General features: G+C 63.5%; 85 protein-coding genes (2 of these 85 cut by a window edge). 38 read left to right on the top strand and 47 right to left on the bottom strand.

Going from position 1 to position 115,343, the window contains the following annotated elements; genetic code table 11:
* Positions 1–804: the 3' portion of a hypothetical protein gene (locus ISS99_RS10620; protein WP_204631573.1), read on the top strand. Its footprint begins 336 nt before the window's first position; only the last 804 of its 1,140 coding nucleotides appear in the window; the start codon falls outside the window, past its left edge; its stop codon occupies positions 802–804.
* A gap of 84 nt (positions 805–888) precedes the next feature.
* Complete coding sequence (locus tag ISS99_RS10615) at positions 889–3,384, top strand: sensor domain-containing protein (RefSeq protein WP_204631572.1); 2,496 nt, start codon at positions 889–891, stop codon at positions 3,382–3,384.
* Positions 3,385–3,438: 54 nt separating this feature from the next.
* Here the strand turns inward: ISS99_RS10615 and ISS99_RS10610 are convergent, their stop codons facing one another.
* From ISS99_RS10610 to ISS99_RS10580, 7 genes are all read right to left on the bottom strand, one after another.
* Positions 3,439–3,708, bottom strand: a complete 270-nt coding sequence (locus ISS99_RS10610; protein WP_204629745.1) for an XAC0095 family protein — start codon at positions 3,706–3,708, stop codon at positions 3,439–3,441.
* 530 nt (positions 3,709–4,238) lie between these two features.
* Positions 4,239–4,691, bottom strand: coding sequence for a GNAT family N-acetyltransferase (locus ISS99_RS10605; protein ID WP_284343748.1), 453 nt, complete (start codon positions 4,689–4,691; stop codon positions 4,239–4,241).
* Between the two features lie 17 nt (positions 4,692–4,708).
* Positions 4,709–6,097, bottom strand: coding sequence for a nitrogen regulation protein NR(I) (gene ntrC, locus ISS99_RS10600; protein WP_204631571.1), 1,389 nt, complete (start codon positions 6,095–6,097; stop codon positions 4,709–4,711).
* Positions 6,090–7,127, bottom strand: a complete 1,038-nt coding sequence (locus ISS99_RS10595) for a two-component system sensor histidine kinase NtrB (RefSeq protein ID WP_204631570.1) — start codon at positions 7,125–7,127, stop codon at positions 6,090–6,092. Before ISS99_RS10595 ends, ntrC begins: the two co-directional genes overlap by 8 nt.
* 442 nt (positions 7,128–7,569) lie before the next feature.
* Entirely contained in the window at positions 7,570–9,030 is a 1,461-nt protein-coding gene (locus ISS99_RS10590) for a ShlB/FhaC/HecB family hemolysin secretion/activation protein (protein WP_204631640.1), read from the bottom strand.
* Between the two features lie 273 nt (positions 9,031–9,303).
* Complete coding sequence (locus tag ISS99_RS10585) at positions 9,304–18,273, bottom strand: GLUG motif-containing protein (RefSeq protein ID WP_204631569.1); 8,970 nt, start codon at positions 18,271–18,273, stop codon at positions 9,304–9,306.
* Positions 18,274–18,559: 286 nt separating this feature from the next.
* Positions 18,560–19,411 (bottom strand): helix-turn-helix transcriptional regulator, encoded by an 852-nt coding sequence (locus ISS99_RS10580; protein WP_204631568.1) that lies wholly within the window; start codon positions 19,409–19,411, stop codon positions 18,560–18,562.
* A gap of 683 nt (positions 19,412–20,094) precedes the next feature.
* Between ISS99_RS10580 and ISS99_RS10575 the strand changes: the two genes are divergently transcribed.
* A complete protein-coding gene (locus ISS99_RS10575; RefSeq protein WP_284343750.1) occupies positions 20,095–20,514 on the top strand; it encodes a YciI family protein in 420 nt (139 codons plus the stop codon).
* Between the two features lie 157 nt (positions 20,515–20,671).
* Here ISS99_RS10575 and ISS99_RS10570 read toward each other — a convergent pair whose 3' ends face one another.
* The gene (locus ISS99_RS10570; RefSeq protein ID WP_204631566.1) at positions 20,672–20,905 is read right to left on the bottom strand and encodes a DUF7336 domain-containing protein; all 234 of its coding nucleotides are present in this window, start codon (positions 20,903–20,905) and stop codon (positions 20,672–20,674) included.
* A gap of 772 nt (positions 20,906–21,677) precedes the next feature.
* Between ISS99_RS10570 and ISS99_RS10565 the strand changes: the two genes are divergently transcribed.
* The 4 genes from ISS99_RS10565 to ISS99_RS10550 all read left to right on the top strand — a co-directional run bounded on the left by ISS99_RS10565 (position 21,678) and on the right by ISS99_RS10550 (position 24,567).
* Positions 21,678–22,085, top strand: coding sequence for a hypothetical protein (locus tag ISS99_RS10565; RefSeq protein WP_204631565.1), 408 nt, complete (start codon positions 21,678–21,680; stop codon positions 22,083–22,085).
* A gap of 156 nt (positions 22,086–22,241) precedes the next feature.
* The gene (locus ISS99_RS10560; protein ID WP_204631564.1) at positions 22,242–23,480 is read left to right on the top strand and encodes a DUF2235 domain-containing protein; all 1,239 of its coding nucleotides are present in this window, start codon (positions 22,242–22,244) and stop codon (positions 23,478–23,480) included.
* Positions 23,449–23,610, top strand: coding sequence for a hypothetical protein (locus ISS99_RS10555; RefSeq protein WP_204631563.1), 162 nt, complete (start codon positions 23,449–23,451; stop codon positions 23,608–23,610). The genes ISS99_RS10560 and ISS99_RS10555 overlap by 32 nt, the downstream gene beginning before the upstream one ends.
* A 300-nt stretch (positions 23,611–23,910) precedes the next feature.
* On the top strand, positions 23,911–24,567 hold the full coding sequence (locus ISS99_RS10550) for a hypothetical protein (protein WP_204631562.1): 657 nt from the start codon (positions 23,911–23,913) through the stop codon (positions 24,565–24,567).
* A gap of 151 nt (positions 24,568–24,718) precedes the next feature.
* Here ISS99_RS10550 and ISS99_RS10545 read toward each other — a convergent pair whose 3' ends face one another.
* From ISS99_RS10545 to ISS99_RS10535, 3 genes are all read right to left on the bottom strand, one after another.
* Positions 24,719–26,398: an ABC-F family ATP-binding cassette domain-containing protein gene (locus tag ISS99_RS10545; protein ID WP_204631561.1), complete on the bottom strand. Its 1,680-nt coding sequence runs from the start codon at positions 26,396–26,398 to the stop codon at positions 24,719–24,721.
* Between the two features lie 354 nt (positions 26,399–26,752).
* A complete protein-coding gene (locus tag ISS99_RS10540; RefSeq protein ID WP_204631560.1) occupies positions 26,753–27,139 on the bottom strand; it encodes a DoxX family protein in 387 nt (128 codons plus the stop codon).
* Positions 27,140–27,181: 42 nt separating this feature from the next.
* Complete coding sequence (locus ISS99_RS10535; protein ID WP_204631559.1) at positions 27,182–28,054, bottom strand: NmrA family NAD(P)-binding protein; 873 nt, start codon at positions 28,052–28,054, stop codon at positions 27,182–27,184.
* 129 nt (positions 28,055–28,183) lie between these two features.
* Between ISS99_RS10535 and ISS99_RS10530 the strand changes: the two genes are divergently transcribed.
* The gene (locus tag ISS99_RS10530; protein WP_204631558.1) at positions 28,184–29,095 is read left to right on the top strand and encodes a LysR substrate-binding domain-containing protein; all 912 of its coding nucleotides are present in this window, start codon (positions 28,184–28,186) and stop codon (positions 29,093–29,095) included.
* A gap of 270 nt (positions 29,096–29,365) precedes the next feature.
* Here the strand turns inward: ISS99_RS10530 and ISS99_RS10525 are convergent, their stop codons facing one another.
* The 3 genes from ISS99_RS10525 to ISS99_RS10515 form a co-directional block, all read right to left on the bottom strand.
* A complete protein-coding gene (locus ISS99_RS10525) occupies positions 29,366–30,031 on the bottom strand; it encodes a DUF3313 domain-containing protein (RefSeq protein ID WP_204631557.1) in 666 nt (221 codons plus the stop codon).
* 51 nt (positions 30,032–30,082) lie between these two features.
* Positions 30,083–30,427, bottom strand: a complete 345-nt coding sequence (locus ISS99_RS10520) for a hypothetical protein (RefSeq protein WP_204631556.1) — start codon at positions 30,425–30,427, stop codon at positions 30,083–30,085.
* Between the two features lie 65 nt (positions 30,428–30,492).
* Positions 30,493–31,326, bottom strand: coding sequence for a sterol desaturase family protein (locus ISS99_RS10515; protein ID WP_239537828.1), 834 nt, complete (start codon positions 31,324–31,326; stop codon positions 30,493–30,495).
* Positions 31,327–31,629: 303 nt separating this feature from the next.
* On the opposite strand from ISS99_RS10515, the gene ISS99_RS10510 reads away from it, so the two are divergent.
* The 6 genes from ISS99_RS10510 to ISS99_RS10485 all read left to right on the top strand — a co-directional run bounded on the left by ISS99_RS10510 (position 31,630) and on the right by ISS99_RS10485 (position 36,508).
* Positions 31,630–32,352: a response regulator gene (locus ISS99_RS10510; protein WP_484489050.1), complete on the top strand. Its 723-nt coding sequence runs from the start codon at positions 31,630–31,632 to the stop codon at positions 32,350–32,352.
* A complete protein-coding gene (locus ISS99_RS10505; RefSeq protein ID WP_204631554.1) occupies positions 32,345–33,679 on the top strand; it encodes an ATP-binding protein in 1,335 nt (444 codons plus the stop codon). Before ISS99_RS10510 ends, ISS99_RS10505 begins: the two co-directional genes overlap by 8 nt.
* A 127-nt stretch (positions 33,680–33,806) precedes the next feature.
* On the top strand, positions 33,807–34,094 hold the full coding sequence (locus ISS99_RS10500) for an EF-hand domain-containing protein (protein WP_204631553.1): 288 nt from the start codon (positions 33,807–33,809) through the stop codon (positions 34,092–34,094).
* Positions 34,095–34,465: 371 nt separating this feature from the next.
* Positions 34,466–35,170, top strand: coding sequence for a hypothetical protein (locus ISS99_RS10495; RefSeq protein WP_204631552.1), 705 nt, complete (start codon positions 34,466–34,468; stop codon positions 35,168–35,170).
* A gap of 151 nt (positions 35,171–35,321) precedes the next feature.
* On the top strand, positions 35,322–35,870 hold the full coding sequence (locus ISS99_RS10490; protein ID WP_204631551.1) for a DUF805 domain-containing protein: 549 nt from the start codon (positions 35,322–35,324) through the stop codon (positions 35,868–35,870).
* Between the two features lie 104 nt (positions 35,871–35,974).
* On the top strand, positions 35,975–36,508 hold the full coding sequence (locus ISS99_RS10485) for a dihydrofolate reductase family protein (RefSeq protein WP_204631550.1): 534 nt from the start codon (positions 35,975–35,977) through the stop codon (positions 36,506–36,508).
* Positions 36,509–36,580: 72 nt separating this feature from the next.
* Here ISS99_RS10485 and ISS99_RS10480 read toward each other — a convergent pair whose 3' ends face one another.
* On the bottom strand, positions 36,581–37,936 hold the full coding sequence (locus ISS99_RS10480) for an alpha/beta hydrolase family protein (protein ID WP_204631549.1): 1,356 nt from the start codon (positions 37,934–37,936) through the stop codon (positions 36,581–36,583).
* 367 nt (positions 37,937–38,303) lie between these two features.
* Between ISS99_RS10480 and ISS99_RS10475 the strand changes: the two genes are divergently transcribed.
* The gene (locus ISS99_RS10475; protein ID WP_204631548.1) at positions 38,304–38,855 is read left to right on the top strand and encodes a dihydrofolate reductase family protein; all 552 of its coding nucleotides are present in this window, start codon (positions 38,304–38,306) and stop codon (positions 38,853–38,855) included.
* 55 nt (positions 38,856–38,910) lie between these two features.
* On the opposite strand, the gene ISS99_RS10470 is transcribed toward ISS99_RS10475, so the two are convergent.
* Genes ISS99_RS10470 through ISS99_RS10455 form a run of 4 tightly spaced genes read right to left on the bottom strand, consistent with a single transcriptional unit; the run spans position 38,911 to position 41,634 of the window.
* Positions 38,911–39,693 (bottom strand): alpha/beta fold hydrolase, encoded by a 783-nt coding sequence (locus ISS99_RS10470; protein ID WP_239537826.1) that lies wholly within the window; start codon positions 39,691–39,693, stop codon positions 38,911–38,913.
* 53 nt (positions 39,694–39,746) lie between these two features.
* Positions 39,747–40,151, bottom strand: a complete 405-nt coding sequence (locus ISS99_RS10465) for a cupin domain-containing protein (RefSeq protein ID WP_204631547.1) — start codon at positions 40,149–40,151, stop codon at positions 39,747–39,749.
* 14 nt (positions 40,152–40,165) lie between these two features.
* Positions 40,166–41,185, bottom strand: coding sequence for an alpha/beta fold hydrolase (locus tag ISS99_RS10460; protein WP_204631546.1), 1,020 nt, complete (start codon positions 41,183–41,185; stop codon positions 40,166–40,168).
* A 41-nt stretch (positions 41,186–41,226) separates the two neighbouring features.
* On the bottom strand, positions 41,227–41,634 hold the full coding sequence (locus ISS99_RS10455) for an organic hydroperoxide resistance protein (RefSeq protein WP_204631545.1): 408 nt from the start codon (positions 41,632–41,634) through the stop codon (positions 41,227–41,229).
* Between the two features lie 295 nt (positions 41,635–41,929).
* Between ISS99_RS10455 and ISS99_RS10450 the strand changes: the two genes are divergently transcribed.
* From ISS99_RS10450 to ISS99_RS10440, 3 genes are read left to right on the top strand one after another with little or no spacing between them, the layout of a single operon-like run.
* Positions 41,930–42,481: a redoxin domain-containing protein gene (locus ISS99_RS10450; protein ID WP_204631544.1), complete on the top strand. Its 552-nt coding sequence runs from the start codon at positions 41,930–41,932 to the stop codon at positions 42,479–42,481.
* Positions 42,482–42,510: 29 nt separating this feature from the next.
* The gene (locus ISS99_RS10445; RefSeq protein WP_204631543.1) at positions 42,511–43,251 is read left to right on the top strand and encodes a response regulator; all 741 of its coding nucleotides are present in this window, start codon (positions 42,511–42,513) and stop codon (positions 43,249–43,251) included.
* A 14-nt stretch (positions 43,252–43,265) separates the two neighbouring features.
* The gene (locus ISS99_RS10440) at positions 43,266–44,570 is read left to right on the top strand and encodes a sensor histidine kinase (RefSeq protein WP_204631542.1); all 1,305 of its coding nucleotides are present in this window, start codon (positions 43,266–43,268) and stop codon (positions 44,568–44,570) included.
* Positions 44,571–44,640: 70 nt separating this feature from the next.
* On the opposite strand, the gene ISS99_RS10435 is transcribed toward ISS99_RS10440, so the two are convergent.
* The 5 genes from ISS99_RS10435 to ISS99_RS23680 are packed head-to-tail and all read right to left on the bottom strand — an operon-like array spanning position 44,641 to position 54,985.
* Entirely contained in the window at positions 44,641–46,749 is a 2,109-nt protein-coding gene (locus ISS99_RS10435) for a hypothetical protein (protein WP_204631541.1), read from the bottom strand.
* Positions 46,746–47,861, bottom strand: coding sequence for a VWA domain-containing protein (locus ISS99_RS10430; protein WP_204631540.1), 1,116 nt, complete (start codon positions 47,859–47,861; stop codon positions 46,746–46,748). The genes ISS99_RS10435 and ISS99_RS10430 overlap by 4 nt, the downstream gene beginning before the upstream one ends.
* Positions 47,858–50,287 carry a DUF5682 family protein gene (locus tag ISS99_RS10425; protein WP_204631539.1) on the bottom strand — a complete coding sequence of 810 codons (2,430 nt, stop codon included), beginning with the start codon at positions 50,285–50,287 and terminating at the stop codon, positions 47,858–47,860. The genes ISS99_RS10430 and ISS99_RS10425 overlap by 4 nt, the downstream gene beginning before the upstream one ends.
* 16 nt (positions 50,288–50,303) lie before the next feature.
* Positions 50,304–51,407 (bottom strand): ATP-binding protein, encoded by a 1,104-nt coding sequence (locus ISS99_RS10420; RefSeq protein ID WP_204631538.1) that lies wholly within the window; start codon positions 51,405–51,407, stop codon positions 50,304–50,306.
* Entirely contained in the window at positions 51,407–54,985 is a 3,579-nt protein-coding gene (locus ISS99_RS23680; protein ID WP_204631537.1) for a DUF4132 domain-containing protein, read from the bottom strand. Before ISS99_RS23680 ends, ISS99_RS10420 begins: the two co-directional genes overlap by 1 nt.
* A gap of 455 nt (positions 54,986–55,440) precedes the next feature.
* On the opposite strand from ISS99_RS23680, the gene ISS99_RS10410 reads away from it, so the two are divergent.
* The 4 genes from ISS99_RS10410 to ISS99_RS10395 all read left to right on the top strand — a co-directional run bounded on the left by ISS99_RS10410 (position 55,441) and on the right by ISS99_RS10395 (position 59,192).
* On the top strand, positions 55,441–56,052 hold the full coding sequence (locus ISS99_RS10410) for a response regulator transcription factor (RefSeq protein ID WP_204631536.1): 612 nt from the start codon (positions 55,441–55,443) through the stop codon (positions 56,050–56,052).
* Between the two features lie 56 nt (positions 56,053–56,108).
* Positions 56,109–57,887 carry an ATP-binding response regulator gene (locus ISS99_RS10405; RefSeq protein ID WP_204631535.1) on the top strand — a complete coding sequence of 593 codons (1,779 nt, stop codon included), beginning with the start codon at positions 56,109–56,111 and terminating at the stop codon, positions 57,885–57,887.
* Positions 57,888–58,183: 296 nt separating this feature from the next.
* Positions 58,184–58,546: an autotransporter domain-containing protein gene (locus ISS99_RS10400; protein ID WP_204631534.1), complete on the top strand. Its 363-nt coding sequence runs from the start codon at positions 58,184–58,186 to the stop codon at positions 58,544–58,546.
* Positions 58,547–58,649: 103 nt separating this feature from the next.
* On the top strand, positions 58,650–59,192 hold the full coding sequence (locus tag ISS99_RS10395) for a porin family protein (protein ID WP_204631533.1): 543 nt from the start codon (positions 58,650–58,652) through the stop codon (positions 59,190–59,192).
* Positions 59,193–59,207: 15 nt separating this feature from the next.
* Here the strand turns inward: ISS99_RS10395 and ISS99_RS10390 are convergent, their stop codons facing one another.
* Together ISS99_RS10390 and ISS99_RS10385 are read right to left on the bottom strand one after the other, a co-directional pair.
* Entirely contained in the window at positions 59,208–61,061 is a 1,854-nt protein-coding gene (locus ISS99_RS10390; protein ID WP_204631532.1) for a sensor histidine kinase, read from the bottom strand.
* Positions 61,058–61,753, bottom strand: coding sequence for a response regulator transcription factor (locus tag ISS99_RS10385; protein ID WP_204631531.1), 696 nt, complete (start codon positions 61,751–61,753; stop codon positions 61,058–61,060). The genes ISS99_RS10390 and ISS99_RS10385 overlap by 4 nt, the downstream gene beginning before the upstream one ends.
* A 246-nt stretch (positions 61,754–61,999) precedes the next feature.
* Between ISS99_RS10385 and ISS99_RS10380 the strand changes: the two genes are divergently transcribed.
* Entirely contained in the window at positions 62,000–62,887 is an 888-nt protein-coding gene (locus ISS99_RS10380) for an SMP-30/gluconolactonase/LRE family protein (protein WP_204631530.1), read from the top strand.
* A 27-nt stretch (positions 62,888–62,914) separates the two neighbouring features.
* Here the strand turns inward: ISS99_RS10380 and ISS99_RS10375 are convergent, their stop codons facing one another.
* From ISS99_RS10375 to ISS99_RS10360, 4 genes are all read right to left on the bottom strand, one after another.
* Complete coding sequence (locus ISS99_RS10375; RefSeq protein WP_204631529.1) at positions 62,915–63,688, bottom strand: LytR/AlgR family response regulator transcription factor; 774 nt, start codon at positions 63,686–63,688, stop codon at positions 62,915–62,917.
* Positions 63,685–64,770, bottom strand: coding sequence for a sensor histidine kinase (locus tag ISS99_RS10370; protein ID WP_284343752.1), 1,086 nt, complete (start codon positions 64,768–64,770; stop codon positions 63,685–63,687). The genes ISS99_RS10375 and ISS99_RS10370 overlap by 4 nt, the downstream gene beginning before the upstream one ends.
* A gap of 46 nt (positions 64,771–64,816) precedes the next feature.
* Complete coding sequence (locus tag ISS99_RS10365; RefSeq protein ID WP_204631528.1) at positions 64,817–65,671, bottom strand: DUF2306 domain-containing protein; 855 nt, start codon at positions 65,669–65,671, stop codon at positions 64,817–64,819.
* A gap of 120 nt (positions 65,672–65,791) precedes the next feature.
* Positions 65,792–66,370 carry a TetR/AcrR family transcriptional regulator gene (locus tag ISS99_RS10360; protein WP_204631527.1) on the bottom strand — a complete coding sequence of 193 codons (579 nt, stop codon included), beginning with the start codon at positions 66,368–66,370 and terminating at the stop codon, positions 65,792–65,794.
* Between the two features lie 202 nt (positions 66,371–66,572).
* Here ISS99_RS10360 and ISS99_RS10355 point away from each other — a divergent pair, with 202 nt between their 5' ends.
* The gene (locus tag ISS99_RS10355) at positions 66,573–67,325 is read left to right on the top strand and encodes an isocitrate lyase/PEP mutase family protein (protein ID WP_204631526.1); all 753 of its coding nucleotides are present in this window, start codon (positions 66,573–66,575) and stop codon (positions 67,323–67,325) included.
* Here ISS99_RS10355 and ISS99_RS10350 read toward each other — a convergent pair.
* Positions 67,322–68,107 carry an AraC family transcriptional regulator gene (locus tag ISS99_RS10350; protein WP_204631525.1) on the bottom strand — a complete coding sequence of 262 codons (786 nt, stop codon included), beginning with the start codon at positions 68,105–68,107 and terminating at the stop codon, positions 67,322–67,324. The genes ISS99_RS10355 and ISS99_RS10350 overlap by 4 nt on opposite strands.
* 79 nt (positions 68,108–68,186) lie before the next feature.
* Here ISS99_RS10350 and ISS99_RS10345 point away from each other — a divergent pair, with 79 nt between their 5' ends.
* Positions 68,187–68,720 carry a hypothetical protein gene (locus ISS99_RS10345; protein WP_204631524.1) on the top strand — a complete coding sequence of 178 codons (534 nt, stop codon included), beginning with the start codon at positions 68,187–68,189 and terminating at the stop codon, positions 68,718–68,720.
* A gap of 108 nt (positions 68,721–68,828) precedes the next feature.
* Positions 68,829–69,332, top strand: coding sequence for a hypothetical protein (locus ISS99_RS10340; RefSeq protein ID WP_204631523.1), 504 nt, complete (start codon positions 68,829–68,831; stop codon positions 69,330–69,332).
* Between the two features lie 81 nt (positions 69,333–69,413).
* Here the strand turns inward: ISS99_RS10340 and ISS99_RS23525 are convergent, their stop codons facing one another.
* From ISS99_RS23525 to ISS99_RS10320, 4 genes are all read right to left on the bottom strand, one after another.
* The gene (locus tag ISS99_RS23525) at positions 69,414–80,177 is read right to left on the bottom strand and encodes an ESPR-type extended signal peptide-containing protein (protein WP_204631522.1); all 10,764 of its coding nucleotides are present in this window, start codon (positions 80,175–80,177) and stop codon (positions 69,414–69,416) included.
* A 131-nt stretch (positions 80,178–80,308) separates the two neighbouring features.
* Positions 80,309–81,124 carry a sulfotransferase family protein gene (locus tag ISS99_RS10330; RefSeq protein ID WP_204631521.1) on the bottom strand — a complete coding sequence of 272 codons (816 nt, stop codon included), beginning with the start codon at positions 81,122–81,124 and terminating at the stop codon, positions 80,309–80,311.
* A gap of 179 nt (positions 81,125–81,303) precedes the next feature.
* Positions 81,304–82,302: a helix-turn-helix domain-containing protein gene (locus tag ISS99_RS10325; RefSeq protein ID WP_204631520.1), complete on the bottom strand. Its 999-nt coding sequence runs from the start codon at positions 82,300–82,302 to the stop codon at positions 81,304–81,306.
* The gene (locus ISS99_RS10320; RefSeq protein WP_204631519.1) at positions 82,299–83,585 is read right to left on the bottom strand and encodes an MFS transporter; all 1,287 of its coding nucleotides are present in this window, start codon (positions 83,583–83,585) and stop codon (positions 82,299–82,301) included. Before ISS99_RS10320 ends, ISS99_RS10325 begins: the two co-directional genes overlap by 4 nt.
* A 439-nt stretch (positions 83,586–84,024) precedes the next feature.
* Between ISS99_RS10320 and ISS99_RS10315 the strand changes: the two genes are divergently transcribed.
* From ISS99_RS10315 to ISS99_RS10305, 3 genes are read left to right on the top strand one after another with little or no spacing between them, the layout of a single operon-like run.
* Positions 84,025–84,402, top strand: coding sequence for a DUF6249 domain-containing protein (locus tag ISS99_RS10315; RefSeq protein WP_204631518.1), 378 nt, complete (start codon positions 84,025–84,027; stop codon positions 84,400–84,402).
* Positions 84,395–84,970 carry an RNA polymerase sigma factor gene (locus ISS99_RS10310; RefSeq protein WP_204631517.1) on the top strand — a complete coding sequence of 192 codons (576 nt, stop codon included), beginning with the start codon at positions 84,395–84,397 and terminating at the stop codon, positions 84,968–84,970. Before ISS99_RS10315 ends, ISS99_RS10310 begins: the two co-directional genes overlap by 8 nt.
* On the top strand, positions 84,967–85,290 hold the full coding sequence (locus ISS99_RS10305; protein ID WP_204631516.1) for a hypothetical protein: 324 nt from the start codon (positions 84,967–84,969) through the stop codon (positions 85,288–85,290). Before ISS99_RS10310 ends, ISS99_RS10305 begins: the two co-directional genes overlap by 4 nt.
* 20 nt (positions 85,291–85,310) lie before the next feature.
* Here ISS99_RS10305 and ISS99_RS10300 read toward each other — a convergent pair whose 3' ends face one another.
* The 5 genes from ISS99_RS10300 to ISS99_RS10280 all read right to left on the bottom strand — a co-directional run bounded on the left by ISS99_RS10300 (position 85,311) and on the right by ISS99_RS10280 (position 91,155).
* Positions 85,311–86,177: a CPBP family intramembrane glutamic endopeptidase gene (locus tag ISS99_RS10300; protein ID WP_204631515.1), complete on the bottom strand. Its 867-nt coding sequence runs from the start codon at positions 86,175–86,177 to the stop codon at positions 85,311–85,313.
* 390 nt (positions 86,178–86,567) lie between these two features.
* Positions 86,568–87,980, bottom strand: coding sequence for an efflux transporter outer membrane subunit (locus tag ISS99_RS10295; RefSeq protein WP_204631514.1), 1,413 nt, complete (start codon positions 87,978–87,980; stop codon positions 86,568–86,570).
* The gene (locus ISS99_RS10290; RefSeq protein ID WP_239537824.1) at positions 87,974–88,852 is read right to left on the bottom strand and encodes an efflux RND transporter periplasmic adaptor subunit; all 879 of its coding nucleotides are present in this window, start codon (positions 88,850–88,852) and stop codon (positions 87,974–87,976) included. The genes ISS99_RS10295 and ISS99_RS10290 overlap by 7 nt, the downstream gene beginning before the upstream one ends.
* A gap of 22 nt (positions 88,853–88,874) precedes the next feature.
* Positions 88,875–89,090, bottom strand: coding sequence for a DUF1656 domain-containing protein (locus ISS99_RS10285; RefSeq protein WP_204631512.1), 216 nt, complete (start codon positions 89,088–89,090; stop codon positions 88,875–88,877).
* Positions 89,083–91,155 (bottom strand): FUSC family protein, encoded by a 2,073-nt coding sequence (locus tag ISS99_RS10280; RefSeq protein ID WP_204631511.1) that lies wholly within the window; start codon positions 91,153–91,155, stop codon positions 89,083–89,085. The genes ISS99_RS10285 and ISS99_RS10280 overlap by 8 nt, the downstream gene beginning before the upstream one ends.
* A gap of 274 nt (positions 91,156–91,429) precedes the next feature.
* Here ISS99_RS10280 and ISS99_RS10275 point away from each other — a divergent pair, with 274 nt between their 5' ends.
* Positions 91,430–92,308 (top strand): LysR family transcriptional regulator, encoded by an 879-nt coding sequence (locus ISS99_RS10275; protein WP_204631510.1) that lies wholly within the window; start codon positions 91,430–91,432, stop codon positions 92,306–92,308.
* A 6-nt stretch (positions 92,309–92,314) separates the two neighbouring features.
* Here the strand turns inward: ISS99_RS10275 and rtcA are convergent, their stop codons facing one another.
* The 3 genes from rtcA to ISS99_RS10260 all read right to left on the bottom strand — a co-directional run bounded on the left by rtcA (position 92,315) and on the right by ISS99_RS10260 (position 96,646).
* Entirely contained in the window at positions 92,315–93,328 is a 1,014-nt protein-coding gene (rtcA, locus tag ISS99_RS10270; RefSeq protein WP_284343754.1) for an RNA 3'-terminal phosphate cyclase, read from the bottom strand.
* 53 nt (positions 93,329–93,381) lie between these two features.
* Positions 93,382–94,599, bottom strand: a complete 1,218-nt coding sequence (locus ISS99_RS10265; RefSeq protein ID WP_204631508.1) for an RtcB family protein — start codon at positions 94,597–94,599, stop codon at positions 93,382–93,384.
* A 493-nt stretch (positions 94,600–95,092) separates the two neighbouring features.
* Positions 95,093–96,646 (bottom strand): vWA domain-containing protein, encoded by a 1,554-nt coding sequence (locus tag ISS99_RS10260; protein WP_204631507.1) that lies wholly within the window; start codon positions 96,644–96,646, stop codon positions 95,093–95,095.
* A 171-nt stretch (positions 96,647–96,817) separates the two neighbouring features.
* Here ISS99_RS10260 and rtcR point away from each other — a divergent pair, with 171 nt between their 5' ends.
* Positions 96,818–98,413 (top strand): RNA repair transcriptional activator RtcR, encoded by a 1,596-nt coding sequence (gene rtcR / locus ISS99_RS10255; protein ID WP_204631506.1) that lies wholly within the window; start codon positions 96,818–96,820, stop codon positions 98,411–98,413.
* Between the two features lie 27 nt (positions 98,414–98,440).
* Here rtcR and ISS99_RS10250 read toward each other — a convergent pair whose 3' ends face one another.
* Positions 98,441–99,610 carry a hypothetical protein gene (locus ISS99_RS10250; protein ID WP_204631505.1) on the bottom strand — a complete coding sequence of 390 codons (1,170 nt, stop codon included), beginning with the start codon at positions 99,608–99,610 and terminating at the stop codon, positions 98,441–98,443.
* Between the two features lie 373 nt (positions 99,611–99,983).
* Between ISS99_RS10250 and ISS99_RS10245 the strand changes: the two genes are divergently transcribed.
* On the top strand, positions 99,984–101,714 hold the full coding sequence (locus tag ISS99_RS10245) for a S53 family peptidase (protein WP_204631504.1): 1,731 nt from the start codon (positions 99,984–99,986) through the stop codon (positions 101,712–101,714).
* A 220-nt stretch (positions 101,715–101,934) separates the two neighbouring features.
* Positions 101,935–104,070: a penicillin acylase family protein gene (locus ISS99_RS10240; RefSeq protein WP_204631632.1), complete on the top strand. Its 2,136-nt coding sequence runs from the start codon at positions 101,935–101,937 to the stop codon at positions 104,068–104,070.
* A 10-nt stretch (positions 104,071–104,080) separates the two neighbouring features.
* On the opposite strand, the gene ISS99_RS10235 is transcribed toward ISS99_RS10240, so the two are convergent.
* The 3 genes from ISS99_RS10235 to ISS99_RS10225 all read right to left on the bottom strand — a co-directional run bounded on the left by ISS99_RS10235 (position 104,081) and on the right by ISS99_RS10225 (position 106,927).
* Positions 104,081–104,362: a hypothetical protein gene (locus ISS99_RS10235; protein WP_204631503.1), complete on the bottom strand. Its 282-nt coding sequence runs from the start codon at positions 104,360–104,362 to the stop codon at positions 104,081–104,083.
* Between the two features lie 42 nt (positions 104,363–104,404).
* Positions 104,405–105,724, bottom strand: a complete 1,320-nt coding sequence (locus tag ISS99_RS10230) for a sensor domain-containing diguanylate cyclase (protein ID WP_204631502.1) — start codon at positions 105,722–105,724, stop codon at positions 104,405–104,407.
* A 540-nt stretch (positions 105,725–106,264) separates the two neighbouring features.
* Positions 106,265–106,927 (bottom strand): response regulator, encoded by a 663-nt coding sequence (locus ISS99_RS10225; RefSeq protein ID WP_204631501.1) that lies wholly within the window; start codon positions 106,925–106,927, stop codon positions 106,265–106,267.
* 209 nt (positions 106,928–107,136) lie between these two features.
* On the opposite strand from ISS99_RS10225, the gene ISS99_RS10220 reads away from it, so the two are divergent.
* The 5 genes from ISS99_RS10220 to ISS99_RS10200 all read left to right on the top strand — a co-directional run.
* Positions 107,137–109,956: an ATP-binding protein gene (locus ISS99_RS10220; RefSeq protein WP_204631500.1), complete on the top strand. Its 2,820-nt coding sequence runs from the start codon at positions 107,137–107,139 to the stop codon at positions 109,954–109,956.
* A 178-nt stretch (positions 109,957–110,134) separates the two neighbouring features.
* Positions 110,135–111,784: a FecR domain-containing protein gene (locus ISS99_RS10215; RefSeq protein ID WP_204631499.1), complete on the top strand. Its 1,650-nt coding sequence runs from the start codon at positions 110,135–110,137 to the stop codon at positions 111,782–111,784.
* A 191-nt stretch (positions 111,785–111,975) separates the two neighbouring features.
* Positions 111,976–113,100: a CHASE2 domain-containing protein gene (locus ISS99_RS10210; protein WP_204631498.1), complete on the top strand. Its 1,125-nt coding sequence runs from the start codon at positions 111,976–111,978 to the stop codon at positions 113,098–113,100.
* 162 nt (positions 113,101–113,262) lie between these two features.
* Complete coding sequence (locus ISS99_RS10205; protein ID WP_204631497.1) at positions 113,263–113,892, top strand: DUF4142 domain-containing protein; 630 nt, start codon at positions 113,263–113,265, stop codon at positions 113,890–113,892.
* Positions 113,893–114,252: 360 nt separating this feature from the next.
* Positions 114,253–115,343 carry the start of an alpha-amylase family glycosyl hydrolase gene (locus ISS99_RS10200; protein ID WP_204631496.1) on the top strand. 1,246 nt of this gene lie beyond the right edge of the window, so 1,091 of the gene's 2,337 nt are visible here — the first part of the coding sequence; the start codon lies at positions 114,253–114,255; its stop codon lies beyond the right edge, outside the window.

Below are 115,343 nucleotides of genomic sequence, written 5' to 3'. Positions count from 1 at the left end.
CCGGCCTACGCCGACGGCCCGATGCGCCTGCTGCCGCTGACCCTGCTCGTCCCCGAGGCGCTGGCCGAGGATCTGGCCGAACGCCTGGAAGTGGAACTGGTCGGCCGGGGCGAAGCCGGCGCGCAGACCGCCGACTGGCTGATGCGCCACTTCGGCGTGCGGCTGGAACATGCGCGGTATCTGAGCCGCAACGATCTGCTCGCCCTCACCTGCGTGCAATACGAACACGTCAATCTCGCTCCGCTGTGGCAGTTGCTCGAAGCGGCCATGCTCACGCCCTATCGCAGCGAAACCACTCTGAGTGCGCGCGGCCTGGGCCTGCGCTACGCCGACGGCAAGGTCTGGCTGCAATCGCCGACGCAGTGGCTGGCCACGCAGGCGGGCGACGGCGCCGAGCGCAGCCACGCATTCGCCGGCGCGATCTTCGAGTTGCGCCAGTACGCGGCGCTGCTGCATGCCCACGCTCTTTCACTTCACCTTGACGTTTCGGGCAGCGACGACGCATCCGCGCAAGGCTGGCTGAGCGAAACGCTGGGTAACGCGGATAACGCCTACGACGCCCCCGCCCTGTTTGCCCACGAAGCCGCCGGCCTGGGCATCGTGGCCGTCACCGTGGCGCAGCAAGGTGCGGGAGGCCGCGCACGCGCGCTTGCGCATGCTTATCCGCTTCGACCGGATGCCCTCGGCCCGCTGATCGCCACCCTGGCCGATCGCTTCGGCACCACCAACGAGCTGCACGCCCTGGGCCGTATTCAGCTTGACGAAAGCGGCCGGCTCGGTGCGCCGAACGCGTCGTTGCATTAAACGCCCCCTGCCGGCGCCGGACATGATGCAAACCGGCCCCGGTCCGGCGCATGATGTGCGCTGTTAGACCGGTCAACTCTGCGCATGCCGAAGGCGAACCAACCCACCGAAGGCCGTTCCTTCACTCCGCAGACCGAAGCGGAGCTGCTCGCGCACGTCGTGCAGAACGTGCCCGCGCTGATCTCCTACATCGATCGCGACGAACGCTTCGTGTTCGCCAACGATGCGCATCGCCAGTGGTTCGGCGTTGACGCACATCAGGTGATAGGCCGGCTGGTCAGCGAAGTGCTGGACCCGGAAAGCTACCTGCGCGCACGCACCGCCCTGCTGCAGGCGCTGAGCGGCCGCCATTCCAGTTACGAGGGCGAATTGTTCAGCGCGCCGCGGCGCCGCTACGTGCACGGCAGCTTCACCCCCGACACGGACGAACACGGCCACCTGCGCGGCGTGCTCACCGTGTTTACCGACATCAGCGAGCGACACGCCCTGGAAGAACAGCTGCGCGAAAGCGAGCAGCGTTTCTCGCAGGCGTTCCAGCACGCTGCCGTCGGCATGGCGCTGATCCTGCCCGCCGGACGCTATCAACAGGTCAATGCGGCGTTGTGCGAGATGCTCGGCTACACCGAGGCGGAATTGCGCGCGATGAACTGGCGCGACATCACCCACCCGGACGACCTGCCCCTGAGCGAGGCGCTGGCCGGGCAACTCATCCAGGGCAAGCGCGAAGCCTTCCAGACCGAGAAGCGCTACATCCATCGCGACGGACACATCGTGCACGTGCTGCTGAGCGTGGCGCAGATCCGCAACGAAGCGGGCCAATTCAACTACGCCGTGATCCAGGTGCAGGACATCACCAAGCGCAAGCAATTCGAGGAAGCACTGTTCCGCGAACGCCAGCTGGCCGAAGTCACGCTCAATTCGATCGGCGACGCGGTCATCACCACCGACATCGCGCTCAACGTCACCTCGCTCAACCCGATTGCCGAGGCGATGACCGGCTGGTCCAGCGCCGATGCCAAGGGCAGCCCGCTCGACGACGTGTTCCGCCTGCGCGACATCAACAATCGCCAGCCGCTGGACAACCCGCTGCGTCAGGCCATGCGACGCAACGCCATCGTCGATTTCAGCGGGCGCGCCATCCTGCTCCATCGCAACGGCTTCGAAACGCCGATCGAAAATTCCGCCGCGCTGATTCACGATCACGCCGGCAACGTCACCGGCGGCGTGCTGGTCTGCCACGACATCAGCGAAAACCGCACGCTTGCGCTGAAGATGATCCAGCTGGCGCAGCACGACACGCTCACCGGCCTACCCAATCGCAGCCTGCTGTACGCGCGCATCGAACAGGCCACCGCCATGGCCACCCAGCGCCATCGCCAGTGCGCCCTGCTCTACCTGGATCTGGATCACTTCCGTCGCATCAACGACACGCTCGGCCACGGCGTCGGCGACCAGGTGCTGCAAGCCGTCGCGCAGCAGATCCGCAGCACCCTGCGCGACAGCGAAGACCTGGCCTTCCGCTACACAGGCGACGAATTCGTGGTGCTGCTGCCCAGAGTGGACGACGCCGACGAAGCCGCCGGCTTCGCGCAGCGCCTGCTCGATGCCTGCTCGCAGACCCGCGTGCCGCACCTGCCGCCGCTCGACATCCGTGCCAGCATCGGCATCAGCCTGTTCCCGCGCGACGCCACCGAACCCGATGCACTGGTGCGCACCGCCGACGCCGCGATGTACGAAGTAAAAACCCAGGGGCGTCATGGCTACTGTTTCTACGCACCGGAAATGAGCCAGCGCTCCGCCGCCAGCCAGCGCATCGAGAATGTGCTGCGCCACGCGTTGGCGCATGGCGAACTGTCGCTGCAATATCAGCCCAAGGTCGACGCCGTGCTCGGCCACATCGTGGGCGCGGAAGCCTTGTTGCGTTTGCAGGTCGAGGGCAAGGATCTGTTTGTCCCCGACCAGTTCATTCCGGTGGCCGAAGATACCGGCCTGATCGTTTCGATCGGCACCTGGGCCCTGCGCGAAGCCTGCCTGCAGGCGCGCCGCTGGCAACGCGAAGGCCGCGCGATTCCGGTATCCGTGAACGTGTCGCCGTTGCAATTTCAGTACGCCGGTTTCTACGAACGCCTCGACAGCATTCTCAACGAGACGGGACTGGATCCCAACCTGCTCGAACTGGAATTGACCGAACGCACCATGATGAGCGGCGGCGACGGCACCATTCGCCTGCTGCGCCGCATTCGCCAACGCGGCGTGCGCCTGTCGCTGGACGATTTCGGCACCGGCTACAGCAGCCTTTCCTACCTGAAACACTTCCCGGTCGACGCCTTGAAGATCGATCGCGCCTTCGTGCGCGACATCACCCAGGACGCCGAAACCGCCGCGATCACCAGCGCCATCATCGCCATGGCGCGCAGCCTCAACAAAGACGTAATCGCCGAAGGCGTGGAAACCGAAGTGCAAAGCACCTTCCTGCGCGAAGCCGGCTGCTCGCAGATGCAAGGTTTCCTGTTCGGACCGCCGATGCCGGCCGAGGCGCTGGAACTGCGGTTGGTCGAGCAGGCTGCTGTCAGCTTGTAACGAACCCTCCCCCGTTAGCAGGGGAGGGACAGCCCCGCGCTCGCACCATCGCCATCAATGCCACTGCGACGGCGTCTGCAATCGATGCCCGTCGCAGTTCAACGCCGTCACCACTTCATCCACGCGCAGGCCGAAATCTTCCAGCAGTTGCCCGAGATTGGAGCGTCGCACCTCCAACAACACGTCTTCCTCTTCCTCGGTCGAGGCATAAATCACTTTCGCCATCAGAAACAACTGATCGCGCAATTGCTCCAACTTGCGATATTGCTCTTCGTGCAAGACATATCCGCGCAGCGTCATGGCCGCAGGCTTGAACGCTTTCATACCGTCACTCCACACCGTTAGACACGCCGCGCATTGCGCGCGGCGTGAGGGATAACAGAGAAAAATCTGCAAGCCGTGTAAGCGTATGCCTACGCTTAGTCGGCCGATATCCGCTAAGACCCGGCTTCGTGCGTGAGGCACGAACGTGAAGTGAGCGAAAGCTGGCACAGCGGGGGCACGCATGCGTGCGGGTGCCGTATGATCCGGGGACCCATGATCAACTCCTTGCTTAAGTTGGTTGTGGTAGCGAGCCGTGTGGGGTGATGACCCATGCGGCTCGCGCTCTTTCACTTCATACGCCGGGCGTGGGCTGATCGAACCGACGAAAGCGCGCCCGGCATGCGCAATATCTCGCACCAGCCCGTTCCCTGTATGTCGGCGTGTGCGGATGATCGCGGAGAGAAAAGCCCTTCAACGCGCTTTGCTCCTCCCCCTGTCCCGTGGGACAGGGGGAGGCTGGGAGGGGGGTGCTCTTTGCGCACATCAAACGCCGCGAATATTCGAAGCAACCTCAACCCACGGCGTAGCACCTAAAGCATCTGCTCATACATGAAGTAATGGCACTGCTCCATGCCCAACTCCTGGTAGGTGTTCTGCGCACGGTGATTTTCCGTTTCCACATAAAGGCGCAAACCCACCGCGCCCGCTTCCTTGGCACGCTTCGCAACCTCGGCATACAAGCTGCGGAACACACCGCCGCGGCGCGCTTGCGGCGCCACATACACGCTCTGGATCCACCAGAAATCGCCGTTGCGCCAATCGCTCCATTCGTAGGTCACCAGCAGGCAGCCGGCTGCGGCACCATCCCGTTCGGCGACCAGGTAAAAGCCGCGACGCGGCTCGTCCAGCACGGCTTGCACGCCGCGCAGCAATACTTGCGGATCGAGTTGCTTGCGCTCGGTTTCCCACGCCATGGCGCGGTTCCACTCGGCCACGTTGGCGATGTCGTCGCGCCCGGCGAGGCGAATGGTTGTCGTTGACACTGTCTCTGCTCCGTCGTTCACGAGTGCCGCTTGCGCGACGCACCCAGTTTGCGCGTCAAGGTATTGCGCCCCACACCCAGCGCCGCCGCCGCATGCTGGCGATGGCCTTCGTTGGCGGCCAATGCCGCTTCCATCAGCACGCGATCCAGCGCTTCGCGCGCCCGTGCATGAATGTCCTGTTCGTCGTGTTCCAGTGCGCGTTCGGCCCAATCGCGCAAGGCGTCGGTCCAATCGCCGCGTGTGGTGTCGACGGACTTTCCAAGATCGGCCGGCAGGATTTCCGCACCCGACGCAATCACCGCCAGACGCCGGCACAGATTTTCCAGCTCGCGTACGTTGCCGGGAAAATCGCGCTGCGCGATGGTTTTCAGCGCCGCCTTCGAAAAGCGCTTGGGCGCCAGCTTCAGCTCCTGCACCGCCGTGGCCAGAAAGTGCTGCGCCAACACCGGAATATCGCTGCGACGCTGCCGCAGCGGCGGCAGCTCGATGCGCACTACGTCCAGGCGGTGCTTGAGGTCGGCACGGAACTGCCCGGCTTCCACCCGCGCATCCAGATCCTGGTGCGTCGCCGCGATGATGCGCACGTGGCAGCGAATCAATTCGCGCCCGCCCACACGATAAAACTCGCCACCAGCCAACACGCGCAATAAACGCGTCTGCAAGATCAACGGCATGTCGCCGATCTCATCCAGAAACAGCGTGCCGCCTTCGGCCTGCTCGAAACGCCCCGCCACACGGCGCGTAGCGCCGGTAAACGCGCCGGCCTCGTGGCCGAACAACTCGCTTTCCAGCAATTCGCTGGGGATGGCCGCGGTGTTCAGCGCCACAAAGGGCTTGTCGCGCCGCGCGCTTTCATCGTGCAGCGCGCGCGCCACCAGCTCCTTGCCGGTGCCGGTTTCGCCCGTGACCAGCACATTGAGATCGCTGGCCGCCACGCGCCCGATCAGTCGAAACACTTCGCGCATCGGCGCGCTTTCGCCGAGCAGCGCGTGCGGCGATACGGTCGGCATGTCCGCCGTCGGCACGTGCGGCGCATCGGCCAGCGCACGCTGCACGGAAGCCAGCGCCTGGTCCAGGTCGAACGGCTTGGCGAGATAGTCCACCGCACCGGCGCGGTACGCAGCCGCCGTCGTGGCGACATCGGTATAGGCACTCATCACGATCACCGGACCGATGTGTTGCGCGCGCAGTTCATCCAGCAATACCAAGCCACCTTCGCCCGGCATGCGCACATCGGTAACCACCAGCGCCGGCGTTGTTTCGCGCAGGGCGGTGCGCACGCTCGCCGTATCGCTGAATTCGCGTACCGACAAACCGGCGTCGCGCAACGCTTCGGCCAGCACGAAGCGCACGCCGCGATCGTCGTCGACGATCCAGATGCCGGAGGTTTCGGTCTGTTTAGCCATCGGCACGCCCCGAGGAAGCCGCGCCGCCGCGCGGCGGCAAAGGAAGATAAAGCGAGAACACGGTTTCGCCCGGACGACTGACATAGCGCAGTTCGCCGCCATGTTCGTGCACGATCTCGCGCGACAACGCCAGGCCCAGGCCCGTACCGTCGGCACGGCCCGATACCAGCGGTTCGAACAAGGTGTCGCTCAAGGCCGCCGGCACGCCGGGGCCGTCGTCGATCACATCCAGGCGCAACGCACTGCGCAACATGCGCTCACCCAGGCGCACGCCGTGCTCGACGCGGCTGCGCAGCGTGAGTGTCTTCGCACCCGCTTCGATCGCGTTGCGCGCAAGATTCAACATCACCTGCTGCAAACGATCTGCATCGCCTTGCACGTCGGGCAGGCTCGGATCGTAATCGTGGCGCAAGCGCGGCGGCGACGGCTCGGCCTGAATCAGATCGCACAGATGCTCCAGCAGGCGATGCAGATTCACCGCACCCCACTGCGGCACGCCGTCGTGACGCAACAACCGATTGGCCAGCGCCGCAAGCCGATCCGCTTCGGTGATCACCATGCCGGCCAGCGCCTGCATGTCCGCATCGTCCAGACGACGTTGCAGCAACTGCGCCGCACCGCGCAGTCCGGCCAGGGGATTCTTCACCTCATGCGCAAACCCGCGCAGCGTCGCCGACAGCGGCGACACGCCCGTCACCGATTCCGCCAGCACGTGCACTTCCACCAGCAGATGACCGTCTTCCAACGGCTGCAACGCCACATCCATCCGCGGCCCACCGCCTTGCGCACCCAACAAAGGCACGCCACGACACTGCACCGAACGCTGCTCCGCCAGACTGCGCGCCGCCTGCTCCGCCAACGCCGAATCCTGCAACACACTCCCCAACGGCTGCCCCTGCACGTGCCGCAACCCCAACCCCAGCCATTCCGCCAACGCCGGGTTGATCCACTGCACACGCAGCTGCCCATCGACCACCGCCAACCCGGTCGACATCTGCTCCGCCCAGCCTCGGGAGTGCCATTCGCTCATTGCACCATCATGGACAATGCGCCCGCCTGGTGCAATCATAAATGTAAGATATTGTATTTGATATATTTTTACCGTGTTCAGAACCACATAGTTTGTGCAGTCCAAACAAACTACGGGGTAGATGATTCCCTCCGGATGCGACAACGTTTGCGCATTGAAAGACAAACGAATGTTGTGGCTTAGTGCCGGGAGTCGCGGCTCGCTTGAGGTATCTATAAGCTTTGCCGTTTGCGCCGATCAGCCCAATTTTTACTGGGGGTACCGGCCCTCTAGAAATCAAGTTTGCTGGATCAACCCAAAGCACGCCGCTACTTGTGGAAAACCACAAGCGCCCGTCCGTCCCCACTGTTCCAGACGGAAGTGGTATTTCTTGTCCAGCGAGTCCATCGACGCCGTCTGATGAGTCGAATAACCCCGTGCTCTCCACATTTATCGAAGCGTTTCAGAACCCTTTGCTCAACTGCAGCCAGGCCTGCGCATCAGGCCGCCGGCCGGCCAGCACGGGTGTGCGTCCCACCGGTTGACCGACTTGTACCTGCGCAACCCAGCGATCCGGACCGTTCCAGTTCAACCCCACGCCGGCGCTGGTCAGCGTTGCATGGTTGCTGCCCGTCTCGCCCGCCCACGGTTGCGCATCCAGCCAGATGCCGCCGTGGTCGACGAACACGGTGCCCTGCCATGCGCCGGCCGGCAACGGCAGGTCGCGCCGCAGTTCCACGGTCGCCAGATAACCGGAAGCTCCCGCCAGGGCGCTGACGTCATAGCCGCGCACGCTCTGCATGCCACCCAACAGGAACTGTTCGGACGAATCGAGGTTGCGCGTGCTGTATTGCCCGCTCAAGGACGCGTACACGCGCCAATGCTCGGTGAGCATTTGCAGGCGGCTGGCGCTGCCGTCCCAGTGCAGGTAACGACCCTGCGTATCCGCCGTCACCGCGTCGCTGGCCTGGGCCGCCGCGTTGTCGAAACCCAGTTGGCCCCGGGTCACCGCACCCTGGAGTGTAGTGATGCCGCCGCCGCCCCAGCTGTCGCGATGGTCGAAGATCAGCGTACCCGTCCAGTCCCAGGTATGGCGATCGTTGTCGGTGGCCGTGCTACCGACCGCATCGCGCAGGCGGTGCTCGTCCACTTCCAGTCGCCCGCTGAAGTTGGTGTCCGGGCTGCGCAGAAACGCCTGGGACACCCACACGCTCGCCTCGGCCGCTGTCCCGTGCGCGTCCAGGTCGGTCAGCCCATCGCCGAGGCGATAGCTCAAGGCCGAATACGCCACGCCCACGCGGGTGCCTGCGCCGTTGATAGCAAAGTCGTAGCCCAGGTGGCCATAGCGCATGTGCGCGTCGGAGCTGAGCACACTCAGGCTCAATTGATCACCTAGGCCGGCCAGATTGTTCACCGCCAGGTTGCCGCCCAGCCGGACGCGGCCGGTGTAGCGATCGCCGGCATCGTCCAGGCTCAGGTTGCCCGTGACCATCGGCAGCGCCTGAGCGTCCACCAGCACATCCGACGTGCCCGGCTGGCTGCCGGGCCGCAGCAGGCTATGGCCTTGCACGCCCGGCACATCGTTCAACAGCAGCAACTGGCGATCCAGGCCGGCCTGATCCACGGCGTCGCCCGGCTGCAGCGGCGCGAGCGTGGCGCGCAGCAGGCTGTCGTCCACGCGGCTGTGATTGACCAGCCGCACCCGGTCATAGCGGGCCTCCACTACGCGCATGCGGACCACGCCATCCTTCAAGGCCTGCGCAGGGATCGTCGCCCGATCCAAGGGATAACCGTGGCGACGGTAATACGCCGTGATGCGCTCAGCCAGCGCCTGCAGCGAGGTCAGCGTCAGCGTGTGACCCTCGCCGTCGGCGACCAGCGCGTGCAGCGTATCGGTGGCGAACAGCGTGTTGCCCTCGATCACGATGCGGGTGACTGCAAAGGGCGTGGTGTCTTGCGAAAGCTTCGATGCAGGGGGCCTGGATGGTCAGCCCCGGCTGGCGGTTGGGTGCCACCGGAGCGGCCGGCTGTGCCTGTTGCAGCAACTGGCCGCTGGTAGGCGGCGCCTGCTGCGCGAACACGGGCGTGGCCAGCACGGCCAGGACGAGTGGCGACAGGCGCAGGAGAGGCGATCGGATCACGAAGGGACGTCCAAGGCAGGATGACAGGAAGGAGAGAAGAAACCGACGCCGCGGGGTCAGGGCATGCGCACGCCGCCCCCGACCACCCGCACATCCGGGGTATACAGATCGTTCGAGGCCGCCCCGCCCTGACCCGTTTCCTGTGATGTGGAAGGCAGAGTCAGGGTGGTTGTTCCGGTGGCGTCCGCCGTGGCCGTTGCCACAGACGCCCATGGCAGCGCCGCCGCCACGAAGGGCCCATCGGGCAGTGCCGTGGGGAACGGTGCCGGTTGGCCCAGCATCTGCTGCGCGTAGCTCACGCCGGGCAGCGACGGCAGCGCATCGTTGACCACCGTGAGGCCCGATGCGTTGCCGGGTGATTGCACGAACACGTAGTCGCCATCGTTCGCACTCAGTCCGCTGCCGGTGATGGCATAGCTGCCCGCGGGTGTGGTCGGCACGACCGTGCTGCTGAACTGCAGGTTGCCCGTGGTGGCGCTGGCCAGCGTGTCGCTCCCCTGGAAGCCGGTGACGGTACCGCCCAAGGGCGGCAACGGCTGGCCGCGCCCGACCTGGACCGGCGTGGCGACGTAGGTCAGCGTGGCGGGCGTGATGATGCCGATCGGGGCACTGGCGGTGGTGTCGAGCAGCACGTAGTTGCCGGCCGCGGCACCGCCAAGCGTCAGGCCGCCGACCGACACGCCCAGGCCCGTGCCCACGTTGACGCTGGCATACGTGCCGACACCCGGATCGTTGAGGCTGACCGCGTCGCTGCCGAGCACGCCGTCGAGTTGGTAGTTGGCGGCGGAAAGCATTGCCTGCGCGGTGCTGTCGTAGGTCTTGCTGACCGTACCGATCAGGCTGACGGTGAGAGTCGCCGGATCGATCGTCAACGTACCGGGGGCGAAGGTGATCGCGTAGTTGCTGCTGGTCAAACCCGTCGGCGTGATCGCGTAACTGCCTGCATTCACCGCGCCCTGCGCGCCGCCGCCGTAGCCCAGCGTGCCACCAAGGACGCTGGCCGTCTGGCCGTCGACGAAGCCTTTGTACGTCACGCCATTGCCGCCGCTGTACGCCAGGCCGTCGTAGGTCTGGCTGGCCGCGTTCGCCGTCACCGTCAGCGCCGCCGGGTTCACCGTCAGCGTGCCGGGGGCGAAGGTGATCGCGTAGTTGCTGCTGGTCAGGCCATTCGGCGTGATCGTGTAGCTGCCTGCATTCACCGCGCCCTGCGCGCTGCCGCCGTAGCCCAGCGTGCCGCCAAGGACACTGGCCGCCTGGCCGTCGACGAAGCCTTTGTACGTCACGCCATTGCCGCCGCTGTACGCCAGGCCGTCGTAGGTCTGGTTGGCTGCATCCGCCGTCACCGTCAGCGTCGCCGGCGTAATGCTCACCGTACTGCCGGTCACGCTCAGTATGTTGTAGTTGCTCGCCAGGCCACCATTGCTGCTGGTGCCAAGGATCAGGCCCGCGACGCTGGCCAATGTGCTGTTGCTCTGTACGTTGGCGCTGGCTAGGTTGCTGCTGTCGCCTGCTCCACTGACGCTGAAGGTCTGGCCGTTCACACCGGTCGCCGTCAGCATGCTGCCGTCCACCACCGTGGTGCCGTCGTAGGTGCGCGTGCCGCTCAGGACCAGGTTGGCCGGGCTCACCGTGAGCCCGTTGGTGCCGATGTAGGTCAGCTGGTAACCCGCACTCACCGTGCCACCTTCGCCGCCCAGTACGACGGCGGTGCCGGCGTTGTCGGTCGCGCTGGCGGAGCTGAACCAGGTAAGGCCGCTGGTGTTGAGCAGCGCGCTCGCGTCGTTCCCATTCTGGTCGACACTGCGGATGCCGGTGATGGTGGGCGTGGATGAACCATAGGTCTGGCTGCAGGAGGTGCAAGTCACCAGCACATACGGCAGTGCACTCAGCACCGGATAGGGATAACCCGCGACCCAGCCATTGGCCGAGGTGAAAACACTGGTTGCTACTGGGCCGCTGACGAGCCATGCCGATGTCGCCAAACCAGTTGTACCGGTCGTGCTACCCGAGCCAACGCCAATCGCCGTACCGCTGGTCACGGTGTCCCAGTAGGCACTCGTGATCGTGCCGTTGGATATCCGTCCGACCAGGCCGCCGACATCGGTGGAACCGGGCGCTGCTCCGGCGGCTACCGACACTGCGCCGGTGGCATAAGCGTCGGTGATGGACCCGTCGCCTTCACCAGCCAGGCCGCCGACTGCGAAACTTCCGGACACCGCCCCCGTGGCATAGGCGTTCTTGATCGCGCCGCCAAATACGTAGTTGTAGCCGACAAGACCGCCGTCATAGGAGCCGCCTGACACCGCTCCGGTGGCGTAGGCGTTGGTGATCAGGCTCCGATTCTCACCGACCAGACCGCCAACCTCGCCGCGGGCGCTCCCTGATACCGCTCCCGTGGCGTAGGCATTTGTGATCGTGCCTTCGCCTTCCCCGACCAGGCCACCGTCCACAACACCACCCGACACGGCTCCTGTGGCATAAGCGTTCGTGATCGTGCCCGAGTTTGTTCCGACCAGACCACCATTGGATATGTACCCTGACACGGCCCCCGTGGCATAGGCGTTCGTGATCGTGCCGAGGTTGTTACCGACCAGGTCGCCAGCCGAGACCGGGATGATGGTTACCGTATCAACGTCCGTCACCGAACCGCCCACCAGCCCTACATTGCGCACGACGCCGCTGCTGCCGACCTGGCCGAAGAGCCCGTCGTAAGCAAGATTGTTGTTGATGGTCAGGCCACCGATGGTGAACCCCAGGCCGTCGAACACGCCCGCAAAGGGAGTCGATTCGCCGATCGGCGCAAAGCCTGCGCCGCCGTTCCAGCCGCTGGTGGTGCTGGCGTCGATGGCATTGCCCAGCACGTAGTAGCCGGACAGGTTGTTCTGTATCGCCTGCAGTTGGTTGACGTTCTGGATGACGGTGTAGAGCGTGTTGCCGCTGTCGTTGGCGTTGAACACCTGGTTGCCGGCCATGCCCAGCAGGTACGGCGTGGTCTGGTTGTTGGCGTTGCCCCAGGTGCTGGTAGCAAAGCCACCAGGCAAGGCGGCTTCCAGTTGAGCGGTGGTCAGGCCGCTTGCACCGGTCGTGCCCCCTAACCCCACACCGGTCGAGCCGCCGGTGGTGGTGTCCCAATAGCCGTCCGTGATGGTGCCCTCGTTGTTCCCGACCAGACCGCCGACGCCGGCCGCGCCACTGACCGCGCCTGTCGCGTAGGCGTCGCTGACCGTGCCCCCCTCCAGGCTGACGCCCGCCAAGTTGAAGCCGACCAAGCCCCCGACGTTGACCGTACCGCTGACCGTGCCGGTCGCGTAGGCGTCGCTAACCGTGCCCGCGTTGACACCGGCCAGACCGCCAACGTAGCGCAAACCGCTGACCGTGCCGGTCACGTAGGCGTCGCTTACCGTGCCCTCGTTGGCGCCGACCAGGCCGCCGACGGAATCTTCGCCGCTGGTCGCACCGCCGATCAGGCCCAGGTTGCGAATCGCGCCGGTCGATTCACCAAACAGACCGACGTAGTCGCCACTCGGCAGATTGATGGTCAGGTTGCTGATGGTGAAGCCCAGGCCATCGAACACGCCGGTGAAGGGCGTCGTCGATCCGCCGATCGGCGCAAAACCCGCGCCGCCGCTCCACCCGCTGGTGGCGCTGGCGTCGATGGCATTGCCCAGCACGTAATAGCCGGACAGGTTGTTCTGTATCGCCTGCAGCTGGTTGACGTTCTGGATGACGGTGTACAGCGTGTTGCTGCTGTCGTTTACCTCGAACACCTGGTTGCCGACCAAACCCAGCAGGTAGGGCGTGGTCTGGTTGTTGGCGTTACCCCAGGTACCGGTGCCGAAACCGGTGGGCAACGCGGCTTCCAGTTGCGCGGTGGTCAGGCCGGTGGCACCGGTCGCGCTTCCCGAGCCAACACCGGTCGCACCTCCGGTGGTGGTGTCCCAATAGCTGTTCGTGATGGTGCCCCCAAAGTTGTCCCCGACCAGGCCGCCGACGATGATGATGCCCTGCGTACCGCTGACCGCGCCGGTCGCATAGGCATCGCTGACCGTGCCTGCGTTGATGCCGATCAGACCGCCGACGTTGCGTGCACCGCTGACCGCTCCGGTCGCGTAGGCGTCGCTGACCGTGCCCTGGTTATCGCCGACTAGGCCGCCGATGTAGCTCGTGCCGCTGACCGCGCCAGTTGCGTAGGCGTCGCTAACCGTGCCCTGGTTATCGCCGACTAGGCCACCGACGTCGATCGAATCGCTGACCGCGCCGGTTGCGTAGGCGTCGCTGACCGTGCCCTGGTTAACGCCGACTAGGTCGCCGACGGAGACCGAACCACCGACCGCGCCGGTCGCGTAGGCGTTGCTTACCGTGCCCGTGTTCCAGCCGACCAAGCCGCCGACGGAGTTCCCACCGCCGACCTCACCACCTATCAGGCCCAGGTTGCGGATCGCGCCGGTCGATTGGCCGAACAGGCCGACGTCGTTGCTACTCGGCAGATTGATGGTCAGGTTGCTGATGGTGAAGCCCAGGCCATCGAACACCCCGCTGAAGGCCGTCGTCGATGAGCCGAGCGGCGCGAAGCCAGCGCCGCCGTTCCATCCGCTGGTGGCGCTGGCGTCGATGGCGTTGCCCAGCACGTAACGGCCGGCGAGATTGTTCTGCACTGCCTGCAACTGGTTCACGTTCTGGATGACGGTGTAGAGCGTGTTGCTGGTGTCGTTGGCGTTGAACACCTGGTTGCCGGCCATGCCCAGCAGATACGGCGTGGTCTGGTTGTTGGCGTTGCCCCAGGTGCCAGCGCTGAAGCCAGCGGGCAACGCTGATTCCAATTGGGCGGTGGTGACAGATGAACCGCCCACACTCTGGCTTTGGCCGGTCGTCGTGGCGTTCCAGTAGCCGTAGCTGACCGGAGCTCCAAGTCCTCCCTCGTTGGACCCGACCAGACCACCGTTATCGGTGCCCCCCGACACAGCCCCTACGGCATAGGCAGACGTGATCGTGTCGAGGTTCAACCCCACCAGGCCACCGACAATGCCACCCGCTTCACCCGTCACTGTGCCCGTGACATAGACATTGCTTATCCGCCCGTCGTTGTACCCCACCAGGCCACCGACAGCGGCGCCCATACCTGCGGATACTGCCCCTGTGGTAAAGGCGTTTGTGATCGAGCCGTAGCTGAAACCGACCAGGCCGCCGACACTGGCATCCTCCGCTCCAGACACCGTCCCCGTCACATAGACGTTGCTGATGGTGCCGAGGTAGAAGTTGTAACCGGCCAGGCCGCCAACGTCGGCGTAGCGGTCGCTGTCTGTTACCGAGCCCCCCACCAGTGCCACATTGCTCACAGCGCCGTTGAGCACACCGAAGAGTCCGGCGTATGTCAGGCCATTGTTGTTGATGGTCAGGTTGCTGATGGTGAAACCCAAGCCATCGAACACCCCGGTGAAGGCCGCCGTCGATGAGCCGAGCGGTGCAAAACCCGCGCCGCCGTTCCATCCGCTGGTTGCGCTGGCGTCGATGGCATTGCCCAGCACGTAATGGCCGGCGAGATTGTTCTGCACTGCCTGCAACTGGTTGACGTTCTGGATGACGGTGTAGAGCGTGCTGCTGCTGTCGTTGGCGTTGAACACCTGGTTGCCGGCCATGCCCAGCAGGTACGGCGTGGTCTGGTTGTTAGCGTTGCCCCAGGTCCTGGTAGTAAAGCCACCAGGCAAGGCGGCTTCCAGTTGAGCGGTGGTCAGGCCGCTTGCACCGGTCGCGCTCCCTCCCCCCACACCGGTCGAACCGCCTGTGGTGGTGTCCCAATAGCCGTCCGTGATGGTGCCCGCGTTGTTCCCGACCAGGCCGCCGATGCTTAACGAGCCCGAACCGCTGACCGTGCCGGTCGCGTAGGCGTTGCTGACCGTGTCCCTGTTGGCACCGATCAGACCGCCGACATATACCGCACCGCTGACCGCGCCGGTCGCGTAGACGTCGCTAACCGTGCCCTCGTTGGCGCCGACCAGGCCGCCGACGTAGAGCGAACCACTGACCGCGCCGGTCGCGTAGGCGTTGCTGACCGTGCCAGTGTTGGCGCCAACCAGGCCGCCGACGTTTTCAGAACCGCTGACCGCGCCGGTCACATAGACGTCGCTGACCGTGCCCGCGTTGCCGCCGACCAGGCCGCCGACGTTTTCAAAACCACCGCTGACTGCGCCGCCGAGCAGGCCCAGGTTGCGGATCGTGCCATTCAATTGACTAAACAGGCCGACGAAGTTGTTGTTCGGCAGATCGATGGTCAGGTTGCTGATGGTGAAACCCAGGCCATCGAACACTCCGGTGAAGGCTGTAGCCGTAGGGATGCCGATCGGCGTGAAGCCCGCGCCGCCGTTCCATCCGCTGGTGGCGCTGGCGTCGATGGCGTTGCCCAGCACGTAATCGCCGGCGAGGTTGTTCTGCACTGCCTGCAACTGGTTGACGTTCTGGATGACGGTGTAGAGCGTGTTGCTGGTGTCGTTGGCGTTGAACACCTGATTGTTGGCCATGCCCAGCAGATAGGGCGTGGTCTGGTTGTTGGCGTTGCCCCAGGTGCCCGTGCTGAAGCCGGCGGGCAACGCACTTTCCAGCGCTGCAGTCGCCAGGCCGGCGGCACCGGCTGCGCTACCCGCGCCAACGCCAGTCGCACCGCCGGTGGTGGTGTCCCAATAGCCGTCCGTGATGGTGGCCGTGTTGTCGCCGACCAGGCCGCCGATGGAGCCAACACCGCTGACCGCGCCGGTCGCGTAGGCGTTGTTGACCCTGCCTCCGTTGACGCCGACCAGACCACCGACGTTCGAGCCGTTTGAACCATTCGAAATGCTGACCGCGCCGGTCGCGTAGGCGTCGGTGACCGTGCCCCCGGTCAAGTTGTCGCCGACCAGGCCACCGATGTTTGAACCATTCGAACCGCTGACCGTGCCGGTCGCGTAGGAGTCACCGACCAGGCGGTCATTGAAGCCGACCAGACCGCCGACGTTGTTCGTGCCGCTGACCGTGCCGGTTGCGTAGGTGCCGTTGATCGTGCCTTGGCTGTAGCCGACCAGACCGCCGACGCCGCTCAAGCCGCTGACCGCGCCGGTCGCGTAGGCGTCGCTGATCGTGCCAAAGTTGACGCCGACCAGGTCCCCGACGTCGCCTGCCGTATCGCTGACCGCGCCGGTCGCGTAGGCGTTGTTTACCGTGCCAGTGTTCCAGCCGACCAGGCCGCCGACGTCGTTCCCTCCGCTGACCTTACCGCCGATCAGGCCCAGGTTGCGGATTGTGCCGGTCGATTCACCAAACAGGCCGACTTTGTTGTTGTTCGGCAGGTTGATGGTCAGGTTGCTGATGGTGTTGCCCAGGCCATCGAACACGCCGGAGAAGCTCGTCGACCCGCCGATGGGCGTGAAACCCGTGAGCGTGCTGGCGTCGATGCTCTGCCCGAGTGCGTAATAACCGCTCGTCACGCTGCTCATCGTATTCAGCCCGGCCGCGCTGGTCACCAGCGTGTAGGCGTTGCCATTGATGCTGAGGCTGTTGCCGGTACCGGTGAAGTTCACCTCGCCATTGCCCAGCATCACATTGACGATGCCGCTGGTCACGGCAGCGTCACTGCCATTGGCGGTGGCCGGGTTGAGCGCCAGGCCTGCCGTACCGCTGGCCGTCATCACGGCATTGATATTGACGTTGTTGGCGGCCGTCAGCGTGAGCGTGTTGGCGCTCCAGCTCACCGTGTCATCCACATTGATGTTGCCGCTGCCGGCGGTGCTGCCCTCGCTGGACTCGATGGTGACGTTGCCGCTGGCCAGTGCCGTGCCGAGCGTGGCGCCCGAGATGTCGCCGGAAGGCACGCCGGTCGCAGAGACCGTTCCAGTGTTGCCCGGCGCGATGGTGAAATCGTTCGGGTCGATCAGCCAGTCGCCGTTGCGGCCGTTCGCGGCCAGGGTGGTGACGGTGGCGCCGTTGGTCACCTTTACCGTCGCGCCACTGGTGTCGATCTGGCCGCCGTCACCGCCATTGGGCGCGCTGGCATCCAGCGTACCGCCCGCCGTGGTGGTGCCCGCATCCATGCCGCTGAGCAAGGTGATGGTGCCGCCCCGGCTCTGCACCGTCTGCGCCTCGACCACGCCGGTGTTGTTCACCGCACTGGCCAGCAGGCTGTCGCGCGCACCTGCGGTCATCCACACCTGGCCGCCGTTCGCTTCGATCAGTGCACCGTTCTGTGCAAGGTTGCTCAGCGTCGACCGATCCACCTGCACGCCGACCAGTTGGTCACCATCGAAATTGAGCGACACCGCGCTGCCGCCGGCCAACGCCACGCTGCCTTCTTGCGCGTGGATCGCACCCTGGTTGATTGCCGTGTTGCCTATCAGCGCCACATAGCCACCGGGCGCCGCGGTGATCGTGCCCCGGTTGACCACACTGGCGGTGCTGCTGCCGCCGAACTGCAGTGTGCCGCTGCCCAGGCTGCCGTCCGCGAGATCCAGTGTGGACGCCACCAAGCCGCCCACGTTCACCTGCGCGTTCGCCCCGAACAGCACGCCGTTGGGATTGATCAGGAACACCTGGCCGTTGGCGTTGAGGTGGCCGAAGATCTGGCTAGGGTCGGTACCTAGCACGCGGTTGATCGCGATGGCGCTTGCATTGGGCTGCAGGAAATCCACCGTCGCGTTGCTGCCGATGCTGAAGCTCTGCCAGTTCAGCGATAGGGTCGCGCTCTGCTGGTCGATGGTGAGCGTGTTGCCGTGCTGCTGTACGTTGCCCTGGCCGGATACCACCTGGCCGCTGGTGGGCAACTGGTTGACCGACGGTGCCGCAGCCGGCTGAGCCGCTACGGTCGTCGATACCATCGGCGTCGGCATACCGGCCCAGGCCGTCAACGGCAGGAGCAGGAGCAAACCGCACCACCCGGCGCGCCGCTGCGGCATCGCACCAGCCTGGCTGGCATGGCCGCCCCGTGCATGCCCCCCCGCCAGTTCCGAGGCCACCTGCAGCAGGTTCAACGCGCGGTTCCACACAAGACGATAGGTGTGGTTCATGGTGCTTTTTCCCCTGTGACGTTACTCAGATAATGCGCAAAACATCGCCGGAATGCGTCAGACGATGCGCGCGCCGCGGTTGCATTCGGGATCGCTTCAGAACCCACGGCTGATAGGCCGGAGGTGAAGTGCGCGCGCTGATACATGGCCCCTTTCCGTGGCATGGTCTACTGCCACGCCCGTGTTAGTTACATGATACACGTCACATTAGGCAGCGAAGATATCCATGAGATGGCTGACTGTCTGCCCTACTAAACAGTAGGTATGAGAGTTCCCTTGGAAGACGTCAGCCGCAGCGGTTCAACCACAGGCTCATCAGGCCCGCACGGCTGGACACGCCGAACTTGCGGTAAATGCCGACGATGTATTGATGGGTGGTGGCTGGCGTCATGCCAGCTTGGCTGGCGATGCGCTTCTCCGTTGCGTCGGTCAGGAGCAGCTGCAATATCTTGCGTTCGCTTGGCGTCAGCGGCGAGGACACCATCAACAGTCCATGGCCTAGCAGCAGATGGCGGTGAAACCACTTGATGCCGCGCAGCGCATAGGCGAGCACTGCGATCTCCACATCGCTGAAGGTCTTGCGCGAATAAAAACCGAAATGCGATTCGCAGTCCTCGTTAATAGGGAAGGCGACGAAAACGGCATCGTAGGTGCCGACCGAGGCGTAGTAACGTTCGTAAAAAGCGGAATCGAACCACGCTTGCGGCAACTCCCGCCGAAAGGAGTAAGTGCGGAATTTGCCAAGGCCTTGCATCGGCAGGAGAAACGACGGATCGATTTCGCGCCGGTCCCATATCCGCAGGATTTCCTTGAAATGCCCGTCGTCGGTATGTGGTTCGATGGCATGCAAGGCCTGCATGGCTCCGACGCGCCACCCCTTTAGCGGATCGTCTTCACGTCCGCCGGCGAAGCAGATCCCGCCGGCCCATGTGGCGTTCCAAGCCTCGACCCGACCACAGAGAAATGTGATCAGATAATTGACGGCCGCGGCAGACTGATCGGCGCCGAAATCCGACAGCTTGTCCCATACGCTATGGACCTCTTCTCGGAGCGCAGCGTCAAGCGCCGGCTGCTCGAAACGGCTTGCATCATGCGGTGCCATTGTCATCCCCCTTTCCCGATGAACCAGCATGGTCATCCATGCCACGTTGTGTCGTGTACTCGCCTAGCCGAGATTCCGTCCTTTTTCCGCCTGTAGTTGACGGCTGAATGCACACACTATGGGGTTCTACCGGGTCGCTTTTCCCAGACATCCCAAGTGTTAACTCATTGATTCATAAAAACATGCACAGACTATGGGTCCCAGCTGATCCCATAGTCTGTGTTCCTGCGTACTTAGATGCACAAACTATGGGGTGCTAAACGGTACAGACTATGAGGTTCTGTCCACTAACACCAAGAAGATCCAGGTTCCCGCACCTATCGGAGCGGACTCCATCCATCGAATGGTTGCCTATGTTGCCCGCGGCGAAAAGCGGGCCGCCTACAAACGGGCTTTCGCGGCTCAATTGGCGATCAACGCCAAGCCACCAGCCTGACGATCGAATGGTGTTCCGGGTCCAAAGCAGTCATCCAAGTTTTTATAAAACCGCGGCAGGCTCATCTAACAGGCGATAAGGCCTCATGGCCGCTTGCAGCCCATCGTCCGGGACATTCGCCACACCATGTCGATTCCCGAAACGCCCGTTCGTCGCTCCCATGCGACGCCGATACGGCTGACTCAAACTAAGCAGGCAGGCCGGAACAAGTTTGCAGATGTATATCCGGACGCGAACGCCTGTCTATTCGGTAGTTAGGCCCTGTAACCTCGAGGACGAACACGTGGCACCACCGCCAGAATCCACGATCGACACGACATCGGAGTATCTCGTCATCTCCCGCGGGCAGTGGGATAAAGACAGATCGCTCGATGAAATACAGAAAGCGATTGACGACTTCTACGTCTGGCACGATCGACTCGTCAGCGAAGGGGTGATGAAGTCGGGACAGCGACTCGCCAGAGAAGCGAAAATTGTCTCAAGCAGCGGCGTGACCGACGGCCCCTTTGCCGAAGGCAAAGAGGTCGTGGGCGGCTACTGGTTCTTCCTGGCCGCCAACTTGTCAGAAGCTGCGGCACTTGCCGCGCAAAATCCCTGCCTGGCCTGCGGTTTGACCTACGAGGTTCGACCCATTGAAGAGGAACGGGCCAGCGCATTCAAGTTGAGCAATGAGATGCCCGAGAATTTCGGCGATAAAAAGTGACTCGCAGTGAAAGCCATTGGGCGGGCTCACACCCGCGGACTATGCAAAGCAGTTACGGTGACAAAGGACTCCAAAGCATCCCGCCACTCTAGGCGGGGGATGTCGGGTGGACTGCCCCGGAGATTACGGCACTTCCAGCCTATGAAACATTTGCGAATCACTCCTCAACATCATCCAGGAGATCAAAACCAAATCCCTCGATCCATTGCGCCTCATCAATGAGGTACTCCGTAACCTCGAAACCATCGGGGTAGTCGATGAATCCAGGTAAGCGCAAATATTTCAGTATTGCAGATTGAGCAGACGCGTCCGAGCTAAAAACTCCTAACAGTTTGTAGGTCTCACTTTCAGAGTTTCCGTATGTGTGGTGCAGAACAAATACGCTAGTCATGGCAGTTACCAATTACGAAATTGATCATTAGAAATAACATTAAGGCGCCAAGGCTCACTAAGGATTCATGAAGCTGCGGTCAGCCCATTTTTGTATTTGATTGAACTCCGAACCGGAGCCATTCTTCCAATTTCCTTGGCCATATTTATCATTCATAAGGCGGGTGGCAAAGTCCTTAGTCGCCTCGATAGCTTTGCGAATGTTGTCAAATGAGTCCATGCGTTAAATATGTGCCGCAACCTTTGATACTACGAACTGCAAGTCGCTCAGATTGAGACAGTTACGTAGAAACGCATGATCAAGCTCTGGAATTGCCTTAAAGATAAACCGTGCTGTCCCCGGCAATTGTACTTCTGGATGAGTAAAGAGTTGATCGGCTATGCGCCGCCGCCATCGCATGGCAATGCGATACGGATGAAGGTTGGTACCAACAACGGATGATCCGCCAATGTGGTATTGATCGTTACGGAGACAGTTCCTACCTTTTCGGGACTTATGCATTTTTACTGATTCGGAGTCAGTCAGAAAACCGAGCTCAACACATTGTCCGCCACGTGCAGCGTAGCCCCTTAAAGCTGCCTCCCTTTTCGCCGGGCTAGCGATTCGCAATTCAACTATTAAATGAAACTATAAAAAAATATAAAAGTGGATATAAAAAGGTATATAAAAATGGGGAAGAACACCTTTTCTCCGTCCTACTATCCGAAATTGTGTTCCGACTCTTTTTTTGTTACTACAGCATCGAGCCTATGCGTTGCCAGGTAATCAACTTATGATTTCAAAAGAAAAATCACGTCTTAGCATATTTTTCTTCGCGTCGCTTAGTGTGACTGGTATTGGCGTTCATGCACAGGAGCGAACGGTTACCGTATGCGATTTGTTGAAATCACCCAATAGCTTTGAAGGACAATCAGTGGCGCTTTCTGCCAATCTTGTTCTTGGCCCTCACGGCGGTTACTTGCTCGATGAACATTGCAATTCGCTTGGTGGCTTACGTCTCATTGTCAGCGACGGGGACGATGACAACAGGAAAGTGCGTGACATGATGAGATGGGTCATGGCCAATCATGGTCATGGGCGAGTCAAATTAGAAGGTGCTTTTCAATCAAAGACCGATCCCGAAACTTCGGGAAGTTTCCTGTTTAAAAGGGTTCTGAGTTACGGCGATGATGTTCACTAGCTGTTTTCTGACTTATGCGACCAAAACCAGGGGCCGCGAGAAAAATGGTCAAACAGGGGCACTAAAAAGGAGCGGAAAACTTTATTCCGATCTGCTCCTCGAAATTGTGTTCCGCCCCTTTACTGACAATGATGGGCGTTGAATTGGCGGCAACTGATGACAAATAAGCATACGGAAGATGCCCAGGCGTCACCTGACACTGTGGAAGCGCGCAATCTCGTCGTCTGTTGTGACGGCACGAGCAATGAGATAGGCAAACAAATCTCGAATGTTCTCAAGCTCTATCGCATAGCTGAAAAGAACGAGCACCAGATTGTTTTCTACCAACCGGGCATCGGTACGGTCGCGATGCCCGATAGCTGGGGCCAATGGCGTCAGAAGGCGCGTGCGTTATTCGAGATGGGCACGGGATACGGGCTTGATCGGGATGTCTTGAACGCCTATTGCTTCCTCGCGAGTCATTACCGTAAGGGCGACCGCATTTTTTTGTTTGGCTTCAGTCGCGGAGCCTACACCGTGCGAGTTGTTGCCGGCATGCTCTATCTCATTGGCCTGCTGCGCGAGCATCAAATGAATTTTGCCGGCTATGCACTTAAGGCCTACAAGGGGGCAAGCACGTCTGATGATTATGCTTTGGCGCGCGATTTCAGGGAGATCATGCGCCCGGAACCCGTGCCGATCCATTTCCTCGGTGTCTGGGATACGGTTGCCTCAGTGGTAGTTCCAGGGCGATTGCCATTTTCCGAGATGCGGCTTCAAAAGCTTCCTCACACATCAAACAATCCAGCGGTTGCGACATTTCGGCATGCCATGGCGATTGACGAGTTTCGGCGCATGTTTCGTGTCGAGCCTTGGAGTGATCCGCAGACATTCAAGCCGAATCGACATGCCAAAGCGACGGCAGAGTCTCCGCAAGATATTCGGCAAGTTTGGTTCGCAGGTTGCCATTCGGATGTTGGCGGGGGCTTCGTCGAAGACGAGAGCGCACTGTCAAAATATCCTTTGCACTGGATGCTCGAGCAGGCAGCCGATAAGGGGCTTCGCATTCGACGCGCCATGGTGAACCACGTGGTGCTTGGCAAGAAGCGCAAGAACGCCAAGCTATATACGGCGCCTACGCCAAATGGTCCGCTGCATCGCTCATTGACCCTGCCATGGCGACTGGTCGAATGGCTGCCCAAGAACGTCCGTTTCCGGGAATGGCCCGGGCGTCGCAGCCTGTTCGGGCACTACCTGCCCCGAGGGGAGCCGCGATTTATCGGGGCGGGTAGCCTCATTCACTCGTCTGTGGAGGCGCGGCTTCGCGAAAACAGGAGCTACACCCCTAGCAATCTCCCTGAAAGCTATGAAACGGAGTCGACGAATGGAGCACCGCCGTCGACTGGCGAACGTTGATAATGATGAAGACGAATCGCAAATTGGTTTAAGAATAGGATTTGAACATGCGGATTCTTTCATGCCTTGGCAAAGATGGTATCAAATGCAGATTCCGGTCAAGCTGGTCATCGATTCCGGTGATCGCTGAACATCCTGCTGGTTCTGACAACGGCCATAGCCTGCTGCTTCGTCTGTACCAAAACTGGGCGATTCTGGCTGATTACAACCATACAGGCTTGATGATGCTGGGACGAGCTTCGGCAGGCATATGTCGACCCCGAGCAGATGCGCATGCTGGCAGCGAATGTCCGCTTGTCGCTCAGCGTTGACCTGCCCCTGTGGTAAAAGGTACGACACAACCCGCACTGATCGCATCACATAATGGAACCGAGCCGCATAACTGCCGTTGCGATAAGGAAACCTCATGCCGCCCGTGAGGTAAATCTCCATGAAACTAGATAACAGATTGCAAGGTTTGTTTATCGTCGCGATTATCATCGCGACCAACGGCCAGTCGACGGCTTTGGGACAGCAGATTTCCACCCCGACGTCGGAACCGGCAGGCAAGACTAATACCGCGAGCGATGAAATAAGTGCATCGAGCGACGCGCGTCTTTGGCTAGGATTTCTGAAACTTGCGGTCAAGCCTAACTGGGAAATTACGCTTGCTGATGTGGAAAAGGCTTTCCCGCACGAAAAAATATCTCCTGTCGCCCCTAACTTTGCGGCGTACCACATAGGAAATACGGGAAGCTACACAGAGTTCAACCCGCAGGGTTCATACGACGAGCACCCTGGTCGGAGTGATAGAGCTATAAGCCTAAGTTTTAACAACAAAAAGCGGGCCTGGTGTCCAAGCAGACAAAAGCTGGCGGGCGATATCGTGCAGCTAGCCAGGTGGGGGCAACCGACCTATTCCCCGACGACCACTATCACTTCAGGACCAAACAAGGGTCGTACATCCTCGTATATATCCTTCATAAGGGAACAGCGGGAGATGCTGACCGTGGTGTACATGAGTGATTGTCCACTAGCAGCTAATTTGCAAGTAAATCCGCCACCGCCTCCGGAACCAATTGTAGCGCCTCGGCGAATTCAATTCTGAAGTGCACCACCCAAAGTGGCAGAGCGACGAAGGCAACTGCCGCTCCGCAGCGAAAGCCGACCTTGGGCGCCGCGCCGCGAGCTTCCATACCTTGGAAACATCTGCTGGTTGTCAACATTAGCGCCGTGTTCAGGCCTAACCGTAAAAAGGATCAGAACACTTTATATCGATCTGTTCCCCGAAATTGTGTTCCGCCCCCTTTGCTGCCCAGGTCCTGCTCCGCCAGCTCAAGATGGCAACCGTCCGCCGCCAGCCCGATGCGGCAATCCAATGCCAGCGCATCGAGGAATACCTGGTCGTGCGATACGAGCACCACGGCGCCAGAATACTGGGCCAGCATCTGCTCGAGCGCCTCGATCGAATGCAGATCCAGATGATTGGTAGGTTCGTCGAGCAGCAGCAATTCGGCAGGCTGCTCGGCATACACGACACAGGCCAATGCAGCTTTCAGGCGTTCGCCGCCACTGAGCCGGGAGCAAGGTTCAAGGGCCGTATCGCCGATCAACCCGAGCCATGCAAGACGGGTCTGCATGGTCGCCCGGCTGGTGGAAGGATTGGCCGCCAGCAGTTGCTCCAGCGCAGAGGACTCCGGGTCGAGCATGCTTAGCTGCTGATCGAGATAGGCTGCGGGAACGTGCACTTCGCAGTGCCCAGCCGCCGGAGGGATCATGCCGGCGAGCATCTTCAGCAAGGTCGATTTGCCGCTGCCATTGGCTCCGGTGACACCGATGCGCTGGCCTCCCCATATTTTCAGATCCAGCCTGCCGCCAGCGACAGTGCCGAATGGAAGCAGTACGTTCTCCAAGGTAGCGACTTTGCGCTGTGCCATGGCGTGCGCCGCTGGCGCCTGCAAGCTCACCTCCACATCTTTGCGTATTTGCAGCGCTGCTTCGCGTACACGCTGCGCGAGTTCATGCCGATTGGCGTCAAAGTCGCGCTGTCGCTTGCCCGCGCTGATCTGGCTGTTTTGCTTGCGCCCACCCAGCAGGATGGCGGCCTGATTGGCGTTACGGCCATCGCGAGTGGCACGCGCTTGCCGGCGCTGCAAATTTTCCTGCTTCGTTCGCCACTCATCCTCACCTTTGCGTTGCTCCGCCTTGCGATGTTCCAGTTCCTGCAAGGCGCGCTCCTGCTCTTGCGCCCTGGTTTGTTCGTAATAGGCGAAGCCGCCGCTGTAATCGCGCATACCGGACGGCGACAGTTCCAGCGTGCGCTGCATCTCCGCCAGCAATTCGCGATCGTGGCTGACGATCAGCAGCCCGCTTTTCCATGCGCGCAACTTCTGTAGCAACAGATCACGCTGGTAGCGATCCAGGTGATTGGTTGGCTCGTCGAGTATCAATACATCGGGTTCAAGCAGCCACGCCCCCAGCAGCGCGATGCGCGTCAGCTCGCCGCCGCTGAGGCTGGCGGCCGCCCGCTCCGGTTCGAGATGGCCGAGTCCGTGTACGTCAAGCAGCATTGCCAAGCGCTGCCGCATATCCCAGCGATCGCCCACGATCTCGAAGTCCGCCGGCTGCACCTCGCCGGTCTCGATGCGCGCAAGCGCATCCAGCACCGCTTGTACGCCGGCCACCCCGGCAACCGTGGCACCTGGCGGGCAGGTCACTTGCTGCGGTACGTAGTGGATGGTTCCGTCGCGGGCACAATGCCCCTGGGTGGGCTCGATCTGCCCTGCCAGCAGGCGTGCCAGCACGCTCTTGCCCACGCCGTTGCGCCCTACCAGGCCGGTGTGGCGCTGGTCGAGCTGCAGGTCGATACCCGAGAAAAGTTCGCGGCCGTCTGGCCACGCAAACGCTGCGCCGCGCAGCGTCAGGGAATAGTTCGTCATGAAAGCTCCGGTGATGTCGAACGTCGCTTCATTCCTGTGGATGAAGGCGTAGGGCCGTCGGAGAGACGGCAACATCACTGGCGCATTGGACGATACCTCATGAAAACCGGATGGGTCGGCGGTCATTGTAATGGCTCGCCCTGCCCGCAACAAATCGGTGCGAATGACCCTTTGGCATGGGTCGATACCTGGGAAGCGCGCGACGTGGACGACAGCCGATACCGAGGAACGCTATGTACAGACTCTTGTACGCTCCAATCGCAGCAGTTTGATGCGTAAAAAGGGGCCAGAACACTTTATTCCGATCTGTTTCTCGAAAATGTGTTCTGAAGAATCACATCGCCCCTTTGTTCATCACTGAACTTGCCGCCTGTGCTGATCAATGGCTGATAACGCCATCCGCTTGCGCCAGCTTGTCCATCCGACCACAAGTGACAATGTCGCCGCGACAAACGGCGGTATAGCGTGCCCGTACTCACCGTGGACGATGACGGTCGCGAGGGCAGCAAGCATGACAGTGCAACCGAGCGCCGAACCTAATAGGCGACTCGGCGCCCGAAAAAGCAAAACAGCAGCGGTGAACTCCAGCGCGCCCGTCACGAAATGGAACCAGCTCGGGTACCCCCATTGCAGGTATTCCTCGTAGATGGATCCCGGGGCGACGATGTTGCTGAGTGAACCCACGACGAAGAATGCGGCGAGAACGAAAGGTAAGGCTTGGCGCCAGGATATTTTGGACATGGGTCTGACCTCGGATGATGAGTCTGATATCGATCCGCAGACCTACGCGATACCGGCCTTTTGGGCCGCCGCAAAAACATCACGCGCCGACGTCGCGCCCGGGACGTACTCCGTACCCGCGACCCCGATGTCCATGCCTCCGGCGTTAACGGCCTCATACATGATCTCAGCAGGGCCAGACTGGCCTCTCGGAATGCCCAACTGCTCAAATGCACCCGCCCAACCAGCCCGCGGGATGGCAACGGCTCTAACGTCGAGCTTCATCACTTCACTTAATTGTGCCGCGACGTCATCTGCGCTCACCATTGAACCGAGTTCGATGGCCCGATGTCCCGTCCAAGCCGGTCCGCTCAGAAGTGTTGCGATCTCCGCGCCGATATCGTTGGTCGCCACCATGGTCGATTTCCGATTTGTGGGGTCGTAAAAGACGGGCAAGGTGCCGCCCTGGCCGGTGTGCAAGCCATAAAGGAAGTTTTCGAAAAACCCGCCGGCTCGCATGTAGGCGATCGGCAAGTTCAACTCGCGAAAGCTCTGCTCCAGAAGCGACAGGGCCGTGATTAGTCCCATCCCACTGGTTTGGTTCGCGCCCATCGACGAAAGGGCGACCACACGCGGGACCGACACGTGGGTGAGCGCCTCGACATAGTTCGCGATGACGCCCTTGGCTTCCTTAAAGTCCGGGGAGGGGGCCCAGATGGGAGGCAACATGACAAACGCGCCATCGACGTCCTTGAGCGCCCGCTTGATGGAGGCCGCATCATTCCAGTCGCCTTCAACCAGTTCGACGCCCTGGTCAGCCCAGCTTGCCGCCTTATCGCGGTCGCGAACCAGCGCACGCACCTTCCTGCCTTGCTTCAGCAAATGAGTGGCCGTCGCGCCGCCAACTTTTCCCGTAATTCCCATAACCAAAAACATGAGCGTTCGCCTTCGTTAGTTCGATGGCTCACGGTAGCCCCTGCGCTATTATTCGACTACGAGGTACATTCGGAACGGGCTGTATAGATGAACTTAACAATCGCTCGCACTCATCTGGATGGGCTTGTCATGTTTCTGACCGTGGCTGAGTGCCAAGGCTTCCGAGCGGCGGCACGGCACCTCGGTATCACGCCATCCGCGGTCAGCCAGGGGATACGCAGCCTTGAGGAACGCGTAGGCGCGCCACTCTTTTCCCGTACGACCCGAAGCGTCAGGCTGACCGAAGCGGGCGAACGTCTGCTGGCCCACGCTCGCCCGGCGGTCGACATGCTCACGGCAGGGCTGGACGCCGCCAGCGATTTGGGTGGCGAGATCACCGGCCGACTACGCATCAATGTGCCCAGGCCAACCCTGCCATTGCTGGTGAATCGCTTGCTGCCCGACTTTCTCGACGCTCACCCAAACGTCGAACTTGAATTGGTGGGCGAGGATCGTCCCATCGACATCGTCGAAGAAGGTTTCGATGCGGGAATACGTCTCGGAAATTTCGTTCAGATCGACATGGTCGCGGTGTGGCTGACGCCACCCGAGCGCTTCGTTGTCGTTGGCTCCCCGGCCTTGTTTCGGAAGCATGGCCGACCGGCATCACCACGTGATCTGCAGAATTTCCGCTGCATCCTGCTCCGTCAGTCCGTGAGAGCCCTCGATCATTGGCAATTTGTCGTCGATGGCGAGCGCATCACGGTGAATATCGAGGGGCCTCTTATAATCAACGACGTCGAGGCCTGCATTCGCTCAGCATTGAGAGGTGTTGGGCTCTTCCAGCTGCCGCATTCGCTCGTTATGTCGCATCTTGAAAGTGGAGGTCTGCAGACCGTGCTCGAACCTTATTGTGAAGAGGTTCCCGGTCTCTCCCTTTACTATCCAAGCCGAAGTCAGTCACTGCCAAAACTTCGTGCTTTTGTCGATTTCGCCACGCAGCGAATGCGAAGGGCGTTCAAGCCGGGCGATTACCTGCCGAACCCCGTGCCCAACAAATAACCAGGGATTCCGACAGAGCTGGATGACCGCGCAAACTATGCCGCTCAGTCGCACAACACTCACGACTTCATCCGATGGGTAACTCATTGATCTGAAGAAATGTGCACAAACTTGGAATTTGTATTGCACGCAAAGTCCGTGTCGTGGGTTCGTCAAAGACACAGACTATGAGTTGCTAAAACGTACGGACTTTGGAGTTCCGTCCAATTGTCCGAAGCACCATAGTTTGCACGTAATGCACAAACCACGATGTTTCATCCGTTGACCAGCCTATGTCCTGAAAATCAAAGACGCGCCCGCCTTCTCTTCACGAAGCTGCTTCAACAACGCCTCAGCGCCCTTCTCAATACCGGTTTTGGCCGCACCCAGAGCACCCAGGCTGGCTGGAATGTTTTCCGCCGCGGGGTACTGCTTCGCAATAAACGCCCGCAGCAGTTTGTTGCTTTGGCTGTCATAGATTTCCACGGCATACGTGACCGATCCCAACGTTCTGGAGGGCCTGTCGGCGGCGCTTTTCAGCGTGCCGAGTAGCGCGCCCACCGGCACGATTTGCTTGACCGTGCTCAACACCGGCACGCTGGCTGAAGCGCCGGTCAGGGTGAGGTGGATGCGCAACGTGTCCGGGCCGGTTGTCGACGTCAGCACGTACTTTTGCCCAAGCGCCTGGCCGAATTGGGACTGCATGTAATCAGCGAGCTGCTGTCGTTCGACCGCGCTCAACGTTCCGAATTGCTGATCTTCTCCGCCGTAGACCGTTACCGTATCCAACATCACGCGGGTGTACCTGGTCAGTTGCGTGTCCGGTGACGCGTAATAGAACGGGATGTGCTTGCTTTGGTTTTGCGAGTTCGGCGCCAACTGTGCCGAAGAATCCAGGTTTCGATATTGAACCGGCGTGGTGGCGGCACAACCGGCCATACCCACCACGAGCAGCATGGGCAACAAGCATCGCAACACAATACTTTTATTCATGAAGGTTCCCCAGACTCACGGCCCGTAGTAATACATGCCGGAGTAATACCCGGTGGCCGGATAGACGACCCGCGTCGGATACACGGTTACCGGCGGCGCCACATACACCGCGCGCACCGGCGGCTTGGGCGGGGGAACCACCGTAACGGTTGCCGTTGAAGCGGCGCCCTTTACCACTACGCGGGTATAGCAACAGGGTGCGGGGTAGATACCCCAATAGGGAGCGGTCGTCTGCACGGTGGTCACGGCGTAAGCCGGCTTGGCCGAATACGTGACGACGGTGGCGGCATAGGCGGAAGGCAACTGAACGCTGATTCCGACGGCAAATGCGGCAGCTAGCAAATAGCGTGTTGTGTTCATGATGGGGATCTCTCTTGGGGAATGGGGAAACGCCACGCGGCATCGCCGCGATGGATAAGCACTGCTTACGGACGACCCAGGGCGATGCGTGCAGCGGCATACCAGTTAGGCGCACGGCGAAGATCGGAAAGCAGGCGGCGCCATTCGCCGAACACGATGCCAATCGGGTTATGCGTGCCCAGCGGATGATCGAGGCCGTAACGCAAGGGTTCGTCTTCACGTTCTGCGGCAAAGGTGCCGAACAGGCGATCGAAGATGATCAGGGCGCCGCCGTAGTTCTTGTCGATATACGGTGCGTTCGACGCGTGATGCACACGGTGGTGCGCCGGCGTGTTGAGAATCCATTCCAGCGGACCGAGATGGATGCGCGCTTCGGTGTGCAGGAAGAACTGGAAGCGCAGGTCCAACGCCAGCAGGATGATGACCATCCGCGGATCGAAACCCAGGAACATCACCGGCAGATACACCAGCCAACCGGCCGAGATCAGGCTCGTCCAGCCCAGGCGGATGGCGGTGAGCAGGTTCATCTCTTCCGGCGAGTGGTGCACCGCATGACTGGCCCACATCCAGCGCACTTCGTGACTGAAGCGGTGATACCAGTAATAAGCGAATTCGACGACGAAGAAACCGATGACCCATACACGCCAGTCATGCATCGAGAAATGCCACGGTGCGAAATGCCACACCAGGGCAAACACTGGCGCGAGCATCAGCGCACCCAGGCCTTCGATAACGGAGTGACCCAGGGCGATGACCATCGTGCTGGCTGCGCTGCGAAAGTTGTAACTCTTGCCGGCCACCAGCAGGCGCCACAGCATTTCGAGCACCACGAGGATCGCGGCAATCGGCAGGAATCCGGGGATGTGGACCGAATGGGCGTGATGAAGCATGTTTGGCATGACACGGTACCTGGAGTGAGGACTTGTGAGCGCTGTAGGTCTTGCGCCTTGAGAACAGCTTGGTCCCGACTCGTAACCTGGAAATGTCTTCCCCTGCCAACTTTGTAACAGGTTGTTACACCGCCCAGATGATTGTTCTTATTGGGGAAATCGGCACCCTTGCGGTAGCGCCCGGGGCGCCAGGGGCAATAGCGGCAGCACCCGCGCAATGACTGGGTTCACCCTCGCCCTGGCGACCTGTATCGCCGCTCGCGGGTGGCTGCATAATGGCCGCGGCGTAACACTGACGAGGAGACGATGTCCGTGAACGAGCGCCCCCCGCGCGTCATCGTGCTCGACGATGATGCTGAATTGCGCAACATGCTGCGCCGCTATCTCACCGATAACGGTTTCCAGGTTCAGGCCATCGACAGCGCCGAACAGCTCGATCGCCTCTTGCAGCGCGAGCCGTTCGATGCGCTGGTATTGGACTTGATGATGCCGGGCGAAAACGGTCTTTCGATATGCCGCCGCCTGCGCGCGAGCGGACAGACCATTCCCATTCTCATGCTCACTGCACGCGGCGACTCGGTCGATCGCATTGTCGGCCTGGAAATGGGCGCGGACGATTACCTGCCCAAGACATCCGAGCCGCGCGAGCTGGTGGCCCGGTTGAATGCGATGCGCCGCCGCCAACACATGCTGCACAGCACGCAGGTGTGGGGTAACGACGAGGTCACCGAATTCGGCCCCTTCACGCTCAACATCTCGCGCATGGAACTGCAGCGCGATGGCGCATCCATTCCGCTCACCAATATGGAATTTCAGTTGCTGCGCGTGTTCGCGGCCAATCCTCGCCGCCCGATGAGCCGCGATCACCTTCAAGACAAAGTCAAAGGCCGCGATCACGAAGCCATGGACCGCAGCCTGGACGTACAGATCTCGCGGCTGCGGCGCAAGATCGAAGACGATCCGGCCGCGCCGCGTTACCTGCGAACGGTGTGGGGTGTCGGCTATATGTTCACGCCGGATGGCGGCCATGCTTAAGCTGGCCCTGTGGCCGCGCTCGTTGTTCGGCCGCAACCTGCTGTTGTTGCTGGCCCTGATCGCTATCGCGCAGATGTCCACGGTGGCGCTGTACCTGTTGCTTCAGCGCCCCCGCGTCATGGAGGTGGCGCAGTTGGTCGCCACGCAGGTTAACATGCTCGATGCAGCGCTATCGCAGGTGCACGCGACCGATCGCGATGCCTACGTAGCCCGATTGAACCGGATCGGTCCGCTCCACGCCCAGCTCGCCGAACCATCCACCGATGCGACAGAATTCGAAACGCTATTGGGAAAGCTGTTTATTCGCGAAGTGCGGCGAAACCTGGCCAAAGGCATCGACCTGCGCGTGAGCACTGCGCCACATCTGGCGGTGTGGGTGCACATCGACATCAGCGGCCAGCGCTATTGGATCAAGCTGCCCGTCAACGAATTGCTCCCTTATCGCTGGCTCACGTCGGCGTTGGTTCTCTGGTGTTGCCTGGCGCTTTCCGCCGCGCTTGGCGCACTGCTGATCCAGCGGCGCATCAACCGTCCCTTGCGCGATCTCGCCACGGCCGCGCAGAACCTGGGTTCCGGCGGCCGCGCGGAACGTCTTCCAACCTACCATGCATCGGAGCTGGCGATCGTGGCGAAACAGTTCAACGCCATGATGGACAATCTGGAAGAGATGGAAGCCAGCCGCACAGTGATGCTTGCCGGCATTTCGCACGATATCCGCTCGCCGCTGGCCAAGTTGCGCCTGATGCTGGCGATCGACGAGCACGCGCGCGATCTGCCTGTGGGCCAGTACATCGATCAGATCGACGCCATCATCGGCCAATTCATCGACTTCGGCCGTGTGGGCAGCGACGAACCCCTGGTCGATGGCGATGTAAATACCCTGGTTGAACAGCTGGCTGCCGAATTTGCCGAACGCGGCCACGTGTTCGCGTTGCATCTCGATCCGCTGCAGGCATGGCGATTCAGGCCGATCGCGATGACGCGAGTGGTGCACAACCTGATGGAGAACGCCGTGAAGTACGGCGGGGTCGGCCTCGAGATTCGTACTTATAGAGAGAACGACACGATCGTGCTGGCGGTGCTCGATCGCGGCCCCGGCCTGGCGGAAGGCGATGAGACGCGTCTGCTGCAGCCGTTTACACGAGGCGATGTCGGGCGCTCCAACATCAGCGGATCCGGGCTGGGCCTGGCCATTGTCGATCGCGTCGCGCGCTTGCATGGCGGGCGGCTGCACTTGATTCGCCGCCAACCGAATGGCCTCGAAGCACGCTTGGTGTTGTCGCTCGCCACGTCGCCGGCGGGTACGCCATCGCCCGCGTTGTCATAACCAGAAACATTTCGGTCCGCGCCAGCAATACCTGCCCAATATCTCGCGCCTAGCATGATCTTCGTCGGCCGCATCTGGCCGGCGCGGCCCCATCGGCGGTCGCTCTCTCATTCATAGGTATGTATTCATGCGCAAGATTCTTTCCATTTTCATGGTGGCCTTCCTGTCACCCATCGTTGCGGTGGCAACGCCGCAAACCAGCCTCAGCTCTCCCCGCGCGCAGCGCATGATGCAGACGCTGCAACAGAAGTTCGATGCCGCCGATACCAATCACGACGGCAAACTGACCCTGGCCGAGGCTCAGGCCGGTATGCCGCGCGTCGCGCAGCACTTCAATGAAATCGATACGAATCGCCAGGGCTATATCACGCTCAACCAGATCAAGGCCTTTGTAGCCAGCCGTGCTGGCGGCTGAGCGCGGCATTCGCGGTTTTTAGCGCCTTTTCCTGGCAAGGCGACGTCGGCACCCCCGACACCTTCCCCCCGTCCGACGTCGCCTTGCCCCTCCACACCCACTTAAACACCACCCACGTGGTGTTTTTTTTCGCCTGAATTACGGGCTGGGCAAGAAGACTCCAGCTCCGGCTGCTGGAGCTCATGCATCCAAACGTTCGATGGTTAAGAACCCATTGGCCTAGGTCTATGCGTGCGCTGCCTTGCGCCAGCGAGGCACTCTGCAACAGGTTGTTACATTTGCCCCCGTTTCCTACATAGCTGAGTTAGATCCGCTGTCCAGAATGTCTCCTCGTCGGGGCTAACCCCCTTTTTCTCAGGAGAACTCAAGTAATGCGTGTATTGAAGATTTTGAAAATGCTGGCGGCTGGCGCCGTGATGATGGCTACCTTGTGCGTGACCGCCAATGCATCGGCGCAAACCCGCTTCCATGCGATGGGCGCCAACGGTGCGCGCGGCTCTGCGAGCGGCGGCGGCTACACCCACTGGTCAAACGGTGCCACGACGCATCAAGGCGGCCACTGGGCGAATGGCGTGAATGGCGGCAACTTCAGCGGCCACAACAGCTACAGCAGCAACTCCAATGGTTCGGCCCAGGCCAATTTTTCCAATTCTGGCCATACGTCTTCCGGCGGAAACTTCTCGAGCAACGGTGCGTATTCACGCAACACGAACGGCACCTGGTCGGGCAACAGCCAGTCCAGCGGCAGCGGTTCGCGTGGCAGCTATCAAACCTCCACCACCACGGCCAACGGCGTCACCACGCACACCGCAACCGCCACCAACGCGAACGGCCAGACCTACGATCACAGCGGCACCTATACGCAAGGCCAGGGATATAGTCGCAGCGGCAGCGGCCCCAACGGCAGCTACAACACCGCAGTGAGCCAGGCCAATGGCACCACGACGCGCAGCACCGGCCTGACCAATGCCAGCGGCGGTTCCTATAACGGCAGCGCCAGTTACACGCCGGGGCAAGGACTGACGCACACCGCTAGCTGCACCAATGCCAGCGGCGCAGCGGTCAACTGCCGCTGAGCCATAATCGAGCGCCTCAGGCGGCACCGGTGCGGCCCGACAGCGGTTTGTCGGGCTCGTGCCGTGCTCATTGCAGGGCCCTGTCGTCACGGAGGGCTGGCGTGCGGCAGGATAGTGGCGGGGCCCGAGTCCCTAATGCCCAGGAACAGATATGCACATCCATAGCGACCGACTTCGAGAGCTGCGCGCCGCCCGGCAATGGTCGCAGGAGCAATTGGCCAAACTGAGCGGCCTGAACCTGCGGACCATCCAGCGCCTTGAATCGGGCGCAAAGATCTCGATGGAATCCCTGCGGGCACTGGCCGCGGTATTCGAGGTGTCGGCCGAAAGCTTGCTGTTGGGCGACCCGGCACCCAGCCAGCCGGCCATCAAGGCCATGCGCGAAGGCGTGCTGCGTGGCCTGGATTTCACCGGCACCACCTCTCGCGCGGATTTCTGGTGGTTCGCGCTCGGCGCGGTCATGCTGCTGGCCTTCGCCCAGCTGTTGACCAAGGTCGCCGGCCCCCTGCCGATGGAGATCGCCGCGTTACTCGTGCTGCAACCGTGGATCGCAGCGTGCACCCGGCGCCTACGCGACGCCAACCTCAGTCCCTGGTGGCAGCTCATCAGCCTGGTGCCGGTCGCAGGCACTCTGGTGCTGCTCTATCTGCTTACCTACCCGACCAAGGCAGTAGCGTCGCCTGAGGCGATCGCGGGTTGAGGCCGCCCCAATCGCGTGCCTGTTGGCCGTGACTGATAGAGCTGGAACAACTCATTGCAGGTCGGAGTAGGCTCCCGTCACGGATGAACGACGGGAGATTCCCCATGGCAAAGCTCGTGTTCGGATTGATGCAGTCCCTGGACGGCTATGTCGACCATATGGAATTGGGGCCTCCTGCTCCATCGGCCGTTCGTCATTTCGTAGAGCACGTGCGCAACCTGACGGGCATGCTGTACGGCCGTCGCATGTACGAGATCATGCGTTACTGGGACGATGACCTTCCGGACTGGGATGCGGAAGACCGCGACTTTGCCGCGGTATGGCAAAGCAAACCAAAGTGGGTTGTGTCGCGCTCGCTGACGTCCGTCGGTCCGAACGCCACCCTGGTCGCCGAAAACATCGAGGCGGCGATACGAGAACTGAAAGCCAAGCTCGCCGGGGAGATCGACGTCGCCGGACCGGACCTGGCGCAAAGCCTGACCGACCTCGGCCTCATCGACGAATATCGACTCTATTTCCGCCCCCTCGTGCTTGGCCGTGGCAAGCCATTCTTCGCAGGCCCTCGGCCGCCGCTCCGCTTCGTGGCCAGCGATTTAATCGGCGAGGACTTGATCAGGTTGACGTATGTCCCTGCTTGATATCGGAAGATCGGGCCGGGTTCACTTTTGATGATCTGCAACGTGGCCCCGACCCCGATCTTGCTGTTCCGCTCAATGCTGTGACTGACTGACCATCGCTGGCGGAGCGCTGTACAACGTGGCGTCTCCATAATGGTCACCTAGCTTTCCGTCGAGAATGTAGTCACGCATCATGCTGAAATACCCGCTTGGGTTGCGCGTATCGTTGCGTGAGCCATCTGGTGCCGTTTCGAATTCGTAGATGCCGTGCTCGGCACGCGGAAAAACTGCCACCGAGATTGGCTGCCCAGCTTTTTGCAGTCCGATCAGCCTCTTGGTGGTTTCAGCACTGGGCGCATCGTCATCCTCCTTGCCGAGTATCCAAAGTTGCGGCGTTTCCAGATGGCGCAACACGGGCATCGGGTCGTATTGAAGAGGCACGCCGGCAAAAAGTACCGGTCCCTTTTGCTTAACTTCGTTGGCCGGCCAGGCCAGGAGTGCCCACGTGACATCGCCGCGCACATACTTGAACCAGGGTTCCTTGCCGTACTGTTTCTTGAGCGCGTCCAGCCGGTCGTAGCCCGTGCTGAAATCGCTGAGCAGGATCGCTGCCGATGCATCGGCGATCTGCATCGCCTTGCCCATCACGTCCGATCCGTAGCCTCGGCTCTGCATGTCGTACTCGATGGCCTCGCGGTCTTCGTCCAGCGGTGAAACCGCGAGCCCGAACCCCACGATGACAAAATCCACTGGTGCGATCTTCGCTGCCAGCGGCTCCACCCAGCCGCCTTCGCTGCCGCCCTGATAGCCGATACGGCCGGCGCGATTGCCAGCCAGGCGCTTGGCCTCCTGCACGGCGGCGATCGCATCGTCGGCCAGCAACAGGAAATCTTGTGTGTAAGTTCCGCTCGATGCACCGGTGCCGCGCTTGTCGTACACGAACACGCCAATGCCCATGGCCGGAAACATGCGCTGCAGATCGTAGTATTCCAGCGCCGAGTCGTGTTCGGAGCCGTGCACCAACACTACGATCGGCACGCGTTCGTTGCCCTTGGGCAAGACGAGCCGACCTGCCAGCGTTACGCCCGCTCCCTGAAATTGCGTGTTCGTGATGTCAAAGGGGACGCGCTTGCCCTCCAGGTGATTGAACGTAATCCCGCCATCACCGCAATCGGAGAAGCGCACGGTGATTCCGTCCGGACGGCCAGTCCAGCCGAGCGTACTCGACCACGTGCCGTCGTGATGGGGTGTCAAATGACCGGTAGTTCCGTCATCCCGGTTCCAACGCAAATCGGCCGCTTCATCGGTAGCACCGATGTCGACCAGGTCGCCATTGGAAAGTCGGTACGCGCCAATGTGGCAATTCGTGGCGGGACTGCCGGCGGCATGCGCGATGCCGCCCAGCGCAATCAAACCGATGGTTCCGAAACGAATCAGCGTCCTACACATCGAAAACGAATGCTTAAGCAAATTCTTTTTCATTGTGAATGCTCGTTGGAGAATGGCTTTGCGCCGCGCCAAAGAACATCGCAACCAGGATCGAACATGCGCTCGATCCGGTCGTCGATCAAAAGCACGGGGTTTCTCTCAAGGGGTCTTGCTACGCTGGCAAAACGGCTCGTGCCACAAGGAATCAGCAGATCCGATTCACTCCATCCGTCGAGGTAGAGTAACACCACAGGAAACGTGCAAGACGTCCGCTTCCTGAGCTCCTTCGCAACGTTGCACCTCCAAAGTTCACCCGCTGTGCGCCCAGCCGCTCTTCTTTGCAGCAACAGATCGAGCTACCCTGAAAACTCCGGCGTGGAGATTCCCCATGGCTAAGCTTGTCTTCGGATTGAACCAGTCCCTGGATGGCTACATCGACCATCGCGCATTCGGCCCGCCCAACCCTTCGCTCTTTCGTCACTTCATGGAGCAAGTGCGCGGCTCGGCGGGCATGGTATATGGCCGCGGCATGTATGAAGTGATGCGTTATTGGGACGAAGACTCGGCGGACTGGGGTGCGGATGAGCACGCCTACGCGGCGGTGTGGCGGAGCAAGCCGAAGTGGGTCGTATCGCACTCGCTGAAGTCGGTCGGCCCGAATGCCACCCTCATCGCCGATGACGTCGAAGCGACGATACGCAGATTGAAGGCCAGGCACGACGGGGAGATCGAAGTGGCCGGGCCGGGCTTGGCGCGCAGCCTCGGCGACCTTGGCCTGATCGACGAGTATCAGCTCTATATCCATCCCATCGTGGTCGGCCAGGGCAAGCCATTCTTCGCCGGCCCGCGGCCACGGCTTCGCCTCGTAGCGAGCGATGTCATCGTCGAGGACGTGATCAGGCTTACCTACGGCCCCTGCTTGACGGCGCGGTGCTCCTGACGGGAATACAACGAAATGCTCGCGACCACCTAAGTGGCCGCGAGCCCTGTCCGAATTACTTCGCCGACGCCGCCTTCTCGATCAGCCTGGCCACCAATTCAGGATGAGACACCATCACCACGTGCGAGCCACCCTTGACCACTACCGTATCCCGGGCACTTGCACGCTTGGCCATGAACGCCATTACCTGCGGCGGAATGTTCCTGTCGGCGTCACCGTAAATGAACCATGACGGGATGGTTTTCCACGCCGCATCGCCGGACTTTTCATCCAGCGCCGCCTGGGCCAGCGGGCGCTGCGTGGCTGCCATCAGCGCGGCCTGGGCAGCGGGAACATCGGCGGCGAACTGCGCGGGAAATTTGCTCTGGAGCACGTAGAGATCCTTGCTGCCGTCGGCGAGCTCAGCCGGCGGGGCCAACGCCTGGCCCAGCGTGCTGCCTGGGAATTTGCCGGCGAGTTCGGCGACGGTTTCGCCGGTGTCGGGAGCAAACGCGCTGACGTATACCAAGGCCTTGACGTTCGCGTGGCCATTGGCAGCTTCGGTGATGACATTGCCGCCATAGGAGTGGCCAACCAGCACGACCGGACTATTCAGATCGGCGACGAGGCTGCCGACATACGCACCGTCGCTCTTCACGCCACGCAGCGGATTGGCCGCAGCGATCACGAAGTAGCCGTCCTTCTGCAGGATCTTCACGACCCCGTTCCAGCTGGATGCATCGGCGAACGCGCCATGCACCAGCACAATGGTGGGCTTGTGCATCGGCTCCTGCGCGGAAACCTTGCCGCCCATGACGGCGGCAGCGGCGAACAACAGTCCTGCGAATATGCTTTTCATTGCTTATCTCCTTGAGTTTTGCGAGGGGACACTTTGGCCCCGTCTGAAATGATTCACTTCACCAGTTCGACCAGCGGCTTTCCGATGGGAACGATGTAAGTTCCAAGTTCGGCGGCTTCGGTTTGCCCGACATTGGTTGCGCTGTGCACCACGCCAGCCGGCACAAACAGCACGTCGCCCGCCTTGAGCGTCACCGGCGGCCTGCCTTCGAGGCGATAGGTCAAGGTGCCCTCGATCACGTAGATGATTTCCTCGCCGGGATGCTTGTGATTGGGCGCGGTCGCGCCGGGATCGAGGTCGACGCGCGCCTGCACTTCCTCGTAACCGGGAATGCTGAGGTTGTGGCGAGACAAATCCTGGCGATGCATGCCTTGCAACGACTGCGCCTGTCCCGCTTGAGGCGCCATGAAACCTGCGATGGCGAGAAAGACGGCCGAACCTGCGATAAAAGTTTTCACGTCGCTCTCCCTAATCAAAGATGACCCGCATCGATCACGGCTTGCGTGAACGCTTGCGGCGCTTCTTGCGGCAGGTTGTGGCCGATGCCACCGGTAATCAGGCGGAACTGGTACTTGCCGGTGAAGTGCTTGGCATAGGTTTCCGGTTGCGGATGCGGTGCGCCGTTGGCATCGCCTTCCAGGGCGATCGTCGGCACGGTGATCGCGGGGAATTGTGCCAGCCGCTGTTCCAGGGGCGCGTATTTCGTTTCGCCCTGGGCCAGGTCCAACCGCCAGCGGTAGTTGTGGATGGCGATGGCGACCTGGTCCGGGTTGTTCAGCGCGGCTGCACTACGCTCGAACGTGGCTTCATCGAAATTCCACTTCGGTGAGGCCAGCTGCCAGATCAGCTTGGCAAAATCGTGGCGATACTGTTCGTAACCGACACGACCACGCTCGGTGGCGAAGTAATACTGATACCACCATTGCAGCTCGGCCTTGGGCGGTAACGGTGCCTTGCCCGATTCCTGGCTGCCGATCAGATAACCGCTTACGGTCACAAGCGACGTCACACGCTGCGGCCACAGGGCGGCAACGATATCCGCCGAACGCGCACCCCAGTCGAAGCCGCCCAACTCCGCGCGCTGGATGTGCAGCGCATCCATGAAATCGATGACGTCCTGGGCCAATGCGGCAGGCTCGGCGTTGCGCATGGTGCTGGCCGACAGGAAGTGCGTGTCGCCATATCCGCGTGCATAAGGAACCAGCACGCGATAACCCTTGGCCGCCAGCTCCGGTGCCACCTGTTCAAAACTGTGAATGTCGTACGGCCATCCGTGCAGAAGAATCACCACCGGGCCGTTGGCCGGGCCCATCTCGGCGTAGGCCACATCCAGCACGCCGGCGTGCACGTGCTTCAGCGGTCCCCACGGATCGGGCGAGGCTGCCGATGCGGCAGACGGTGACGTGGCCGGGGCTTCGGTACCTGCCGCCGAGGCAAGACCGGTGAGGCTCAGGGCAAGTGCGGCGGCGAGTGCCAGATGCGTGCGCTTCATGATGATCTCCTGGAATGGATGCGTGATGAGAGGAAGGGGGCTCAGAGCGCCGAAACGACGGCCTGGATGTTTCCGCGCGTCGCCTTCGAATACGGGCAGATCTGGTGGGCGCGGTCGACCAGGGATTGGGCGACGGCATGCTCCAGGCCCGGCAGGCTCACATTGAGGCGTGCCTGCAGGAAGAACCCCTGTTCGGGATCACTGCCCAGGTCGACTTCCGCCGCGACCGAGGTCTCCGCCGGAAGCGCGACACCGATCTCCTGCGCCGCACGCCCCATCGCACCGATGAAGCAGGCAGACCAGCCGGCGGCGAACAACTGCTCCGGATTGGTGCCGGCACCGTTGGAACCGGGAACCGACAGCTTGATGTCGAGGCGGCCGTCGTCGCTGCGGACCTGGCCGTTGCGGCCGCCGGTGGTGGTGGTCTTGGCGGTGTAGAGAATGGACATGATCGGTTTCCTTGGTGGTCGAATGGCCGCCCCGCAGCGAGGTCCCGGCCGGTGTGCATAGGAGACCGCGGCGGCGTATCCCGGTTGTGTCCGGTCAAGCGCCCAAAGGCATCGAAATGTGTAGCGGCCGCGCCTTGATACGTTTTGATACAAAACCCCGCGCCCGACCGCCCATGGCTACAAACCGATACAAATCGCCGTCGGGGCGGACACGTGCCGGATAAGTCGGGGGTATCCCATAGGCCTCACGGCAGCGCGCGGGCGCAGCCACTTATCCACAGCAGGCCGACCCTTCATGAAACCCTTTCGCATTGCCGCCGTCCTTGCCGCCACCGCCGCGGTGCTGATCCTTTTCTGGTCCAACGTCTGGACCACCGCCGGTGCACAGGAGCCTGCCACCGGCGCGCCGGCACCGGATTTCGCCGGCGCCACGCGCTGGTTCAATTCGCCGCCATTGAGCATCGGCAACCTGCGCGGCAAGGTGGTACTGGTGGAGTTCTGGACGCGCGAATGCATCAACTGCATCGACGTGCAGCCGCACATCAAGGCACTAAACGACCAGTACGCCAGCCATGGGCTGGTGGTCGTCGGCGTGCACACGCCCGAATACGACGAAGAGCGCGATCCGGCGCTGCTGCAAAAGGCGATCGGCGAATACCGGATCACCTGGCCGGTGGTCATGGACAACAGCTACCGTATCTGGAATGCCTATGGCAATCGCTACTGGCCGGCGATCTACCTCATCGACCGGCAAGGCCGCGTGGTCTATTACCATGTCGGCGAGGGAAACTACGACGGCATCGAGCAGCGCGTTCGCCAGCTGCTGGGTAACTCGCAGAATACGTAATGGAAATGTCATCGGGAGAGCACCTGCACGTGGACCACATCGATAACATCCTCGTCGTCGATGACGATCGCGACATCCGCACCGGTGTCGTGGACTACCTGAAGAAGAACGGCCTGCGCGCCAGCGCCGCCGTCGATGGCCGCGACATGTTTGCGCAATTGGATGCCTCGGCGTTCGACCTGGTCGTGCTGGACATCATGATGCCCGGCGACGACGGCCTGGTGCTGTGCCGCACCCTGCGCGCCGGCAAGCATCGCTCGCTGCCGATCCTGCTGCTGACGGCGCGCGACGACGAAACCGATCGCATCATCGGCTTGGAAATGGGCGCGGACGACTATCTCACCAAGCCGTTCTCGCCGCGCGAACTGCTGGCGCGCATCAAAGCGGTGATTCGCCGCACGCGCATGCTGCCGCCGAACCTGCGCATTACCGAAACCGTCGAGGTGCTGGCATTCGGGCGCTGGCGGCTGGATACCGCCGCGCGCCAGCTGCTGGACGAAAACGGCACCCTGGTGCCATTGAGCGGTGCGGAGTTCCGCTTGCTGCGCGTGTTCCTGGATCATCCGCAGCGCGTGCTTTCGCGCGACCAGCTGCTCAACCTCACCCAGGGCCGGGATGCGGAGCTGTTCGACCGCTCGATCGACCTGCTGGTAAGCCGCCTGCGCACGCGCCTGGAAGACAACGCCAAGGAGCAGTCGTACATCAAGACCGTGCGCAGCGAAGGTTATGTGTTCAGCATGCCGATCACCGTACATGGGGAAGCCCCGTGAACCAGGCGGCATCGATGGCACCGAAGCGCTGGCTGCCGCGCAGCATGGCGTCGCGCATCTACCTGATCATCTTTATCGGGCTGATGCTGGCGCAGGGGCTTTCCTTTGCAGTGATGTTCTACGAGCGCTACGAAAGCGCCACCACCACCATGCTCGACACGGTCGAGCACGAAGTGGGTACCTCGGTGGCCATGCTGGACCGCCTGCCCGCCGCCGAGCGCGCCGACTGGCTGATCCTGCTGCGGCGTGACAACTACTTTTTCCTGCTTGGACAGGGCCAACCGGGCATGCCGCTGGCTACCGAACGCTCGCGGCAACTCGTGCAGCGGATCGAAAGAGAAGTCGGCCCGGGTTACCGCGTGCAGGGCGACACGATTTCGATGCATCCGGAGCGCTACCAGGTGCATTTCACCCTGCACGACGGCTCGGCGCTCACGCTCGAAGTCACGCCGCGCGGCGTGGCGCCGATCGCGCAATGGCTGCCGATCGTTCTGGTGTTGCAGCTGTGCCTGTTGCTCGCGTGTACCTGGCTGGCCGTGCGGTTGGCCGCGCATCCGCTGGCGCAACTTGCGCAGGCCGCGGAAGCCATGACGCCGACTGCGGACGGCCCGCGCATGAGCGAGGCAGGCCCCGTGGAGGTGGCGAAGGCAGCGATCGCCTTCAACACCATGCAGGAGCGCATCGCGCGCCACCTCAAGGAGCGCCTGCACATCCTCGCCTCGATCTCGCACGACTTGCAGACACCCATCACGCGCATGCGCTTACGCGCCGAATCGCTGGATGAAGGCGAAGAGCGCCCGAAGATTCTCCGCGACCTGCACGAGATGGAACACCTCGTGCGCGAAGGCGTCGCCTATGCACGCAGCGCACATGGCGGTGCGGAGACGCCGGTGCGCATGGACGTCAAAGCGTTTCTGGAAAGCCTGGTGTTCGACTATCAGGACATCGGCAAACCCGTGGCCATGGCCGATTCCGTCAAAGGCACGTCCATGGTTCGCCAACAGGCGCTGCGGCGCGTGCTGGGCAACCTGATCGATAACGCCATCAAGTACGGCGGTTCGGCCGAGGTCAGCAGCTGGCGCAACGACGAGGGCGCATTGTGCATGGCCGTGTGCGACCGCGGGCCGGGCATTCCCGACGATCAACTGGAACAGGTGCTGCAACCCTTCTATCGGCTGGAGGGCTCGCGCAACCGCGACACCGGCGGCGCCGGCCTGGGCCTGGCCATCGCCGCGCAACTGGCACGGGCCATCGGTGGCGACCTTCGACTTTCCAATCAATCGGGCGGCGGGCTTGCGGCGGTGATTACGCTGCCGTAGTGCCCGCATCCACATGGCAGCCGGCACGAGCTATCGGCAACCACGTGAAACTTTTTCCCTCAGTGGCCGGCTAGAGGACTTCGGATTCCGTTTCCTCTTCATCCCCGAGCAACCGCAGGTACTGCATCCTGACGAAGTTGGCGCGCAGCAAATAGTGCGCTGGCGTTTCCTGCGGCAGCGATGTGGTGAAGCCGTTGAAACCCGTAACGCGCAGCGTGGCTATGCAACGATCGAGTTCGCGCCTGAATGCATCGTTCGCGCCCCGTTCCGCCGATCGCCGCAATGCGTGGGCGAGTTCATCGAGCCGCAGATTTTGCGAAGGGTGCGATCGGTGCCCAAACGCTTCGCCCGGCGCAGCAGCGCCAAGTGATGGTGTTGCGGCCACCACGTTTTTGCTTTGCTCGGGAAAATACAGCGCCTCGACGACCAGTTCGCCGCCCGCGTCGCGGCTCAACAAACTGAGCGGCTCGGCGACGAGCCGGCCGTCCTGCGCGCGCATGCGCGCAATCACCAGCGCCTCGCTGTCGATGCCGGTCGCATCCTTTGCCAGCAAGGCGTCGATCGCTGCCGCCGAATAGTTCGAATAAGGTATTTCCGCTACGAGCGAATTCTGCTCGCGATCGAATAGCGGCCACGTAAGCAGTTGCCTGGCGGAATCGAAGCTCGGTTCGCCGAAGCGCGCGACCTTGAGCGCAAACCAGCAGCGCAGTGGCTTGGGCTCGCTGAGCAGGTTTCGTCCCGCGTTGATGAAGGCCTCGGCCAGCTCTTTCCAGGACACGTGGGTCGGCAAGCCGGACAATGCCTGGTCGAAATGACGGTCGGTCTTGATCAGCGCCGACGTCGCTTCTGACCCGGATATGCGGCCGCTTCCGCTGACCCGCGCGCCCATCAACGCAAGGCGGCGCCCGGTCGCGTGTGCTGGCGATATCAGCCCCGACCAGGGACCGGGTGCCTCGTAGCGTGCTATCGGGTTGAAGAATCCTTGCGCCTCAGGGCGCGCGTCCGTGCACGAAAGAAACTCCCCTTCCTCCGGCGACCAGAACAGCATGGTCAGCCCCACATATCCCGACGCCGATCGCCAGGGGCTTGCACCCAGCCCGACCAGCTCGATGGTGGAGGTGGACGCGTATTGTTCCCGCGAGCGCCCGATGAGTGCCTTGGGCTGGAGTTGCTTTGCGGCGGAGCGGTCGATCGCGGTGGTCAGCGCCAGGGCGAGCGAAGCCTCGTCCAGCAGCCGATGTTCGTCGGCGGAACTTGCGCGCTCGAGCAGCAGCTCGACGTGATCGGCCAACCGCCGCAAGAGCAGCGCCAGGCGGGGGTACTGGGCACCTTGGGCCCATACAGCAAGAGTAGCGTAGCGCTCGTGCGTGCCGATGGAGAGATGCGAGAGGCCGAGCTCGACACTTTCCTGCAACAGCTCGATGACGTTTTCACGCAATCGCTGCCTGGACGTTGCAAGCGCCTGGTCCGCGCGCTCTGCAATGGCATGGTCTTTGCCGAAATCGATCTGCCCGCTACGTGCCTCTTCGCGTACCGTAGGCGCGACGATCTCCAGGTTGTTGGCTCTGCGGTAAGCGAGCACGGCGGCAATGCGATATTTTTCCAGTTTGCTGCCGCGATGCTCGCTGATCAGGTTGTCGAGCGGTCCCCCGGGATAGCGAAAAGTCATCCTGAGCTCCGGCAACTCGATACTGATGTGCCGCTCTCCGCCTATTTTCGGCAGTACCTCCATGTTCTGCACGAACTGCCAGGCCCAGCGGTACGCAGCTTTGCCCGCGTATGCGATGAGCTGCTCGTCGCCGAACGCCTCCAGTTCGGCACACAAGCTGTCGCGCACCGAGGCTTCCGCATCATCCTGCGCCGAGCCGGTCGATGTGCCGGTCGATGCCTCATCGAGCGCAGCCTGGTTCTGGAGCCACATCGCCGCGGCAATGATGTGCTGGCACACCGTGGTGGACGGGCAATCGCAGCGGGCGTTGGCCACGCCCGCAGAACTGAAGGTCACCGTTCTGTCACCCACGCTCACGTGCAGCGCGTCACCGGTTTCTTCGCCGAGGCGCACGCTTACCGATTCGAGGTCCTTGCCCGCCCGCCGGTAGAGTCCACGGTTGGCGAGAGCCACAAAGGCTTCCTCGTCCATGGCGCGCAATTGGGCCCGCAATGCGGTGCGCAGGCTCACGAGATCACCTTCACGAGCCATTGCGCCAGATGCTGCGGAGTGAGTGCGGCAATCTCCATGCCTAGCGCAGCCAACTGTTGCGCCATTTGCCGGTCGTAGACCGGATTCACCTGCCCGTCCAAGGCGGCGAGGCCGATCAATTTCACGCGGGCTTCGGCCAGCTGCCGCACGACGCCCAGCAATTCGCTGGGCGGGGCGCCTTCGCAGAAATCGCTGACCAGCGCGATCACGGTGCGATGCGGGTTCTCGACCAGTTGCGCGCAATAGCTCATCGCACGCGCTATGTGCGTGCCACCGCCGAGCTGCACGCTCATCAGTATTTCGACCGGATCATCCACGTGCTCGGACAGATCGACCACGGCGGTATCGAACACCACCAGCTTGACCCGGAACGACGGCAGCGCGGCGAGAATTCCCGCCATGATCGCGCTGTGGATTACCGAACCTGCCATGCTGCCGCTTTGGTCGACGCAAAGGATGACGTCCCACGGCAACCGCCGCGTATTGCGTTCGAAAAAAAGCAGATGCTCGACCACCAGCTTGCCGCGCTCGCGATCATAATGCTTCAGATTGCGGCGAACCGTGCCCATCGCGTCGAAATTCTTGGCAACCGCCATGGGCGAATGGCGGAAGCGATTGAGTCGTCCCGACAAGGTGCGCCTTATCTCCGGCTCCAACTTTGCCCGGATTTCCTCCACCACGCGGCGAATGATGCGCCTGGCCACATCGAGCACGTCACCCTTGAGGTGCCCTCTCAGGCTCATCAGGGTCTTGAGCAGTTCCTGGCTTGGTTCCAGGCGTTCGAGTGTCTGCGGATCGGTAACCAGCTCGGTCAGGCCGTAGCGCTCAAGCGCGTGCTTTTCGATCACCTCGACGGTCTGTTTCGGAAACAGCTCGCGCACTTCCGACAACCAGTGCACGAGCGTCGGCTGCGACGCTTCGAGCGAGCCGGGGCCCGCCTCCTCCCTCGTGCCGCGACCCGCGTATTCACGGCCGTATAGATAATCCAGGGCCGCATCCATGCGACCAGCAATCGATCCAGCGCCCAACTCCGGCAAGCGCTGGCCGGCATAGCGGCCGAGGATGAGTCGCCAACGCTCCAGCGGAGTCACGCGCCACCCCACTCGGCAAGATGGTCTTCGTGCAGGATGCCGTTCAACACCTTTGACAGTTCGAGGTGGTATTGCACGTCGGCGGCCGAGTGCTCGCGGATGACCAGCGTTCCAAGCTGATCCTCGCCGTGACGTTGCGCCACCACGCGCGCAATGCGATCCGTTTCGCGCGGCGTCATTTCCGCAAAGGCCAGTCGCAATTCGGGAAGAACGGCGGTAAAGGCATCGTCATCCCACTGCGCGAGGAGCTCGTCCAATGCGTCGAGCAGCTCCGGTTGTTGCCAGGCAACCTCTCGCGCGGTTTGCAACAGGCCGCGCATGAAAGCCGCGGCGTCCTGCGGCTTTGCGTGGCCGCGCAAATGACCCACGATCCCACTTTGCAATGCATCGGCACCGAGGTAGCCCGCCGAATAGCGCAGGCCGGTCGCCGCTCCCTGCATGATCGGAACGGGGTGGGTGGATTGAATGCGCTCCAGCATCGCCCAGTAAAGGCTGGCATCGAGCTGCGCGCCGGCCGCGCTGACCAGTATCTCGCGCCAGCGCATCAACGCGCGGACCACCTTCGCAGGATCGTCCGCTGGCACCGAAAGATCCTCACCCAGGAACGTGGCGCGCTCATAGGCCGTGTTGAGCAGCACTCCCAGTTCGCCGGCATCGAGCGCTTCCAGCGGCTCGCGTGCCTGAGCCAGCAACGAAACGGCGGCCGCGGCGGCCGTGACCGATTCGAACTCCGCGTCGTGACCGATGCTCGTGCGCAAAGTTGCCAACGCGGCGGGCAGATGATCGTGCAAACCCAACACGAATGCCTGGGTAAGCAAGGCGGCTCCCGCTCGAGCCGTAGCCAAAGCACCCCCGGCCCGAAACGCGTCCAGCTTCTTTTCAAACAGGTGTGCCACCGCCAGCGGCAACGTCGCACCATGCACGGAGGCTTCCACGAGCGCGCCTTCCGTGGCGGCTGTGTGGCAGTAATCCCACTTTTCCTGCAACCGATTCAGGCCCTGCCCGTGAATGAAGTCGGGGCCGGCGATGCGCTGGGCAAAGGGAATACCAAGAAACGTCAGCCCATGCAGCAGCCGGCTGGTCATCCGATGCGCAGGATTTCGATAGATGTCCAGCGTGGTTTTCTGGCGCTCGATGTTGTCGATTTTCAGTTTCTGTTTGCGCAGCCGCCACATCACGTCTTTCACCAGCGGCGGCGTTCCCGCCCCGGGCGGTACCGTGCCGATGCTCGCACCGGTAAACGCCTGCCTGGCGATCGCCAGTACCGCTTCCCCTGCCGTACCCACTTCGCCTTTGATGAAACAGCTGGTTATCGCGTCCAGAACGTCGACGCGGGCAACGGCCGGACGGGCCCGAAGGCGTGCAAGGCTAAGCGTTTGTTCGTAGGCAGCACTCAATGCGGGCATGGGAATGGCGACGTCGTACTTGGAGCGCAACGTCGCCGCGACTTCCGACAGCATCTCGAGCGCGATGTCCTGTCGCGTTCGCTTCAGCGGCGGCGATGTCGCATCGCCCAGCATGAAGCGCTCCCAGATGCGTTGTTGCCACGCCGGCGAGGTCATCCCCGCCGCATAGCCGTTGAGGCGCTCGAGTCGATCGAAGCTGTAACGTATCAACGCGGAGGTGCTTTCGACGACATCGCCGGTAGCGCAGGGCTGGCTTGGAGATGCATCCCGCAACAGCTCCGGCATGGCGACCGCATGGAACCCGCCCATGATCGCTACGACGGGACCATCCGTTGCCGCGCGACCGGCGACGGCCTCGCGGATGTGTCGCACCATTTCGGCCTCGCGCACCAGCGTTCCGTCTCGATGGAGGTCTTCCTGGGAATAATCGAGCCGCGACAGCTCGCAGTAGGCTGCCACGCGGGAAACGTGTTCTTTGAGCGTCACGTGCCCGGCATCGATCTCGAACAAGTGCTCCCACAACTCTTCGTGATCGCGGCAACCCAGACGTTCCGCCAGGGCCTCCAGATGCGCGCTGCGACGGAAGCGCTTTTCGTCCAGCAGGGAGCTACCGTCCTTTTCATCGCAGTGTTCTTCCTGATAAATCTGCTCGGCAAAATCCAGGTCGACGAACCGCGCCGGAATGCTGCGCTTGGCGGCTTCGCGCAAGGCGACCAGCTCAGGCGAGTAGTCGCACATCGGAAAATAGGAGGCGTGGCGCTGCTCAGGTGCGCCTTTGGGTTTGATTACCGCATACGTATAGATGGCCAGCGGCATTTTTGCCGCTTCGTGAGTCAGCAGCGGAATGAGCGGCGTGAAGGATCGCGGCCCTTCGACCAGCACGCTCGACGGCGTGACGGTGGCAAAGAGCCTGCGCAACTGCCATGAGCACGCGGGACTGTGATGACGCACGGGAAAGATGATGAGTTCCGGCGTCATCAAACGATCGCCGAGTTCCCGGATGCGAGATGCGGTGGTCACCATGGAACGCCGGCGCCTAGCGTTCCAGCTCGCCGCGCGCTTCGAGCGCCCGTTTCCATTGCTTGTTCTTTTGCGCTCTCTGCTTTACCACCACGTCGAAGTAGTGCCGCAGTTTCTTGCCGTCTTCGGGATTGTCCTTGAGCACCGTGCCGATCAATTGGCGCGCGATGTGTTCGCCGCCGACGCTGCCGTCTCCGAAGTAATGCGCATCCAGGCTCGCCGCATATCCGACCGCGACGGCCTCGGCGGAAGACATCACGGCGGTAGGCTTTTCGACGACCACGCCCTCCGCCGTCACGCCATGCCTGAGATCGTTGAACGCCGTTACCAGCAGCTCGACGATGTCGCCGTCGAACGGGATATCGATGTTCGAGCGCCCAAGCAGGGCTTCGGTCTGGTCGCGCACGAGACGGGACTCGAGCTTGCGGTCATTGATCGGCCGCACCGTCTCGAAATTGAACCTGCGCTTCAATGCACTGGACATCTCGTGCACGCCGCGGTCGCGGATGTTCGCCGTAGCGAGCAGGTTGAACCCTGGCTTGGCGAATACGATGGATGCCTCGCCATCCAGCTCCGGAATGTGCAGCAGCTTGTCCGATAGCAGGCTGATCAGGCAATCCTGGACTTCCGGCTGCACTCGCGTGATTTCTTCAAAACGGCACAGCTTTCCTTCCGCCAGCGCATCGTAAAGCGGGCCTCTCACCAAAGAACGCGCTGAGGGGCCTTCGGCGAGCAGCAGCGCATAGTTCCAGGAATATTTGATTTGATCCTCGGTGATGCCCGCCGTACCTTGAATCGTGCAGGTCGAATTGCCCGAGATCGCCGCTGCCAACAGTTCGGACAGCATGGACTTGGCCGTGCCGGGCTCGCCCACCAGCAGCAGCCCGCGGTTGCTCATCAGCGTAACGATGCATCGATCGACGAGCGCGTTGTCGCCGAAAAACTTGGTGCGCACGCCCAGCTTGTCGTCGCCGACGATGAAGGCGCGGACCGAGCGAGGCGTCAAGGCCCAGCCCGGCGGACGCGCACCCTTGTCGTTTTGGGCAAGCCGTTGAAGTTCCTGCGCGTGCACCTGCTCGGACAGCGCGCGCAAAATCGGCTGATCGATCGCAGCATTCATCAGTATTGACTCTTTTTTTGCCACTCGGGATCAAAGCCGGGTCCCTCGGCCGCGATGGCTCGCATGTCGTTGTACGACTCGGACAACAGGACGGACGGGATGTCGCCCAGCGGAATGGTCGCTCGCTGCCATCCCGCATCTTCGGTCGACGCGAACGACATCTTCAGCAGTGCCACGGTGCGATTGGTTTCCGGCAGCGGATTGCCGGTAAATTCGATAATCGCCACGATGCCAAGCGAGGGGTACCGCTTTTCGTACGTGGAAAACCAGCCGGCGTCTTCGGTAGGGCCGCGCGTATAGCCGAGTTTCGCCGCTCGGCCCCTCAGCGCGAAGGTTTCCAGCAGATGGCCCTCGAAGTCGGCGATGGACTTCTGATCCGCACGGTCGCTCGGCAATACATAGGTTGCCTTGCCGAACTGCTGGAACAGCGCGGGAACTTCATAATCCACCAGATGCTGCTGCCACACCTTCACATCGTCGTCCAAAAGATGCGATGGATGCGCGATGGAAACGACGTCGCCTGGGTTCAATGCCACGCTTTCGTCGCGGCAGTCGGTCAAGGTCCCATCTTCCAGCGGGCGGAACGTGGCAACGACCTGGCCTTCCCGGCGCGCACTCCAGACCACGCGCTGCGTTACGTGGCGCATGACGGGGTGCTGATTGACGTATCTCTGCCAATCGTCGAACAACCAGGTTCGGCCGATGCACAGCGCTTCGTACAGACGCTCCGTCTGCATGCCGACGATATTCTTCAGCTCTTTCTTGACATTGGCCCACGCCTTCTTGGCGTCCTTGGCAAGTTCCGCGTCGTCGTCCTGGCGTGGCTGCGGCAGGGCCTTGATCGGCTTTTCCTCGTCATTGAAAAGATCGACCGAAAAATCGCTCTTGAGGCGGGCGGTGAACGTTCTCGGCCCGAAGCTCAATGACAACGAGCCCGACTCATCGAACCCGGCGGACGGAATGGTGCGGTCGGCCAGCTCGTCCATGGTCCAGCCTTTGCGATCCGCCAATGCCTTGGCCTGCTTTTCCGCTTCGACCTGGAAGCTCTTGGTGCGGAAGCGGCTCCCTATCGACAGCATGAGCTGGATGGCCGCAGGACTCTCTATCCACGACAGCGTGGCGATCAGGGCTTTGCCTTGCGAGGCGCGCGTACCGTAATACTGCTTCAGATAGCGCGCGACAGCAGGGGCGGCGCGATCTCCCGCACAGGCGCCGACCACTGCCAGCAAGCCTTTGCTGTCCACCGCCGATCCCGCCGGCCGCTGAAGAAAGCCGGGGAGCAAACGGGCGGTGATCTCTTCCACGGTACCTTGGTATTGCGGGTAACTCTGCGCCAGCGCCGGATAGGCCTGCGCCTGCGCAAACGTGTTCGCCGCCTGTGCCGACGCCGCTTTGTGCGCCTCATCGGCGTTTATCGGCCGGATGTCTTCGGCGAGCCACGTCTCCAGCACGAACTGCCCGAGAGCTTCTCTTTGCCTGGCAGCGAACATGCCGCAGTACTTGCGCAAGATGGCATTGGGCTCCACGACCTTCTGCTTGACGGCCTGAATCAGGAACCAGCGCACGATCGGCGCCGGCACCGGCTCGCCCGAATCGGCCCAGGTGATTTCCGGCAAGGCGTTCCAGGGAAACCAGGCCAGCTCCTTGGGTTCACCCTTGGCCAAGGACTTGGTCGCATCGGCCAGGAGTGCGTCTCGATTCAGATACTTTTCGATGGGCTGGCCCATCATCTGCAACGCGTCGAGCATCGCACCCTTGGGAATGTCCAGCCTCTCGACGGAAACGGCTTTCTCCAACGCGGGTATGGCGGGCTGGTGGCGCAATTGCCCAAGCCATTGGGCGGCGACGGTTCTGCGTTCCGCCTTGCCCGCCGAAAGCGCACTGATGATGCGAGGCTCCTTGTTCGGCAGGTTGGCCAGGGCCGCCTGCGCAAGCACACGGTCCAGTTTCGCATCGCCCAGCGCGATGTCGTAAAGCGTGTTGATCAGTGCAACGGGGGGCTCGGGAAGCGTCGCAACCGCCTTATACGCAAGCTTGCGGTCGAGCATGTAATGGCGCGTGCGCAACGGATCGATAAAACGCAGCAGAGTTGCCAGATTTTTGGCAAAGAATGGCCACGCCGCGTCTTGCGTCCAGGTCTTTTGAACGGTCGAATCCCAAGGGTTGCAATAGGCGCTGGTAAGCGAATCTGCACCGTCCACACCCAGCGCATTGAGCATTTCGGAGATTTCGAGCAGGGTTGGGTGCCCGGTTGCCCGATATCGCTCGCTCAGCATGGTGATGGCGGTACCGGACAGCACTCCCGCGTGTTGGTTGAGGAGACTGAAGTAAGCCAGCGACTTCAACAGCAGCGTGGTCGGAAAAGCGGAATCCGCAGCCAGCGTGCGTAACGCGGGAACCAGGTGGCTGTGCGAAAGCCGGCGATGCAATTCCACGGGCGAAACGGGCTTTGTCTCGTCCGACATCAGGTAGCTTCGAAACTTCTTGAACTCGCCCTTTTCGAGAGCCGCTACGAAATGGGGTTTCCATTTTACCGGGGCATTTGCCGATTCCCGGTCGTATCGCTCCTGCAATTGCTGGTTGGCGTGCCGAACGGATTGCTCCACTTGGACATCCAGTTTGTCCAGCAACCCCTCTATCTGCGACTTGTTGGGTATCGACCAGTCGATCGTTGGCGTTTCGAACTGATATTGATCGGCTCCGGCGCTGGCAGATTCGTTCGCGGCATTCCATTCCAGAACCAGCGCACGCACCGATGCCGCGTTATCGGCGCTCGCCGTTTGTACCGCGAAAGTCTCCAGCGGTTCGTCTTTTCCCGCCGTGGCGATTTGCCAGATTTTTTGAAGCGCCGTCGCGCGTTGATCGGGTTTTGCTTCCCGCGCCAGGCGCTTGAGCGCATCCAATCCCTTGGAATCGGTACGGCTCAGCAAGGCGTCAACGGCCTGGCGAACTTGCTTGTTTCCGGCTGTGGCAAGTTCGGCGATTTCGCTCGTGAATGGAATGAGGGCGGCATCGCTCGCGGCACCGAGCATGTCGATAGCGTGCAATCGCTGCGGCGGCAGGGGCAGGAACAAAGTCGGCCGGAGCACTTCGCAATGCCGCTCCACGGCTTCGGCATAGCCGATGAGATCCGTGACCATTTTGGCGCGATAGTCGAACATCCAGAGGCGCTGGGCCGGCATCGAGAATGCCGCGAGCAACAGTGCAGACGGTTGCAGCCCAAGCGCTGCCAGCAACTTCTCCACGCCGACCGCCGTGACGTGCTGAATATCGCCTTTTTGATTGCTCTGCACCGAATGATTCACCCCTGAAGCATGCGTGAGCAGCGCTTCGGGTTCGCGCACGTCGCCTGGCAGCGCCAGTGTCCATTGCCTTGCATTTAATGCGGAATAGGCCGCTGCCAATACTCGCGTCCAGCGAACTAGAACGTCGATCGGTATGTCATCAAATCCCGGATAGAGAGCGACGGGGTGAATGCTCGTGCTGCTCTTCAGGTAGCCGGTAACGCGAATTTGCGCACATACGGCTTTGTACTTTTGCAGCTCGCCCAATACCGACTCGGGCGAACCTGAAAGCACGTAGGACAAAATGTCCTTGCTTATGCCGGAGCGGCTTTCCCCACTCTTTATGTCGTCGATCGGTGCCAGCCAAGGTTTCAATTTTTCTTCGGAAAATTGAGTCGGCTCGGCTTTCGCGCTCCCGTTGGCATCCCCACCCAAAACCTTCCTTATCAAGTCGAGCACGGCTCAGCTCCCCCTGCTGATATTGGCGTCTTCCTAATATAGCGGCTGCTTATCCAAGAATATCGTGTCATTTTTGCGGCTGGCCTTGCGCCTCGTGAAGACCGTCTCCGGCCCGGGTGACGGTGAGATGACAACCCGTCACCGGGGCGTCCGCACCGCACCAGCTTCAATGGCGACCAGGCTCTTCACCCGTCCCCCAAGCCACCGCCGAAGTACCCGCCTTCGCCGTGAACGGAACCAGTCCATTTGGACTGATTGTCTTGACCAGCGAGTTGGCATAGAAGAGCACGATGAACGCCCAACCTGCGCTGCAACTGCTGCTGATCGACGACCATGCGCTGCTGCGCACCGGCCTGCGCCTGGTGCTCGAATCGGCCCTGCCCGGCGTGCGGATCGGGGAGGCGGGTTCGATGGCCGAGGCCCTGCACACGCCCGATGCCAAGCTCGACCTGGTGCTGCTGGACATCGAGCTGCCGGGACTCAACGGACTGCAAGGCATCACCTTGCTCAAGCGCCAGTGGCCCACCACGCCCATCATCATCGTGACCTCGCACGCCGAAGCGGACGCGCGCACGACTGCGGTGGCGCAGGGAGCGGCTGCGTTTCTCTCCAAATCCGAACCCACCGGGCGGATGGTCGCCGTGATCCAGGCCGTGCTCGCCGGCGACCCCGTCACCGAGCCTACGGCAGCGAGCCCGGTCTCGCCCACGCCGTTGACCGCGCGCCAGTGCGAAGTCCTCGATCAACTTTGCCTGGGGCATTCCAACAAGATCATCGGCCGCCACTTGAACCTGTCGGAAAACACCGTGCGTGGACACGTAGCGGGCTTGCTTGCCGCACTCGGCGTATCCAGCCGCACCGAAGCCGTGGCCGTGGCGCGGCAACGAGGACTGGTGCGCTAGAGCGCCGCTGCCTATGCTTGGCGCGGGTTGAGCTACGCCAGGGGTCGATGCTCTGCATGCTGCGCCGTTTTTTACCGCCAGCTCCATCGCGCGTGGCCGTCGAACAGCTGCGCATGCTGCTGGCCAATGCGACGTTTTCGTTCACCCTCGGCGGCGTGGCCAATGTGCTGGTGGCGGCCGTCTTTGCATTGAGCGCGCCGGTGGAACCGCTGGCGATTTGGGCCCTGGCCTGCTGGCTGCCGGTACCGGTGCTGCATCGGCTCGCGCGCGGATTCGCCGTTGCCCCGGCGCCCACCGAGGTCGTGGACCGGTATACGCGCCGGGTCGTCGCGGCTTGCACGGCAACCGGCGCGCTGCGCGGCATCCTGCCGTGGATTGCCTTCGACCACGCATCGCCGCTGGCGATCGCCTTGCTGATCTGCTTCATGGCCGCCATCCAGGCCGGCTCGATGGCCTTCATGGCGCCGGTGCTGGCGGCGTTTGCCGGCTATACGCTGGCCTTTCTAGTGCTGCTCGCGGCCAAGCTCGCGACCATGCACAACCCGGTGTACTGGGCGATTGCCGCCGGTGCAGTGCTGTTCGGCGTGGCCGTCATCGCGTCGGCGCGTCGGCTCAGCGTGGCGTTCCGCAGCATGGTGGAACTGCGCTTTGAGAATGTCGAACTGGTCGAACGCCTGCGCCAGGAGTCGGCGCTGGCGCAGGCCGCGCGCATCGAAGCGGAGAATGCCAATCAGGCCAAGTCGAAATTCCTGGCTGCTGCGAGCCACGACTTGCGCCAACCCATCCACGCGCAAGGCCTGTTCCTGGAGGTGTTGTCGCGCGGCGAGCTGTCATCGCAGCAGCGCGACGTGCTGGCCAATGCGCGCGCCGCCTGCGTGGCATCGGGCGACATGCTCAATACGCTGCTCGATTTTTCGCGCCTGGAGGCCGGCGTGGTGGCGGTGAATGTGCGGCCGTTCCGTTTGCAGCCGTTGCTCAACCGCATCGAAAACGAACTGGCGCCGCTGGCCGATCGCAAGGACATCGTCTATCGGCTGCGCGAAACCGAAGCGGTGATCGATTCGGATGCCGCGCTGGTCGAACTGATTTTGCGCAACCTCGTATCCAACGCGATTCGCTACACCGAGCGCGGAGGCGTGTTGATCGGCTGTCGCCGCCGTGGCGACGCGCTGCGCATCGAGGTGTGGGATACAGGAATCGGCATCGCGCCGGAGCACCACACCGAAGTGTTTCGCGAATTTCACCAGCTCGGCAATCCCGAGCGCGACCGGCGCAAGGGACTGGGGTTGGGCCTGGCCATTGCCGAACGCCTGGCCCACGCCCTGGGAAGCACGCTTTCGCTGCAATCGCAGCCCCGCCGCGGCAGCGTATTTGCCATCACGTTGCCGTTGGCAAGCGCGTGCACCGACGCAGCCGCATCGGTGCCGCTCGAGGATGCAAATTCGGGCATGGCGCAGCTTCGTGTCCTGGTGGTCGACGATGACGAGGCCGTGCGCAACGGCATGCTGCAATTGATGCGCTCGTGGGGTGCGGACTGCGAGGCCAGCGAATCGATCGAACAGGCGCTGGCCAACGCTGCACGTGCCGCGCCGCAACTGGTGATATGCGACTACCGGCTGCGCGACCAGCGCACCGGCACCGAAGCCATCGCTGCTTTGCGGCGACTCCATCCCGCGCTGCCCGCCATTCTCATCACCGGCGACACCGCGCCGGAACGGCTGCGCGAAGCGCAGGCCAGCGGACTGCCCCTGCTGCACAAACCGGTAGCCCCGGCCGATCTGTGGAGCAAGATCGCGGAGGTCGTCGCAGACCGCCAACCAGTCCAAATGGACTGATTACTTCTGCAGCACAGGCGCGTACTGTGACGCGGTACGGGGAATCCAGGGCTTTCGCCTGGGCTTCGGGTGCTGTTTCGCGTTCGATGAAACGCGCGGCCCGAAGCCCAGGCAGAGCCATGAAGCGCGAATGACGGTTGATCGCCGGAAGCGGCGATGAGGACCTGTGTGCCATTTGCGTGAGGCAACGCCCTTTGTGCGCGTTGCCGCGCCGATCGCGCGACACCCCCAATTTCGGGGATGGGCGGAATGCCGCCGCCAGCGCACAGTACCGAAGGCTACAAACGACGGGGAGAGTGCGGCGCTCGTCCGGACGCACTCCACCAAGGCGGGGGCCCGCGCTCACCGGTAACGCGCAGAGCAGCACGCAGACCTATGGCACGCTCCACTTGCGCGGTACGCTGCAGCTGGATGCGCAAGGCACGATCCAGGCGCATGCCAGGGTTACGCTGGAAACGGCAAGCAGCATTCAGTTCGCCGACGGCAGCCTGGCCTTCACCACGGATGGCGCGCCGGTAGCGCGGAACGCGGCGGCGGTGACACTGGGTTTCCGTTTCTTCTCGTCGCAGCGTCTCACCGCCGATGCCAGCTACACGCGGCAATTCGCGCAGCACGCCAGGGATCAGGCGGCGCGGCCGAGTGTCAGCTACGCCTTCTGACCGAATCACTTGGAAGGTGGCATGGTCGGCCACACTTCCATGCCGCCGCCCATCCATCGAATACACAAAACGTCTTGCCAACTTTTTTAAACAGGGGTCTTCAATGCGTCTTCATTCCATCACCGCCGGCCTCGCCGCCGTACTGCTGTTTGCCCTTCCGGCGCTGCCGGCCATGGCAGCCCGCTACGAAGTGCAGGGTGCCATCAGCTACATGGGCAATCCTTCCAACAACTACAGCACGCCGGCGGCATTCGGCGAGGTCGTGTTCGAACCGAGCCAGATCGGCAGCAGCGATTTCACCTGGTCGCCGGACGTGACCGCCGGCTGGATCGGCGGCCGCGACGGCAGCAAGGTGGCCGAGTTCGCCAACGACAACCCCAGCACGCGCGACGATGTGTTCCTGGTGGCCGGCGGTGCGCGCTTCCATTTCGGCCCCGCCAGCGCCTGGTACCAGCCGCTGTTCCTGAGCTTTCAGCCGGCGGTGCACACCGGCCGTACGCAGGCGTTGAGCACCGTGTACGAATTCGTCACCACGGTGGGTTACCAGGGCAGTCACTGGAGCCTGGGCGTTCGCCACATTTCCAACGGCAGCTTCCACGAACCCAATCGCGGCGAGACGATGCTGGTGGCAGGCATTGCGTTCTGATGCGATGCATCGCGTCTACGGCTGCGGAGCAATCGGCGCGATAAAACTCAAATGCGTACCGTCGCCGGGCGACGACGCCACGCATAACGAAGCACCCAAGCGGGTTGCACGGGCGCGCAGGCTTGGCAGGCCGGCGCCTCGTGTTTCCGCGGCGTTCGGCACAAAGCCCAGGCCGTCGTCGCGAACGTCCACACTCAGCTTGTCGTCCTCGCAATGGATGCGCACGTGGACCTGCGACGCGCGGCTGTGCTTGAGCACATTGGTCAGCGCCTCCTGCAAAAAGCGCAGCAACTCCAGCACGCGCATGGCGCCCAGGTTCAGCTGATCGACGCCCTCCACCGACCAGCGGCTGTCGATATCGGCCGCTTCGAGACGCTGGCTCCAGCGATGCCGCAGCGGCGCGATCTGGCCGCCCAGGTGGGTGTCCTGCTCGTGCGTGGTGGTGTCGATGACCAGGCGCAGGTCGTCGCGCAACTCTTTCAGCACGGCGACGACTTGCGCCGGCTCCTGCCGGCGCCGCGGATCTTCCAGCGTGCCGATGGCGCCGAGCAGGCTGCCGCCGAAGCCGTCGTGCAGGTCGCGCACCAGATTGAGGCGTTCGGTGATGCGCGCATTGTTGAGCGCCAGCCCGTGTTCGCGGCCCATCGTTTCAGTCAATGCGCGCGTGGCCGCTCCCACTTCGCGCTCCAGCTCTACGCCGTAGTTTTCCGCACGGCGCATGGCCACGGCGAAGCGGTAGGCAAGCGCGAAACCCATGCCCATGATGGTGAGCGGCGAGGTGGCGGCCATCCACATGTTGTCGCCGTGGATGATGCTCAGATACAGGAGCAGATCGCGCACGGATACGGCAATGGGTATCAGCAGACTGGCTGCCAGCGCATAGTAGTCGGCACGCGGGCGCCACAGCGTATAGCCGATAAAGCCCAGCATGGCGGCGTAATACGTGAGCGCGCCCAAAAGCACGCCGACATCGCGATACGGACCCGCCACCCGCGGAAAAAACAGAGCGAGCACCAGCAACGATGCGGCGAGCACCAGCATGCCGCGCTCGAAACGCCGCCATTGCACACCGACATAGCGCAACAGAAAAATGCCGAAGGTGACCGACGCTGCAAACCACCACGCGACATTGAGACCCTGCCACGCATCGGAACTGTCGAACGGCCACGGGCTGGAAACGATGAAGTTGAGCGTATACAGCGACGAAAACAAGGTACTCAGCGCGTACCAGCCGTAATAGCTGTCCTGCCGCCGCAACAGCCACAGGATGAAAAACAGGCCGCCGAACACCGCGCCGACGCATTCGTCGAACCAGTGGATGCCATAGCGGACAAATTCGCTACGGCGCGCCAGCGCCAATACCCGTTCCGGATTGCCTACCGTCACCGTGCCGAGCCCCGGCTGGTAGGCCGACAGTCCCGATACGCGAATCATCAGCTCGTTGCTGCCCGAGCGAAGCACGGGCTGGTCGAGCAAGAAATAATGCGGACGGATCCAACTGCGCGAAAGCGGCTCGACCAGCTGCGGATCGCGGTAAATCAGGCTTCCGTTAACGTAAAGCGCGTAGGCCATGCTGGCATAGTCGACCAGCAACCCGACCGGCTTGCCGTTGCCGGGCTGGTTCCAGCGCAACCGATACCACACCACCCCATCGTGATGCGGCCAGCGCGAATCCCAGAAATCCATCAACGTTACCGGCACCCAGCCAGCGGCCGGCGGGGTTTGCGAATCCCATCCGGCAGGCGCCGCTTCGGCGCTGCGAAGATCGATGGTGGCCGCATCGTCGGTCAGCGGCTGCTCGGCGATGGCGGAACGGGCGAAGCACGTGCACAACAGGAACAGAACCGCCAGCCACGCGCGCAGGCTCATAGCAAGCCCATGGACTTGGCCTCGAACACGGCGGCCGTGCGCGAACGCACTGCGAGCTTGCGATAGATGCTTTTCGTATAGCCTTCGATTGTGAAGCGCGAAAGGCCGGTAAGGTCGGCAATTTCGCGATTGCTGAACCCCTGCGCGACAAATTGCAGGATTTCCGATTCGCGCTCCGACAACGCCGCCTCGTTTCTTTTTTGCGCCTGCGCGGAAAGCGTCGGCGTGAAAGGTTCGGTCGGGGACAGTTGCACGAACGCGAGAATGCGCCGGGCGATGAGCGGATCGATCAACGCACCGCCGCGGCGAACGCTGTGCAGGGCGGCGACGAGCTCCGCATCATCGCGTTCCTTCATCAAGTACCCGACGGCACCGGAACGCAGCGCCGCCAGCACCACTTCTTCGTGACCCCAGGCCGAAATGGCGACGGTGATCGTGTCGCCGTGGTGTTGGTCGATCCAGCTGATCAGCTCCAGTCCGTTGCCGTCCGGCAGGCCGATGTCCACCAGCGCCAGATTCGGCGCGCTGGAAGAAACCATGGTCTTGGCGCTGGCCACGCTGTCGGCGACGGCAATGTTGTCGATCGAGCCCACCAGCTCCAGCAACACTTGGGCCAGGCGACGCTGCGTGCGCGCGTCGTCCTCGACGATCAGCACCCGATCGAATGCAATGTGGTCCCCGGTAGAGGCCATACCCCTTAACCCCTGGCTGTTCGCCGCCCATGTTACTTAACTAAACCGGCAAACATAGAGCGTATGTTTTTCCGGTCGGCACGGACACCGGGCCACCTCAGCGACCCGCCACTCCAACTCCTTGATGAGTACGGCAAAAACACGTACCTCGCGCAGCCCGATCCGGCGCGGGCGGAAACCCGTGTCGAAATCCCCTGCCGCTGACCGTCGTCTCTGTGACATCCCCCACAGCTCGCGGACTTCGCCATGGACACCAGCCTTCTATCTCCCAAGCCATCTGTGTCATCGGACGCGCGCGTGCTGATGCGCGGCATCGCGATGGGTGAATCGCCGCGCTGGCATCAGGGGCGATTGTGGTTCGCCGATTGGGGGGCGCAGCAGATCGTCGCGGTGGATCCGGCCGGGAACAGCGAGGTGATGATGGACACCCATCTCGACCTGCCCTTCTCCATCGATTGGCTGCCCGACGGCCGCCTGCTCGTGGTGGCTGGCCGCGCAAGCCTGGTGCTGCGCCAGGAAAGCGACGGCATGATGGTGACGCACGCGGATCTGCGCGACGTTTCCGACGCGGGCTGGAACGAAATCGTGGTCGACCGGCACGCCCGTGCTTACGTCAACGGCGGGCCTGGCATCATCGCCGTGGTGAATGCGGACGGGTCCGCGCGGCAGGTGGCCGACAACATTGCTTTTCCCAACGGCATGGCCATTACGCCAGACGGTAAAACGCTGATCATCGCCGAGTCCCACGGCAAGCGGCTCACCGCGTTCGACATCGACGGCGATGGCGGCCTCTCGCATCGGCGCGTATGGGCGGATCTGGTGGACGGCTTTCCCGACGGCATTTGCATCGATGCCGATGGCGCCGTGTGGTACGCGGATGTGCCCAACAAGCGCTGTGTGCGCGTGCGCGAAGGCGGCGAAGTGCTGCAGACCGTTGCCGTGGATCGCGGTTGCTTCGCCTGCATGCTCGGTGGCGCGGATGGCAAGACGTTGTTTATCGTAGCCACCGAATGGCGCGGCATGGCGCAAATGGCGGCCGTCGCCGCCGAGCGAACCGGAAGGATACTGACCGTGCTGGCGCCCGCTGCGGCAGCGGGATTCCCTTTGAGCACGCGCCAGGTCGCACCGACCTGATCGCCGTCGGCTCGCCACGACATCCGTCTACATTTGCCGGAACAGATGCAGGTAGCTGCGGCTGACCGGCAACTGTTCCTGACGGTTGCGCAGGTGCACCGTGGCGGTTTCGTGATCGCCGCGCGTGACGTGACTGATGGCGCGCAGGTTCACCACCGTGGAACGGTGGACCTGCACGAATTGCTCGGCATCGAGTTGCGCAACGAGTTCTTTCAGCGAGGTGCTGATCAGCGCCTCGCAGGCTTGCCCGGCTTCGCCGCGCCAGGCAATCCGCGTGTATTTCGCTTCCGAGCGCAGGTAGTCGACATCGTCCACCGGAATCAGGCGCAAGGTCTGCCCGACCTGTGCGCGAATCCAGCGCAGTGGTGCCGGCGCGGCGCGGCGTTCGAGCTGGGCGGCAAGTTCGCGCAGCAGCGTTTCGCTGTTCGACGCCGGCTGCGCGGCACTCAGGCGTTCCTTCAGGCGCGCCACCGTATCGGCCAGCCGCTCCGCCTCTACCGGCTTCACCAGGTAATCGAGCACGCCTTGCGCGAAGGCCTGCACGGCATATTTGTCGTACGCGGTGACGAACACCACGTGGGCGCGCCGGCCTATGTGATGCGCCACCTCGACACCTGAGACACCCGGCATGTGCACGTCGAGGAAACACACATCCGGTTGAAGGGCATCGAACTGCTTGATAGCTTCGCGGCCATTGCGCGCCTGCGCCACCACCTGCAATTCAGGCCAGGCTTGCGCAAGCATCTGCGCCAGGGCTCCACGCAGCAGCGGTTCGTCGTCGGCGATCAGTGCGGTAGTCATGGGGCGCCTGCCTCGCGCGCCGGAAAGTCCACTTCGGCGGACACCCCGTGCGGGTATTGCGCGGCGACGCTCAGCTGCGCATCGCCGCCGAAAGCCAGCGCAAGCCGTTCGCGCAAGGTGGCGAGGCCGGTGCCAAGGCTTTTGCTGGATGCTTGCAAGCCCACGCCGGTGTCCGCGACACGCACCAGGCAACGCGCGCCGTGTCGCTGCACGTGGATATCGATGCGGCCGCCGTCCTCGCTGGGATCGATGCCGTGCCGCACGGCATTCTCGACCAGGGTCAGCAACGTCAGCGGCGGACAGCGCAGCGAACGCGCCGCTTCGTCCACGTGCAATGCAAACTGCAGGCGATCGGGCATGCGCATGTGCATCAATTCCAGGTACGCGCGCACCAGCTCCAGTTCCTCGCCGAGCGTGGTGACGGATTCATTCAACCGCGGTACCGCCGCGCGCAGATAGGCAATCAGGTTGCGCAGCACGGCGGAAGCCTGCGGCGAACCTTCGTCCACCAGCACCTGCACATTGGCCAGCGTGTTGAACAGGAAATGCGGAGCGACCTGCGCCTGCAGCAGATGCAGGCGCGCATCCAGCGCCTGGCGCTCCAGTTCGCTGCGTTCCAGATCGAACGCCAGCGCCTGGTGGCGGGCCAGCGCATCCTTCTGTCGCACGAGCGCACCCAATGCCGCCCATGGCGCCAGCAGGATGCCGAGAAAGATCAAGGTAGAGAAACCTTGCAGGCGATCCTGGTCGTGCCAGAACGCCGGCGAGCCCGCCTTGGTGGTGTACACGTAGATCAGCAAGGTCGCCACCGGAATGGACACCGCCACACCAAGCACCTGCAACACCCAGCGTGCGAGCCGTGCCGGCAGGCGCGCGGGCCACTGCTCGAACAACCCGAATGTCAGCATCGCAGCCAGGCCGATGGTCATCGTTCGGGCCAGCAGCGAAGGCAGGCTGGTGCTCCAACTGCCCGACAGCAGCAATCCCAGGATGGCCGACAGACCAAGGGTGAAACGCAAGCGCTTCCAGCCCAGGGCGAGCGCCAGGCCGCGCGGCTTTGCGTTGACGTTCAGTGTGGACACCGCGGAAGCATAGTCAGGCCCGTGGCACTCGCCAATCCCCAGCCATTTACAGATGCGGCAGCCACATCATGGCGAACGCGGCGGCGATGCCAACACCCATCATCAGCGTCAACATCACCAGGCCGCCAGCCATCGCGAGCTTGCCAAAAACGCGCTTGCTTCGCTCCGCCAGAAAATAGAGTTGCAACACCGCCAGCGGCAGCAGGTATTGCGCAAAGCCCAGAAAGGTCAGGAACGGACCGGTGAAGGTTTTCGGGTCGAAGCCGACCGGCCCGTGGTTCACGACGAGCCAGAACATCAGGCCCACGCGGAAAAACCACACGCCGCTCACCGCCAGGAACAATCGCAGCGCCCAGCGTCGATGCACATCGAAACGGCGCGCGCGTGCGTAGTGCAGGGCAAGGCCGGCAAAGGCCACGATCAGCAGTGCGTCGAGCGTCATGCTCGTTCTGCCCAGCAGCGTGTCGTCGCCGACGATGTGGCGCGTCGTGATCATGTACACGCCGCCAAGCGCAGCGATCACGGCGGAGATCAGAAAGAAGCGGCCGTTCCAGCGATGAAAGCGCGGCCAGTGCCGGCGAACCAGCGGCACCAGTTGGGCGGCGCCGCTCAGCATCACCAGGACGGCGCACAACAAGTGCGCGGCGAGTACCGAGTTGCCCACACTGTCGCCGCGTATATAGCCGGCGGACAGCACGTCGTTCCATGCCTGCCATCGTCCCTGCACGGCAGTGCGCCCGTAGAAGTCGGCGACATAGAACGCAAACAACAGCTGACCCAGCACCGCAACCGTCAGCCAAAAGGCCGCCGCGCCTCGCAAGGCTGTCGCCGCCCGGCGCTTCCAGCGCGATTCGTCGGTGTTCAGATCGTGTGCGGCTACGGCGGTTGCAGATGCGCTCATGGGCCTCTCCCTGGAATGCGCAGAAGCATTTCGCGCACGGCACGCTACGCGGAAGAGGTCAGCCGACGAACGACGCTGCGGATGGTACGAGTTGCGCCAGCGGGCGATGGCCGGTCCGGCTCAGCGCTGCGCCGCTATCAGCGTGCGCGCCAGCGATTGCAGAAAGCGCGCCGGACCCTTGTGATGGAGCGCGGTGCCGCTGCTGAGCGCGCCGTCGACGATGACGCCCATCGCCAGCGAAAAAGTCTCGGGATCCTTCAGCTCCATCGCCTTGGCCAAGCGTTTGAGGCGTGCGCGCATTTCGGCCTTGTGGGCCACCGCCACCTTGCGCGCGGGATGGTTGTCATCCGAATACTCGGCGGCGATGTTGATTTGCGGGCACCCGCGGTATCCGGGCCGGGCAATGCGATCGCCGAGCCACTGCAGCTGCGCAAACAGCTCCTGTTCCGCGGAGCGAGGATGCGCCGCCGAAACCTCGTCCCATTTGCGCCAGAAGTCTTCGTCTTCGCGCAGCAGAAATTCGCGGATGAGATCGTCCTTGGTGGGAAAATGTCGGTACAGGCTGGTCTTGGCGACGCCCGACTGCGCCACCACCAGGTCCACCCCCACCGCTCGCGTGCCCTCGCGGTAGAACAGTTCGCTGGCAGTGCGCAGGATGCGTTCGCGTACATCTGGGGCTTGCTGGGAATGAGTGCTCATCGGTGCTGCTCCGAAACGTTTTTGGCCCGCCGGGAAAAATTTTAGCGCAGGGGTGTTGACGACGATACCGATCTGTAGCATTGTTGGCAACAGACAGGTCTGTAGCGTCAGCGGAATCAGGGTTGGCCGCGCAACGGATCTTCGAGCAACGACTTACCTTCCGCACTCGCGGACGGGACATTCATCATCGGGAGGCAACACCGTGTCACAACACGCAAAAGCAGAGACGTTCCGTTCGCTCCACGCTCAGGCGAACCCGCTGTTCCTGTTCAATTCGTGGGATGCCGGCAGCACCCAGGCCGTCGCCAAGGCCGGGGCGGCAGCCATCGCCACCAGCAGTTGGGCGATCGCCGCCTCCCATGGCCTGGGCGATGGGGAAAACATGCCGCTTGCCACCGTGTTGGCCACCATCCGCCAGATCGCCGATGTCACCACCCTGCCCATCACCGTCGACCTGGAAAGCGGCTACGGCGAGGATGTGTCCGCCGTCGAAGAATCCGTTCGCCTGAGCATCGAGGCGGGAGCGATCGGTTGCAACCTGGAAGACAGCCGGCCTTCGGACGGCCGCGTGCGTAGCCCCACCGAGGCGGCGCAGCGCCTGGCGGCAGCACGGCGCGCCGCCGATGCGCACTGCCCCGGCTATTTCATCAATGCCCGCACCGACGTGTTCTTCCAGAACGCGGGTACCGAAGCCGAGATGGTGGCCGAAGTCATCGAGCGGGCAGCCTTGTATGCGAAGGCGGGTGCCGACGGGCTGTTCGTGCCCGGCCTCACCAAGCTGGCCTTGATCCGGGAAATCGCCGCCGCCTCGCCGCTGCCGCTCAACATCATGCGGGTGAATGAAGAGCTGGCGGTTACCGATTTGGCCGCGGCCGGCGTGAAGCGGATCAGCCACGGCCCCTATCCCTATTTGCTTGCCATGGCAGCGCTGGAACGCGCGGCGGCAAACCGCTAACGCTGATTTTCGAAATAGCGGGCCGGCGTGGTTCCAAGTGCCGCGCGAAACGCGGCGATAAACGCGCTGGGCGTGCTGTAGCCCGCTTCCAGCGCCACGTGGGTGACCTTCGATCCTTCACCAAGCAAACGCAGGGCACGCATCAAGCGCAGTTGCTGCCTCCATTTGCCGAAGGTCATGCCCGTCTCGTCCAGGAACAACCGCTCTATCGTTCTTTGGCTGGCACCGCTTTCCCGGCATACCTGGTGCAGCGACGGATGCTCGCCAGGCGCCGTCAGCAGGGCCTCGGCCACGCGCGCGGCGCGCGGGTCGCTCAGGTGCGGCAGTTGCAGGGGCACCATCTGGATCACCTGCAACTGATCGACGATCACGTCGATCAAATGACGCTGTACGCGCACGGCCGTGCTCAGCGACGGGAACGTGCACGCGTGAAAAATCAGCTCCTGCAGCAACGGCGATACGTTGATCACGCAGCACTCGCGCGGCAACGCCTTCCCGCGCGGCGCTTTCACATAGAGCGTGCGCATCGCTACGTTGCCCGACATGCTTATCGTGTGCGCCATGCCTTTGGGTATCCAGACGCCTCGATGGGTGGGCACCACCCAGGTGCCGGTGGCGGTGCGAACCGTCATGACGCCACGCGATGCGTAGACGAGCTGGTCGCGATCGTGCAGATGCAGCGCAATGGTGTAGCCGGCGGGGTAATCGCGCACAAAGGTCACGATCGCGTCCGCGCCGTGGGCTACGCGATCGATCGTTGCCGCTTGTCGTAAATTCGACATTTGTTGTCATTGTATAGATAGCCAGCAAATGCCGGCAATGCGCATGCTGCGTCGAACCCCACGATGGAGCATCGCCGATATGACACAGCCACTCAGGCAACTGTTGCTGGTTTCCCTGGCCGTCGCATGCATGACACCGGCTCCGCGCGCCCTTGCCGCACCGACGCCATCGCCATGCGCCAGCGACGCGCAAAGCCGCCAGCTCGATTTTTGGGTGGGCGACTGGGCCATTGGCGGAAAAGGCGCGGGCGCCACCGCATCCAGCCACGTGTCGCTGACGCTCGACCAGTGCGCGGTGGTCGAGCAATGGGACGGCGGGCGCGGGCATCGCGGGGAAAACATCTTCGCGTACAGCACCGACGACAAGAACTGGCACGGCATGTTCGTCGACAACGAGGGACGCGTGCACACTTTTCCCGAAGGCAAGGCATCGCCCGACGGCGTGACGTTCACCGGCCCCGGCGTAGGTGCCGATGGCGCACCCGTGCTCAATCGCGTGCGCATCACTCGGGTCGGCCCGAACCGCGTGGATCAATGGTGGGAAAAATCCTCCGATCACGGCAGCACCTGGACCACCGCTTTTCGCGGCGAGTATTCGCGAAAGAATCCCTGATGCAGGCGCGGCGGTCGATCGGCAGCCTGCGTGATGGCCAAAAGTGTTGGCCCCATTGCCGTGCAAGCGCGAAGATATCGCCACTAGCGCTGCGCAAAGAGGGGTTGCATGAGCAGAACGGATGCCGATGCGGTGTCGAACATCGATCGCTTTCAGGTGCACTGGGTGTTCGGCCGCATCGACGAAGCGCTGCGCCAGCGCATCGTGGCGTTCTGGTTGAACGAGCAGGCACTGATCAGTGCCGATGAAGCGTGGCGACGCTCCGCGGAAGTCGCTTGCGTATTGCTGGAAGGCGAACAGCAGGTGATCGCCGGCATCTGCACCGTAGCGATTCAACTGGACGACGATGGCCGCTCTTACGGATTCGTGCGCATCTTCATTCGCGCACAAAGCCGCGTGCCTGGCCTTGCGCGCCGCATGATACGACGCATGGCCGAGGGCTTTCGCGTGCTTGCGCGCGAACCGGGCGCGCCGCAGCGCTTGGTGCTTACGATCGAGAACCGCAAACTGGCGCGCCACGGTGCGCAGCGAGTGCTTGGCCAACTCGGATTTGTCGACATCGGCGTTGCCGCCAATGGCGAGCGGGTGATGGAGCGCAGGCTAACGCCGTGAGCCCTCCCCTGCTCGCAGGGGAAGGAACGGATGAAAGGGAAGCCGCGACGCATCCTTGCGTCGCGGCGGCCGAGGAAACGCTTAGAACTCCTTGGTGAAGCCCACGCTGAGCGCGTTGTCGTTGAGGTGGTTGGCGAACTGTCCCTGGTAATCCAGGTACAGGCTCCACGATGCACCCGCCTTGGCCGTGATCCGTGCACCCACCGTCGCCGCGCCGCGGCCCAGCGAGTCGGCCGGCATGGCGATGACCGTGCCGTCCTGCGCGGTTTCCTGCACCACCGGCGTGTTGGCGTTGCGCGTGTCGTAGCGATAGCCCACCTCGAATTGCGGCACGTAGCTCACGCCCTGCGCCACGAACGAACTGGCAAACGACACCTGGGCATACGGCTGCATGGTGTTGTACGTGGTGTGTGCGCCACTCACCGCAAACGCGGAGGCCAGCGGACTGGTGCTCGGCACCGCTTCGCCGAACGCGTTCAGGGTCTGGTGCTGGTACATCGCACCCACTGCCGGCGTGATCTGCCACTGCGCCGCCGTCATCGGCCACGCCGCCTGCACGGCTGCGGCGGTGATGTCGCCGTCGGGCGACGCCACGCCGTGGCCAATGCCGGTCTGGCGATACACGCGATAGCTGCTGTGCGCTTCGTCGATCGTGCCCGAGAGCACCACCGGACCCACGTTGCCGAAGGCGTACAAGCCGCCGTGCACGCTGTCCACCGTACCGTTGCCGCCGTCGTGATCGTTGCCATTGATGCGGTTGAAGCCCGCTTCCACACCGACGTGCGCAACATCCGCCACGGCCTGGTCCCAACCGCCCTGCAGACCGAACACAGTGCTGTTGAGGCCGTTGCTGCCGCTAAGCGAATCGCTGCTGCCGCTGTACTGCACCCACAGGCCGCTGTTGCACGCGGAAGCGACGGTGTTGCTCTGCGCAGCACTCGCCGAACCACACGCCGTTTCGCTGGAGCGCAGTGTGGCGTCGAGCACGGTGGCAAGCGATTGCTGGCCGACCAGGTTCACGCTGCGCATCAGGTTGGCGTACAGGCTGCCGTCGGCCGGTGCGACCACCGTCGGCGTGGGCGTCGGTGCCGGGGTCGACGCTGGCGCCGGAGTAGGCGTCGGGGTGGGCGTGGGTGTCGGAGTCGGTGCCGGAGTCGGAGTCGGAGTGGGCGTCGGTGCCGGAGTGGGTGTCGGCGCCGGGGTAGGCGTCGGCGTTGCCGTCGGCGTCAAGGTCAGATCCACCTGCGTGGTGCTGTACGACACCTTCTGGCTGATGCCGGTCGGCACCGAACCGGTGGTCGACGCGAACTGTCCGCTCACCGCATTCGCCTGCACCAGCGTGTAGGACGTGCTGACGTAGGTACCCGGCGCATAAACCAGGCTCAAGGTGCCGGCGAGGCTCGCGTTGCCGTTGACGACCAGTTCGGATGCCTGCGTCGGCGTCACGTCGACCTGCAACGTGCCACTCGCGTTCTGCGTGTAGTTGCCGTTGATGGTCAGCACGCCGAGCGAACCGCCCGGCCACACCGTGCCATCGCTGGTCACGTCACCGTCGATGGTGCCGTGGCCGCGCAAGGTGCCGCCTGCATCAACCGTTACGTCGCCCTGGACCGACGCGCTAGTGTGCGAGATGTCGCCCACTTCCAACGTACCCGATTGCACCGTGGTGCCGCCGGAGTAGGTGTTTGCGCCATCCAGAATCAGCGTGCCGCTGCCGATCTGAGCGAGGGTGCCGCTGCCGCTGATCGCGGAGCCGAAGGTGACGATATCCGTGCGATCGAACGCCATCGCACCGTTGTTCACCACGTTGCCGCTCAGCATGCCGGTGGTGCCGCCGTTGGCCACCTGCAACGTGCCGCCGGTCACCGTGGTGGTGCCTGTGTAGGTGTTGTCGGCGGTCAGGGTCAGCGTGCCGGTGCCCGACTTGGTCAACGAGCCGTTGCCGCTGATCGCGCCGGCGAAGCTGCCGTTGCTCGACTGGTTGAACGTCAGGTCGGCGCTGCCGCCGCTCACCGGTGCGAACACCACGTTGCCGGCGATGCTGGCGGTGCTGCCGACCAGGGTGCCGTTGGTGATGGTGTTGCCGCCGGTGTAGCTGTTGACGCCGGTCAGCGTCAGCGTGGCGGTGCCCGATTTGGTCAACGAACCGTCGCCGCTGATCACGCCGGCAAAACTGCCGTCGCTGGACTGGTTGAACGTCACGTTCGCACTGCCGCCGCTCACCGGCGCAAAGGTCAGGTTGCCGGCCAGGCTGGTGGTGTCGCCGACCAGCGTGCCGTCGGTGATGGTCCAGTTCTGGCTGGCATTGCCGGTGCCGATCAGGGTCCAGGTGCTGGTGCCATCCTTGGCGTACTGCTCAAAACCCTGGAGCGACGCGCTGCTGCCGACCGCCCCGACCGTACCCAGGTCGAAGCTGCCGTCGGTGCTGCCGCCGAGCGCAAGCGTGTCGCCGCCGTTGGTGTTGCCACTGGTGCTGACCACGTTGCCGGTGAACACGTCGCCGGCTTCCACCACCAGGGTGTTGCCGCCGCCGCTGAAGTCCACCGCATCGGCCTGCACACCGCTGGCGCTGACACCGCCCGCGATGGTGCCGCCGTTGATCACGGTAGCGCCGCCCGTTGCCACTACGCCCGCGCCACCGGCGCCACCGACGCCCGCGCTGCCGACTGTGCCATTGGTGTTGGCGCCATACGTGCCGCCGTTGCCGCCGTTGCCGCCGGTGATCGTTCCGGTGTTGGTCACGGTGAAGCCGGAGCCGCTCACGCCCACACCGCCGGCGCCGCCGTTACCGCCGTTGCCGGCTATACCGCCGCTCACCTGGTTCGCGCCGCCGATACCGCCCGCGCCGCCATCGCCACCGGTGATGGCGCCCGCATTGGTCATGGTGAAACCGGTGCCGGCCACGCCGGCGCCGCCCTGGCCGCCATTGCCCGCCGTGCCGGCGGCAATCGTGACCTCACGGGTCAATCCGCCATAGCCGCCCAGGCCGCCGGCGCCGCCGGTGATGGTGCCGGTGCTGCTGTTGGTGGCGGTAAAGCCGGTACCGCTTACGCCGGCACCACCCGCGCCGCCGTCGCCGCCCATGGCGGAGAGTCCGTAGGCACCCATGGCGCCGTTCGCGCCCTGGCCGCCGGCCAGGCTCGGACCGCCCTGGCCACCTTGGCCGCCCACGCCGCCAGCGACGGTTGCGCTATTGGTCAGCTGGAAACCCTGGCCGGTAACGCCTGCGCCACCGAGGCCGCCGAGGCCGCCCGTACCGCTATTGCCCGAAGCGCCGCCGGTACCGTTGGCCGAGGATCCCCCGGTGCCGCCATAGCCGCCCCTGCCACCGTAGCCGCCATAACCGCCCACCAGCGAGCCGCTGTTGACGATGGCCGAATCGAGGCCGGCGACAACGGCCGCACCGCCTTGGCCGCCGGTACCGCCAACGGCACCGTTGGCACCGATGCTCGGCACGCCGCTCAGAGTGGCGCCGCCCCCGTTGCTTCCGGTGGCGTTCCCGCCTTGTCCGGCGCCGCCACCGGTGATGGTGCCGGTGTTGGTCAAGCTGAAGTAGCTGCCTTCCACGCCATTGCCGCCATTGCCGCCCGCGCCGCCCGCACCGGCGCTGCCGCTGGTGCCCGCGTGGCCGCCGTTGCTGTAGCCGCCGCTACCGCCCACGCCGCCGTAGCCGCCCTTGCCGCCGTATCCGCCGATGATCGAATGGCTGTTGGTCAAGCTGAAGTTGGTGCCGCTGACGCCCGCGCCACCCGCACCGCCCTGGCCGCCCACGCCGCTGTTGCCGCCGGCGCCGCCATCGACGCTGGTACCCGGATGGCCCGCGCCACCCGGCCCGCCCGGGCCGCCGTAACCGCCAAAGCCGCCGTTGCCACCGTTACCGCCGGTAACGACGGCGTTGTTGAGGATGGAGAGGTAGCTGCCGCTGATCGCTGCACCGCCGGCACCGCCAGCGCCGCCGGCACCGCTGTTGCCGCCGTTGCCGGTGGTACCGGTGGTTACCGCAGGGCCGCCCTGTCCGGCATTGTGATAGTGGCCGGTCGGGCTGGTTGCGCCGGCATTGCCGCCGTTGCCGCCATTGCCACCGGTGATCGTGCCGAAGACCGTGCCATTGCTGGTGACCGTGCTGTAGTTGTTGACGGTGATGTGCGTGCCACTGATGCCCGCACCACCCGCGCCGCCTGCACCGCCCGCACCGTTGTTGCCGCCGGTGCCGCCCGCGCCGCTGTAGGTCGAGCCGGCGTTGCCGCCGATACCGCCTTCGCCGCCCAGGCCGCCAGCGCCACCGGCGATGGTCGTGTAATTGGTCACGTCGAGGTGGGCACCGCTGACACCGGCGCCGCCGGCACCACCCTGGCCGCCCGCGCCACCGCTGCCGCCATTGCCGCCATTGCCGGCGGTTTGCGTGGAGCCGCCGTTATTGCTGTAACCGCCAAAACCTCCGGCGCCACCGGCACCGCCAAGGAGGCTGCCGTTGTTGGTGATGTCGCCGTAGCTGCCACTGACACCCGCGCCACCCGCACCACCCGCACCGCCAGCACCGTTGTTGCCGGCATTGCCGGCATTGCCGGTCGCGGCAATGCCGGGTGCCCCGGATGCATAGAAACCGCCGGTATTGCCGCCCCAGCCGCCGCTGCCGCCTTGCACCAGGCCGGCATTGTTGAACGTGAATTGGCTTCCTTCCACGGCATTGCCGCCTGCGCCACCGGCACCGCCGGCACCGCTGTCGCCGCCGGAGCCTGCCGTACCGCTGCTGCTGTTGCCACCGGTGCCGCCTACGCCGCCATTGCCACCCTGCGCGCCGCTGCCGCCGTAGATGAAACCGTTGCTGTTGTTGGTCAGGTCAAAGCCCTGGCCGCTAACGCCTGCAGCGCCAGCGCCGCCCTGACCGCCCGCACCGCCATTGCCACCGGTGCCGCCGTTGCTGGCGCCGTTCGAGAAACCGCCGGTGCCGCCCATACCGCCAACGCCACCGGTGGCACCGGAGCCGCCACTGATGTAGCCGCTGTTGGTTACCTGGAAGTTGGTACCGCTTACGCCATCACCGCCGGCGCCACCGGCACCTCCGATGCCGCCATAGCCGCCGTTGCCGCCGGTACCGGTCGTCATGCTGCCATTGGGAACACCGCCGGCTCCGGCTGCGGCGCCGCTGTTGCCGGCTGTGCCGCCTCTGCCGCCGGACCCGCCGTAGATACTCCCGGTATTGGTCAGCGTGAATTGGTTGCCTTGCACGCCATTGCCACCCGCACCGCCTGCACCGCCGGTGCCATTGGCACCGCCATCACCGGACAGATATCCAATGCTGCTGCCGCCGGCACCACCTTGGCCGCCGTTTCCGCCCTGGCCACCCGTGCCGCCACTCACCGACATGCTATTGGTGAGCGAGAAATACGCACCACTCACGGCGGCGCCGCCCATGCCGCCCGAGCCACCCGTGCCGCCAACGGCGCCAGCGCCGCCCGTCGTTCCGGTTTGTGGCGGGCCAAAGGGAGCGCCGGCAATGCCCGTAGAACCGCCCTCGCCACCCATGCCGCCCGCGCCGCCGCTACCGCCCTGGCCGCCGACGATCGAGTTCGTGTTGGTCAGACTGCTCTGGGCCGTCGCGTAGACACCTGCGCCACCCTGGCCACCCGCGCCACCGGTGCCACCCGCGGCGCCATTGCCTGTGGGGGGACTGGTGGTCTGGCCGCCGAAGTATTTGCCGCCGCTACCACCGATGCCGCCCACACCACCGGCGCCGCCCTGGCCACCAGCGATCGTGCCACCATTGGTGAGCACCAGCCCGGAACCGGTCACGCCCACGCCACCCATGCCGCCCGCGCCGCCGGCACCACCGTTGGCGCCGGACGTCGGCTTCGTAGTGCCGATGCACCAGGGTGCAGGCCCCACACAGTCGCCGTATCCACCTACGCCGCCAGCACCGCCGGCACCGCCGATACCACCGGCGACCTGACCCTGGTTGTTCACCGTGAAGCCGCCGGTACCGCTAATCGCCGCACCGCCGGCATAACCGGCTCCGCCTGCAACGCCCGCGCTAGGCAAAATACCGCCAATACCATTGGCGCCCCCGTTGCCAGTCGCGCCACTGCCGCCAGCCGTGCCGTTCACCTGGATATTGTTGCTCGCGCCAACCGTACCAAGCGCCAACGTAGTGTTCGCCGCCAGGGTGACGCCGCCGTCGAAGGTGCTGCCCGCACCCTGCACACTCAGTTCCCCGCCCTGGATCGACCAGGCTTCGTTGATGTTCACGGCGCCGTCGAGCGTCCAAGTATCGCTACCGGTCTTTTCGTAGACGGCAAAACCCTGGTACTGGGCGCTGCTGCCGAGCTCGCCGATGGTGCCGGTGAGCGTGCCGTCGGCGCTGCCGTCCAGATCGAGGGTGTCGCCACCAGGAAGCGTGCCGCTGGTGCTGACGACATTGCCGTTGATGGTGGAGCCCGCCTCCAGAATCAGCGTGTTATTGCCGCCGCTGAAATCGATGGCATCGGCCGCAGCGCCGGTCGAACTCACGCCGCCGGCGATCAGGCCGGAGTTGGTCACAGTGGAACCGCCGGTGGAAACTATGGCCACGCCACCGGCGCCGCCCACGCCCGCGGTACCCGGAGTACCGCCATTGTTGTCACTGCCCGCAGCGCCAGCCAAGCCACCATGACCGCCCTCGATGGCGCCAGTGCTGCTATTGGTGACGGTGAACTGGCTGCCGCTGATACCTGTGCCGCCCGCACCGCCGTTGCCACCATTGCCGGCCGCAAGAGCCGCGCCGTTGCTGACCTCGCCGGTGCCGCCGGTACCGCCATAGCCGCCCTCGATGAGTCCGCTATTGGTAACGGTGAAGCTCGAACCGTTTATACCGGCGCCGCCCGCGCCACCCGCGCCGGAGGCACCCGGCAATCCAAACGCAGGACCATAGCCACCCATGCCGCCCGTACCGCCGGCACCACCAGCACCGCCAACGAGCATGGTGCCGTTACCGTTATTGACCGTGAAGCCGCTACCGGTAACGCCAGCACCACCAGCACCACCCTGGCCGCCGGTACCGCCATTACCACCAACGGCCGCTACCGTGGCGCCAGTGCCCGCGCCGCCGAAGCCACCCTGGCCGCCATAGCCACCCTGACCGCCACTCACCGAGGCTCCGAGGGAATAGTTATTGAGGGTCACGCCGCTGCTGGCTACGACACCTGCGCCACCGGCGCCACCGTTGCCGCCCACGGCACCCGTGCCGCCGTTGCCACCGTCGGTTGTGCTCGACGATCCAGTGACCGCGCCTCCCTGGCCGCCGCCACCGCCAACGCCGCCGGTTCCACCCATGCCACCGGAGATCCCGCCGCCGTTGTTGTTGATCGTCGAGGCCGTCGTCGACGCATAAGCGCCGACACCTACACCGCCAGCACCGCCGACGCCGCCTTCACCGCCCTGACCACCCTGACCGCCGCTCGTGTTGTACGAAGCGCCGCCCTGGCCGCCTTGGCCGCCCTCGCCAGCGGTGCCACCGAAGCCGCCGGTGATCGATCCGCCGGCATTGGTTACGGTCAAACCGGTACCGGAGATGCCGGCACCGCCGACGCCGCCAGCACCGCCATAACCACCCGTGCCACCGAGGCTGCCGCTTACCGGCGACGTATTGGCCGATCCTGCGGAGCCACCGGCGCCACCCACGCCACCTGTGGCACCCAGACCGCCTTCGCCGCCCGTCAGCGGCGAAGTCGTATTGTTCACCGTGAAATTCGTACCGCTTACGGCCGCGCCGCCGGCGCCACCCGCACCGCCGTCGGTGCCGATGCCGCCCGCCGTGGTGGTCAAGGCGCTGCTGGAGTAGGTGCCGGCGGTGCCGGCGCTCCCGTTGCCACCCATGTTGCCGGCGCCGCCAGCGACGGCGCCGGAAAGGGTATTGGTCAGAGTGAAGGAATCGCCGCTTACACCGGCGCCGCCCGCACCGCCCACAGCGCCGGCAACGGCGTAACCGTTCCCACTCTGGCCCGCCGCGCCACCCTCACCACCGACGATGGAAAGGGTGTTGTTCACGGTGAAGCCCGAACCGGTGACACCGGCGCCGCCTGTACCGCCTGCCCCGCCCATGCCAGCCTGTCCGGCTGCCGCATAGCCCGCGGCGCCATTGCTGGTGCCAGCACCACCGGCGCCACCGGAACCACCGTTGCCGCCCAGGCCGCCCTGGCCACCCATGATGTCGCCCGAATTGGTGAGGGTGAGCCCGCTGGAGCCGACGACGGCAGTGCCACCGGTACCACCCATGCCACCGACACCACCGGCGCCGCCCGCACCACCCGGGCCACCATTGCTGTTGAGGCCACCATAGCCGCCATTGCCGCCATCGCCGCCACTACCGCCGGCGTAGCCCAGAATCGAACCCGTGTTGTTGATGGTGCTGGTCGTGGAGGTGGTCACCACCACGCCAGTGCCGCCGGCACCGCCAATGCCACCGGCACCGCCAGCGCCACCCGCGCCAGCGGCGGCTCCCGTATAGCTTCCGCCACCGGTACCGCCGTTACCGCCAGTGCTGCCGCTACCGCCCATACCGCCAGCGACAAAGTCAGTATTGGTAAGCGACAAATCGCTGCTGTCCACGCCATCGCCGCCCACCCCACCGTTGCCGCCCGCGCCGCCCGCGCCACCAACGACCCCCTGGCTTCCATGGTGGTTGCTATAACCACCGGTGCCACCCCCGCTGCCGGAGCCACCTGTACCGCCGACAATCACCGAGGTGTTGGTCAGGGTGACTTGCGTTCCGCTTATCGCTGCACCGCCAGCACCGCCATTGCCGCCGACACCGCCGACACCATTGATGCCATTGGAAACCGTACCGTTGCTTTGGCCGCTGCCGTACTGCCCGCCGTTGCCGCCCACACCGCCGTTGCCGCCGCCGCCGCCGAAAACGCTGCTGCCATTGGTCAGGATGAGGTCGAGACCCGTACTCTGGATGCCCACGCCACCGTTGCCGCCGTTGCCACCGGCTCCACCGGCAGCACCGTTGCTGCCCGTGACGTAACCGCCGGCATTGCCACCATTGCCGCCGTTGCCACCGTTGCCACCTATGCCGCCGGCGATGTAACCGTTGTTGTTCACGTTGAAGACGCTGCTGCCGGTAAGGCCAGCACCGCCGGCACCACCTGCACCACCCGCTCCTGCGGAACCGGCGGTGGAGGTGAGGCCGTAGCTCTGGTAGCCGCGACCGGCATTGCCGCCATTACCCCCGTTTCCACCCGCGCCAGCGGCACCACCGACAACGCGGCCCTTATTGAGAAGATAGAAGCCGGAACCGGTGTTGCTGACGCTGATGGCCGTGCCACCTGCGCCGCCCGCGCCGCCCGCGGCGCCGTTACCGCCGGAGCCGTCGCCAAACCAAGCCTGCTGGCCATTGCCGCCGTAGCCGCCCTGCCCGCCGACGCCACCGGCGCCGCCGGTCACCGTTCCGTAGTTGCCGATCATGCCGGTGGCCGAAATGGCCGCCTGGCCATCGCCGCCGAGGCCACCGCCCGTGCCGTTGCCGCCTTGGCCTTGCGGTGCAGAACCCATTGAGGCCGAAGCACCGTTGTAACCGGCGATCCCGGCTGCCCCGCCACTGCCCGTCACCGTCACCGCGGCGTTGTTGCTGCTGCCGAGGTACAGCTCGCTGCCCGATGCCATGGTGATGCCGCCGCTGATCGAGGTGCCGGCGCCCTGCAGGCTCAATTCGCCGCCCTGGATCGACCAGCCGCTGGTGCTGGTCACGGTGCCATCGAGTGTCCAAGCGCCGCTGCCGGTGTTCTCGTAGACGGCAAAGCCCTGGATGGATCCGGTAAGGACCCCGCTGCCATTCCCATCCAGATCGAGCGTGTCGCCGTTGGTGGTGCCGCTGGTGCTGACCAGGTTGCCGACGATCGAGGAACCCGTCTCGAGTGTCAGCTTGTTACCACCGCCGCTCAGATCGACCGCATCGGCACCGTTGGCGCCGAAGATCGTGCCGCTGTTGGTGATGGTGGCGCCGCCACCAGCCACGATGCCCACGCCGCCGCTTGCGCCCGTGCCGCCATAGCCACCGGTGATCGTGCCGCTGTTGTTGAGGGTGAAACCCGTACCCACGACACCGTCGCCACCACTGCCGGAAGCGCCGTTGCCAGAGGCGCCGACACCGCCAATGCCACCTTGGCCGCCGGTAATCGAAGTGCCCGCGCTAATCGTCAGCGTGGCTCCGCTGGACACATATGCGCCCGCACCGCCACCGCCACCACCACCGCCACCGCCGGGGGTACCGGCAGCGAAAGTGGTGGTTCCACCGTTACCGCCATTGCCGCCGGCAATGGTTCCAGTCGTCAACGAGTAGCCGGAAGCCACGGTCTTGCCTACGCCGCCACCGCCACCACCGCCGCCACCGCCGTAATACGCGGCAAAACCACCACCGCCGCCTGCGCCGTTACCGTGGCTGGACAGCGAACCGCCCGCACCGCCGCCGGCCACGCCTGGCGAAACACCGCCTGCGCCTGCGCCGGTACCTTGACCGGCATTACCGGCCTGATAGCTCAGACCACCCAGCCCACCCGAATTGGCATAAGCGCCCGATGCGATAGCCCCCGCACCACTCGCACCGCTGGACTGGTAATGACCCGTGCCGCCGTTGCCGCCATTTACACCGCACACCGTGCAGGTCTGCGCCATGGCAGGCGCTACGGGAATGATCGCCGCCGCCAGCGCCGCCGTTACCGCCAGCGCCAGCAGGCGCGATTTCAGCTCCGGCTTGGACGACGCGTCAGCGCCACCGACTACCGCACCTTTGGGTGCATTCACCAGCTCCGATGCAACTTGCATCACGCCGAGCGTGCGATTGAAAACAATGCGATAGATGCGATTCACGGCGATATCCCCTGTTGACTTGCGTCGTATTTGGATTTGTTGAATTACGGTCAGGCGCTCGCGTCGTGCTTCCTTGCGCGCAATGAGCGGCCTTCAATCGGGAAAGCGTTGACTGCGCAGACGCGCAGCGTTCAAACCACCCGCACTTGGTGCGGGTTCAAAGCCGGATCGAGCCAGAAGATGTCGTTTTCGAAACGGCGGAACACATCCGGCGGCAGCACGGTGGGGCGTTCGCGCACGGCGACTTTCTTGCGCACGGTGTGCAAGCCGGGCGTGCCCGCGCGCAGGTCGAATTCATCGGCCTGGTAGCTGATGTTGTCGAAATCGTGCTGATAGGCGGGCTCGCCGATGAAGTCGTAGACGGCCCGGATCGCGCGCTGCGGATCGCTGGTGAGCGTCTCGTAGCGCAGCAGCATCAGGTTCTGCGAATCGCCGCCGTAGAACGCTTCTTTCAAGGCGTTATAGGCGTAACCCACCATGCCGTCGCCATTGGCCAGGCCTTCGGAGCGCGAGTACACGGTACCGCCGGGCTGGTAGTTGAAGATGGACGAGGGCTGGAAAGCGTTCTTGCGGATCAGCTGCTCAACGCTGTCGATGATCCACGACACGTGCCGCACGCAGGCGATCACCTTGCCTTGCGGGAACAGGTCTTTCAGCTGCCCCATCTTGGAGCACCAGGCGCGATTGGTATCGAACACCACCTCGGCGCCGTATTCGGGTCCGTAGTAGTTGTCGAACAGGCCTTTGAGCATCCGGCGCCGCTGCGCGTCGGAGACGAATACCGAGTATTCGTTGCGGCCACTGAGCTCGCCCAGCAGGTTGTTGAAAGCGCCGCCGAGCGGTCCGCTCATGCCCGCATGAAAGCGCGGGTTCTGGGCCAGAATGGCCGAAAGCAGCGTCGATCCGGACCTGGGCAGGCCCGAAATAAAGTGAAACCGGCGATCCATCCAGCCCCCTGTAGGCTTTAGCTAAATTCCGGACACGACCGGTCTCCGCCGCTTCGCGTCGTTTATTTGTGTGATAACAATCACAGTTTTATATCGATACCAATGCTAGGCGCTTGGCAAGGGGAGGAACATATCTGTGCGTCTCACGTTTAGAACGCACAGACAGGATGGCGCAAGTTTCAGCGCAACTCCGTCAGGCTGCCGTTCCAGCGGCGCGCCATCAAATCGACCGAAGGGTCTTGCGTGCCGCGAATGCTGGCGGCGCGGTAAGCGCCCGGAGCGATACCGAACGCCTGCTTGAACAAACGGCTCGCGTGGCTCTCGTCGGCAAAGCCGACCGTCGGCGCCAGCTCCGCCAGCGACTGCTGATCGCAGGAGCGATCGTCCAGCCGATCGCGCAGGTGTTGCAGCCGGCACGTCTGGATAAAGCGATTCACGCCGCCGCTGGATTCGAACAGGCGATAGAGGCCCGCGCGCGAAATACCCGTGGCGCGGGTGATGTCCTGGATGGAAAAGTCCGGCGTGGCGATGTTCGCCTCGATCAACCGCCGCACGCTTTCGAAGCGCACGTGCTCGACCCGGAAAAACTCCGAACGCGCACCCGAGCCGAACGGATTGACGGCCACCGACAGCAGATCGATCAACGTGCGCGTGATCGCCGAATGCGCCACGAACGGCAGATGCGGCATCTGCGGCACCAGCGCGCGCAACATGGCGCTGAGCAACCCGCCCTCGTTCGCGCCGATCAGATAGCCGTGCAGGCCCTCGACATCGCCTACCGCGGCACGCACGCTGTCGCGTGCCAGGCTTACGGTGATCAGCGAGACATTGTCGGCGCCAGTCTCGGCCGGCTCGGTAGTGTCGATCAGCAGGCTCTCGCCGGGCTTGATCGACATCGACTTGCCATCGGGCCCTCCGATCAACTCGCCGCTGACCACGTGGCTGAGCACGAAATGATCGAAGCCGTCCGCTTCCACGCGTTCCCGGCGAACGTGGCGGATGCCGCCGTATTCGCGCGCAAACAGCAAGGTGCGATCCAGCCGCCAGCTGCGCACGCGTGCATGGAACGGCGCATCGGTGCGTTCGATATCCGCGCCTCGCGCGTACAGGTCGCAATAGTGGGTAAATGCGCTATCGGGATCGTACGCGGCGCTGTCAAAGCAGAAGATTTCGCTCACGCGACACACTCCGCCGTCGCGCGATGCCAACCGGTTCGCGCCAGCAACGCCGCCGCCGCACCGAACAACGCCGCAAAAACGCACACGTTGCCCAAGGCCAGCGACAGGCCGTGTCCGCCCAGCCCCAGGCCGTCGCTGACCACGCCGGTGGCGAACGGACCCAAGGCAACGCCGGTTACCGTGATGAATGCCAGAAAGATGCGCAACCCCGCATCGTGCAGCGACGAAGGCAGCAGCGACGGCAACCCCGCCAGCGCGGCCACAGCCGCGACACCGCTCAGCAGCGAAGCCGCGGCCAGCAGGCCGCAAGCCAGCGCAGCCGAGCTTGCGTGAGGAATCAGATAGAACAGCGGTATCGCCAACAACAAGGCGCAGGCCACGATCGCCGTCGGCGACATTTTTCCCTGCTGCCGGCCAACCGGCGTACCGCCCTTGTCGACCAGCGTGCCGGCAATCAGATAACCCAGCGGCGAGGCCACCATCAGGCAAATGCCGAACATCAATGCCGCGGCTGCCGGCGTAAGCCCTTGTTCCCGATGCAATACCGACGGCGCCCAGGCGCCGATGGTCTGCACCACCAGCACGCTGGCCCCAGCCCCGCAAAAATAGGCGCCGATGACCGCCGGCCGCTCGCGCAACGCAAGCAGCATCTGCCTGAAGACATCCGCCACCGAAGGCAGCCCTGCGCTTGGCTGCTCCGCACGGCGCAGCAACGCGACGACCAGCAGGAGATTCGGCGCCGCCATCACCAGGAACAGCAACCGCCAATGCGCAAAGCCCGCGCCAGGCATCCACCGCGCAAACAGCGCCAACGTGGCGCCACCGAGCAACATGGAAAGACTGCGCCCCGCCGCCGCGCCCGCAGCGAACGTGGCCATGGCACGCGCGCGCCAGGTCGTTGCCGAACACTCCACGATCAATCCCAACGCCAACGGCACGTATGCTGCCTGGCCAAGACCGACCAACGCGCGCGCAGCCACCAGCGCCGCGAACGAATGGCCAAGGGCGAACATCAGCATGCCCATGGCCCACGTCGCGATGCACGCGGCAAGCAGGCGAAATCGATGGCGCGAATGCGCGAACGGCCAGCTGGCCAGGATGCCGACCACATAAAGCAGCACGAACGCGGGCCCGTCGAGCACGCCAAGTTGCGTATCCGACAAGCCAAGATCCGCCTTCAACAAGGGTGCGGCGACCGCCGGCAGATTGCGATCGACAAACGCCAGGCAATGCCCCAAGGCAAGCAAGCCGACGAGCGACATCGCTTTTTTTTGCGATTGCAAACCGAATCCAGCCAACGCCATGCCCCCTTGGTGTCGCAACATCAAGACCGCGCGAGTCCCTTCCCGCACAGCCTGGCGACCAGCTATCGGGGAGCAGATAGCAACCTTTGTGCCAGCAAAAAAAACCATTGGCGGGCCGCTGCAAAGGGCCGGTGTTCACGGTCCGCGGGCGGCCAGACGCTGCGCGTCACCTTATGACGGTGATGTGACGTAATTCACATTTTCGTGGCGGCACCGGACTGAATCCAATCGGGCCTGTCGCCGCATCCAAGCTTCAGACACCGCCACCGACGGCCGCTCAACGGATGCGCAGGAGCATCACACCGATGACCCACCGCCACCCGCCCGCTGCCGCCGGACCCGCAACGTCTTGAGTGCATGCCGGATCAGGCACACTCGTTTCATCGACCATCCAAACCACTTTTCGGGAATCAAGACCATGGAATCCCCTGTATTTGTACTCATCCCAGTCGTGGTGATGCTGACGCCGATACTGATCGTGCTGATCGTGTTGCGCTATCAGCATCTGCAGACCCGCGCGCGCTACCAGACCTTGCTGCAACTGGCCGACAAAGGCGTGGAGCTGCCATCGCAATGGCTGCTCGAACCCGGCGCCGCCGATACGGAACGGCGGCGCGCATTGGTGCTCATCTGCGGCGGCCTCGGCATCATGCTGATGTTTCTGTCCTTGCCCGGCCAGCTCGACAGCGGCCGCAGCATCGGCAGCCTGTGGGGCATCGGCTTGCTGCCATCGATGATCGGCCTGGGCTATCTCGCCAGTTGGTGGCTGAACCGGCGCGGGGGCGGGCGTGGCTGACAGCGCGGCCGAAGCGCGCATCGACCAGGCCTTGGTTGCCCGGGCCTTGCTGGGCAACGATCGCCGCGCGTTCGAGCAGTTGCTGCGCCGCCATCAAGGCATGGTGCGCGCGCAATTGCGCCGCCTGCTGCACGGCGACCACGCCGCCGCGGACGACCTGGCGCAGGAAGCATTCCTGCTGGCGTGGCGCAAGCTGGACCAGTTTCGCGGCGACGCGAAGTTTTCCACCTGGCTTTACCGCATTGCCTATTCCTGCTTTCTGCAGGCGTACCGCAAGAAGTCGTGGTCGATGGACGAGGCCGACGACGAAACGATCGAGCAGCTGCCCGCGACGGCGCACAGCATGGATCTGCAGATGGATATCGAACGCGCCATGCAGCGCTTGTCGAGCGCCGAACAGACCGTGCTGCTGCATTGCGTGCAACTGGGCTTGAGCCACGAGGAAGCGGCTTATGTGCTGGCGATGCCGTTGGGCACAGTGAAAACCCATGCCAACCGCGGCAAGGCGAAGCTGAAAACGTGGCTGGCGGCATGGCAGGAAACGAACCACGAGGTACGAACAACGTGAATCATCAACCCGAAGATCCGATCGAAGCGCTGCTGCGCAAACAATTCGAAGGCCCCGTGGCCGACGACGGCTTTTGCGATCGCGTGATGCAACAGCTACCGCCGCGCCGCCGCGTCGCGTTCTGGCCCGTAGCAACGGGATTGCTGGCCGGCGGCGTGGCGTGCTGGCTCAGCCTGGCATCCACGCCGTTGCTTCACGCAGGATTGCGGGACTGGCTGAGCGGTGAGCTTTCGAGCTCAGCCATCGCCGTGCTGCTGGTTGTCGCCGGCACGTCGTTGCTGGCGGCGTGGTGGGCGTTGGCGGAAGCGAATGCTCGCTAACCGCCGCACCGATCAAAGGTTCACGCCATCGCCGGCAATTGCCTGCGCTTACTCCAGAACACGATCCCCACAACGATGCCCGCCAGCGGCAGCATGAAACCGAACTCGTCGATCGCATAGGGCGTGATGTGGCCTTGCGCGCCGGTCATCGGCGTAAGCCACAACTGGATGAAGACGTTGTGGCTGCCATGCAGGATCGCCGCCGGCCACACGCTGCCCGAGCGCAATCGCAACCATGCAAACGCAAAGCTCGTGCTGATCACCATCACCGCGAAGCACGGCATGGCGAACCACCACGGCGTGCCGGCGTTGTAGTCGGCGAACAAGAGAATAGGCATGTGCCAGCTCGCCCAGATCACCCCGGTGATCAGCGTGCCGCCGGTAAAGCCGCAGGCGCGGGTGATCTCCGGTGCAAGAAATCCGCGCCAGCCGATTTCTTCGCCAAGGCCGGATGCAACGCCGCGGACGATGTCCACCACGCCGAACATCAACAGCGATCCCGCACCGATCAGCCACGCCGGCGCGCTCGTCCAGCCGAAGGCCTTGGCCGTTTCCGCCAGGAACTGTGGGTTGCCGAAACGACCCCAGCCGGCCAGCCACACGACGATGTATGCCGAGCCCGCGTAAATCACCGGCAAGAAATAAGCGGTAAGTACCCAGCGCGTGCGCGGCCAGGTGAAACCCAGTTCCGCATACGATTTGCCGGTGATGCGGCAGGTCAACAGCGCAGCCGTGGCGGGACACCACATGAGCGCGAGCACATAGGTGCCGTGGCCGCCGGCCAGATGGCCGCATCCAATGATCAACGCGTAGAACACCGTGCTCAGCGCAAGCACCAGCAAAAGATAAATGCCGATTCTTGACCACGGCTTTTCGATCGCCGCCATGCCGACCTCCCCGGTTCGTCATCGGCGCCGATCGCGCCCTCCCGCGCCATGGCAGTGGCGGGGCCGATCCTGGTTATGTCGGAAATCGGCGCGAAGAGGGAGTGCCTATCGGCCTAGTCGCAACACTAGGGCCTGTTAGCACTATTTTCGTAGCCCGCGTTGTCGTTGAGTGGTCGTCAGGTGGTAGTGCGTGGCACTGACTTGGCTGGCTGCCAAGCCGGTGCCGCGTGCTGCCGCATGGCGGCCACTCAACGGCAACCCTACGGGCCGGGTCTGTTTGCCCGCCATCCCGCGTCATCGCTCGGTCGTGTACGGACGACTCCCTCACTCTTCCTTGGCTAGCGCGCAAACAGCTCCCGGCGCGGGCCACGAAAATAGTGCTAACAGGCCCTAGCGCTGCCAGCCGCCGCCCAAGGCCAGAAAAACCCCGATCTGATCGCGGTTGAGCGCCGCCTCGTTAGCCGCAAGCGCCTGTTCGGCCGTCCAGCGATCGCGTTCCGCCGCCAGCAGGGTGAGGCTGTCGACTCTGCCGCCCTTTTGCAGTTCTTCCATTTGCGCTGCGCGGCTGGCAGCGCTGTCGCGCGCTGCCTGCAGCTGATCCTGGCGGTCGAGATCGGCCGTGTAGTTGTCCAGCGAGGTTTCCACTTCACGCAAGGCATTCAACACGGTGCCGTCAAAAGCCGCGAGGCTGGCCTGGCTTTGCGCGTTGGCCTGCTCGATGCGTGCGCGCACCGCATTGCGATTGAGGTTCCAGCTGATCGAAGGACCGATGGCGTAGCGATTGGTGTAGCCGGTCAGGGCATCCACCGCCTTGCCGGTCGAGCCCACCGAGACGCCGAAGCGGATATCCGGATAAAGCGCGGCGGTGGCTACGCCGATGCGAGCGGTCGCGGCGGCCAGATGCCGCTCTGCCGCGCGCACATCGGGGCGCCGCTTGAGCATGGCCTGCCCGTTGCCGACGGGCAGCGGCCGATCGACGTGCAGGGGCTCGTTGCAGGTGAGCAAGGCGCGATCGAAATCCGCCGGCGGCCGGCCGGCCAGCGTAGCCAGACGAAACGCCGCATTGCGCTGTACCGCTTGCAGTTGCGGCAATTGCGCCTGGGTGGTGGCTACCGCGTTGCGCTGCCGGGTGAAATCCAGCGGCGAGGCGCGCCCGTGCGATACCAGCTCCTGCGTCATGCGCGCATTGTCCTGCTCGATCGCGATGCGCTTCTGCATGAGCGTGATTTCATGCCCGGCATTGCAGATGTCGGCATACGCCTGCACGGTTTGCGCCGCCACGTTGACGCGCACCAGGTCGCGCGCCGCCGCAGCCGCTTCGTTGTCCGCACCGGCGGCTTCCACACCACGGCGAATCGCGCCGAACAGATCCAGGTCGTAGCTGACGGCAATGCCGCCGTTGTAATTCTGATAGGGCGTAACGCCCACGCGCTTGAGCACGGCTTCTTCGGAAGGATGATTCCACGCCGTGGCCGCATCCACCGTGGCTGAGAAGCGCTGCGCCTGCGCAGCGGCCAGCAAGCCATCGCTGTGCTGCAGATTGGCTTCGGCAAAACGCAGCTGCGTGTTGGCGGCGAGTGATTGCTCGATCAGACGATCGAGCACGGGATCGTCGTAGAGCTTCCACCAGTGATCCGGCAGCGGCGCGGCGCTGGTCGCTGCGGATGCGGAAACGAAACCGCCCTGTGCCGACGATGCGTTCACCACGGCCTTGGCCGGGACGCGATAATCCGGCCCCACCGTCGCACAACCGGCAACCGCGACGCATGCCAGCGTCGCAAGCGTTGAACGAAGCGTTACCACGGCAGCAGCCTCCGCGGCGCATCGGCCGATTGCACGTCGACGGTGGCGGTCTGGCCAGGCACCAGGCGGATGCCCGCGGGCACGTGGTCGATCGCGATGCGCACCGGAATGCGCTGCGCCAGGCGCACCCAGGTGAACGCGGGATTGACGTTGGCCAGCTTGGCGATGTCGCCGCTGCGCTCGCGATCTTCGATGGCGCCGGCAATGCTTTGGACGTGACCGCGGATCTCGCCGGGCACGCCCATCAGGTGAATGCTGGCGCGATCGCCGATGTGGATGTGCTGCAACTTGGTTTCTTCGAAATAGCCTTCCACGCGCAAGGACGGCATATCCACCAGCGCCAGCGCCGGCTTGCCGACAGTGAGATAGATGCCCGGTTGCAGCGTCACATTGGTCACCTCGCCGCTTACCGGTGCCTTGATCACGGTGCGGTCCAGGTTGAGCTGGGCAAGATCGCGCGCGGCGGAAGCCTGGGCAACGGCCATGCGCAGTTGCTCCACCTTGGTCTGCCCCTGCTCGATCACTTCGCTCGCCACGACGTTGGACATCGAGCGGTTGCGGCGGTCTTCGCGCGCAGCTTCCGCCAGCGCCGCGCGCTGATTGCCGAGATTGGCCTGCGCCTGCTGCAACGCGATGGCGTAGCGCGACGGATCGATCACCAGCAACACCTGGCCTTGCTGCACGGTTTGATTGTCGTGCACGCGCACGTCGGTGATCAGCCCGGCCACGTCGGTCGCCACCGGCACGATGTCGGCCACCACTTTGCCGTCGCGCGTCACCGGCGCAACCTGGTTGCGTATCCACAGCGCGCGCACCGCGATCAGCAGCGCGGCGATCGCCAGCAGCGTGAAAAGCAGACGTACGATCTTCAAGAGCCAAGCGTTGATCAAGGCATTATCCACGGTAAAAGAAAGTATCGGCGCCCACGGTCAGGCCCCACCACAACAGTGCGAACAGCGCCAGTTCCAGCACGCCCGGATGGCCGAACACGGCAGACCACGAAAAACGTTGCAGCAACCCGCGCAGCAGGTGCGCCGTGATCCCGGCCAGTACGGCCCAGACCAGCGCGGCAGGCAGATAGACGCCGAACACGTGCAGTTCTTCAAACATCGCTGACCATCCTCGGCGCCGGCGCGTGGGGAAACAGGTTGCAGCGCATGCCGACCAGGGCGAGCAGCGCGACGTGTGCAGGCTCCGGCAAGATGACGCGGCTTCCCGCGGCGATGGCTTTGTCGATGCTCGCCAGCAACGACGCCGGCGGCGGCAGCAGTTCGCCCTTTCGCGCACGCGCCTGGAACAACGTGGAGATGCCTTCCAGCACCTCGCGCACGGCCTCGTACATCGGTGCGGGCAACCTCAGCGCGGCGCGCCGGATGGCGATCACGTTGCGGCCAATGCGCAGGTCGGCCAGGCCGTCGGCCGCATGCAAGGTATCGCTGCCTTCGGCCACCGCCATGCGCGCAGCGATCTGCCCGAGGCGATCGACCGCCTTGCCGGTCCACTGCGCAGGCCGGAACGGACGTGCGAGCGAAGCCATCTGTCCGATTTCCGACCAATGGCCGCGCACCATGCGTCCCGCCGTCCAACGCACATTGACCGAACGGAACAGCTTGGCGATGACGATGGTCGCAATGATGCCGCCCACCTGCGCCATGCCGACATTGATGAAGGTGGCGAAGTCGGCAATGAAGCGATCGAGAAAACCCAACGCAACGATCAGGCAGGAAAACATCGGCAGCGCGCGCGCCGACCATGCCGGCATCGCCTGCACGTAACCGATGGCCAGCAACGCGGGGGCCAATGTCACCACCAGCATGCCGTAGCCGTCCACGCGCGGCAGCACCGCAAACAGATAGAACGCCGCCAGCGGAAAGGTCAACAAGGTCGCGCCCAGATAGCGGCCGAGCACCGGCGCCGGATCGTCCTGCGCGGCAAAAGAACAGGTGATCAATGCGGCAAACGCTGCCGTAGCCGAGCCGCTGGGCCAGGCGAGCAGGATCCACACCGTGCAATACAAGATGAGCGCCGCGGCGGTGGCCATGCCGGCCAGCATTGCCAGGCCGTGATCGCGCGCCAGCGGAAAGGATTTCTCGCGGCGGTTTTTGGCAACATCCACCTGCACCGGCGCGGAGGGTTTTTCCACCTGGTGCGCCAGCCGGCATCCTTCCACCTGCGCCTCGATGAATTCGGCCATGCGCGCGCACAAGCTGGCGCGCAACAAACCTTTCCACGTTGCCGGCTGCTCACTCTGCGCCGCGTGCCGGCGGCAACGCGCGGCCAGTTCGCCGCCACTGGCGCATTGCTCGGCGACCGGTTCGGCCAGCCACGCGCGGACATCGTCGACGAGCTGCGCCAAAGCCGGTTCCAGCGGTGCCAGCGCGCTGAGCATGTCCAGCCGGTTGGCCGCCGCCGATGCCAGCGGCAGGATCGTGGCCAGCTGCTTTTGCATACCCAGCACCACCAGGCGACCGACGCTGGCCGGGCGTTGGTCGAACGGCAGATGGATGGCCATCATGCCCAGCTCGGTGACATCTGCCGCCAGCATGCGGCGATGCTCGTACTCCAGCCGCGTGTGGCGACGGCCCAGCGCTTCGCGTGTCCAGCGCGCGGCGTGGACAAGAAAAGCGTGTGCGCGATCGCGGATCACCGGCGTGGCGCTCCACGGCTGCAGGATGCCGTGCACCACGCTCACGCTGACAATCGCCACGGCCATTTCCTCCACGCGTGAGATGGTGGTGGTGAAGATGTCGGCCGGGTCGTCCAGGTACGGGAAGCTGATCACCGCCGAGCTGAAGGCCGCCATCTGGAACAGGAACGCGCGCGGCGTGCGGTCCAGCACGGCCAGATAGATGCAGAAGCCGGTCCACGCCGCCAGGCACAGCACCAGCAGTTCCGGCGCATGCTGCAGGTTGGGCACCAGCAGGATGGTCATCGCCGCACCGGTAAGAATGCCGCCCAGGCGATACAGCACCTTGGGCCGGAACGCACCGGCCATCGGCTGTGCGGTGACATACACCGTCAGCAACGCCCACCAGGGGCGCGGCAGGCTGGCTTCGAAGGCAACGCCCAGGGTGATCGCCGCGGCAATGAAGCTGCTCAGCGAAAACAGGAGCTTCTGCGGGTCGAGCAGAAACAGGGACCACGGCGAGGGCGCCGTCCGGGCGGTAGCAGGCATGTGGGCGAAGGAACGAGGTGCGGGTAGGTGCCGGTACGGCCGGGGGCGGATGCCAGGGGGCCGCAGGAGCGCACGCATTTTGCCCGATAAGCCGCACCGGGCTCAGATCAAAATATTGCTGGATGCCAACAATAAAAGTGCGCTTAAAGCGGGATGCGAGCAGAATCCCGCTTCGATGCCGCGGTCATGACCTCACCCGCACAGGCGGAGGGCTCACGGCTCATCCAGAAAAATATTAGAATTATCAGGCCATTAAAAACCAAATCTTTGATAGATGGACATCAGCGCGGCGCGCACCTTCCTGGAAATCGTCAAGACCGGCAGCTTCGTCAGCGCTGCCGCCAACCTCAATTTGACCCAGACCGCGGTCAGCGCGCGCATCCGCGTGCTGGAGGAACAGCTGGACCGCCCGCTGTTCGTGCGCAACAAGGCCGGCGCACGGCTGACCGCCGCCGGCGAGCAGTTCCTGCGCTTTGCCACCACCATGGTGCTGGCGTGGGAGCGCGCGCGCAAAGCGGTGGCGTTGCCGCCGGGGCGCCAGATGGTCGTGACCATCGGCGCCGAGCTCAGCTTGTGGGATCCCTTTTTGCGCGAATGGATGGTGTGGATGCGCCACGCCTGTCCCGAGTACGCGGTGAACGCGCAGATCGACGATGCCGAACGCCTGGTCGATCGCGTGCAGGCCGGCTTGCTGGATGTGGCCATCGTCTACGCCGCGCCGCAACGCCCGGGTGTCGTCGCCGAACTCCTGTTCCAGGAGAAGCTGGTGATGGTGAGCACCACCTCGACCCAGCTGAAGCATCCGCTGCAACCGGAAGACCACGTGCGCATCGACTGGGGCGATGCGTTCGCCGTCAGCTATCAGGCCGCCTTTCCGGAGCAGCCCAACCCAGTGGTGTCGACCAGCTACGGACCGCTCGCACTCGATTACATCCTCGCCGTGGGCGGCAGCGGCTATTTCCGCAAAGGCTTCGTGCGCCGCCATCTGGAAGACGGCCGCCTCGCACTGGTGCCGGACAGCCCGGAGTTTTCCTATTCCGCCTACGCCGTCCATTCAGCCAAGGCAGACAAAGGCGTGATGGAGCGCATCCGCGAAGGCCTGCGCGCCGCCTCGCCCAAGGCGGTGGAGGAGCGCGTGGGCTCCTCCACCTGAAGCACTCTATTTCCGTATGACGCAGCGCCAGCGGTTTGCTCCCAGTTCCTCGTAGTCGATATCGACCGCCACGAATTTCTGGATGAGCGCCGCATTGCTGTAGGAATGATCGGAGGGTGCCATCGTGGTAAACGATCCGCCCCCGGCCAGCGCCATCGGCAACAGCAGCTGATCGGCCAAATGCACCCCCGTCGCCACATCCGCCTTGAGATAGGCCTGCGCTTCGTCGCACACGCGCTCGGCGACCTGCTCGGCACTCACACCACGTTCGCCGAATGCGGTGAATGTTTCGACCAGGTGTTCGCAAGCCACCCGCACGCTCAATGCGTTGCCCGGGCCGAGCGGCTGGCTGATGGCGCGCAATTCCAACGCGTCCGGCGGCAACTGCAGCCTGCGCGCAACGACATTCAACTCGCGCTGGGCAACACTGTCGTGAATGCCGGAAATCAGCGCGCGCGCCGATACCGCCTGCAATGCGCCACGTTCCTCCAGATGCAACGGCTGCAATGCGGATACGGGCACGACCTTTACCTGCAACACGCCGCCGCCGGCCGGATAGAAACCGTGACGCTCCAGGCGAATGTCCGTACTTGTGCCCATCTTCGCCAGCAGCGGTGCGAACGTATCGGTCAGGAAGTTCGCGGGCGGCGCCAGCGGGTTGTGCGTACCGCCTTCCAGGCGGATGGTTGACGGGCCATCCGCAAGGCACAGCGCAGGCAGGATCGTCTGCAGAACCAGGGTGGTCGAACCGGCCGTACCGATCGCAAACTGGAAATCTCCCGCACGCACACCACCCGGCGTAAAGACCAGTTGCCGCGAACCAGGCTCGGCTCCGGCGACACTCGCATGGCTCACCTGCCGCGCGGCGTCGACCGCCGTCAGGTGCTGTCGCATCAGCCCCGGACGACTGCGTCCGGCGCGAATGCCCGTCATGGTGAAGGGCTCCCCCGTCACCATGCTCAATGTCAAAGCGGTGCGCAGCAGCTGACCGCCGCCTTGCGCGCCATCGATCTCGATCACGTGTTTCCCCTTTCCTCTGTTCCAACGGGCATGCAGGCCATCGCCTGCATGCCTCATCCCTTTACGCAGACCACCTGGCGCAGCGTGTGAACGATCTCGACCAGATCCTGCTGAGCCGCCATCACCGCGTCAATCGACTTGTACGCCGCCGGCGATTCGTCGATAACCTCCGCGTCCTTGCGGCATTCCACGTGTGCGGTCGCCTGCTTGTGTTGGTCGAGGGTGATGCGCTTGCGCGCTTCCGTACGACTCATCACGCGCCCCGCACCGTGGCTGCAGCTGTGGAAGCTTTCCTCGTTGCCGAGGCCGCGCACGATAAAGCTCTTCGCTCCCATGCTGCCGGGAATGATGCCCAGCTCGCCGGCCTTCGCGCTTACCGCGCCCTTACGGGTTACCAGCACATTCTTGCCGTAGTGATGCTCGCGGCTCACGTAGTTGTGATGGCAGTTCACCGCTTCGGCCCAGGCCTCGAACGGCTTAGTGATCACGCGCCGCACGGCATCGACGACGTGCTGCATCATGATGGCGCGATTGGTGCGGGCAAACCGCTGCGCCCACTCCACCGCAAATACATAGTCGTCGAAGTGCTCGCTTCCTTCCGGCAGATACGCAAGGTCCTGATCCGGCAGATTGATCATCCAGCGGCGCATGTCCTGCTTGGCCAGCTCGATGAAGTGGTTGCCGATCGCATTGCCGACACCGCGCGAACCGGAGTGCAGCATGAACCACACGCGATCCTCTTCGTCCAGACAAACCTCCACGAAGTGATTGCCCGTACCAAGCGTTCCCAGGTGATGCAGGTTATTGGTACGCGCCAGCTTGGGATACTTCGCCGTGATGCGGCGAAAATCCTCTTCCAGCGCGGACCACCCATCGATCGCCGCACCAGGCGGCGTATCCCAGGCCCCCTTGTCGCGTTTGCCGACGGTGCGCCCATGCGGAACCGCGCGCTCGATCGCCGAGCGGATGCCAGCGAGGTTGTCCGGGAGGTCCGCGCCGGTCAGCGTGGTGCGCGTGGCGATCATGCCGCAGCCGATGTCCACACCCACGGCCGCCGGCACGATCGCGCCCACCGTCGGCACGACCGAACCCACCGTCGCACCCTTCCCCAAATGCACGTCGGGCATGACCGCCACCCAGCGATGGATGAACGGCAGCTTGGCGATATTGATCAGCTGTTCGCGCGCGGCGTCCTCGAGCGGCACGCCATGGGTCCACGCCTTGATCGGCACGGCGCCCGGCTCGTTGATCACCTGATAACTCTTGCTCACGGTCCTTCTCCTTGCCCTGAGACAGTGCCCGACCGCGGGGACCGTCCATTTCCATCATAAAAGTGCGGCGACTAGGTTTTAGTGAAACCCCTGCTCTACCACTGAGCTACGATGCGATAGCTATCGCATCGACGGGAGTCGAACCCGCGACACGGGACGTCTGAAGTCATGTAGTTCCACTGGCATTCGCCACGACGCAAAAAACTTTTCCAACCCACGATAGATGCAGCGACGAGAATGATGAAGCATCCTGCGCAACGACATTCGAGCGTGTCGTCTTGCAAGCGGGACTCGAACCCGTTCGCCCGAAGGCTTACCAAGTAACTCCATCTGCATTCGCTGCAAAACAAACCTGTGCCATTCCGGTAGCGGCAAGGCGACAACCTTGCGAGAGATGCCGGGTTCGAACCGGCGAGATCCAGGTAGTCCCTCGCGCATTCGCCTTACTCCGCTGGCCCAACCCCGGCAGGCACTCCTGCCGGGGAAGGACGTTTCAGAGCGCCATCGCCTCGATGCGCTCCACCCAGCTGCGGGTTTCCGTTCCTTCGGTTGCCACGCCAGCCAATAAATCGAACACCGCGTCGCTAAAGCCGCCGACGTGCAACACATCCTGCGTCTGCACGGTCTGGCTGGTTGCGTATGGCTGCAGGTCGATGCAGACCATGCGCGCCTGCGGACAACGCGACTTCAATACCGCCCACTGCCGCATGCTTTCGCTGCCACCGCTGGTACGCGTGTCCACCCAACTCTGGTTGTCCGACACCAGCACCAGCAGATCCACTTCGCTGCGCTGCCGGTTCAATTCGGTCAACGCTGCGCTTACCGCGGTACCGCCACCGAGCAGACCGGCCAGCTGCGCCGCCTGCGTCATCACGCTGTCACGCGGATTCACGCGGCAATCGCGCACGGCTTCGGCGAACGGAATGATCCGCGTCTGCGGATTGACCCGCTTCAGGCAGGCAGCCAACAGCGCCGCCACGTCGACACAGCGCACCGCCGAGGTGGCCCCGCGCCGGAATCCGGTCAGCGCAGAACCCATCGAACCGGACACGTCCACCGCCACCACCACGTTGCCGTCTACCTTGGGCACGTTGCGGGTAGCCACCTCCATGGCGTCCTGCAACGCTTCCGCGATAGCCGGCGGCATATCTCTGGAAACCGACCGGAAAGCCGCCATCAGCTGATACGGAAAGACACGCGCACGCCGGATCGCTTCCGCATCGCGCAGGCGTTCGACGATGCTCTGCGTAAGCGCTGCATCCTCGAACACGCCGTGGCGCCCGAACGCATTCAAATTCATGCGCGTGGTCTGCCACGAAGCACGCAAAGCGATAGCCTTCCAATGCGACGCCTGCAACGGCAGCGCGGTCAGGTACTGGAACGGCAGATCCGGCACCGCCTCGCCCGGCTGTTGCTTGAACGCTTCCAGCTCGCGCACCTTCGCCGGCAACTTCGCCGCGTCGCAAGGCCTGCCGATCAGCCACGCATACAACGCTGCGCGTTCTGCATCGGCGGGCTTGGGATGCACCATGCGAATCACATCGGCCAGGGACGGCTTTTCGCCGATCGCCGCACTCAACACCGCATCAACCGATGCGTTTTCCAGCCAGCGCTGAACCAGACGCTTGGGCCGCGTACCGAGCGATTTGCGTCCTGTCACGCCGCTACGCAGGATCTGCACGAAGTTGCGAAGCATGCGTCCGTTGTCGATGACCCGGTCGAACACCTTTTCCAGCAGCTCCCCGTCGCACCCGGCGAGGTATGCCAGCAAAAGAGCCGGCATGTCTTTCATGTAGGCCGTGCGGCGCGCATACAGCGCCGTGCGGGCCACGTAAGCGGGCGACACCCTCCGGCAAGCGGCGAGGACCTGCGACAACTGCGTTGCGGCATCGCTATAGAAGATGCCGTTGAAACATCCGGTTGCCGCGCACAACGCCAGCTCCGCCTCGGCGGAACGCTGGTAGGCCGCGCCGCCCGCTTCGTTGCGGACCTCTGCCGCCGGAACCATCCGGCCGCGCGAACTGGCGAAAAGTTGGGTGTTGACCATGGGGCATCTCCTTGCTTTGCCCTATCGATTGCAGTTGTCGTGCCAACACCGGAAGCACCAATTCAATTGGCTGATTTATATACAGTTATTTCCTTTACGAAGCTATTGCTTGATCGGCTAGCCTTCTATATTTCGATAGAAATGGATATCTATTTATCTTATTTTATCGTCATGAAACCCAAAGTCGTGATCGGATTCCTCGGCACCCAGCTGGATGCCGGCCACAGCGCCGGACGGTGGGAGAAATGGCGGCCCTCCGTCGCGCTGGGCATGCACGAGGACTTTCTGATAAGTCGCCTCGAACTGCTGGCGGACTGCCGGCGCTACGGCGACCTGGCCCGCCAGGTGCAAGCCGATATCGCGCAGGTGTCACCGGAAACTCAGGTGGAGTTGCGCGACACCTATATCGGAGACCCGTGGGATTTCGAATCGGTGTATTCGGTGCTGCATGAATTCAGCCGCAGCTATCCGTTCGATACCGAGGCCGAGGATTACTACATCCACATCACCACCGGTACGCACGTGACGCAGATCTGTCTGTTCCTGCTCACGGAAAGCCACTATTTCCCTGCCCGCCTGCTGCAGACCTCGCCGCCACGCAAACAGCGCGAAGGCGTCAGCGGCAGCTTCAATATCATCGACCTGGATCTATCCAAATACGACCGGATCGCCGAACGATTCGAGCGCGAGCAACAGGAAGACCGCGCTTACCTCAAAAGCGGCATTGCCACGCGCAACGCGGCATTCAACGGGATGATCGAGCAGATCGAAACGGTGGCCATCCGCTCGGCCGCACCCATGCTGCTGATGGGGCCTACCGGCGCAGGCAAAAGCCAGCTCGCCAGGCGAATCTTCGAATTGAAGAAATTGCGCCACCAGCTGCCCGGCAATTTTGTCGAGGTGAACTGCGCCACCTTGCGCGGCGACGGCGCCATGAGCGCACTGTTCGGGCACGTCAAAGGAGCCTACACGGGTGCGGCGAATGAACGCGCCGGCTTGCTGCGCTCGGCCAACAAAGGATTGCTGTTCCTCGATGAAATCGGCGAACTCGGTGCCGACGAGCAGGCGATGCTGCTGCGGGCACTGGAAGAAAGGCGGTTTCTTCCGGTGGGGAGCGACAAAGAAGTGCAGAGCGATTTCCAACTCATCGCCGGCACCAACCGCGATCTGGGGCGGCGCGTGGAAGACGGCGGATTTCGGGACGACCTCTATGCACGCCTCAATCTGTGGACCTTCGAGCTGCCGGGCCTGGCCGATCGCCACGAAGATATCGAACCCAACCTCGATTTCGAACTGGACAAATTTGCCAAGGCCAGTCAGCGCCGGGTGACATTCAATCGCGAGGCGCGCGATCGCTTTCTGGCCTTCGCGACTTCAGTGGAGGCGAGCTGGAAAGGCAACTTCCGCGACCTTGGCGCATCGGTGACCCGCATGGCCACCTTGTCCGCCTCCGGGCGCATCCGCGTGGAAACCGTCGAGGAGGAAATCCGGCGACTGCAACGCCTGTGGGGCGCCCCCGGAAAGCAGGAAGACGCGCCATTGCGGGAACTGCTGGGCGACCGGCTGCAGGAGATCGATCGCTTCGATCACGCCCAGTTGCGCGACGTGATCGCCATTTGCCGAAGGGCACGTTCGCTGTCGGAAGCCGGCCGCACCTTGTTCGCTGCATCTCGCCAACGCCGCGCGTCCACCAATGATGCGGACCGCCTGCGCAAATACCTGGCGCGCTTTGAACTTACCTGGGAACGGATCAAGCAGGCGGAATGAGCCAAGGCGCCTGCTGCAAGCTCCCCATCAGCTCTTTTTAGCCGCCTGCCACGGCGCGTATTCCCAGCAGCTCTGGTAATACTTGTTGAGGATGTTGTTCAAGCCGTCCAGTTGGAACTCGAAACCGTAGCGGAGGGTGCTGCTCTTGTCTCGTACCCATGCACCGATGGTGTGCGCGCTGGTCAGATAGCCGAGCTGGCTGGAGGGATAGGAGCGGGTGATCATCACGGACTGATCGTCGACCGTGGCGTTGTCAGGTTGCTGCGGCTGAATTTCGGCACGATTGATTTCGAAGAACGAACGCGCGCTGCGCGCCACGATCTTGCCCGCGTGATCGGCGCCCACCGTGTCGTAGGCGGTAAGCGTTACGCCCCCGTGCTTGCATTGCAGGGTCATGCGATGCGCACCGCCGCGCTTCACTTCGTTGAGTTCCAGGTAAGGCGCGCCGTCCTGCAGCTTGTAGGTGGCGATCAGCGGCAGGCGGCCGTTGTTGGCCAGGCGCGAGGCAATCATCTGGTCGGCATTGAGCCAGGTGATGCCGTTGCTGGATGCGGACGACGGCGCCGTCAGCGCGCCGGGGTCGATGTCCATCTCTTTGAGGTAATTCGCTAGCTCATCGCCGGCTTTCGGCACGGGATCGCTCGCGGTCGCGGGCGGATCGCCAGCGGGACGCGCGCTGAAACCGATGCGGTCGGCGCCCGTCGGTGCCCAGCGGTAAAGACCGCCCAGATACGCGTAAGTGCAGGCATCCGTGCACTGCGCGGGCTTGCCCACCGAGCCGGTGTGATGCGGCAGGCGCGCCGTGCCCAGGTGCGTCACCATCGAACCTTCCCGAAACAGGCGGCCCAGTGCGATGCCGGCGCCGGTGTCGGCACCCGACGCATTCAAATAGATGTCCGAACCGTTGGCGATCTTGCCGGTGCGCATCATCGATTCGAATCGCTGCGCGGCGTCGGCGTCGATCACGCCGGACAGATACACCTGCGGCGCCTTGGCGACCGTGAGGGTAAGGCGGTCGTTGTTGACCTGGATCGCGAACGAGCTGGTGTTCGAATCGCGGACCGCTTCCTTGTGCGTGGAAGCGGCGCGGGCAACGTGCATCGCGCCCAGGCAGGTAAGCAGCAAAACTCCACACAGGGCGCCACGACGGAAGGACTTGCGCCGGAGATCCGGCTGATCGGTGTAACGGTGTGGCACTACGGCTCCTGGGCCCGGGGCGGCTTGACGACTTGCGACCGCACAGTGTCGTCGCTGCCGGATGTCCTACAGGTGAATGTGAGGTAATCGGGCGTTCGGGACGGCACGAAAAACCCGCGCGCGCGTCGCAAGAAAATTCGCGCGAAGCCGTCCTGGCCAAGCGCATTGGCGACGTGCGTCGAAGAATGCGCAACGTGTCCTTTTTACCCCCCGTTAGTTGACGCACCTCTTCACTCGCCAAGCACAAACTTCATCCTACGCTCCCGCGGCCGTTGGATCAGCGCATCCCCGGCACCCCTGGGGAGGGGGCACTACTTTCGTTTCCTCGCAATCTCTTCTCCGTTTTCATTGACTACCTTGGGAGTAGCAACCGATGAATAGATCAGATTCGAAGGGACAGCTTCAGACAAAAGGAATTTCCAGCCTGGGCCGCAAGACTTGCGGCCTTTCATTTGCCATCGTGATGGCGTTCGGCATGGCCGGCGCGGCGAACGCGGCGCAGTTCATGACCCATCACGTGCGGGATGCGGTGAGTCAGGCGACGGCGAAGCAGGTCGGGAGCCTGCCTGCCAGCAAGTTGATGGCCATCGACGTGGTCTTGCCGGTGCGCGACCAGGCCAGCCTCGACCAGTTCGTGGCGAACGTCACCAATCCGATGAGCCTGCAGTATCGCCAATACGTGACGCCGCAGGAGTTCACGGCCCGCTTCGGCCCGACGCAGCAGGACTACGACACGGTAGTCCGCTATCTGAAGCAGTACGGCTTCACCGTTACCGGCGGCAGCCGCGACAGCATGGATGTGCACGTGGTGGGTCCGGTCTCCTCGGTGGAGGCGGCCTTCAACGTGAAGATGCACACCTATCAGCATCCCACCGAGAATCGCACGTTCTACGCGCCGGATCGCGAGCCGACCACGGGGCTGGCGATTTCGCTGTGGCACGTATCGGGACTGGACAATTTCTCGATCCCGCATCCGCAGTTCGTGAAGAAGAGCGACTACGCCGCCGCGCACGGCATCTCGCCGGAAGCGGTGGTCTCGCACGCCACGACCGGCTCGGGCCCGTCTGCCTCGTTCCTGGGCAGCGACATGCGCGCGGCGTATTACGGCAACGGTTCGCTGAACGGCTCGGGGCAAACGTTGGGCCTGTTCGAATATGAAGGTATCAACACTTCCGACATTTCGCTGTATTACACCAACGCCAAAGAAACCAATCCGAACAACCTCACCGTCGTCTCCACTGACGGCACGGCGACCAATTGCAGCGGCAGCTGCACCGACGGCGAGCAGGCTTTGGACGTGACCCAGGCGCAAGGCATGGCGCCGGGGCTGGCTCACGTGATCATGTATGTCGGCTCCACCGACACCGCGATCATCAGCGCGATGACCACGACAACCGATTCCAACGGCGTGCTGCCGCAGACCATCGGCTGCTCGTGGGGCTGGACGCCGGAGGACGCGACCACGCTCGATCCGTATTTCGAAAAGATGGCCGCGCAGGGCCAGAGCTTCTTCGTCGCTTCCGGCGACTCGGGCGAGTGGACCAAGACCGGCAATGCGGAATCGTGGCCGGCTGACGATGCCCACATCATCGGCGTGGGCGGCACCGACCTGACCACGGCCAGTGCCGGCGGCGCATGGAAATCGGAAACCGCGTGGAGCGATTCGTCGGGCGGCATCTCGCCGAACGACATCGCCATTCCCACCTGGCAGCAGATCTCCGGCGTGATCACCACCACCAACAAGGGTTCGAAGACGTATCGCAACGGTCCGGACGTAGCGGCCAATGCGAACTTCACCTTCTACACCTGCGCCATGGGCAGCTGCCAAGCCAACGAATACGGCGGCACCAGCTTCGCGGCACCGATGTGGGCAGCGTTTATCGCGCTGGCCAACCAGCAGGCCGCCAGCCTGGGCAAGTCGTATGTCGGCTTCTTCAACCCGACGATCTATGCCAACAACGCGCCGGGTGGCTCGACCTACACCAGCACGTTCCACGACATCACCAGCGGCAAGAACCTGAAGTATTCCACCGAGAAGGGTTACGACCTGGTCACCGGTTGGGGCAGCCCGCAGGCTGCGCTGATCAACAACCTGGTGCCGTAATCGCGGCCGAAGTCGTTAGCGTAAGAAAGCAGGCCCGGGCTCATGCCCGGGCCTGTTCGCTGCAAGCAGCCATTCGCTACCATGGCCCGACGTCTAACGAGCAGGCCACGGGGCGATGCCAACTTTCCTCGACGAACTTTTCGGGCACATCGTTCCTGCCAGGGGCTCGTTTCGTCCGCGCAGGCGACACTCGCTCTGCGCCGGCTTGATCGCTTGCGGCATGGCCGTCTGCGCTTCCGCCACCACGGCGGAGCAAACGCGCTGGCAACACGAAGCACAGGCCGTCACGATCACGCGCGACGACTGGGGCATTGCGCACGTACACGGCAAGACGGATGCCGATGCCGTGTTCGGCATGGCTTACGCGCAAGCCGAAGACGACTTCAATCGCGTGGAGACCAATTACCTCAATGCGATGGGGCGGCTGGCCGAAGCCGAAGGCGAATCGCAGATCTGGCGCGACCTGCGCATGAAGCTGTTTATCGACCCTGCCGACCTGCAACGCGACTATGCCGACAGCCCGGCCTGGTTGAAGGCGCTGATGAACGCCTGGGCCGACGGCCTCAACGACTATCTGGCCACGCACCCGGGCGTGCATCCGCGCGTAATCAACCACTTCGAACCGTGGATGGCGCTCAGCTTCAGCGAAGGCAGCATCGGCGGCGACGTCGAGCGCGTGTCGCTGCACGATCTGCAAGCGTTCTACGACAAGGGCGAACCGGCGGTCGCCGTGGTCGATACGCCTTCCAGCTGGGTGGAGCCCTCCGGTTCCAACGGCATCGCGATCGCACCCAGGCTGACGGCGGACGGACATGCCCTGCTGCTGATCAATCCGCACACCTCGTTCTACTTCCGCTCCGAATTGCAGATGAGCAGCGATCAGGGCCTGGATGCCTACGGCGCGGTGACGTGGGGCCAGTTCTTCGTCTACCAGGGGTTCAACCGGCACATCGGATGGATGCATACCTCGACCACGGCCGATGCGGTGGACGAGTTTGCCGAGACCATCGTGCATCAGAACGGCAAGCTGTTCTATCGCTACGGCAATGCGCTGCGTCCGGTGACGACGCGACAGATCACGGTGCCGTACCGCAAGCCGAACGGCTCGATGGGCCAACGCAGTTTCACGGTCTATGCCACCCATCACGGCCCGATCGTGCGTGCACTCGACGGCAAGTGGATCGCCGAGGCGTTGATGAACAGGCCGATGCAGGCACTGGAGCAGAGTTGGCTGCGCACCAAGGCCAGCGATTACGCCAGCTACCTCAAGGTGGCCGAACTGCAGGCCAATTCGTCCAACAACACGCTGTTTGCGGACGACAAGGGCGAGATCGCCTATTTGCATCCGCAGTTCATTCCAAAGCGCGACGATCGCTTCGACTACACCAAGCCGGTGGACGGCAGCGATCCGGCGACCGACTGGCACGGCTTGCTGCCGCTCGACAAGCTGCCGCACGTGGTGAATCCGCCGAACGGCTGGGTGATGAATACCAACGACTGGCCTTACTCCGCCGCCGGTCCTTACAGCCCCAGGCGCGAGGATTTTCCGCGTTACATGGACACGGTGGGCGAGAATCCGCGCGGCATCCACGCCACCATGCTGTTGACCGGCAAGCAGGGCTTTACGCTGACCTCGCTGATCACCCTGGCATTCGATTCTTATCTACCGGAGTTTGCGCGGCAGATACCGATCCTGGTCGGCGACTACGATGCGCTGCCGGCAAGCGATCCGCTCAAGCAAAAGCTGGCCGGCCCGATCGCCCTGCTGCGCACCTGGGACTATCGCTGGGGCATCGCTTCGATGCCGACGACCTTGGCGGTGTACTGGGGCGACATCCTGTGGGACAAGATGGACAAGGCCGACAACGCCGAGGGTCTGTCCGTCTACGAACGGATGGCGAAAACCGCCGGCGCGCAAACGCGCTTGCAGGCATTGGCCGATGCCTGCGACCGGCTGCAAAAGGACTTTGGCAGCTGGGGCGTGCCGTGGGGCGAGGTGAATCGTTTCCAGCGCATCAACGACGACATCGCACCGCATTTCGATGACGGCAAGCCCAGCATCCCGGTGCCCTTCACGTCGTCGCGCTGGGGATCGCTGGCGTCGTTCGGCGCGCATCGCTGGCCCGGCACCAGGCGCTACTACGGCACCAGCGGCAACAGCTTCGTGGCCGTGGTGGAATTCGGCGACAAGGTACGCGCCCGCGCGATCACCGCGGGCGGCGAAAGCGGCCATCCCGGTTCAGCGCATTTCAACGACGAAGCCGAGCGCTACACCACCGGCAACCTGCGCGAGGTGTATTTCTGGCCGGAGCAGTTGCAGGGGCACGTGGAGCGTACTTACCACCCGGGGTCGTGATGGCGCAGGCTCAGCCGCCGTTGGCGGCTTCGTGCTCGTTATCCAGGCGCGCGAACGAAGCGGACAGGCTTTGGCACCATTCCTCCCACGCGCGCACCGCCTCGGCCAGGCTGTCGCACCAGCCGGTACGCTGTTCGCAAGCGCATTCCAATTGATGTCGTTCGGCCAATACCGCGAAGGCCGCGGCTTCGTCGCGCGCGCTACCGTGTGCGCGGTAGTGATGCGGTTCTTTCCCGCAATTGGTGCAGGCGGCGAATGACCCGGCCGGGTGGGTGACCTGACGCTGCATCACTTACGTTCTCCGCCACGCAGCGATATCCGCACGGCCGCGCCCTCAACTGACCAGGTCGCGCCGCGGCACTGCGGCGGACATCCCGTGTGCGGCATTGCGGCCGGACAGCTTGGCCGCATAGAGCGCGCGGTCAGCGGTCTGCAGCAATGCATCGCACTGCTCCTGGACGTCTTGCGCATAGGGTACGCATGCCAGCGTTGCCGCGCCGATGCTCAGGGTCACCTTGCCGTACTGGCTCTGCGCGTGCGGAATATTCAGTGCGCGGATGGCATGCACGATCGCACCGGCGACTTTCAGCGCACCGATCGCATCGGTGCCGGGAAGGATGGCGACGAATTCGTCGCCACCGTAGCGCCCCACCAGGTCGTCGTGGCGGTGCACGGTTTTTTTCAGCTCCGCCGCCACCGCGCGCACGCATTCGTCGCCGCGCAAATGGCCGTAGCTGTCGTTGTATTTCTTGAACACGTCCACGTCGATCATCAATACCGACAGCGGATGATCCGCGCGCATCGCGCGATGTACCTCGGCTGCCAGCACTTCATCGACCTCGCGACGATTGGGCAGGCCGGTGAGGTGGTCGTTCTTGGCGTAGTGTTGCAGCTTGCGATTGGCCTCTTCGAGCTTCTGCTCGGCCTGCTTGCGGTCGGTGATGTCCATCAGCGCGGTCGTGATGGCCACCACCTGCCCCATCAGGTTGTGCACCGGATTGGCCAGCACCTGGTAGAACTTGTCGCCGAGGGCGATTTCGCGTGCCGGCACCTGCTCGCCCGCATCCAGCTGCTTGAAGTTGCGGCGCAGTCGCTCGCCGGCGCCGTGCATGAAGGCATCCACCTTGCGCCCGACCAGGTCTTCGGGCGAAACGCCGTACAAGGAAGCATAGGCGGCGTTGGCGGTGAGATAACGACCATCGCGGCCGATCAACGACAGTGCGCTGGGCGCGTTGTCATAAACCGCCAGCATGCGGAACACGCTTTCGCTCTGCGCCAAGTCCACGTCCACCACGCCTTGCGAGATGCCGCGGTATCCCTGCCAATGACCGGCTTCGTCGCGCAACGGCACGGCATCGGATTCCAGCGCCAGCGTGCTGCCGTCGGCGTGTACGTGGCGGGAAATCACACAGGCGAAGGGTGCGCCCGGCCGGGCGTGAAGAAAACGCGCCGCACGCACGGCTTCCGCCGCCTGCATGAAGGCGTAGACGGGTTGGCCCAGCACGCTTTCGCGCTCGCGCCCCAGCAACTGCAGCAGCGGCTCGGCCACCTTGGTGAAGCGCCAGTTGCGATCGGTTTCCCACTGCCATTGGGGATGCGCGCGGATCACCGCGTGCAGGCGTTCGAGCGTTTCTCCATTCATATCCAGAAACATCGTGGATACCTCGTCACACGTGGCGCCTGCTGCCAGCCTGTCCCGGCTCCGCGCCAGGACAGTACATTTTCCGTGGCGCTGTCAGCCGCGGCGGAACACCTGCCTCGCACGGCGGCGATCCCTGCGTGGCGACCAAGGGTTTCCCACCCCCGCTCCTTGCAACGAAATCCCGACAGGCACAACTCACAGGGGGTAGTGCATACCTGCCGCCAACGTAAACTCGCTGACACACGCCTTTCCATAGTCGTGCGGGAAAGCTGGAACGCAGCTGCCGGTCGTCGCGGCCATGCGTTGCCTCTTGGTGTGCAGGATGCTTTCCGGGCGCGGAAGGCTGTATCGGACGATTCCTAAAAGTCGCGGCGCAGCACGCGCTCGTTCAACTTCTGCCCAGGCAAGCGCGCAGACGGGGGAGCCAGCGCGTCACCCCGCATTCGCCATGACGCGGGCCTTCGCGGACGATTTGCGATGAGGCGGAATTCGTCGGGTTACGCTTCGCTAACCCGACCTGCGCAGGGGCGCGCTATCGGAACTTGCGGGCGGTCAGAGCAGGCCGTATGCCCGTGCGTATTCGAACAGCTGCGTATTGGACGTGACGCCCAGCTTGCGCATCGCGTCGTTCTTCTGCTGGCTGACCGTCTTCACGCTGCGGTGCAGGTGTTCGGCGATCTGCGTCACCGTCAGCCCCTGCGCGTAAAGCCGCACCACTTCGGCCTCGCGCTGGGAAAGCACGGCCGGGTCGGTGCCGCTTTCCGGCGGCGCGGCGGACCAGTCGGCGACGTGCTCGCGCATGGCTTCGCAGATATAGGTGCGGCCGTTGAGCACCGCACCGATGGCCAGCAGCAGTTCCTTCATCATCGCGACCTTGCCGACCAGGCCGTTGACGCCAGCGGCCAGCATGCCGCGGGTGAGCGCCGGGTTGTGCACCATGGTCAGCACGATGATCGGCAGCTTGGGATGATCCCGGCGCAGGCGCTTGAGCAAGGACAGGCCATCGCCCGAGCCGTCTTCGTAGGGCATCGAGAAATCGGTGATCAGCAGATCGCAGGGCTCGCTGCCGAGCACGCTCAGCAGCTCGCCGCCGCTGTTGGCCTCGGCCACTACTTCGACGTTGCCGAGTCCTTTGAGCAATGCGCGGACGCCGAGCATCACGACGGGATGGTCATCGGCGATGACGATCCGGGTTATCTCGCCAGTTGGGGACATAGCCTAACTTTGTGAAAGTCCAAAGCCGGCGGCAGGAACCGGACCGCCCGTTGGGTGGAATTCTAGCAAACGCTTTGGATTGATCTTGCCCCGCAAACAGGCATGATGGCGCTGCCGCTGGCGCAGCGCTGGGCGGCTTGCACGTGCACCCCGGCCCTCCTGATCGAAACCTTGTCGTGAGCCTTGCGTTTTTCACAAGCGGTGCTGGGATGGGCTGGCTCGATGCCGGCCCGGTTTCGCTAGCGGTGACCGTGCTTGCCGGCCTGCTGAGCCTTACCGCCATTTTGGCACTGGCGATCTTGCGGGTGGTGTTCGTGCAGCGGCAAAAGCTGGCCGATGCCGAGTCGGCCTTGCGCCAGCAAGGCGAACGGCAACAGGTGCAACTGGATGCAATGCCGTTTCCGGTCCTGGTGAAAGATGCCGCTGGCCGTTATCTGGCCCTGAATGCCGCCTGCCAGCGTAGGCTGGGCATCGATCCGGTAAAGGCGGTCGGCCAGTCCAGCCTCGGCCTCGACGCCCCGCGCTGGCTGCCCCAGGTGGACGGCACGCCGGCGGTGCAGCGCGTGCATCAACTCGGGCTGGATGCGATACGCGAAGACAAGGTGCAACGCGGCGAGGTGAATTATCTCAGCGAAGACGGACGGCAACGCACGGGCTTGTTCCTGGAATCGCCGACACGTGCGTCCGATGGCAGCGTTACCGGTTCAATCGGCATGTTGCTGGACATCACTGAATACCGCCAGATCGAACTGGCTGCGCGCGCCACCGAGCAAAGCCTGCGCGACATCACCCAGCACGTGCCGGTGGTGGTGTTCGCGGTGCGCCGCGGCAGCGACCGCCTGCAACGGCTGGCCTTTACCGCCGGCAACCTCGCCGCCTTGTTCGGGCTGGAAGCGGCGGATGTCGTGGAAAACGGCGACGTGCTGCGCGACTGGCCTTTCCACGACCGCATCCACGCCGAGGATGCGCCCGCCTTGCGCCGGCTGCTGCAGCGTGCCACCCGCCACCACGGCACTGTCACGCTGGATTTCCGCGCTTACGGCGCCGAGGGCCTGCGCTGGATCCACCTGGTGATGGGCACGCGCCGCCTGCCCGATCGCGGCGTGGAATGGATCGGCTACTTCATCGACACCACCAGCATCAACGCGCACAACGAAACCCTGCTCGCCGCACGTGACGCGGCCGAACGCGCGTCCAAGGCCAAGGCCGATTTCCTGGCCACCATGAGCCACGAAATCCGCACGCCGATGAACGGCGTGATCGGCATGCTGGAGCTGCTCGGACGCACGCCGCTGGACGAAGAGCAGCACGAGCTGGTGCACGCGGTGGAAGATTCCGCCGGCGTGCTGATGCAGGTGCTCAACGACGTGCTGGATTTCTCCAAGCTGGAAGCCGGCAACCTGCGCCTGGACGACGCGCCGTTCGATCTGCGCACACTGATCGACAACGTAGTCGGCATGATGACCGGCCCGATGCACAAAAAAGGCTTGCAGATCGACGTCGGCGCCGATGCCGGACTGGCCGGCAAGCTGCTGGGCGACAGCGTGCGCATCCGCCAGATCCTGCTGAACCTGCTCAACAACGCCAGCAAGTTCACCGAGCACGGCAGCGTGGGCGTGCAAGTGCGCGTGATCGGCGACGACGGCGAGGCGCAGCGCTTGCGCCTGAGCGTCATCGACACCGGCATCGGCATTGCGGCCGACAAGCAGGCCAATCTGTTCACGCCGTTCTCGCAGGCCGAATCGTGGACCACCCGCCGCTACGGCGGCACCGGCCTGGGGCTGGCCATCTGCCGGCACCTGGTGCAGTTGATGGGTGGCAGCATCACGTTGAGCAGCCGCCCGGGCGAAGGCACCAAGGTCACGCTGGAACTGCGCCTGCCGATCGCGCAACGCGAGATCGACCGCCCCGCCGACCTCCCCGGCCGCCACGCCATCGTGCGACTGGCATCGGCCGGCACCGCTGCCGCGTTGAGCGCCCACCTCATCGCACTGGGCCTGACCGTCGAGCAGATACCGCCTGTGCAACCGATGCGCCGGGGCATTGCCGCCAATCTGCTGTTTATCGATCCCGACGACCAGGAAAGCGCAGGCATGATCGCCGCGCAGGCTATCCTGGTCGATGCGCGCAGCAACGGCAGCAGCGGCCTGCTGGGTGACGAACGCTGGTGGCTGCACGTCAATCCGTTGAAATGGCAAACCCTGGCGCGAACCTGCAGCCTTGCACTGAAACCGCTACCGCCGCCATCGCGCGAACGCGTGGCCGCACCCGCTGCGCTCGCACCGTCACGCGCCATGCAAGGCCGCATCCTGGTCGCCGAAGATCATCCGATCAGCCAGTCGCTGGTGCGACGGCAACTCGATCTGCTCGGCTGCTTCTGCGAGGTGGTTGGCGACGGTAAGGCCGCCTATGACACCTTGCTTCGCGGCCACTACGACCTGCTGATGACCGATTGCCAGATGCCGCTGATGAACGGCTACGAATTGGCCGGCGCGTGGCGCAAGCACGAGGCGGAGGCGGGACGCGGCGAACACCTGCCGATCGTCGCCATGACCGCCAACGCCCTGGATGGCGAGATCGAGCGCTGCCGCGAAGCCGGCATGGACGACTACCTCAGCAAGCCGCTGCAATTGCGCCAACTGGAGGAAAAAGTGCGCGCGTGGCTGCCCGCCGCCGACACCGCAACTTCGCCGCCGGAGCCGCTCTATCAGGATGCCTTCGCCGAACCGGGCATGGAGGATTTGCGCGGCGAAATGCTGCAAGTGCTGGCGCGCACCAGCGCGGCCGATCTGCACAAGCTTGAACAGGCCATGGCAGCCAGCGATGGCGAAGAAGCGCGCCGCACCCTGCACCGCACACTCGGCGCGTTGCAATTGTTCGTGACTGGACCGGTGATCAGCCAGGGACGCGCCCTGATGGAAGACCTCGGCGCAGAAGACCCCGCACCGGCATGGCGGCAATTGCCCGGCTACCTGCAGAACCTGCGGGGCGTGCTGTCGGATCTGGCGGGACACGCCGACCATACTTAAATGTATGGTTGCCGCCTTGGCAGCCCCTCCCCTGCTGGCTCACAATGGCTCTCGAATATTCGGCGCAGCCTGATGTCCCCAGGACCAAGGTCACCAGCCCGCGCCGATCCGTAACGTCGGGGGCGTTTCGTTGACGCGGCAAGCCCATGCCGCGCCGTTGTCTTTGGGGGTTCCGACGATGTATCCCACCCGGACCAGGCTGCTTCAGCAGCTTGCCGCGCTGCTCCTCGTGTTGTTGATCGTGCCGACGGTTTCCGCGGCGGACTGGGTGTACCGCGTGCGCCCGCAAGACAACATCTGGGAACTTTCCGGTCGCTACCTGCGGCCCGACGTGCCCTGGCAGAAACTGCAGGACTACAACAAAGTCGCCGACCCGCTGCATCTTCCGCCCGGCATGATGCTGCACATCCCGATCGCCTGGCTGCGCGTGCAGCCGGCCAAGGCCGAAGTGGTGGCGGTGATGGGCAGTGCGCACGTGCAATTGCCCGGCCAGATCCAGGCGGAAAACGTGGCGCCCGGCATGACGCTGGCCTACGGCACGCATTTGACCACCGACGCCAACGCCAGCCTCACTTTGCAGTTCGCCGACGGCTCCCGCGTGCTGATGCAGGAAAACTCCGCGCTGGACCTGGACCGCATGAGCGCCTACGGCCGCACCGGCATGGTCGATACACGACTGCGCCTGCAGCATGGCCGGGTGAGCAATGCCGTGACGCCGATGACCGGCCTGGGTGCGCACTTCAGCGTGGAAACGCCCGGCACCATTTCCAGCGTGCGCGGCACGCATTTCCGCGTCGGTGCCGATGACAACCACACCCAGACCGAAGTGCTGACCGGCCGCGTCGACGTGGCCGGCGACCACGCCCACGTGCTGGTTCCCAAGGACAAGGGCGTGGCGGTGGCGAACGGTACCCGCCCGACCAAGGCGGTGAACCTGCTTGCCGCACCGGCCCTGCATTGCCCGACCCAGGCGGTCAGCCAGATTCCCTACGTATTCGCCTGGACCGCATTGGACGGTGCGCAAAGCTACCGCGTGCAGCTGGCGCCCAACGACCGGTTCGAAGTGCTGCTGCTCGATCACGTCACCCATTCGCCGCAGCTCAGCCTGCCCGACGTACCCGATGGCGACTACGCCGTGCGCGTCCACGGCATCGACGGCAACCGGCTGGAAGGCGAGGACAGCGTGTGCACCCTGCACATCAGCGGTCATCCGCAACCGCCGCTGGTGATGGAACCGATCCCCGGCGGCAAGGCGCACGACACGCGTCCGCGTTTCCGCTGGACCGAAAGCATGGAAGCGGAATCGTACGTGTGGCAGCTGGCCAGCGATGCGCAGTTCACGCAACTGCTCGCAAGCGAAACCAAAATCACCGGCGACAACGTGCGCGCACCCAACGCGCTGCCTTTTGGCCGCTACTACTGGCGCATTGCCAGCCGCGACAAGAGCGACAAGGTCGGCCCCTACAGCGATGCAATGCCGTTCGACCTGGTGCCGCAACCGCCCGCGCCGTCCATGGGCAAGCCGAAGTCCTCGCACAACCAGTTGAGCTTCGGCTGGCAGGCTGGCGCGCCCGGTCAGCACTATCACGTTCAATTCGACCGCAAGCCCGACTTCGCGCATCCCACGATCGACCAGACCCTGGACCAGCCGGTGCTGCAAATGAAAAAGCCCGGCTCCGGCACCTGGTATGTGCGCGTGCAGACCATCGACACCGACGGCTACGCCGGCCCCTGGGGCGCAACGCAGAAGCTTCGCCTGGGTTGCACCTGGTGCCGCGTCGCCGCCGTGGCGGGTGGCGGCGGTCTGGTGTTGTGGTTGCTGCTATAAGAGAAACCGCACGTCCCCTCTCCCCGCCGGGGAGAGGGTTGAGGTGAGGGGACACGCTTGCGAAAAGCCTGCTTGCTGTCCGTGACCCACAACCCGGCACCTTCCTCGTCATCATTGATGCTTTCGGCAACCCCGACTCTTCACCTCATCCCTCTCCCTTTCGGCGAGAGGGAGACGCGGACCAGCCGCTGATGCCTACCGGCGCTTTCGCCTGGCTGGTGCGCGGCATGGTCTGGATGGCCGGCGTGGGCTTGTTGGTGCTGTTGATCGTCAGCGGCATCACCACGCCGCTGGATAACGGGCTTTACGATCTGCACGCGCGCTTCTGGCACTACACGCCGAAGGACGATGTGGTGATCGTGGCGATCGACCCGAAAAGCCTGGATGCGATCGGGCGCTTTCCCTGGCCGCGCTCGGTGTACGCGCAACTGATCGATCGCCTCACCGCCGACGGCGTGCGCGGCATCGGCATGGACGTAACCATGTCCACGCCCTCCGACGATCCGCACAACGACACGCTGGTGGCGGCCGCCATTCATCGCAACGGCAAGGTGGTGCTGCCGGTGTTTGCCGAAGCCGTCAACCTCGGTGGGCCGCTGCAGGAAGCCCTGCCGGTGACGGCCATTGCCAGCAGCGTGGCCGCGCTGGGCCAGGTCGATGTGGCCAAGGATGCGGACGAACGTGTACGCGGCGCCTACCTCAAAGCTGGCCTGGGCAGTCCGTACTGGCCGTCGCTGGCGTTGGCGCTGATCCAGCTTGCGCGGGGTTCGCCCATCACCGACCTGCCGGGACTGCACGACCCGGCCAACGACGATGCCTCGCCTTATCTGTGGATGCGCAACAACTACGTGCTGCTGCGCTACGCCGGCCCGTCGGGCACGTTCGGGCGTGTTTCCGCCAGCGACGTGATCGACGGCAACGTTCCCGCCGCGCTGCTGAAAAACCGCTGGGTACTGATCGGCGCCACCTCCGAAGGCCTCGGCGACATCCTGCAGACACCTGATTCCCCGATGCCCGGCGTGGAATACCAGGCCAACGTGCTCGAATCGCTGGAACGCGGCTGGCTGGTTACGCCGTTCGATTTCCTTGCGCAGTTCCTGCTTGCCGCGGCGATGCTGGCGCTGCCGCTGCTGCTGTACGGCCTGCCCGGCATCGGGCGGGGACTTTGGTTGCTGCTGGCAAGCGTGCTGCTGGTGTTGGCGGTATGCGTGGTGTTGCTGCGTTCACACTACTTTTGGTGGCCGCCGATGGCTTGCCTGACGGTGATGATGGTGGAATTTGCGGCCTGGAGGCTGCTGACGCTTCGCCGACGTTGAAGCGCCAGGCGCCAAAATTTCGACGGCGGGCATACCCGGCTTGCACGTTGCCACCGCGCCGTATGAGAGCCTGACAATTTCTAAACAATCTTTGAACTTCTCCCAGTCCACATTGGTACCCAGGGGAGCAACTACTGCTCATGCAATAGGTTGGGACGGGTTATGCGCAAGGCTGATTTCTTGGGTCTGGTTTCGGCTTCACTGGTTCTCGCGTGGATGACGTTGGCACCCGGGCTTGCCCGCGCCAGCGACGATCAGACGCTGAGTCCAAAGGAACAAGCCTTCCTCGCACGCGCCACCTCCGACAACGCCACACAGATCGCAATGGCCACGATGGCCCTGCAGAAATCGCAGAACCCCAAGGTGATCGCCTTGGCCAATGCCGTCATCGAAGAACGTAACGCACTCAATGCGCAGCTCAGCCCCTTCACCGCAAGAGTGCCCGCTGCACCGGCCACGAACGGCAACGCCAGCATCGCTTCCCTGCAATCGCTCGACGGCGACACGTTCGACCGCACCTTTGCCGGCTTGCTGGTAAGGGATCACAACCAGATCATTTCCGCCTACGAGTGCATCAAGGCTTCCGCATCCAACCCGGCGCTGCGCAACGTGGTGCATCACGCGGTACCGGCATTGCAGAACAACCTGATGACGGCGCTGACCGTGTTGCGTTCGGCGAACTGGGCACCTATCGCCCGCACGCAGGCGCTGGCTTCCACCGACACGCATGCGAACAAGACGCCGGTGTTCGTGGGCGAGTCGCTTTCCTCCATCGTCGCGATACCGTGGTGATGCGCGAATAACATCCCTACCGTATTCGAAAGAACGCCGCGCCTCGTCGCGGCGTTTTTTGTGGTTGCCACATTGGCTCTTGCGGCAGATCGACTTTCGTGTTTTCCACGTGAAAGCCGTCCATCTTTCTTCAATGAATACGTATGCAGCCGCTGGTTGCTGCACCGCGATGCTTCCTAACATCCCTCGCACCAGCTCTCGCCACTAGCGCAAGTTTCACAAAATCGATGGGGAGATCGATTCGCCTACGACACAGCTGCGGCAACGCGGGCTGAGAAGCCTGCTTGCGCCTTCAGGGAACTCAAGACAGCACATCCATTGCACCTCTTCACTTACGAAGCAGGATGGAGGCATGCCCTAATGAAGTGTCCGAAATTTTTCGTCGCCATGCTGGCTTGCGCAGGCCTGGCCGCGCTATCGCCAATGCCCGCCCGCGCCACCATCGACAGCATGAGCCTTGGCGCCAGCTACAACGCACAACAGACGCAAATCACCTTCCGCGTGTATTCCGCCAATGCCACCCGCATGGTGTTGTACTTGTACAGCGCCGGCTATGGCGTGCAGGAATCCGCGACGTATGCGCTGACCAACGTAGGCAGCGGGGTGTGGCAGGTGGTGGTACCGGTTTCGTCGATCCAGAATGCCGGCATCACCGGTTCGGTGTATTACGGCTACCGCGCGTGGGGGCCGAACTGGCCCTACAGCAGCAGTTGGAGCAAAGGCTCTTCGACGGGCTTCGTTTCCGATGTGGACAGCAACGGCGACCGCTTCAATCCCAACAAGCTGCTGCTGGATCCCTATGCACAGGAAATCAGCCAGGATCCGCTCAACGCGCAAAACCAGGACGCCGACATCTTCGCCACCGGCGCTACTGTCGACTCGACCTTCGGCGTTGCGTATCGCCAGATCGACAGCGGCACGTACGCGCCCAAGGGCATCGTGCTTCCACCCAGCACGCAAGGCACCGGCACCAAACCCACGCGCGCGCAGAAAGACGACGTGATCTACGAAGTAAATGTGCGCGGCCTGACCAAGCAGGATTCGAGCATTCCTTCGCAGTATCAAGGCACCTATTACGGCGCAGGCTTGAAAGCGAGCTACCTGGCCAGCCTCGGCGTGACGGCGGTGGAGTTTCTGCCGATGCAGGAAACGCAGAACGACGAAAACGACGTGATCCCCAATTCGACCCAGGACCAGAATTACTGGGGCTACATGACGGAGGACTTCTTCGCCCCCGATCGTCGCTACGCTTATAACAAGGCCGCTGGCGGTCCCACCGCGGAATTCCAGGCCATGGTGAAGGCATTCCACAACGCCGGCATCAAGGTGTACATGGACGTGGTGTACAACCACACCGCTGAAGGAGGCACCTGGACCAGCACCGATCCGACCACCGCCACCGAAATTTCCTGGCGCGGCCTGGACAACGCCACGTACTACGAACTGACCAC

This window comes from Dyella mobilis (genome assembly GCF_016904945.1).
GTDB lineage: Bacteria > Pseudomonadota > Gammaproteobacteria > Xanthomonadales > Rhodanobacteraceae > Dyella_B > Dyella_B mobilis.
The sequence above is the reverse complement of the archived record's forward strand: the minus strand, read 5'-3'. Positions and strand labels throughout refer to the sequence as shown.

Bases quoted from the DNA above. Each gene is read 5' to 3' on its own strand.
- ISS99_RS10220 (WP_204631500.1), top strand. From the start codon at position 107,137: ATGGGCTGGCTCGATGCCGGCCCGGTTTCGCTAGCGGTGACCGTGCTT.
- ISS99_RS10280 (WP_204631511.1), bottom strand. From the start codon at position 91,155: ATGCCTGCTACCGCCCGGACGGCGCCCTCGCCGTGGTCCCTGTTTCTG.
- ISS99_RS10535 (WP_204631559.1), bottom strand. From the start codon at position 28,054: ATGTTTTTGGTTATGGGAATTACGGGAAAAGTTGGCGGCGCGACGGCC.
- ISS99_RS10525 (WP_204631557.1), bottom strand. From the start codon at position 30,031: ATGCTGCTCGTGGTGGGTATGGCCGGTTGTGCCGCCACCACGCCGGTT.
- ISS99_RS10230 (WP_204631502.1), bottom strand. From the start codon at position 105,724: ATGTTTCTGGATATGAATGGAGAAACGCTCGAACGCCTGCACGCGGTG.
- ISS99_RS10520 (WP_204631556.1), bottom strand. From the start codon at position 30,427: ATGAACACAACACGCTATTTGCTAGCTGCCGCATTTGCCGTCGGAATC.
- ISS99_RS10530 (WP_204631558.1), top strand. From the start codon at position 28,184: ATGTTTCTGACCGTGGCTGAGTGCCAAGGCTTCCGAGCGGCGGCACGG.
- ISS99_RS10500 (WP_204631553.1), top strand. From the start codon at position 33,807: ATGCGCAAGATTCTTTCCATTTTCATGGTGGCCTTCCTGTCACCCATC.
- ISS99_RS10560 (WP_204631564.1), top strand. From the start codon at position 22,242: ATGACAAATAAGCATACGGAAGATGCCCAGGCGTCACCTGACACTGTG.
- ISS99_RS10205 (WP_204631497.1), top strand. From the start codon at position 113,263: ATGCGCAAGGCTGATTTCTTGGGTCTGGTTTCGGCTTCACTGGTTCTC.
- ISS99_RS10405 (WP_204631535.1), top strand. From the start codon at position 56,109: ATGCTGCGCCGTTTTTTACCGCCAGCTCCATCGCGCGTGGCCGTCGAA.
- ISS99_RS10215 (WP_204631499.1), top strand. From the start codon at position 110,135: ATGTATCCCACCCGGACCAGGCTGCTTCAGCAGCTTGCCGCGCTGCTC.
- ISS99_RS10345 (WP_204631524.1), top strand. From the start codon at position 68,187: ATGACACAGCCACTCAGGCAACTGTTGCTGGTTTCCCTGGCCGTCGCA.
- ISS99_RS10485 (WP_204631550.1), top strand. From the start codon at position 35,975: ATGGCAAAGCTCGTGTTCGGATTGATGCAGTCCCTGGACGGCTATGTC.
- ISS99_RS10585 (WP_204631569.1), bottom strand. From the start codon at position 18,273: ATGAACCACACCTATCGTCTTGTGTGGAACCGCGCGTTGAACCTGCTG.
- ISS99_RS10545 (WP_204631561.1), bottom strand. From the start codon at position 26,398: ATGACGAACTATTCCCTGACGCTGCGCGGCGCAGCGTTTGCGTGGCCA.
- ISS99_RS10330 (WP_204631521.1), bottom strand. From the start codon at position 81,124: ATGGATCGCCGGTTTCACTTTATTTCGGGCCTGCCCAGGTCCGGATCG.
- ISS99_RS10505 (WP_204631554.1), top strand. From the start codon at position 32,345: ATGCTTAAGCTGGCCCTGTGGCCGCGCTCGTTGTTCGGCCGCAACCTG.
- ISS99_RS10570 (WP_204631566.1), bottom strand. From the start codon at position 20,905: ATGACTAGCGTATTTGTTCTGCACCACACATACGGAAACTCTGAAAGT.
- ISS99_RS10540 (WP_204631560.1), bottom strand. From the start codon at position 27,139: ATGTCCAAAATATCCTGGCGCCAAGCCTTACCTTTCGTTCTCGCCGCA.
- ISS99_RS10495 (WP_204631552.1), top strand. From the start codon at position 34,466: ATGCGTGTATTGAAGATTTTGAAAATGCTGGCGGCTGGCGCCGTGATG.
- ISS99_RS10210 (WP_204631498.1), top strand. From the start codon at position 111,976: ATGCCTACCGGCGCTTTCGCCTGGCTGGTGCGCGGCATGGTCTGGATG.
- ISS99_RS10395 (WP_204631533.1), top strand. From the start codon at position 58,650: ATGCGTCTTCATTCCATCACCGCCGGCCTCGCCGCCGTACTGCTGTTT.
- ISS99_RS10595 (WP_204631570.1), bottom strand. From the start codon at position 7,127: ATGAGCGAATGGCACTCCCGAGGCTGGGCGGAGCAGATGTCGACCGGG.
- ISS99_RS10470 (WP_239537826.1), bottom strand. From the start codon at position 39,693: ATGAAAAGCATATTCGCAGGACTGTTGTTCGCCGCTGCCGCCGTCATG.
- ISS99_RS10360 (WP_204631527.1), bottom strand. From the start codon at position 66,370: ATGAGCACTCATTCCCAGCAAGCCCCAGATGTACGCGAACGCATCCTG.
- ISS99_RS10420 (WP_204631538.1), bottom strand. From the start codon at position 51,407: ATGAATGCTGCGATCGATCAGCCGATTTTGCGCGCGCTGTCCGAGCAG.
- ISS99_RS10375 (WP_204631529.1), bottom strand. From the start codon at position 63,688: ATGACTACCGCACTGATCGCCGACGACGAACCGCTGCTGCGTGGAGCC.
- ISS99_RS10260 (WP_204631507.1), bottom strand. From the start codon at position 96,646: ATGGTCAACACCCAACTTTTCGCCAGTTCGCGCGGCCGGATGGTTCCG.
- ISS99_RS10455 (WP_204631545.1), bottom strand. From the start codon at position 41,634: ATGTCCATTCTCTACACCGCCAAGACCACCACCACCGGCGGCCGCAAC.
- ISS99_RS10285 (WP_204631512.1), bottom strand. From the start codon at position 89,090: ATGTTTGAAGAACTGCACGTGTTCGGCGTCTATCTGCCTGCCGCGCTG.
- ISS99_RS10580 (WP_204631568.1), bottom strand. From the start codon at position 19,411: ATGACCATGCTGGTTCATCGGGAAAGGGGGATGACAATGGCACCGCAT.
- ISS99_RS10475 (WP_204631548.1), top strand. From the start codon at position 38,304: ATGGCTAAGCTTGTCTTCGGATTGAACCAGTCCCTGGATGGCTACATC.
- ISS99_RS10460 (WP_204631546.1), bottom strand. From the start codon at position 41,185: ATGAAGCGCACGCATCTGGCACTCGCCGCCGCACTTGCCCTGAGCCTC.
- ISS99_RS10245 (WP_204631504.1), top strand. From the start codon at position 99,984: ATGAATAGATCAGATTCGAAGGGACAGCTTCAGACAAAAGGAATTTCC.
- ISS99_RS10300 (WP_204631515.1), bottom strand. From the start codon at position 86,177: ATGGCGGCGATCGAAAAGCCGTGGTCAAGAATCGGCATTTATCTTTTG.
- ISS99_RS10410 (WP_204631536.1), top strand. From the start codon at position 55,441: ATGAACGCCCAACCTGCGCTGCAACTGCTGCTGATCGACGACCATGCG.
- ISS99_RS10490 (WP_204631551.1), top strand. From the start codon at position 35,322: ATGCACATCCATAGCGACCGACTTCGAGAGCTGCGCGCCGCCCGGCAA.
- ISS99_RS10440 (WP_204631542.1), top strand. From the start codon at position 43,266: ATGGCACCGAAGCGCTGGCTGCCGCGCAGCATGGCGTCGCGCATCTAC.
- ISS99_RS10225 (WP_204631501.1), bottom strand. From the start codon at position 106,927: ATGTCCCCAACTGGCGAGATAACCCGGATCGTCATCGCCGATGACCAT.
- ISS99_RS10340 (WP_204631523.1), top strand. From the start codon at position 68,829: ATGAGCAGAACGGATGCCGATGCGGTGTCGAACATCGATCGCTTTCAG.
- ISS99_RS10550 (WP_204631562.1), top strand. From the start codon at position 23,911: ATGAAACTAGATAACAGATTGCAAGGTTTGTTTATCGTCGCGATTATC.
- ISS99_RS10615 (WP_204631572.1), top strand. From the start codon at position 889: ATGCCGAAGGCGAACCAACCCACCGAAGGCCGTTCCTTCACTCCGCAG.
- ISS99_RS10390 (WP_204631532.1), bottom strand. From the start codon at position 61,061: ATGAGCCTGCGCGCGTGGCTGGCGGTTCTGTTCCTGTTGTGCACGTGC.
- ISS99_RS10385 (WP_204631531.1), bottom strand. From the start codon at position 61,753: ATGGCCTCTACCGGGGACCACATTGCATTCGATCGGGTGCTGATCGTC.
- ISS99_RS10380 (WP_204631530.1), top strand. From the start codon at position 62,000: ATGGACACCAGCCTTCTATCTCCCAAGCCATCTGTGTCATCGGACGCG.
- ISS99_RS10565 (WP_204631565.1), top strand. From the start codon at position 21,678: ATGATTTCAAAAGAAAAATCACGTCTTAGCATATTTTTCTTCGCGTCG.
- ISS99_RS10515 (WP_239537828.1), bottom strand. From the start codon at position 31,326: ATGCCAAACATGCTTCATCACGCCCATTCGGTCCACATCCCCGGATTC.
- ntrC (WP_204631571.1), bottom strand. From the start codon at position 6,097: ATGGCTAAACAGACCGAAACCTCCGGCATCTGGATCGTCGACGACGAT.
- ISS99_RS10350 (WP_204631525.1), bottom strand. From the start codon at position 68,107: ATGTCGAATTTACGACAAGCGGCAACGATCGATCGCGTAGCCCACGGC.
- ISS99_RS10365 (WP_204631528.1), bottom strand. From the start codon at position 65,671: ATGAGCGCATCTGCAACCGCCGTAGCCGCACACGATCTGAACACCGAC.
- ISS99_RS10240 (WP_204631632.1), top strand. From the start codon at position 101,935: ATGGCCGTCTGCGCTTCCGCCACCACGGCGGAGCAAACGCGCTGGCAA.
- ISS99_RS10610 (WP_204629745.1), bottom strand. From the start codon at position 3,708: ATGAAAGCGTTCAAGCCTGCGGCCATGACGCTGCGCGGATATGTCTTG.
- ISS99_RS10315 (WP_204631518.1), top strand. From the start codon at position 84,025: ATGGAATCCCCTGTATTTGTACTCATCCCAGTCGTGGTGATGCTGACG.
- ISS99_RS10450 (WP_204631544.1), top strand. From the start codon at position 41,930: ATGAAACCCTTTCGCATTGCCGCCGTCCTTGCCGCCACCGCCGCGGTG.
- ISS99_RS10275 (WP_204631510.1), top strand. From the start codon at position 91,430: ATGGACATCAGCGCGGCGCGCACCTTCCTGGAAATCGTCAAGACCGGC.
- rtcR (WP_204631506.1), top strand. From the start codon at position 96,818: ATGAAACCCAAAGTCGTGATCGGATTCCTCGGCACCCAGCTGGATGCC.
- ISS99_RS10555 (WP_204631563.1), top strand. From the start codon at position 23,449: ATGGAGCACCGCCGTCGACTGGCGAACGTTGATAATGATGAAGACGAA.
- ISS99_RS10480 (WP_204631549.1), bottom strand. From the start codon at position 37,936: ATGTGTAGGACGCTGATTCGTTTCGGAACCATCGGTTTGATTGCGCTG.